Below are 112,876 nucleotides of genomic sequence, written 5' to 3' on the forward strand. Positions count from 1 at the left end.
CATGTTGGCGGTCCAACGCAAAATGCGACGTGGCCGACACCGCCATTTGCAGCCCCAGGTCATCCCGAGACCACACTTGGGCCTTTACCTGCGGGCTGACCTGGGTTTCAGCGTCGCCTGCCTGGCTGGCACGCGACAGTGCAGCGCTCCACTGCACCGACGGCAATGCACTGAAGGTGCAGGCCGGGTTCAATGTCTCGTTATGGACGTTGCCCTGATGCCGATCGGCCGTGTACCAGGCGTCCACATTGCATTCGCCGGGTGCGTTGACCGCGCCGTCGTCCACCACGTAGGCACCACCGGCCGCGTGGGCCTTGGATAACAGCGCGATGAGCAAAATAAGGCCCAGGGTCACGCCGATAAACGTCAGGTTACGTTGCAGTGCGCGACGCTTGGCCGGTGGCAGCAGCAACAGGGTATGGCGAGCGCCGCGATAGTGACGGGCACGGTATTTGGCAAACCCGTCCTGACGCAGAGGAGTGTGTTTTTTGTGCATGATGCACCTCGCTTGAATTCAGCTTTCTACGGTCAGCACCGAAATGCCGCTGGCTTTGGCCTGGCAGACCAACTCCGAGGTGTCGTCACCGCCCGGCAGGGCGATGACCACGTCGGGGCGGCTGTCAAACAGCATGAAATGGTTGCGCTGGCGTTCCGCCTGCTTGCCGTGGCGTTGCCAATTGGGCGGGTAGCGCACCACGTCGATGCCGATTTCCCGCGCCCATTCCTCAATGTCACTGCCGAGGAACTGGTTGCCGCCGTGAATCAATACCTGCACCGGGCGCAGGCGGTGGTAAGCGTCCAGCACTTGGCGGGACTTTTTGGTGTCGGCGTAATGACGACCTGCACAGATCAACACGCGCATAGTCAGAGTCCTTGTGTTGCACGGTGGCCGCCGGGCGACGACCACCGTTTTCAGAGGCGGGTGATCAGTACCACTGCTTGAAGCGGCGGATGTAGATCGTTTTCATCAGTTGTGCCACGCAGCAGTAGGCGAGCAGGGTGCCGACCAGCCAAGGGAAGTACGCCAGTGGCAACGGCTCCAGACCCACCAGGGTGCCCAGCGGCGAGAAGGGCACATAGATCCCCAGCCCGATGACGATGGCGGTCATCATCAACACCGGCCAGGCAGCCGTGCTCTGGAAGAACGGGATCTTGCGGGTGCGCAACATGTGCACCACCAGGGTTTGCGAGAGCAGCCCTTCGATAAACCAGCCGGACTGGAACAGGGTCTGCATTTCCACACTGTTGGCGGAAAACACGTACCACATCAGCGCAAAGGTGGTGATGTCGAAGATCGACGAGGTCGGCCCGATCCAGATCATGAAGCGGCCGATGTTTTTCGCATCCCACTTACGCGGCTTGGCCAGGTATTCCTTGTCCATCTTGTCCCACGGCAAGGCCAGCTGGGAGATGTCGTACATCAGGTTTTGCAGCAGCAGGTGGATCGCAAGCATCGGCATGAACGGGATGAACGCACTGGCCACCAGCACCGAGAACACGTTGCCGAAGTTGGAGCTGGCAGTCATGTTCAGGTACTTCATGATATTGCCGAAGGTTTCGCGACCCTTGAGCACGCCTTCTTCCAGCACCATCAGGCTCTTTTCCAGCAGGATGATGTCGGCCGACTCCTTGGCGATATCGGTGCCGCTGTCCACCGAGATGCCCACGTCGGCATCGCGCAGCGCCGGCGCATCGTTGATGCCGTCGCCGAGAAAGCCGACCGTGTGACCGTTGGCTTGCAGCGCCTTGAGCACACGGGATTTCTGCAGCGGCGTCAGCTTGGCAAACACTGTGCGCTCTTCCACGCGGCGCAGCAGGGTTGCGTCGTCCATGGCTTCGATTTCTACGCCGAGCAGCGGCTGGCCGGGTTCGAGGCCAACCTGACGGCAGATTTTGCTGGTGACCACGGCGTTGTCGCCGGTCAGCACTTTCACGGCCACGCCGATTTGTTGCAGCGCAGCAATCGCCGGGCCTGCGGTTTCCTTCGGCGGATCCAGGAAGGTCAGGAAGCCCTGGATCACCAGGTTGCGCTCATCGGCGGTGGTGTATTGCTGGCGTGCCAGTGCTTTAGGAATGTTGCGGGTGGCGACCACCAGCACACGGAAACCGTCCTCGTTGTAGTCGTTGGCCAGCGCCAGCAACTCATCACGGCGACGATCATCCAGCGGCACCGCTGCGCCATCTTCCATCACATGGGTGGAAATGCTCAGCATCTCTTCCACGGCACCTTTGCACACCAGCAACTGGTCGCCGGCGGCGTCCTTGACCACGATCGACAGGCGACGGCGCACGAAGTCGAAGGGCAACTCATCGACCTTGCTGTAGGCAAATGGCAGCTGGAACTTGGGGTTGTGTTCCGAGAACTGCACCACGGCCTGGTCCATCAGGTTTTTCATGCCGCTCTGGTGGTAGCTGTTGAGCCAGGCCAGGGACAGCACCGCATCATCACGTTGGCCGAAGGCGTTGACGTGGTGTTCGAGGATGATCTTGTCCTGGGTCAGGGTGCCGGTCTTGTCGGTGCACAGCACGTCCATCGAACCGAAGTTCTGGATCGCGTTCAGGCGCTTGACCACCACTTTGCGCTTGGCCATGGCAGTTGCGCCCTTGGCCAGGTTGGCACTGACGATCATTGGCAGCATTTCCGGGGTCAGGCCCACGGCCACGGCCAGGGCAAACAGGAACGCATCGCCCCAATCGCCTTTGGAGAAGCCATTGAGCAGGAACACGATGGGCACCATCACCAGCATGAAGCGAATCAACAGCCAGCTGACGCTGTTCACCCCACGGTCGAACGCGGTCTGCACCCGCGAACCGACAATCGCCTTGGCCAGCGAGCCAAAGTAGGTGCGTGGCCCGGTAGCGACCACCACCGCTCTGGCGCGGCCGCTGACCACGTTGGTGCCCATGAAGCAGATGTTTGGCAGATCCAGCAAGTTGCCTTGGTCGGCGGCCAGCGAGGACGCGGATTTCTGCGTGACGTCACCCAGCGTGTCGTACTTTTCCACCGGCAAGGCTTCGCCGGTCAGTACGGCCTGGCTGATAAACAGGTCGCGGGATTCGATCAAGCGGATATCGGCCGGGATCATGTCGCCGGCCGACAACTGCACAATATCGCCGGCCACCAGGTCGCGCATCGGCACTTCGCGCAGCGTCGGCTGTGCACCGACTTGCTCGCGGCGCAATACGGTGGCGGTGGTGCGCACCATGGCCTTGAGGGCTTCGGCGGATTTGGCCGAACGGTGTTCCTGCCAGAAGCGCAGCAAGCTGCTGAGCAGAACCATGGTCATGATGATGATGACTTTGGTCAGGTCAACTTCTTCACCGGCCTGCAACGGCAGCCAATAGTCGGTGACAAAGCTGATGCCGCCCAGGGTCAGCAATACGTAGATGAAGGGGTTGTTCAGCGCTTGCAGGAACTGAATGATGGCGTGAGGCGGCTTGTCATGGGCCACTTCGTTGTAGCCTTCACGTTGCAGGCGCGCCGAGGCGTCCAGTTCGGTCAGGCCGTCCTGGGTCGCTCGCACATTGGCAAGGGTGGCTTGCAGGCCGTTCTGGGCTTCACGGGCGGCACGCATCGACAGTTTGGTGTCGGTGGTGGTGCCATTTTTCTTGTGCAGAGGCGTGTTTTTTACGGCGCTCATTGTCTGTACTCCTGTCGCCAATTCTCGACAAAACATACCCGGTACTTACCTGAATACAGGCGAGCGAAAGCATGCCGAGCCGCGGACTTCGCGATCGGTTTAAATAAGGTGTTCACATAACTTCTACAGCGCCCGCCAGACGCGCGTTAGTTAACTAACGCGCAGCGGGCTACTACTGGACGTGTTCATAAAGAACTCCAGACTGTTAATCAGAAAGTTGCTGTTTCCAGCCGGTTTAAGCGGCGCGCAGGCTCAGGTAAACACCGAGCAGCACGCTGGCTTGAGCCAGGGTGGAAACCTGAGGTCTCTGCGGGTCTTGAGGGTCGGCGTGGTCCCAGTGCTGCAGCAGTTGACCGCTGTCAGGGCAGACACGCCAGTGCGCCAGCGGGGGCGCCGGACGCAGTTGGGAAGAGGGTGCAGCAAAGGCGGTGCGAGTAGGCGAAAAGCCCACAGGCTCGCGGCACAGCTTGGCACGCAGGGCTGCGGCTAGCGTACGTACATCGGGCAAAACAAGGAGTTGGAAGGTCATAACACACCTCGGGACCGGACGGGCGACCGGTGAGGCAGTTACGGTGGAGCATCAAGCTCTAGCGCAGCTTACCGGACCTGGAAGGCGAGTCCTGTCATATTCTGGGTTTGGCGCCCGATGCCCGCTAATGCGGTGCTCGGACAGCGACTAGATACTGTGTCCATTGGCTTCTTTTGTGAGGTTTAAAAAAGGCCCCAGTTGCGGGCACGGGCAATCTACTCAGACGGTTACAAAATGTCAACGCATGATTAATTAAATTAACCCGTGTTCAGAGTTCATTCAGATAAGCGCGCAGCAACTTGCGAGGTATATAACTTCATATACCCTGTGCCGCCAGAACAGCCAGATAGATCAACACTACGCCACACGCACCGTAACTGATGCGCTGCCACAGCGGCGATGCGTTCTTGCGTAACAGATTGACCAACGCTGCGATCAGAAAACACGAGAGCACCGACGCCAACATGAACCCGGCAAAAAACATCAGGGTTTGCCCATGGCTCGGCGTTGCGCCAACGATGCCGGACAAGGCGCTGCCCAGCGCGCCCCAGTAGACAATGTTCTTCGGGTTAGCCAGGGAAATCGCCGCACCCACTGCCAGCGCGTTCTGCCCGGAGCTGGCCGGTGCGGTGTCCGTTGCGGGCAAGTGCCAGGCATCGAGCAAACTGCGCACGCCCAGCCAGGCCAGGTAAAGCGCGCATACGACAGTCAGCGGCACACGCACGGCATCATGCTGAATCAGCAGGGCGATACCGGTGAGGCCAATGACTGCCCACACGGCGTCGCCCACCAGCGAGCCGACCTGTACCAGCAGCGCCGGGGTGAAGCCATGGAGCAAACCACGGCGCAGGGTCTCCGCCAGTACCGCGCCGGGGGAGAGGCAAAACACGAAACCGAATACCAGTGCGTAGAAAAAAATCGTCAGCATGCCCGCGTCCTTTCAGGAAAGTGCGCAAGCATACGCTGGCATCCGGACGCGAATCCACACCGTTCCATGGCGGCGGCGATTAAACAGAAACACTGTAAATGAGGTTTACTGATAGCCCGCAATACGGACGAGTTCCGCTTTGAGTTCAGCCGGGCTGAGTTCGGCAAAAGGCACGGCAAAAAACGCCCGGCAACGCGTGGCAATGATCGCCAGGGTGGTGTCGAATGCCGCTTGCACACTCGCCTCGTCACCCTGGGCATCCGACGGGTCTTCCAACCCCCAGTGCACTTTAACCGCCGGCCCGAAATACACCGGGCAGGCTTCCCCGGCCGCCTTGTCGCACACGGTGATGACCACGTCCGGCGGGCTGCCTTCAAAGGCATCATTGCCCTTGCTGTACAGCCCTTCGGTGCTGATACCCGCCGCCTGCAGCGTACTCAGGCTGCGCGGCAGCACCTGGCCCTTGGGGAAGCTGCCGGAGCTGATCGCTTCGAAGCCCTGCGGCGCCAAATGGTTGAATACCGCTTCGGACAAGATGCTGCGGCAGCTATTGGCGGTACACATGAACAGGACCTTCATGGCTATTTCCTTCAAATGCTCAGGCGCAAAGCGAGTGCGGCCAGGGTGATCAACAGCACGGGCAAGGTCAGTACAATCCCGACCTTGAAGTAGTAACCCCAGGTGATGGTGATGCCTTTGCGCGCGAGGATATGCAGCCACAACAAGGTGGCCAGGCTGCCGATCGGGGTGATTTTCGGGCCCAGGTCGCTGCCGATGACGTTGGCGTAGATCATCGCGTCCTTGACCACGCCCACGGCATGGCTGGATTCGATGGACAGCGCGCCGATCAGCACCGTCGGCAAGTTGTTCATCGCCGACGACAGCAGCGCGGTCAGCACGCCGGTGCCCATGGCTGCGCCCCACACGCCGTAGGTGGCGAAGGTGTCGAGCCAGGTCGCCAGGTAGGTGGTCAACCCGGCGTTACGCAGGCCGTAGACCACCAGGTACATGCCCAGAGAAAAAATCACGATTTGCCACGGGGCGTCTTTCAGCACTTTGCGCGTGGAGATTTTGTGGCCCTTGGCGGCGATCACCAGCAGGAGCACAGCGCACACGGCGGAAATCGCACTGATGGGAATGCCCAGCGGCTCCAGGGCGAAACAGCCGACCAACAAAATACCCAGCACCCACCAACCGGCGCGAAAGGTCGCACGGTCATGGATGGCGCTGGTCGGGTCTTCCAGGTCGGCCGGGTCATAGGCCTGTGGAATGTCGCGGCGGAAGAACCACAGCAGCACTGCCAGGGTTGCTGCAACGCTGACGACGTTCACCGGCACCATCACCGCCGCGTACTCATTGAAGCCGATCTTGAAATAATCCGCCGAGACGATGTTCACCAGGTTCGACACCACCAGCGGCAAGCTCGCCGTGTCGGCGATAAACCCCGCGCCCATCACGAAGGCCAGGGTAGCCGCCGGGGAAAAGCGCAGGGCCAGCAGCATCGACATCACGATGGGCGTGAGGATCAACGCTGCGCCGTCGTTGGCAAACAGTGCCGACACCAACGCACCGAGCAGCACCATATAGGCGAACAGGCGCCGGCCACGCCCTCGGCCCCAACGCGCCACATGCAACGCGGTCCAGGCGAAGAACCCGGCCTCATCGAGCAACAGGCTGATGATGATCAGCGCAACAAAGGTGCCGGTGGCGTTCCAGATGATGTGCCACACCACCGGGATATCCGCCAGGCTGATCACCCCGCACGCCAGGGCCAGGATCGCGCCCATGGTTGCGCTCCAGCCAACGCCCAAGCCTTTGGGCTGCCAGATGACCAAAACGATGGTGAAGATAAAAATCGCAATTGCGACAAGCATGAATAAACGCTCCGATGGCTCAGCAGCAGGTGCTGGCCCGTTGTGGTCTGTCGCCCATTGCATCAAGACGCTGCGCGTCGTTGTGCAACCATGGCTGGTTGGCTTGCAAGGTAGTTTCCAGCACGTGTGTCACCCAAGTGGGCAGTGCCGGGTTGATGCGGTAATAGACCCATTGGCCCTGACGACGGTCCAGCAAAAGCCCGCAACTGCGCAGTTGCGCCAGGTGACGGGAGATTTTTGGCTGGCTGTCGTCCAGAGCATGGATCAGTTCGCACACGCAAAGTTCGCCTTCACGCAGGATCAATAACGTCAATCGCGCGCGGGTGGCATCGGCCAGGCATTTGAACAGGGTGGGCGGGGAGATAAGGTCCGGCATGTCGAGGTCTTGGCATATATGGCTGGCCGAATATACGTATAGCCATATATATAGGTCAAATCCTGAATTCGATTGACGTGGATCAAATGCCATCAAATCAGCCACAAGTGACTGAAATTAAAATGAAACACGAATGTCCTAAAGTGCCTGCCCATTGCTGATGAAGGAAGAACCCGCGTGACCCGTGCCACTCGCAACCTGCGCAAGACCCTCGATTCCGTCGCGGACAATAACGAAACTGCGGCGTTTGACCTGATGCGCGCCGTGGAAAAACTCGGAGACGAAGTGTTGCGCCAACGCCTGCTTAATACGATTCACCGGCTCAACCAGGATGCCTACGAGCTGCGCGAAGCGCGTGACTCGGTGGAGCAGGTCTCGGTCAAGCTCGCCTGAGCACGATCGTTCAAGACAACACCCTTATCGCGCTGGCATGCTTGTCGACTGTCTGTCGATGAGCCATCTCCATGCCTACAGCCTTACCTCATTACGCCTTCGGGCGCGGCGCGATTGCCGTCATTCCGTTATCGCTCGCTTGTGCGCCTTGGGGGCTGCTGGCCGGTTCCATGGCCATCGATGCGCAATTTACGCCGCTGCAGGCCCAAGGTTTGTCCGCCATCGTGTTTGCCGGTGCCGCGCAGTTAGTCGCAATCGGCATGGTCAAAAGTGGCGCCAGCCTGATTTCAATCGTGCTGACCACCTTGCTGCTGACTTCCCAGCATCTGCTTTATGGTATGCACATGCGCCCTACATTGTCGTCGCTCAACGCGCGGTGGCGCATGAGCCTGGGGTTTTTGCTGACCGACGAATTCTTTGCGCTGGTCAATCACTATGACCGTGAGACGTTCAACCGCTGGTACGCCCTGGGCGTCGGCCTGACGTTCTATATCATCTGGAACCTGTTTACCCTGGCCGGCATCGTGCTGGGCAAAAGCATTCCCGGCCTCGACCAGTTGGGGCTGGAGTTTTCGATTGCCGCGACCTTTATCGCCTTGATCACCCCGGTGGTACGCGACGTGCCCACGGTGGTGTGTGTGGCAGTGTCGCTGTTGTGCTCGGTGTGGTTGAGTTACTTGCACTGGGAGTCGGCGGTGGTGGTGTCGGGTGTGTTGGGGATGAGCGCGGGGTTTGCCTGCAAGCGGCTGGGAGTGGGGCAGCGATGATTTACGTGATGATTGTGGCCATGGGCCTGGTGGTATTTTTCAACCGTTACGTGTTCATTGAGCCGCGGTTGCCGGTGCGGCTCAATCGCGGCGCGCGGGAGTTTCTCGGGTTCGCAGTGCCGGGGATGCTGACGGCGATTTGTGGGCCGATTATTTTTCTCGCCGACCACAGGCTCAACCTGAGCCCGGCCAATCCTTACTTGCTGGCGGGTATCTGCGCGGTGGCGTTGATGTTCTGGACGCGCAGTGTGTTGATCACGGTGCTGCTGAGCATGGGGTTGTTCTATCTGTTTCGCTGGTGGCTCTGAGGCTGCTTTCTGTGGGAGCTGGCTTGCCTGCGATGGCGTCCACGGGTGACCACTGGTACACCGCGGCGCCCGCATCGCAGGCAAGCCAGCTCCCACATTGCGCACCGCGCAGGCAAAAAAAAGCCCGCGGGAGGGCGGGCAGAAGGGAGACTTCTTAAAAATGAGCCTGGCAACTATAGGCAGCGCCACCTCCCTTCACAGTGAAACAAAATTCATTCGGCGGCCGGTAACGCCTTCTTCCTTGCTTCAGCCTTGATGTAATAATCCTTGAATGCCGCCTGCAAATGATAGAGTCGCGGTTTTTCCAAGGAGGCGATGGCATGCGGAAGGTGGTAATTGGCGCACTGATAGTGGCAGCACTGTCCGGTTGCGCGGGCTCGAAGATGAAGGAGGCGCGCACTGGTACGCCTTACAAGACCCTGGCGTCGGAAAAGGCCCCATTGGTGGTTGCTCAATGCATCCAGTTTGGCTGGCAGGACGAAGCGGTATTCGGCGTTGACGCCGGTGGCTTCAAGGAACCGCTCGAAACCGGCGGCTTCACGGTGTACACCACCGGCGGCGACTATTTTGTCGATGTGCGCAGCGCAGGCGCCGGTTCCAGCGTCAACTACTTCGCGGGCGAGGACACGATGCCGGCCAAACGCCGCCTCGCCGCACTCGCGACTTGCCTGTAAGCCGTTGCCTTAGTGGTTTTCGGAAATGCCCGGCGGGACAGCCGCCGGACATTCGCTTATCATTCCACCCGCTCGCTCGACGTGATGGCTCTTTACCAGTACACGGACGTCGAGGCCGAAACGTCGGGCGGGCCTCTTTTTATCCTTAGCGCGGCATGTAACCCAAGTGCCAGCGCCGGGGAATCTTCAGCGACACCACCCCCAACACCGCCGCCAATGCGCCACTGACCAGCAGCGCCTTGAGGCCCAGTTGCTGCTCCAGCAGTGCGCCGATCACCGCGCCGATGAACATTCCGGCCCACGGGATCAACTGCACCCGCCAACCATTGCGCCGCTCTCCCAGCATCCAGCGCCCCAGCCCGCGACCAAAGCGTGACAGCGCGCCCGTCACATACGTCAGGCCCACCGGCAACCCGTTGACCTCTTCCACGGCCGCATTGAGCATGCCCATGGCGATAATCGCTGCGAGCAACGCCGGCAAGGTATCGACAAAAGGCCACAAGGCCGCGCCGCACAACAACGCCGCAATGCACAACAGCAAAGGCAGCGCATGCCGTTTGGCCAGGCGGCTGACCACCACGCCCAGGGCGTTGCCGACCACGAACATCGCCACCAGCAACAGCAAGCGCCCCGACAGGCCCACATCACCCGCGCCAATCGCCACCGCCAGGCGCGTGGTATTGCCGCTCATGAACGAGACAAAATCGCCGCTGGCCATAAAGCCGATGGCATCGGTCATGCCGGCCAGCACGGAAAGACTCGCCACCAACATTAAACCGACCCGCCCGCGCCAACGCTGCCGATGGGCGAGGGCGGCATTGGCGTAGGGTGTACGCGCTGCAGGCAGCATGGTGCTGGACTCCTGGGTGAGATTATTCGGCCACTACCGTAGGACGCTTTGAGCGCGCGTGCAATGACCTCACACACCTTGCAGTCGCCAGCCTTCGGGTTGCCAGGTCAAATGCTGCGTCGGCCGGATGGCCTGCACAAACGCCTCGTCATGGGACACCACCATCATCGCCCCGTTAAAACCCTGCAATGCCTGCTCAAAGGCGAGTACCGACTCCAGGTCCAAGTGGTTGGTCGGCTCATCCAACAGCAGCAACTGCGCCGGCACCTCGCGCCACAAGGCAATCGCCATGGCGGCTTTCAGGCGCTCACCGCCACTCAAACGGCTTGCCGGCTTGCGTCCAGATGCAGTAACGCCAGGCGCGTGCGCAGTTCGGCTTCGGCCAAGGGCGTATCGAGCAGGTTGAGCTGTTCGACGATGGAACGATGGTCGTCCAGCACTGCCAGGTGCTGATCGATATACGCGCTGGGCACCTGCACCCTGCATTCGCCGCTGACCGCCTGCCAGTGCCCCGCCAGCAGCTTGAGCAGCGTGGATTTACCGCAGCCATTCGGCCCGCGCACGGCAATGCGTAGCGGGCCCATGAGGTTGAGCGTGAGGTAAGTGGAAGGCGCTTGCGGGGCCAGCCACGGCAGTTGCGCGTTATGCAGCGTCAGTACGTGACGGCCGTTGGGCACTGCCGAGCCGGGCAGGGCCAGCAACGTCGGCGGTTCATCGACGACGCGTTCATAGGCCTGGCGCACCTGCCCATCCAGTTCATGTTTATACGCGCGATGTTCACTGCGCACAGTGCTGACAATTTCCTTCGCGGCGCCTTTCCAGCGCGCTTTGGTAAACCCGGTGACGTTGGCGGTCTCTGCGTGCTTACGCGCGCGGGCGGCATTGCGCTGCAGGCTGTCATGATCTTTTTGCAGGCGACGGCGCTCGCGGCTACGCGCCAGGCGTGCGTGTTCCAGGGCGGCGAGGGCGGCGTGTTGCTGCGCGTCGCGCTGCAAGCGGTAGGCATCGTAGTTGCCGCCGTACACCTGCACGCCCAGTGGCGAGAGTTCAATGATGCGGCCCATGGCGTTGAGCAACTGCCGATCATGACTGACCACCATCAGGCCGCCGCGCCACGTGCCGAGCACGCTCAGCAGCCAGTCACGGCCGACGCTGTCGAGGTGGTTGGTGGGCTCATCAAGAATCAGCAGCTGCGGCGTTGCCAACAGCGCACCGATCACCGCGATTCTGGCCAGTTGGCCGCCGCTGAGTCGCTCGGCTGGCGTGTGCGCATCGAGGTGGGGCAAGCCTGCGGCGTCCAGCGCCGTGCGCAGCTGCTGCGCAAGGTCCCAGCGGTCGTCGATCAGCGCCAGGTCGTGCGCCTGGGGTTCGCCCCGGGCCATGCGTTCAAGGGCGGCCAATACCTCGGCGGTGCCCGTCACATCGGCGAGGGTTGCACCGGGTTGAACGGCCAGTGTCTGCGCGACGTAGGCCGCGCTGGCCGAGCCTTTCAGGGTGCCGGAAGAGGGCGCCAGCAGCCCGGCGATCAGTTTGGCGAGGATGCTTTTGCCACGGCCATTACGGCCGACAATCCCGGTGGGCGTGTGATCGATCGACAGGGTGAGGTCTTCCAGCAAGGTCTCGCCATCGGCGAACTGGAATGTCAGGTGTTGCAGGGAAACGAGTACGGGCAGCCGGTTGACGTCAGTCATCAGCACCTCCAAAAAAATGTCGAACAGGCCAACAAGCGCGCCAGGCGGCTTGTTGCAGATACATTTTGGAAGGCTTAGTTGTTCACGTCGGCGGTCATCCCGGGCGTCAGAAGGGGCTCAGAGGCTAACCCACCTTGGCTTTCTTCGGCAAGTCCGCCGCCAGTTGCTCGAGGAACATCGCCAGTGCGACTTCTTCGGCTTTCAAGCCCTTGCGCACCCGCGGCTTGGGCAGTTTGGACAGCTCGCCGAGGCTGAAATGCTCCAGCACGGCCGGGTGGATATAGCACTTGCGGCACACCGCCGGGGTGTTGCCCAGCTGCTTGGCGACGTCCTTGACCATTGCCACCACATGGCGCTTGGCATCCGACTCGGGCTGCCACTGCAATTCGCGCAACACCGCCAGCGCCATGGCGGTGCCGGCCCAGGTGCGATAGTCCTTGGCGGTGAAGTCGGCGCCGGTGAGGCTGTGCAGGTAAGCGTTAACGTCGTGGGAGCTGACGGTATGGCGTTCGCCGTCCTCATCCAGGTACTGAAACAGGTTTTGCCCCGGTAATTCGAGGCAACGCTTGACCACCGAGGCCAGGCGCCGGTCCTTGACGCTGATCTGATGCTCGACGCCGCTTTTGCCGCGAAACTGGAACTTGATCTCGCTACCCTTGATGTCCACATGGCGGGTGCGCAAGGTGGTCAGCCCGTAGGATTTGTTATCGCGGGCGTATTGCGTATTGCCGACGCGGATCAGCGTCGCGTCCAGCAGCATCACCACCGTGGCCAGGACTTTTTCCCGGGTGAAGCCGCGCTCGGCAATTTGCGCCTCCAATTGTTTACGCAGTTTCGGCAAGGCGTTGCCGAACTCTTGCAGGCGCGAATACTTGTCGGTGTCGCGCACTTCACGCCAGCGCGCGTGATAGCGGTACTGTTTGCGCCCGCGCGCATCGCGGCCGGTGGCTTGCAGATGGCCACGCGGGTCGGCGCAGATCCATACATCGGTGTAGGCCGGCGGCACGGCCAGGGCATTCAGGCGTTTGATTTCGTCGGCATCGGTGATGGTCTGGCCTTTGGCGTCGACATACTGGAACTTGCCGCGCACCTTCTTGCGGCGGATCCCGGGTTGGGTGTCGTCAACGTAATGCAGGTCGCGGGGCAGGTCGGCAGGCAGCGCGGCGTCGGGCATGGTGCAAATTCCTTATCGGTAATCAGGCCGGTATGTCTGATTGACCGCAGGGTTTTGCGCGGGTGCCAAATACTTACGCGAGCACCGCAACCGCCTTGATTTGCGCCCACAACGCCTGGCCGGGATGCAGCTGCAACTGGTCGCGGGAGAAGCGTGTAATCCGCGCCAGCAACGGCGTGCCGCCGGCATCCAGGCGCACCAGCACATGGGCGTTGTTGTCCGCCGAAATCTCTTCGGCCACCGTCACCGGCAATCGGTTAAGGATGCTGCTGGCTTCCTGCGCCTGCAGGCTCAGGCTGACATCGCGCGCTTGCACCTTGATGCGCAGCTGTTTGCCCAACGCCAGCGGCGCATGGGCGACGCGTATTGATAAGGCGCTGTCGGGCAACTGCAACGTGAGCAATTGGTAGTGCTCGTCGTAGGCACTGACGCTGCCATTGATCACCACGCCGGCGTCGTCGCCCAAGGCCAGGGGCAAATCCAGCCGCGCCAGGGTTTCGCCAATCGGGCCGCTGGCCAGGGCCTTGCCGTCGCTGAGCAAAACGATGTGATCGGCCAGCCGCGCCACTTCGTCCTGGGCATGGCTGACGTACAGCAGTGGAATATCCAGCTCATCGTGCAGACGTTCGAGGTACGGCAGGATCTCGCTTTTGCGTTTACTGTCGAGGGCCGCCAGCGGTTCATCCATGAGTAATAGTTGCGGGCTGGTGAGCAACGCGCGGGCGATGCCGATGCGCTGGCGCTCGCCGCCGGACAAGTGCTGCGGATGGCGCTCGAGCAGGTGGCCGATGCCCAGCAGTTCAGTGGCGTGAGCCATGTCCACGCGGCGAAGCGTGCGTGGAATGCGCTTGAGGCCGAACTCCAGGTTGGCCCGCACGGACAGATGGGGAAACAGGCTCGCTTCCTGGAACACATAACCCAACGCACGCTTGTGCGGCGGCACGAACACGCCGTTGCGGCTGTCTTGCCAGACGTCATCGTTGATCTGCACAAAGCCGTTCTCGGCCCGCTCCAGCCCGGCGATGCAGCGCAAGCAGGTGGTTTTGCCCGAGCCGGAATGCCCGTACAACGCGGTCACGCCACGGCCTGGCAACTTCAAGTCCACATCCAGCGCAAAGCCCGAGTATTGCATTTGCAGGCGTACATCAATCATGGCGATCAGCTCCAGCCCATCTTGGTTTTACGGCTGGAGTAGAGCGCCAGCAATACGAGGAAGGCGAACACCACCATGGAGCCGGCCAACCAGTGGGCCTGGGCATATTCCATGGCTTCGACGTGGTCGTAGATCTGCACCGAGACCACGCGGGTCTTGTTGGGGATATTGCCGCCGATCATCAGCACCACGCCAAACTCGCCGACGGTGTGGGCAAAGCCCAGAATCGACGCAGTGATAAAGCCTGGGCGGGCCAGGGGCAGGATCACCGTGAAAAACGTGTCCCAAGGATTGGCGCGCAGCGTGGCGGCCACTTCCAGCGGGCGCGTCCCGATGGCGGAGAAGGCGTTTTGCAACGGCTGCACCACAAACGGCATGGAATAGATCACCGAGCCAATCACCAGCCCGGCAAAGCTGAACGTCAGGGTGCCCAGGCCCAGCCATTGCGTGAACTGGCCGAAATAGCCGTTGGGGCCCATGGTCAGCAGCAGGTAGAAACCGATCACCGTGGGGGGCAACACCAACGGCAGCGCGACAATCGCCCCGATGGGGCCGCGCCACCAGGAACGGGTGCGCGACAGCCACAGGGCTATCGGAGTGCCGATGACCAACAGGATCACAGTGGTCAGTGACGCCAGTTTGACGGTCAGCCAAATCGCGGAAAAATCGGCACTCGACAGCGGCATTTACTGGGCCAGCTCGTAACCGTAGGACTTGATCACCGCAGCGGCTTTCGGGCCTTTGAGGTACTCGACCAGGGCTTTGGCGGCGGCGCTGTCTTTACCCTTGGCGAGGATCACCGCGTCCTGCTTGATTGGGTCATGCAGGGCGGCCGGCACGATCCACGCCGAACCGCTGGTGACTTTGCCGTCTTTATAAATCTGCGACAGAGCGACGAAGCCCAACTCAGCGTTGCCGGTGGAGACGAACTGGAAGGCTTGGGTGATGTTCTGCCCGGTGACCAGCTTAGGCGCGACCTTTTCGGTCAGCCCTTCCTTGGCCAGCACTTGGGTGGCGGCGAGGCCATAAGGTGCGGTTTTTGGATCGGCGATGGACAAGTGCTGGTATGCGTTGTTCTTCAGCACATCGCCTTTGGCATCGACGTAACCTTCCTTGGCCGACCACAGCGCCAGGGTGCCGACCGCGTAGGTAAAGCGCGAACCTTTGACGGTGGCGCCTTCGTCATCGAGCTTTTTCGGCGTGGTGTCATCCGCGCTGAGGAACACTTCGAACGGCGCGCCGTTCTTGATCTGCGTGTAGAACTGGCCGGTAGCGCCGTAGGCCGCGACGAGTGTGTGGCCGGTGTCTTTTTCGAAGTCGGCGGCAATCGCCTGGATCGGCGCGGTGAAGTTGGCGGCAACGGCAACTTGCACTTCATCGGCGTGGGCCGAGCCCAGGGCAAAGGCGGCAATCAGGGCAGGGGCGAGGCGTGAGGCGCGGATCATCATGAAGCAGCTCCTTTGAAGGTGTACGGCTTGTTATAGGTAGAAGGCTTTACCGCTATGTATGGGAATATATAGCGGTTGGCCATTGCCGGTACAGTGCAAAGTTGCCTCAGGCGCGAGTTCTATTTGAACCTGGCCAGCGCCTGCTCGGCCAATTCGCAGGTCAGCGCATAAGTGGAGATGTCTTTGCCCAGGCGCAACGCCTGGCCGGACCACAGGTTGCTGAAACCGGCTTCATCCTTGGCTTTAAGTGGCATCAACGCACCACCGGACGTCGGAAACGCGGGAGCAACCGGGTTGATCGCACCGAGTTCTCGCATCACACGATTGACGATGCCACGCGCCGGGCGGCCGGTGAACAGGTTGGTCAGCGCGGTTTCGCTGGCCTGGGCGTGGCGCAACGCAGAGTGGTGGGACGCGCTGACGTTGGCTTCGGGGGTAAACAGGTAAGCCGTGCCGATTTGCACCGCGCTGGCGCCCAGGGCGAATGCCGCGACAATGCCGCGCGCATCCGCAATACCGCCAGCGGCAATCACCGGCACGCTGACCGCATCGACGATTTGCGGCACCAGCGCCATCAGGCCGATCTGGGTATTCAGGTCGTCGCTGAGGAACAAACCCCGATGCCCACCTGCCTCAATCCCCATCGCAATGATGGCGTCGCAGCCATGCTGTTCCAGCCAGATCGCTTCTTCCACGGTGGTGGCCGATGACAGCACCTTGGCGCCGGTGGCTTTTACGCGGTCGAGCAAGGCTTTTTCCGGCAGACCAAAGTGAAAGCTCACCACTTCGGGGCGAAATTCCTCGACCACTTGGCAGGCGGCGTCATTGAACGGTGCGCGGTTGGACACGGGGGTTGGTGCGTCAAAATCGGCACCGAGTTCGCGGTAGTAGGGCTCAAGCAAATCCTTCCAGCGGCGGTCGCGTGCAGCATCGGCTGCGGGCGGTTGATGGCAGAAGAAATTCACGTTGATAGGGCGCGAGCTGGTCTGGCGAATCGTAGCCAAGGCCTCGCGCAATTGCTCGATCGTCAGCGCGGCGGCGGGCATCGAGCCCAGCGCGCCGGCTTCATTGGTGGCAATCACCATGGCCGTTGTGGTTGCCCCGGCCATGGGGGCCTGAATGATCGGCACTTCAATGCCAAGCAGGTCGAGAATTCGCGTGTCTGGCCAGGTGCTCATGGGATGCGTCTCCAGCGTGAGTAAGACTTTGCGCTGTTTTAGCAGGGCCATTGGCACCCGGCCAGTCTGTTTTATTCACTGGACGATGGCGCAGTTTCGTGGGCCATCGTTAGCTGATGGAATGCCCCAACACGGCGTGTCACCGACTTCGAGGTGTACCAGGCGGATGACGTAGCGCTGATCTACATTGGCATCCGCCAGCGGTTCAGCGGGTTTCGCGCTCCAGCAACTGGCGCTTGCGCTCAACCCCCCAGCGATAGCCCGACAACTCGCCATTGCTGCGCACCACGCGATGGCAGGGGATCGCCACGGCCAAGTTGTTAGCGCCGCACGCCTGAGCCACGGCGCGAAAGGACTTCGGTGCGCCGATTCGCTGGGCAATCTGCGCGTAGCTGGCGGTGCTGCCCACCGGGATTTCGCGCAGTACTTGCCACACCCGTTCCTGAAACGCGGTGCCGCGTAGATCCAGGGGCAAATCCAGGCCCAGTGCGGGCGCCTCTATAAAGCCCACGACCTGGGCGATCAGCTTTTCGAAGTCGCGGTCCGCGCCGACCAGTTCGGCCTTGGGGAATTGGTCTTGCAGGTCACGCACCAGCTTGTCCGGGTCATCCCCCAGCAAAATCGCGCACACACCGCGTTGGCTCTGGGCCACCAGAATCGCCCCCAGTGAGCACTGGCCCACGGCAAAACGAATTTCACTGTTGGTGCCGCCGGCCTTGTAATCGCTGGGCTTCATGCCGAGTAGCTGGTCGGCGGATTCATAAAAGCGGCTGTTGGAATTGAAGCCTGCGTCATACAGCGCATCGGTCACTGAATGCTGGCCCTTCAGGCCATCGCGTACTTTGCGCGAACGCAGGGCGCTGGCGTAAGCCTTTGGGGTCAGGCCAGTGATGGCTTTGAACACGCGATGGAAGTGGAACGCGCTCAACCCGGCGCGGCGCGCGAGTGCGTCCAAACTGGGCGGGGTTTCAGCCTTTTCGATTTGCCGGCAGGCTTCGGCGACCAGTTGCGCGTGGTGCGCAGCCAATTGCGTCTGGTCACCGGAGGCGCGCTTGCTGGGACGATAGCCTGCGGCTTCGGCTTGCTGCGGCGTGTCGAAGAATTCGATGTTTTCCGGGCGTGGCAAACGCGAGGCGCTACTGGGGCGGCAATACACGCCGGTGGTTTTAACGCCGTAGACGAACAGCGTGTCCGCCTTGGCGTCGCGGGCGACGATGGCGGCCCAGCGGGGGTCTTGTTGGTTGTTCATGGCCTGCACTCTTGACGGGGCACGGGCAGATTAACCGCGCGGGTAGCTCTCGACACTCTGAAGCTTGCGGTCAAATTAACCGGCGGTGCGAAAGGTCAGGTTGATGCGTTGTGGGCCCATGATCGGGTGCACGCCGTCTTTGATTGGCATCACCCCATGAAAACGCAAGCGATCAACGCCGCCCCAGACCACCACATCGCCGTGAAACAGCGAGATCTTTTGCGTGCGGTCGCCGCGTTCATGGCCGCCGAACAGGAAAATCGCCGGCAGGCCCAGGGACACGGAGACCACCGGGGCATTGTAGCGACGTTCATTCTTGTCCTGGTGCAGGGACATTTTGGCACCCGGCACGTAGCGGTTGATCAGGCAGGCGTCCGGGTCGAAGTCGCTGAAGCCGGCCTCGTGTGCGGCCTGCGCGGCTAGTTGGCGCAAGGTGTCGGGCATCGCCGGCCAGGGTTGCTGGCTGCGCGGGTCCAGCGGGCTGTAACGGTAACCGCTGCTGTCGGTGGTCCAGCCCAGCTCGCCGCAGCTGCTCAGCGCCGCCGACATGGTAAAGCCACCGGGTGTGACCATCTGCCGAAACGGTGACTGGGCCAGTATCCGCCGCAACTCAGGTAAGAGGCGCTCGATCCAGGGCAGGGCATAGCCCCGTAATACGTAGGACTCTTCGCCGATCTGTTCGCGCCCTGCGGGTTGTTGCAGGGCGTCATCGCCGAAAAGATCGCCAGTAGGACCTGGCATGGCTTACAGCGCCTTGCTCACGTTGATGTCGGTGATTTTGTCTTCGGCGTCGTGAATTTTCGCCAGGGCTTGTTTGGCTTCTTCGACGTCGTTGCTGTGCAACTGCGCGAATTCGAAGCGACGCTCGCCGTTGAGCTTGTACTTGATGACGTATTTGGTCGTGGTAGTCACAGCGGTTTTCCTGTCGAGTGTGCGGGTCAGCTCAGCTCAGCTCAGCTTGGTGCTGGTGCGCCGAACGATGCGAATTTTATGGGACAACGCCGGTTTGCGCGTAACGCTGATGGCGCGGCGCGTCACCACGTCCAGGGTAATGTTCCAGAAGCCGGTGCTGGGTGCGGTGATCTTCGCCGGGAATTTATCGAATGCGCCGCCATGGTAGGTGTGGCGGCCACCGTTCTTGAAGCTGCGAAAGTTGGCATCGCTCATCAGGCGAATGTTGCAGGTCTGCGAGCATTCGATGACAACGATGTCGCCCTCGTTGAGGTGCTCGCGCTGGTGGATGAATTTCATGCGGGTGTCTCCAGAAGGGCTTTTTCTGAAAAATCAGAATGATACGTAGGTTAAGATGGAGTTTATCAGCCCCAGCGAGTTTATTATCGGGTCGTCGTCGACGACTTCGACAATTTAAAACAGTTATTCACCGTGTTTTCAGAGATAAATCCTACATTGGCGGGAGAAAATACCTCTCTGCGCTGTCGTAGGGTCTTTATCGGAGGTTTTAGTATGAAGTGGAGTGTGTTGGTTCTGGCCTTGGCGTTAGGTGGATGTGCTTCGGTTGCAGATATCAAGCAGACCCCGCCAACATTGGTGGTCATTTCAGGGAAGAAGCCGCAGGAATATGCCGCGTGCGTTGTACACAAATTGGCGGAAACCCGTCGTCCGCCGCAGATCGAACCGCATAAGGACGGTGTGCAGGTGATTGTGCCGCAGAAATTCTCGGCTGACCCTTCGGCAATCTTCGAAATTGAGGAGCGCTCCAGCGGCAGCAGCATCAAGCTGTATGAAAGCATGTCCAATGTACCCATTCGCCCCGGCGACGTGAAGAAAGCCGCAGAGGAATGTATCTCCGGCTGAGCCTTGCCGGTTCATCCCGCGCACTGAATCCGATAAAAAAGCCTGGCGCTGCAGCTGCAGCGCCGGGCTTTTTTTTGTGCTGATTTTGGGTGTTGTGGGAAGCAGGTCATTACCCTACCATTTGTAGGCTTATGCGATTGTGAGCTAAGCATATAACTATAAAAATGGAGCTGTGATGATGTCTCTGGAACGAGTGTTAATCGGCAGCGCGTTGTTGCTGTTGCTAGGCAACGCCTACGCGCTGGATGGGAAAAAGATATTCACCGAAGGCGGTTCACAGCCGGGCGCGATGCCCTGCGTGGCCTGCCACGGCGCCGATGGGTTGGGACTTGCCGCAGCGGGCTTTCCGCGCCTGGCGGGTTTGCCGGCAGCGTATGTGCGTAAACAACTGACGGACTTCAGCAGCGGCGCACGTAGCAACCCGGTGATGCAGCCGCTGGCCAAGGCGTTGACTGAAGCCGAAATTGCTGCAGTCAGCCAGGCCGTGGCGGCGATGCCATTTCCGGCGCCTGCCACGGTGCCGCGCAGCGAAATGCCCGGCAACGCGGCGCAAAAGCTCGCCTTGCAAGGCGCCTGGGAGCGGCAGATTCCCGCCTGCGTCAGCTGCCATGGGCCTGCGGGAGTGGGCGTTGGCGATGCGTTCCCAGCGTTGGCCGGCCAGCCTGCCGCCTACCTGGCCGCGCAATTGACTGCCTGGCAGAACGGCACTCGACGCAATGACCCCAATGACTTGATGGGCCACATCGCCAAATCCCTGACTCCCGAGGAAGTGCAGGGCGTCGCGCACTACTTCGCGTCGCTGCCCGTGGAGGCCAAGCCATGAAGCCCTGCCTGTTTGCACCCGCGCTGAGCCTGCTGCTGGCACTGCCGGCCCATGCCGCCACGATTGCCATGGAAGACCAGTCGCAATTGCCGCCCGCTGCCGCGCACCCGGCGGCTAATCAATTCCAGCCGCCTCAAGAAAGCGAATTGCCTGACAACGCCTACGGCAAATTGGTCCGGCAGGGTTACGCGTTGTTCGTCGACACCCAGCGCCTGGCGCCGCAATTTGTCGGCAACGGGCTCAACTGCAGCAACTGCCACCTGGACCAGGGCCGGCTCGCCAACTCGGCACCGCTGTGGGGCGCGTACCCGATGTACCCGGCCTATCGGAAGAAAAATGACAAGGTCAACACCTTCGCCGAGCGTCTACAGGGCTGCTTCCAGTTCAGCATGAACGGCGGCACACCCCCGGCGGCGGACAGCCCGGAAATTACCGCGCTGTCGGTGTATGCCTACTGGCTGGCCAGCAAGGCGCCTTTGGGTGTGGAACTGCCGGGGCGCGGTTACCCCGATGTTGCGCAACCGGCCAATGGCTACAACTTGGCTCAGGGCGCCGAGGTCTACAAGGGGCAATGTGCGGTGTGCCATGGCGGCGAAGGGCAGGGGCAGAAGGTCGGCGACAGCTTTGTCATGCCGCCACTTTGGGGTAAAGACTCCTACAACTGGGGCGCCGGCATGCACCGAATCAACACGGCGGCCTCTTTCATCAAGCACAACATGCCATTGGGCAAGGGCGGCAGCTTGAGCGACCAACAGGCCTGGGATGTCGCCGCTTACGTCAACAGCCATGAGCGGCCGCAGGACCCGCGCCTGGTGGAGGGCTCGGTGGAGAAAACCCGCGTGAAGTTTCACGCCAACGACGGCGTCAATCTGTATGGGCAAACCGTTGATGGCGTGTTGATTGGCCAGGGCATCCGTTAAACTGTCGGCTATTCAATGCCAAACATGCCGCGCAAGCCTTGAGGTTGCGCGGCATGTGTCTTTTTCGGGAAACCGCCATGAAACGTGAACACGTCAAAGCCCGCTATGCCGAGGGCCAGATATCGGCCACCCATGTCATTCAGAACCCTGCCGACCTGGGCGAGTGGATCGTGTTTTTCAAGAAAAGCGGCGGGCGCAGTTACTTCCTGGTGGATGAACAGGATGAGGTCGAGTCGTTCCCGCGCCTGGATGACTTGATCGCGCTGTTGCGCGAACTGGGGATCAAGTTCGCTGAAATTCACCTGTAGCCCGTCGGCTTACTTGCAGACCACAACCACGCTGCGGCTCTTGTAGTTGCCAACGTCTTTGCCCAGGGTTTTGTCACTTTCTTTCAGCGAGGGTGTGCCGTCGGTGCCGACAATGCGATAGCCGGTGCCCGCGCAGGAGGCGTCGGCTTTTTCATAGCAACTGGCCCACGAGTTGGCCTCGCCTGAACAGTCAATGGTCAGGCCTTGCTCGCCGTTTTTGAGGTAAGTGTCGGAGGTGGTGGTGCAGCCGGTCATCAGCGCGAGGGCCGCGGTAAGTGCCAGAATCTTGTTCATGTGTGGGTCGTCGTCGAGGGTGTTGAAGGGGCGCTGACACTGTCGTGGGGCGTTCGCAGCAGATTATAGCGAACGGCCATCAAGGTACAGACAAACACAAAAAAGCCCCGCTTAACGGGGCTTTGTGCGCGGGGCGAATGTGCTTACTTGCCCTTCGGTCGCTTGCTCGATGCGTGACCGGCTTCATCCACAAACACTTCGGCGACGGCTATCGCCATGGCTTCGGTCTCGAATACCCCGGCGACGCTGTCACCGTGGAAGTTGATCAAGTGCCAGCCGTCTGGGCGCTTCGTGATCAAGTAGCCGTTTACACCTTTTGGTTCTGACATCTATTAACAATCTCGTGGTCTGGTTCAAGGGCGTAATGATAGCGCCAAATAGCCTGTGCCCGCCGAAGTTATTCCACATCAGTGCCCTCGGCCTGAAAGCATGCTAAAAAGGATGTAGCCCTCAGAAACACTGGCTTGTAGGTTGTTTGCCTGTCGAGGGTGAAGGTACTTGTCGGAAGATAAGTGGAACTTACGCCGACATTTTTTCTCTATGTTGACATCGCAACGCCAGCAGGACCCATTGTAAGGTGACTGCGGCCTGATTAGACTGCGCCGAATTCCGTACGCACAGCCCTTTGTAAGGACTCATATGATCAAGAAATGCTTGTTCCCAGCAGCCGGTTACGGCACTCGCTTCTTGCCAGCGACCAAAGCCATGCCCAAAGAGATGCTGCCGGTGGTGAACAAGCCACTGATTCAGTACGGCGTCGAAGAGGCACTGGATGCCGGCCTGAACGAAATTTCCATCGTCACCGGCCGTGGTAAGCGCGCGCTGGAAGACCACTTCGATATCAGCTACGAGCTGGAAAACCAGATCAAGGGCACCGACAAGGAAAAATACCTGGTCGGCATCCGTAAACTGCTCGACGAGTGCTCGTTCTCCTACACCCGTCAAACCCAGATGAAAGGCCTTGGCCACGCGATCCTGACCGGCCGCCCGCTGATCGGTGACGAACCGTTCGCCGTGGTACTGGCGGACGACCTGTGCGTCAACCTGGAAGGCGACGGCGTGCTGACCCAGATGGTCAAGCTGTACCAGAAATACCGCTGCACCATCGTTGCGGTCATGGAAGTGAACCCGACCGAAACCAACAAGTATGGCGTGATCGCCGGTGACGACATTGGTGATGGCCTGATCCGCGTCCGTGACATGGTCGAGAAGCCTGCACCGGAAGATGCACCGTCGAACCTGGCGATCATCGGCCGTTACATCCTGACGCCGGACATCTTCAAGCTGATCGAAGAAACCGAGCCAGGCAAGGGTGGCGAGATCCAGATCACCGACGCCCTGTTGAAGCAGGCTAAAGACGGCTGCGTGATTGCCTACAAGTTCAAAGGTCAGCGTTTCGACTGCGGTGGCGCCGAAGGCTACATCGAGGCGACCAACTTCTGCTACGAGCACTTCTACAAAACTGGCAAGGCGTACTGATTCACGCTTGCTCAGTGTTTTAAGAGAAAGCCACCTTAGGGTGGCTTTTTCGTTTTTCAGCCCCATCTAAATCGGTATGCTGATGTCCTGCCGAGGAGAGTGAAATGGCCTACGATTTTGACCTGTATGTAATTGGCGCCGGTTCCGGCGGTGTTCGCGCAGCGCGGTTTGCTGCCGGTTTTGGTGCCAGGGTGGCCGTGGCGGAAAGCCGCTACCTGGGCGGCACCTGCGTTAACGTCGGCTGCGTGCCGAAAAAACTCTTGGTGTACGGGGCGCATTTCGCCGAGGACTTCGAACAGGCCAGCGGTTTTGGTTGGTCGTTGAGCGAGGCGAATTTCGATTGGGCCACGCTGATCGCCAACAAGGACCGCGAGATTAACCGCCTCAATGGCATCTACCGCAACTTGTTGGTCAACAGCGGCGTGACCTTGCATGAAGGCCATGCGCGCCTGGTGGATCCGCACCAGGTAGAGATCAACGGTGAGCGCTTTACCGCCAAGCACATCCTGATCGCGACGGGCGGCTGGCCGCAGATTCCAGAGATTCCAGGGCGCGAACACGCGATCGGCTCCAATGAGGCGTTCTTCCTTAAAGAGTTGCCCAAGCGTGTGCTTGTAGTCGGCGGCGGTTACATCGCCGTTGAGTTTGCGGGCATTTTCCATGGCTTGGGCGCACAGACCTCGCTGCTGTATCGCGGCGACCTGTTCCTGCGCGGCTTTGATGGTTCGGTGCGTACGCACCTGAAGGAAGAGCTGACCAAGCGCGGCCTGGACCTGCAATTCAATGCCGATATCGAGCGCATCGACAAGCAAGCCGATGGCAGCCTCAAGGCCACGTTGAAAGACGGTCGCGTACTCGAAGCGGACTGCGTGTTCTACGCCACTGGCCGCCGCCCGATGCTGGACAACCTGGGCCTGGAAAATACCGGCGTCAAACTGGATGAGCGCGGTTTCGTCGCAGTGGATGACCTGTACCAGACCGCCGAGTCGTCGATCCTGGCAATCGGTGACGTGATTGGTCGCGTGCAATTGACGCCGGTGGCCCTGGCTGAAGGCATGGCAGTGGCGCGTCGCCTGTTCAAGCCTGAGCAATACCGCCCGGTGGATTACGCGATGATCCCGACGGCGGTATTCAGCCTGCCGAATATCGGCACCGTCGGCCTCACTGAAGAAGAGGCGAAGAAGAACGGCCACAAGGTGCAGATTTTCGAAAGCCGCTTCCGGCCAATGAAGCTGACGTTGACCGACTGCCAGGAAAAAACCTTGATGAAGCTGGTGGTCGACGCCGACACCGACAAGGTGCTGGGTTGCCACATGGTCGGGCCGGACGCCGGTGAAATCGTGCAAGGCCTGGCGATCGCGCTCAAGGCGGGCGCGACCAAGCAGCATTTCGACGAAACCATCGGCGTGCATCCTACGGCGGCGGAAGAGTTCGTCACCATGCGCACGCCTGTGGCGAACTGATCAGCCTTGCGGGGTTGCCTCTGGCGCTGCTGCAACGGCAGCCGCCAGGCGCAACGCCTCGATGCTGGCCTGGGCCTTGATAAGGTCCAGCTCCAGGCTCTTGTTGCTCTGCTGCTGTTCGGTCAGTGCCTCCTGGCGTGACTGACTCTCCAGTAGAGCAACTCGCAGGCGTTCCTGAAGCAGGGTGCGTTCGCTTTCTATCAGGTTGACCTGCTCGCTGAGTTTTTGCTGCGCGGCCTGATCTTTGCGGATCTGCTCCTGCAGCGCGGCCAATTCCTTCGCGGTCACGCGGTGCTCGATCAGCAACCGCTCGTTGTCGCGATGCAATTGCGTGATCTCGTCCTGACGCACCATGGCGCTTTGCTGGGCCTGGCGCAGTTCCGCCTGCACCTGCTGCAACTGGCCTTCGTGGCGTCGCTGTTCCTGCTCACGCTGCTCCTTGATCGCATTGCGGTAATGCTCCAGAGCATCCCGGGCGTGCAGGTGTTTTTCTTCCAGCGAACGAATCTGTTCGTCCTTATCCGTAATCCTCAGCTCGTAATCGCTGCACGCCTGGCTGAGCCCGGCGTTGCGGGTTTGCTCGGTTTGCAGGCTGGTGCTCGCGGTTTGCAGGGCGGCGCTTTCTTCTGCCAGTGCTGAAGACTGGATTTCAAATTGCTGCTTAAGGTCGGCGTGAGCGGCCTCCAGCGTTTCTATCTGGGCGAGCAGGGCGGCTTTCTGTTGTTCGAAGTGCGCCAGCGCCAAGTCGATGGGCTCTTGGGCTTTGTCTTTCAGGCGTTGAGCCAGGCGCGCAACCAGTTCCCCCAGCTCGTCGTCAATCGGCGCTTCGGTGATGGTCACCCGGCTTTCGCTGTCGTCCAGCTCCTTCAAATAGCGATGAATCGTGGTTTTCGAGCCGGTATTGCCCATCTCGATGCGTACGGCATCGATGCTCGGGTTTTCGCCGCGGGCCAGGATCGCCAAGCGTGCTGTTTGAACTACTGCTTTGTTTATGCCGCCACGAGCCATGGGGTCTCCGTCGATTTAGTACTGTGGTACGTAGTATGTAGATACATACTGTAACACGGATAAAAAGACGTTTAAATTCATGATTTAACAGATGGGATATTGGCGTATTATCCCGTGTCATAGCTGTTTTCAGCGCGGATTCACCCTGTAGCAGTACGAATAGGCCCTTCATGAGCGATCTGGATCGGTATCTCAACGCCGCCACCCGCGATAACACCCGCCGCAGTTACCGGGCGGCCATCGAGCACTTCGAAGTGAGTTGGGGCGGGTTCCTGCCTGCCACCAGTGACAGCGTGGCGCGCTACCTGGTGGCGCACGCCGGCGTATTGGCAGTCAACACCCTGAAGCTGCGGCTCTCGGCGCTGGCGCAATGGCACACCAGCCAGGGTTTCCCCGACCCGACCAAGGCACCGGTGGTGCGCAAGGTGCTCAAGGGCATTCGCGCCGTGCACCCAGCGCAGGAGAAGCAGGCCGAACCGCTGCAGCTCAAGCACCTGGAACAAGTGGTCGCTTCACTGGCCGCCGAGGCCCAGCAGGCGAGCAACGACCAGGACTTGCCACGCTTGCTGCGTGCCAAGCGCGACAGCGCTTTAATTTTGCTGGGGTTCTGGCGCGGTTTTCGCAGTGATGAGTTGTGCCGCCTGATCATCGAGCACGTGCAGGCGGTGCCCGGCGCCGGCATCAGCCTGTACCTGCCGCGCAGCAAAAGTGACCGCGACAACCTCGGCAAGACCTACCAGACGCCAGCCTTGCTACGCCTGTGCCCGGTGCAGGCGTACAGCGACTGGCTGAGCGTCTCGGGGCTGGTGCGCGGCCCGGTGTTCCGTGGGATTGATCGCTGGGGCAACCTGGGCGAGGAGGGCTTGCACGCTAACAGCGTGATCCCGCTGTTGCGCCAGGCCCTGGAGCGTGCGGGCATCCCGGCCGACCTGTACACCAGTCACTCATTGCGCCGGGGCTTTGCCACCTGGGCTCATCGCAGCGGTTGGGACCTTAAGTCGTTGATGAGTTACGTCGGCTGGAACGACATGAAATCGGCTATGCGCTATGTTGAAGCGACGCCCTTTCTCGGGATGACCTTGGCGACCCAGCCGCTGATTTGAGATTTCTTCTATTAATACTGTCACCTGATAGGGAAAACCAATCGTCAGCATCAGGTTTGCCAATGAGCCATCGACGGAAAGAGTCGGTAGGATTCATCTCATCAACTTCTTAACCCTGACGGAGAGTCAACGATGCCTATCATCAACAGCCAAGTAAAACCGTTCAAAGCTACCGCGTACAAAAACGGCAACTTCGTAGACGTGTCGGACGCTGACCTGAAAGGCAAATGGTCCGTCGTGTTCTTCTACCCGGCCGACTTCACCTTCGTTTGCCCAACCGAGCTGGAAGACCTGGCTGACAACTACGCCGAATTCCAGAAACTGGGCGTCGAAATCTACAGCGTTTCCACCGACACCCACTTTGCTCACGCTGCCTGGCACAACACTTCGCCAGCCATCGGCAAAATCCAGTACACCATGATCGGCGACCCAACCCTGACCATCTCGCGCAACTTCGACGTACTGATCGAAGAAGCTGGCCTGGCAGACCGTGGCACCTTCGTGATCGACCCAGAAGGCAAGATCAAGATCGTTGAACTGAACGACGGCGGTGTTGGCCGTGACGCTTCCGAGCTGCTGCGCAAAATCAAGGCTGCTCAGTACGTTGCTGCCCACCCAGGCGAAGTGTGCCCAGCCAAGTGGAAAGAAGGCGAGGCCACGCTGGCTCCGTCCCTGGACCTGGTCGGCAAGATCTAAGTCTGTGAAATATCAAGGGCGGGACTCCGCACTTAAGTAAGCTGCATCCGCCCCCCAAAACGCCCGGGCGAGTTTCGCTCGGGCGTTTTTTTGTCTGCAATAAACCGAATTAATAGGAAATCGCCCGTATGTTGGACGCCAATCTTAAAGCTCAGTTGAAGTCATACCTGGAACGGGTCACCCAGCCGATCGAGATCGTCGCCTCCCTCGACGACGGTGCGAAATCCCAGGAAATGCTTGCCCTTTTGCAGGATGTTGTCAGCCTCACCACGCTGATTACCCTGAAAACCGATGGCGATGATGCGCGCAAGCCCTCGTTCTCCATCAACCGCCCGGGTGCCGATATCAGCCTGCGTTTCGCCGGCATCCCCATGGGCCATGAATTCACCTCCCTGGTGTTGGCATTGCTGCAAGTCGGCGGCCACCCCTCGAAGGCCAGTGTCGAAGTGATTGAACAGATCCGCGCACTCAAAGGCGAGTTCAGCTTCGAGACGTACTTCTCGCTGTCCTGCCAGAACTGCCCGGACGTGGTCCAGGCGTTGAACCTGATGGCCGTGCTCAACCCGAACATCCGCCACGTCGCCATCGACGGCGCATTGTTCCAGGCTGAAGTCGATGAGCGTCAGATCATGGCGGTGCCCAGCGTCTACCTCAACGGCGTGAACTTCGGCCAGGGCCGCATGGGCCTCGAAGAAATCCTCGCCAAGCTCGACACCAGCGGCATTGAAAAAGCCGCCGAGAAAATCAGCGCCAAAGACGCCTTTGATGTACTGGTCGTCGGCGGTGGCCCAGCCGGTTCGGCAGCCGCCATCTACGCCGCACGTAAAGGCATTCGCACCGGTGTGGCGGCTGAGCGCTTCGGCGGGCAAGTGCTGGACACCATGTCCATCGAGAACTTTATCTCGGTGCAAGAAACCGAAGGCCCGAAACTCGCCAGTGCCCTTGAAGCCCATGTGCGTCAGTACGACGTGGACATCATGAACCTGCAGCGCGCCAGCAGCTTGATTCCGGCAAAAAACGCCGGTGACCTGCACGAGATTCGTTTTGAAAGCGGTGCAACGCTCAAGTCCAAGACCGTGATTTTGGCCACCGGTGCCCGCTGGCGCGAAATGGGTGTGCCAGGCGAGCAGGAATACAAAGCCAAAGGCGTGTGCTTCTGCCCGCACTGCGATGGCCCGCTGTTCAAAGGCAAGCGCGTGGCGGTGATCGGCGGCGGCAACTCCGGCGTTGAAGCGGCCATCGACCTGGCGGGTATCGTCAGTCACGTGACCTTGCTGGAGTTCGACAGCAAATTGCGCGCCGACGCCGTGTTGCAGCGCAAGCTCTACAGCCTGCCGAACGTTGACGTGATCACCAGCGCGCTGACCAGCGAAGTCAAAGGCGATGGCCAGAAAGTCACCGGTCTTGCTTACAAGGACCGCGACAGTGGTGAATTCAAGACCATCGACCTGGAAGGCATCTTTGTACAGATCGGCTTGTTGCCCAACACCGACTGGCTCAAAGGCACTGTGGAACTGACCCCGCGTGGCGAGATCATTGTCGATGCGCGTGGCGAGACTTCACTGCCAGGCGTATTCGCTGCCGGTGACGTGACAACTGTGCCGTACAAGCAAATCGTGATCGCGGTAGGCGAGGGCGCCAAAGCGTCGCTGAGTGCTTTCGATCACCTGATCCGCACTTCCGCACCGGCGTAAATCCAGCCCCGCAAACGAAAAACCCCATGAGTAATCATGGGGTTTTTGCTTGATCGTTCCCACGCTCCGCGGGGGAATGCCTCCGATGACGCTCCGCGTCACATGGAACGCTTACATCGGCGCCGGCTGAATAATTTCAACCCAGTACGCATCCGGGTCCTTGATAAAGGCCAGGCTTTTCATGCGGCCATCGCTCAAGCGCTTCTGGAAATCACAGCCCAGCGCTTCGAAGCGCTCACACGCAGCGACGATATCCGGCACCGAGATGCAGATGTGGCCAAAGCCACGCGGGTCGGTATTGCCGTTGTGATAGGCAAAGTCGGCATCGTTTTCAGTGCCGTGGTTGTGGGTCAGTTCCAGAATGCCTGGGATCGACTTCATCCACTGGGTCCGCTCGGCGGCGTCGGCCGGGATTTGGGCTTTATCTACCAGGGCCAGGAAGTACAGGCTGAATTCAGCTTCCGGGAAGTCGCGCTTTTCGACCAGGGAAAAACCCAGGACGCGGGTGTAGAAATCCAGCGACTTGGTAATGTCCTTGACCCGCAGCATGGTGTGGTTGAACACGAAGTTCGTGGTGGCGGTGTCAGGTTGGGCGGTGACGCCCGGGAAAGTGTTCAGATCGTGCAGGCTCATGGGCCCTCCAGAAAAAATGGGGCAAACGCGACTTGAAAGAATAGGCGCGGTCCGTTGGCTTGCGGCAAGCATCCCTGCAGCGCAGCCATGATACGCAAGGGCTGGCTACTGCGCCAAATGAAAAAGGTCACGCAGCGCTTGCGACCAGCGGGTGCCGAGGCTCAAACTTTGTCGCTTGAACCTTGGGTGTTTTTCGTAATGATTGAATTCCGTAAATCGCTGTTGAGCTCCATGTGTTTCCTGTTGGTCAGCCCATTCGTGCAGGCGGCCGACCCGGAAATTCACTGGCCCAGCGGCTGGCAAGTCGAAGAAGTGGAGCCGGACGGCGAGGCGCCGGTAAAACCCCAAGCCGTGTCGCGGCAGCGCGCTATCAAGAATGATGAAAATGGCAACACCTTGATGGTCATGGAGTTGACGGGCACACCCATAGAGGCGGGGCATAAAGTTAATCTTCAAGGTGTTTTGCTGGAAATGCGTAAATCCATCCAGAAGGATTTTGCCCAGGGTGGTTATCAAAGCGTGTGCAGCAAGATGCACCCCAGCACATTGAGCCGTCTTGAAGCACTGGAAACTACTTGCGTGATTACCGAGAACGGCCGACACGTGTTGTCGCAAACATTGGTAGGCGCGGTTGATACCGATAAAGCCTATGTTTTTTCATACGCCGGCCAAGCTGATGCTTATGAGGCCAGCAAGGCAGAAGTCGGTTCGGTGCGCGACAGTCTGAAACTTTGAATGCACTAGGTTGATCGATTTTGAACCCAATGAACTCTTAGTTAAGTTCGTTTCCGAACCCTTAAACAGAAAGCCCCGCTTATGCGGGGCTTTTTGTTAATGCGTTGCGATCAGCCGCGAAGCCAGGAATCAACAGTGGCAGCGCCATACTGTTCTTTCCAGGCTTTCAGGCCGCGGTGGTTGCCGCCTTTGGTCTCGATCAGCTCACCGGTGTGCGGGTTGCTATACACCTTGACCACGCGTGCGCGGCGCTGTTTTGGTGCTGCGACCGTGGCGCTGGCCTTGCCAGGGTTTGGATCAAGGATCGAGATGATGTCGCGCAGGCCTTTGCCATACTGCTTCATCAAGCCTTGCAGCTTTTCTTCGAATTCGATTTCTTTCTTCAGGCCGGCGTCGTTCTTCAAGGATTCGAGCTGGGCAAGCTGCTCTTGAAGGGCTTTTTCTGCTGCGCGAAATTCGGCGAGTCTGGACAAAATCTGTACTCCAATAATGGTGTTTGCTGACATCAACTGCAGATAAAGCTGTAGGCCAAGAGCTTTAAAATAACTCAAAGAAAGAGGCCTTTCTGCGAGTTCAGCACAGGCAGGAAAAATTGTAGTAGTTAATGCGCCGGGAGTAAATCACGTCTGTTCACTAAATAAGATTATTTCATCAAGCGCGGTGTATGGATACTCAATGGCTGGTCAGCGACTTAATGAACTCTTCACAGGGTAATGGCCGACCAAACAGGTAACCCTGCAGGAAATCCACACCGTGTGCAGCAAGATAGTCACGCTGCTCGGCTGTTTCCACACCTTCGGCAACGATGCCCAAATCCAGCTTGCCGGACAGTTCAATGATACTGTCGAGAATATGCCGCGAGAGGGCGTCCGCACCTATCATGGCGACGAAGCTTTGATCGATCTTCAAGTAGTCGACATTGAAGTTGCGCAAGTAACCCAAGCTGGAATGGCCGGTGCCGAAGTCATCAATCGCAATCATCACGCCCAGTTGATGCAGGGCCTCGAACAGGCGACGGGTGATATCCGTTGGCTTGATCAGTTCGCGTTCGGTCAACTCCAGTACCAGCGTGACCTGGCCAGGCGTGAAGGCGGCGAGAAATGCCCGGCAGTCCTCCACCAGGTCCAGATCCAGGCAGTGGCGTGCGGTGATATTCACGCCAATATGAAAGCCCGGACTGAAACGCCCGGCATGCGGGGCAAGTTGTTCAGCTGTCTGGCGCAGCAATGCGCGGGTCATCGGCACGATCAAGCCGGAATGCTCCGCCAGCGGGATAAACAAGTCAGGGCGCACCAAGCCTTCCTTCGGATGTTGCCAGCGCATCAGCACTTCGCAACCCGCCCATTCATGCGTATCACCGCGCACTACGGGCTGGAAATACGCGATGAACTCGTTGGCGCCCAAGGCGCGCTGCAACTCATGGGTGGGTGCAGAGGAGCGTTTTTGCAGCCAGTGCGCAAGCACGCCGGCCAGTGCCCCAAAGAACACCAGCAGGCTGAACAGCGCCGGGTAGCGTGCTTCCATATAACGCCACACTTCCCCGGACGGCATGCCCGCCTCGACGCTGTAGTGATAGCGCTCTGAAGCCAGATGCTGGTGGGCCACGGCGAAGGCCGGCACTGCGGTGTTGTGCACCTTGCCATCGGCGTCCAGCCAGTTAGGCCCCACTTGCAGCACAAGGTCTGTATAGCGGCTGATCAGGCGCAGTGCGTTGGTCAGGTGGTAGCCATCAATCGAGGCAAAGGCCGCCTTGTCACCGTCGACCAAGCGGTACACCAGCAGCGCCGTGTCCGGCGTCACCGGGTTGCCGTTCATTAACCACAGTTTGCCGTCGACATAATCGTCCGGGTTGACTGGCGACTGGTAATTGCCGCCGAACAGTGAGCTGCAATAGATGTTCTTCTGCCAGGACAACGTGGTGGCCCGCACAAAGGGCCGCCGGGTGACTTGTTCGCGTAGCGCCAGTTGCGCACCGTTGTCGCAAGGTTGGCCAGCCAACGGCAGCAACGCCTGAGCGGCGAGCTCGGTGTTGCTGAGCATCAAGTCAAACTGGCGCACCGCTTCGCGGGCAGTTTGTGCGGTGCTTTGTTGCAGCGTCCGTTCGGCTTGCCAGTAGAGGATGACGACGCCCAAGGCGATCGGCAGCAGGCCGCTGAGTGCTGTGATCAAATACCGGGTGGCGCGTTTTCGCGGGCCGTTGACGGTCAGGGGCATGAAGGGAACGGCCTGTCGCAGGATGGGAAAAGCACCAGAGGCGCTGATCAGATTAACCCCATGATAGATGGCGCAGGCCAAATAAGCTCGCCGGACCTGGCCGTTCGGCCAGGGGCATCGCTAGAAATCCAGGCCTTGCGCCAAGTGAATAAACGCGAGCGTCGCCGGCGTCGACTGGCGCTGGTCCAGCACCGCCAGGCCGATGTCACGGCTGATGCGTGGCGTCAGCGGCCGCACGTGGTAACGCGCGTCCGGCGTCTCGGGCAATGACGCCTGCGCCACCACACTCACGCCGTCGCCGCGGCTGACTGCCTCCAGGGTACTGAGCAGTTGCGAGCAGCGGTAACGTACATTCGGCGTTAGCCGCGCAGCCGTGAACAACCGCGAGACCAGCTCCTGGGAACCCGCGTCGGTGAGAATGAACGGATCGTCGCACAGCGCCTTCAATTCCACGCAAGGCTGCACGGCCAGCGGAAGCGCTGCGGGCAGCAGGGCGACCATCTGGTCCTGGAACAGCGCAAACGTATCGAAACGCTCCTGTTCCAGCACCACAAATCCGACGTCGATACGGCGCTCATCCAGCCACTGGATCACTTGGCGGTCCGGGCCTTCATCCACATGCACTTCAATACCCGGATGCTCACGCCTGAACCGCTCAAGAATACGCGGCAACAGGCGATTGGATGAAGTGGGGCCAAACGAACCGATGCGCAGCGTGCCGCGCTTCATGCCCCGGGCATCCGAGGCTTCCTGTTGCAGGGTGTCGGCCACGCCGAGCAGCGTGCGGGCGCGCATCAGCAGTTGCCGGCCGATGTCACTGAGTTCGACGTGAGGCTGATGGCGTCGAAACAGTTCGACACCCAGTTCCTGTTCAAGGGCTTTGATCGCATGGGAAACGGCCGACTGGCCGATACCCAGTCGGTGCGCGGCGAGGGTGAAACTGTGCAGTTCGGCCACCCGCGAGAAGATTTCCAGTTGCGTGAGCGTCATGAGTATTTACTCATTTTACGATGATCGGTCATTAGTCGCAGGATAACCCAACCCTGACACGCAAAGAGCACCACGATGACGTTTTCACCTGACCGCCTGACTTACCTCAAACTTGCCGCTGTCACCATGATCTGGGGCGCGACCTTTGTGGCTGGCCGCTACCTGGCCGCTGACGTCGACCCGCTGCTGGCTGCAACCTTGCGTTTTGTGCTGGCAAGCGCAGCGCTGCTGGGGTTCATGGCCCTTGCGCGCGTGCGCCTGGCGCGGCCCAGCTGTACGCAGCTCATGCAGTTGGCGACGCTGGGGTTCTTCGGGATTTATTTCTACAACCTGTGTTTTTTTTACGGCCTGCACTACATCAACGCGTCGCGAGCGTCGTTGATCGTCGCACTCAACCCAGCAGTGATCGGCCTGGCTGCGTGGCTTTTGCACAAGGAGCGCCTGGGCGCGGCCAAATGCCTGGGCATCGCCTTTTGCCTGGGTGGAGCGGGTGTGGTCATTGTCAGCCGCCACCCGCAACTGTTGCAGGGCGCCGACAATGCCTGGCGCGGCGACGTGCTGATTTTCGGCTGCGTGGTGGGGTGGGGCGTGTACTCGTTGTTTTCCCGTGGCCTCAACAAAAGCCTGGGGCCACTGCAAACCGTGACCTGGTCGATCCTGCTGGGCACGGCGATGTTGACGCTCACCGCGTTGGTCGGCGGCAAGCTGACATTGACAGCCCTGAGCGCCATCCATTTGCCGCAACTGCTCAGCCTGCTCTACCTGGGCGTACTCGGCTCCGCGCTGGCCTACATCGCCTGGTATGACGGAATCCGCCAGATCGGCGCGACCCGCGCGGGTGTGTTCATTGCGCTTAACCCGCTGACAGCCGTCATCTGCGGCGCCGTGCTGTTGGGTGAGCAATTGACCGCACCGATGCTGCTGGGTGGGGCAGTCATCCTGCTGGGCATCTATCTGTGCAACAAACCCCTTGCACCGGCCCGGCCATTGGGGATTTGATAAGAGTGCGGACAAACCCTGTTACGCTGTGTAGAATCGATTTACGCATACAAGAATATGGACTTGCGCTCACGCAAGCCTCGGCCGTCAGAGACTGATGTAACCATGAAGCTACTCGGCTCCCCCCTCATCTTTGGTGACTTCCTCGCCCGCAGCGTGCGAGGCCTCTCCTGCGCGCCACCCGCCAACCTCATCCTTGCTCGCAAATAACTATTTGTTAACTACAAGAATGATGAGGTGCCTCCATGGCAGACCAATACGAAAACCCAATGGGCCTGATGGGCTTTGAATTCATCGAATTCGCATCGCCAACCCCGGGCACCCTTGAGCCGATCTTCGAGATCATGGGCTTCACCAAAGTCGCGACCCACCGTTCCAAGAACGTGCACCTGTATCGCCAGGGCGAGATCAACCTGATCCTCAACAATGAGCCTGACAGCCTCGCCTCGTACTTCGCCGCCGAACATGGCCCGTCGGTGTGCGGCATGGCGTTCCGCGTCAAAGACTCGCAACAGGCTTACAACCGCGCTCTGGAACTCGGCGCCCAGCCGATCCATATCCAAACCGGCCCGATGGAACTCAATCTGCCGGCAATCAAGGGCATCGGCGGCGCGCCGCTGTACCTGATCGACCGTTTCGGCGAAGGCAGCTCGATCTACGACATCGACTTCGTGTTCCTCGAAGGTGTGGACCGCAACCCGGTGGGTGCCGGACTCAAGGTCATCGACCACCTGACTCACAACGTGTATCGCGGGCGCATGGTCTACTGGGCCAACTTCTACGAGAAGTTGTTCAACTTCCGTGAAGCGCGCTACTTCGACATCAAGGGCGAATACACCGGCCTGACCTCCAAGGCCATGAGCGCCCCGGACGGCATGATCCGCATCCCGCTGAACGAAGAGTCGTCCAAGGGCGCCGGCCAGATCGAAGAGTTCCTGATGCAGTTCAACGGCGAGGGCATCCAGCACGTGGCATTCCTCACCGACGACCTGGTCAAGACCTGGGACGCGCTGAAGAAGATCGGCATGCGCTTCATGACCCCGCCGCCAGACACCTACTACGAAATGCTCGAAGGCCGCCTGCCGAACCACGGCGAGCCGGTGGACCAACTGCAAGCTCGCGGCATTCTGCTCGACGGCTCGTCGATTGCCGGCGACAAGCGCCTGCTGCTGCAGATCTTCTCGGAAACCCTGATGGGCCCGGTGTTCTTCGAATTCATCCAGCGCAAAGGCGATGATGGCTTCGGCGAGGGCAACTTCAAGGCGCTGTTCGAGTCGATCGAACGTGACCAGGTGCGTCGTGGTGTTTTGACCGCCGACTAAGGGTAAAAAAGCCCGGCCGAGTTAACCTCGGCCGGGCTTTTTATTGGCTGCGAATCACGCTTTGCGCTGGCGCACCAAGTGCTTGAAGCCTTCGTACACCAGCACCATCACCGCCAGCCAGATCGGGATATAGGTCAGCCACTGGCCGCCCTTGATGCCTTCGCCCAATATCAACGCCACCGCCAGCAGCAGCACCGGTTCCACATAGCTGAGCAGCCCGAACAGGCTGAAGGGCAGCAAGCGGCTGGCAACGATATAGCTCACCAGTGCCGAGGCACTGATGACGCCCAGCATCGGAATCAACGCATACAGCTTCGGGTGAATATCCATTACGGCAAAGCCTTGTTCGCCGTGCTGCACAAACCACCAGGCCACCGGCAGCATCAATGCCATGTCCAGCCACAGGCCGCCCAAGTGGTCGGTGGTCAGGTATTTGCGCACCACAAAATAGATTGGGTAGCCGATGATCACCACCAGCGTCGCCCAGGAAAAACCACCGGCCTGATACAGCTCGTTCAGCACGCCGAGGGCGGCAAAAAACACCGCGATCTGCTGCAGGCGCGACAAGCGTTCGCCGTACACCAGGCGCCCGGTCAGCACCATGGTCAGCGGCAACAGAAAATAGCCCACCGACACATCCAGGCTGCGCCCATTCAGCGGTGCCCACATAAACAGCCAGAGCTGCACACCGAGCAAGGCCGACGACAGCAACACGCCGCCGATCAGTCGCGGTTTACTCGCCAGCATGCGCAGCAGCTCCCAGACCCGCCGCCATTCGCCGCTGACGATCATGAACACGGTCATGCACGGCACGGTCAGCAACATGCGCCAACCGAAAATTTCCAGGCCACTCAATGGCGTGAGCAGCGACGTGAAGTAATACATCACGGCAAACAACACCGAGGCCAATACCGATAACACAACACCTTTAGACACACTGTCCTCGCGAAAGCCGTTGACTCATAAGAAGGGGAACTTGGGCGGGGAATATAGGGTTCGCGACATTCTTTGTCACGCTGATTAAGTCATTTTAATGGAACAGTTTCCCACGCAGACGTCACATAAGGATGACGACGCTTGCTCACATGCCCTGCGTTGTTTAGACGCAAAGTTTCGTATGACTGATTAGTGTCACCTGCGAGCTTCAACTAACGAGCGAACAGATTTAACACCGATTAATGGACGGCATCGCCGTGTGGTAACGGCCCTCACGCAATGGGCAGTCCACCCCTATTTGCTGACTCAGACAGAAGACAAGAGGATAACTCAATGCGAACTCAACTAGACAATCTTGCCTCGCAGACTGCACTGATACCTGCCAGTGAACCTCATGCGCTCAACACATCCAACGATAGTTCTACGCCATCCCCCGAAACTGTCCCTGCCTGGAAAACGTCGAGCACCTACAAGACCTTCTCCAAGGCATTGAGGCGAGATTCCGCGCATCACGCCTTGAGTCCGCAAGGCAAAGAATTGATTCGTCCGCTTGTTTATCCGGACGCGTCACACGACACCAAAGTACAGACGCAGTATTTTGGCGTCGGCGATGTGCGAGCCAACGATATATTTATGATCAGGCGTGAACCTGTCGTTCCGGGAAAAACTAATTTTGTACTTTATATACCGGAGAAACATACCGACTCTCTCCGCGAGTTTAAAACCACACAGGAGGTGCACCAGTATTTGAAGGAGCTCGCACAGAGTCCTGTTGCACTGGAGGCATTTCTCAAACATTTCGACAGTGATCCCAACTCCGATACCGTCAAAAAAGTGAAGCAATTAATGCTGGCGTGGGCGTCCTCCCCGGACGATAGCGTGCCCGAAGGAACATTGGGAGAGGCGGGCAACATTCTAGGCAATGTGTTCGAACAACTGCACCGGTTCAGTCAAGAACCGAAAACGCCAATTGACGTCAACGGCCTTTCGGACTTAAAGCGTATTGGGGTCAGTCATCTGGGGTTTGCCATTTACTCCGGCGTGCGCCCTGATGGTGAGGTGGTCACCTATAAATACGATGCCAGCGGCAGCCTCACCGGGTTGGGCAGTAAAGGTAATTTGTATTATTTGAAAGATGCGTTGACCAGTAACAAGCCCATTGTCGCATTGCAATCCGAGAATAGTCTGGGGGGGCGCATCAGCGGTGCCTTTGATTTGTTAGTCAACGGGTTCGGGGACTTTTTAAAGAACCCGTTTTTCTGGACATCGGAGTTTCTCGAATTACTCGGTGTCAGCCGAGAGACCGCAGCGTCTGTCGAGGTCACGCTGGATAATCCAGTGACCGCGTTACTGAAGTTCCTGAATAAGCATAACGATATCGGCAAGCAGCTCGGAAAGTCCAAGGCTGAAATGGACGACTTGCTTGCAACGGCTGGCGATTATATCCAAGGGCTCGTGCCTAAATATGGCTGGGGCAGGGCGATTGGTGAGGTGGCAGGCGATGCGATAAAGAATAGGCAGCCAACCGATAGGACCGTAAAAGAGCTCGAAGACCTATTCCAAGACCGACTGTAAGCACAGGGCGAGCAAGCCCGCCCATACTGGAAAGTTGGGCGGGGTTTTTACCGAGTCACACGACCCGACACAAAATGACCCACATCATTAAACCCTGGCGTAGATGAATGCCCTGGCGTCACCAGTGAGTCAATAAACGCTTCATCTTGCGCCGTGATGGTCACATCCAACGCCCCGGTATACGCATCCCACTGCGCTTCGGTACGCGGCCCGACAATCGCCGAGCTCACCGCCGCGTTATTCAGCACCCAGGCAATCGCAAACTCGACAATGCCCACGCCACGTCCTTGGGTGTACTGCTGAATCTGCTGGGCGATGCGCAGCGATTCCACCCGCCATTCAGTTTCCAGAATGCGTTTGTCCTGGCGCGCCGCGCGGCTGCCGGCTTCAGGTGTGACGTCCGGTGCGTATTTGCCGCTGAGCACACCACGGGCCAGCGGGCTGTAAGGCACCACGCCCAAACCGTAGGCGGCTGCGGCGGTGATCTGCTCGACCTCGGCCTGGCGATTGACGATGTTGTACAGCGGCTGGCTGATGATCGGCCGATCCACGCCCAGACGCTCGGCCACACGTATCACTTCAGCGATGCGCCAGCCGCGGTAGTTGGACAGCCCCCAATAGCGGATCTTGCCTTGGCGGATCAGGTCGCCGATGGCCGACACGGTTACTTCCAGCGGGGTATCGTGGTCTTCCCGGTGCAGGTAGTAGATGTCCAGGTAGTCCGTGTCCAGGCGTGTGAGGCTGGCCTCCAGGGCATTGAAAATGCGCTTGCGGCTCAAGCCGCTGCGGTTGGGCAAACCATCCGCCGGGCCGATGCCGACCTTGGAGGCCAGCACCCAATCCGAACGGTGGCGGGCGATGGCCTCGCCGACGATTTCCTCGGAGCGCCCGCCGGTGTAGACGTCGGCGGTGTCGATAAAATTGATGCCCTGGTCCCAGGCCTTGTCGATGATGCGCAGCGAGTCCTCGGTGTTGGTCTGCTCGCCAAACATCATGGTGCCCAGGGTCAGTGCGCTGACCTTCAACCCGGACTGGCCCAATGTGCGGTAAATCATGCAAAGCTCCTCATGGCAGGGAAACGTGCCCCATGCAATACCAGACTCGAGGGCTCTGGAACAAGCCCTGTGCGCGTTTCTTCATGCACTCAGCAAGGCCTCACAGCGCGCCTGTAAAAATCGGTGCAGCACTTTCACCCGCTCCGACACTTGCAGGCGGTGCGGGCACATCAGGTTGAACGGTGTGGGTTCGCCTTGCCAGTCGGGCAACAGCGGCACCAGGCGCCCGGCGCGAATATCGCTGGCAATGTCCAGGTTGGCTTTATAGGCAATGCCATGACCGGCCAAGGCCCAGCGCCGCACAATTTCACCGTCGTCGCTCAGGTAATCGCCGCTCACCTCGACCTCCTGCAACACGCCGGCCTGGCGAAAATACCAGGTGTTGTTGGCTTGCCCTCGGCGCATGTAGCGCAGCGTACTGTGCTGCGCTAAATCCGCCGGCGTGCGCGGTGTGCCGTGACGCGCCAGGTAGTCGGGGCTGGCGCAGGGAATGCGATGGTGGCCGGGCACCACCGGCAGCGCCACCAGGCTTGAATCCCGTGGCACACCAAAGCGCAGGGCGATGTCGACGGTGTCGCGGAACAAATCGGCATTGCTGTCGTTGAGCAATAACTGCAGGCGGATGTTCGGGTGTTCGAGTTTGAATTCATCCAGCCAGCCCAGCAGCACATTGCGGCCAAAATCCGAAGGCGCCGCCAACTGCAATAAACCGCTGAGGCTCTGGCCCTGTTGCTTGATCGCCTGCTCGCCTTCCGCCAAGGCCTCCAGGGCGACCCGCACGCTGTCCAGGTAGCGCCGACCTTCTTCGGTCAGGCGCATGCTGCGCGTGGAGCGGGCGAGCAGGCGGATGCCCAGCCGGGTTTCCAGGCGCTTGAGCGCAATACTCGCCGCCGCCGGCGTCAGGTTGAGGCTGCGCGCCGCCGCCGACAGGCTGCCCGTATCAGCGGTGCGCACGAACACTTCCAGGTCCAGAGTTGAGCTCATTTGTAAAAATCCTTTAAAGATCTTGTCGTTTTACCGGGATTTTTCCGTGATTGCCAAGCTGGGAAGATGAACACTCACTTTCTCAGTCAGGTATTAACCCCATGGCCTCTTCTCTCAGCGGTAAAACCATCATCGTGATTGGCGGCAGCAGCGGTATCGGCGGCGCCGTGGCCAAGGCCGCCGTGGCACGTGGCGCACTGGTGGTGCTGGCCGGGCGCCGGTTGACCTCCAGTGTCGACAACGGTGTGCGCAGCGAGCCGGTCGACGTCACTGACAGCGCGTCCTTGCAGCACTTGTTCGAGACGGTCGGGCGCTTTGACCATCTGGTCTATACCTCGGGGCCGTCGGTGCGCGTCAAACCCTTGATCGAAACCGACCTGGCCGAAGCCCAGGACAATTTCAATGTGAAGCTGTGGGGCTCGCTGCGCGCGATTCAACTGGCGCTGCCCTTTCTCGACGCACACGGCAGCATCAGCCTGACCTCGGGCCAACTCGGCCGCAAATTGGCGCCAGGCCAGTTCATCAAGACCGGCATCAACGCCGCGACCGAGGCACTCGGCAAGCAGTTGGCGAAAGAACTGGCACCGCGCCGGGTCAATGTGATCAGCCCAGGGGTAATTGATACGCCAGCCTATGCCGGGTTGGGGGAGGAGCAGCGCGTGGCGATGTTCGCCAAGGCCGGTGGAGCGCTGCCGGTAGGGCGAGTTGGGCAGGCTGAAGAAGTGGCGGCGGGGTATGTGCTGGCCATGGAAAATGGCTTTATGACCGGCGCCGTCATCGACATCGACGGCGGCGGCCTTTTGTAAACACAGGGCAAAAATGTGGGAGCTGGCTTGCCTGCTCCCACATTGTCCTCATTGCTGCTGAGAAAAGGTTAAGCCTTCAACGTCCGCGTCATGCGCAGCGCCAACACACTACCCGTCACAATCACCGCCGCCAGCAAGTACAACGCCACATCCGTCGACCCGGTGGCGTCCTTCACAAACCCGACGATGTAAGGGCTGAGGAAGCCGGCCATCTGGCCCATGGAGTTGATCAGCGCCAGGCCGCCTGCCGCTGCGCCCGCACTGAGCATCGCGGTCGGCACCGGCCAGAACATCGGCAGGCCGGTGAGGGCGCCCATGGTGGCGATGGTCAGGCCAAGAATTGCGATTGCCGGCGTGGTGGCGAAATTCACGGCAATCACCAAGCCGATAGCGCCCATCAACATCGGCACCACCAAGTGCCAGCGTCGCTCCTTGCGCAAGTCGGCGGAGCGGCCCACCAACAACATGAACACAGCGGCCAGCAAGTACGGAATCGCGCTGAGCCAGCCAATCACCAGGTTATCGCTGAAGCCCAGGTTCTTGATGATCGACGGCAACCAGAAGTTGATGGCGTAGACGCCGCTCTGGATGCAGAAGTAGATCAGGCCGAACGCCCAGATCGCCGGGTTCTTGAACACTTCGCCCAGCGAGTCGGTGGTGGTTTTGGGTTTGTTGGCCAAGTCCGTCGCCTGGTCGCCTTCCAGCACCGCGCGTTCATGGGGCGTGAGCCACTTGGCGTTGGCAAAACTGTCGCTGAGCAGGAAGTAGGCGAGGGCGCCGAGGATTACGGTGGGAATGCCTTGCAGCAGGAACATCCACTGCCAGCCCGCCAGGCCACCTTGGCCAGCCGCGAAATGGTTGAGAATCCAGCCGGAAAACGGGCTGCCGAGCAAACCGGACACCGGGATCGCCGACATGAACAGCGCCATGATTCGCCCACGGCGAAAGGTCGGGAACCACTGCGAGAGGTACAGCACCACGCCCGGAAAGAAGCCGGCTTCGGCGGCGCCGGTCAGCAAGCGCAAGCCATAGAAATGCGTCGGTGTCGTCACGAACAGCAAGCAGGTGGAGAGCGTGCCCCACACGATCATCATCAGCGCAATCCAGCGCCGTGGGCCGAATTTGGTCAACGCCAGGTTGCTCGGCACGCCACACAGCACGTAGCCGATAAAGAAAATCCCGGCACCCAGGCCGTATACGGTTTCACTGAATTTCAAGGCATCGAGCATCTGCAACTTGGCAAAGCCAACGTTTACCCGGTCAAGGTAGTTGAACAGGTAGCAGATGAAAATGAAGGGGATCAGGCGCAGGGTAATGCGCTTGTAGATGGCGTTTTTATCGTCATCGGTGGCCAGTGTGGCAGCGGCGCTCTGTGACATGGCAGTCTCTCTTTATTATGATTTTTCGCGATGCGAAGGTAACGTTGATCGCCCAATGAGTCTCGGCCACCTGGCGGGCTGCTGTCTTTGTGCTCGCGCACAGTCAAGCAGGCTTTGCGCTGTGCCGATGACCAAGTCGTTTTTTTCAGGAATTTAGCCCCATGTTCGAGCTGGATCATGACCTGGCGCAGGATATCGTCAATCGCACCATGGCGATCTTGCCCTATAACGTCAATGTCATGGACAGCCAGGGCCTGATACTCGGCAGCGGCGAACCGGAGCGAATCAATACCCGGCATGAGGGCGCGCAACTGGTGCTGGCCAACGGCCGGGTGGTGGAAATCGACGGCCAGACCGCCAAGCACCTCAAAGGCGTGCAGCCCGGCATCAACCTGCCCTTGATGCACGACCAACGCTTGATCGGCGTACTCGGCATCACCGGCGAACCTGAATTGTTGCGCACCTATGCCGAACTGGTGCGCATGACCGCCGAGATGCTGGTCAGTCATCGCCATCAGCAGGCCGAGCAGCAATGGCGGCGCCAGCGTTGCGATGACTTGCTGGCCTTGTTGCTGGCTGAAAGTGGCGATTCACCGCGCCTGGTCGATGAGGCCCAGCAACTGGGACTCAAGCCGCAGATGGCGCGCACCCCGTATCTGTTTGAACTGGGCGTGGGCCAATCGGCGGAGGCATTAAGCGCCTGGCTGACCAGCCGTTACCCGGACAGTTGGTGCGTCAGCTCCGCGCAGTTTTCGCTGTTGTGGTGCCGGCCGGCAGCGGTGCAGGTGGACAACCCACGGCTACTGGAAAAACTCCAAAGCCTGGGCTGGAACGTGCTGCGCGTTGCCGTGGGCGGGCAGGCCGAGGGTTTGGCCGGTTTACGCCGTTGCTATCGACGGGTCGGCGATTTGTTGGCCTATGGTCGGGATATTTTGCCCCACTCACGGCTGTTGACCCTCAACCGCTATCGCCTGCCGGTGATGCTCTGGCGCCATCGCAACGACGATGCACTGGATGAGTTGCTCAACCCGTTGCGCAAAGTACTGGCCAAGGACACCAACGGCCAACTCCTGGCCACTTTGCGCAGTTGGTGCGAGCACGACGGCCAAAGCCAGGCCTGCGCAGACGCATTGGGCATCCACCGCAACAGCCTGCGCTATCGCATGGAGCGCATTGCCGAGCTCAGCGGTGTCGACCCGCTGACCCTGGATGGCATGCTCGCCCTGTACCTCGGCGTACAGCTGTTGCCCCAGGCTTTGTCGGAATGAACAACAAACCTCACCTACACTTGTGCATCGGACCGGCGTCATTGCCGCGGCCAACTGGCAGCATGGGCGTTATAAAAACCGGAGAAAGCCCATGAAAATCATCATCGCCCCCGACTCGTTCAAGGACAGCCTGAGTGCCGAAGGCGTCGCCCAGGCGATTGCCGACGGGTTGGCCCAGGTGTGGCCGGACGCGCAATTGGTCCAGTGCCCGATGGCGGATGGCGGTGAAGGGACGGTGGATGCGGTACTCGCTGCGTGCAATGGCGAACTGCGCCGCCAAACCGTGCAAAGCCCCTTGGGCGGCGCCGTCGAGGCGCGCTGGGGGTGGTTGGCCGACAGCCACACCGCGCTGATCGAAATGGCCGAGGCCAGTGGTTTGCAATTGGTGCCGCCGGGGCAGCGCGACGCTTGCTCCAGCAGCACCTACGGCACCGGCGAACTGATTCGCGCCGCCCTGGAGGCGGGCGCGCAGCGCATCATCCTGGCCATTGGCGGCAGCGCGACCAACGACGGCGGCGCAGGTGCGATGCAGGCGCTTGGCGTGCAATTGTTTGATGCCCAAGACCACGTACTCGCACCCGGCGGCCTGGCCTTGGCACGCCTGGCGCGCATCAGCCTGGAGCACCTGGACCCGCGCCTGGCCCGGGTACGTTTTGAAATCGCCGCCGACGTGAACAACCCGTTGTGCGGCCCGCACGGCGCCTCGGCGATCTTCGGCCCGCAAAAAGGCGCCAACCCGCAGCAGGTCGAACAGCTGGACGCGGCGCTCGGGCACTTTGCCGATCACTGCGCCAAGGTGTTGCCCAAAGACGTACGCGACGAACCCGGAAGCGGTGCAGCCGGCGGCTTGGGCTTTGCCGCGAAGGCCTTCCTCGGCGCGCAGTTTCGCGCGGGTGTAGAGGTGGTCGCGGAACTGGTCGGGCTTGACGAAGCGGTGCAGGGCGCTGACTTGGTGATCACTGGCGAAGGGCGTTTCGACGCCCAGACGTTGCGCGGCAAAACCCCATTTGGCGTGGCGCGCATTGCCCGGCAGCACGGTGTTCCCGTCATCGTGATCGCCGGCACTTTGGGCGACGGCTACGAGCACATGTACGCCCACGGCGTGAACGCGGCGTTTGCCTTGCCCTCGGGGCCGATGAGCCTGGAACAGGCCTGCAACGAAGCGCCACGCCTATTGCGCGAACGCGCGGCTGATATTGCGCGGGTGTGGCGCACTGCTGTTGGGTGCTGATCTGCTTTTCTGTGGGAGCTGGCTGCCTACGGTGGCGGCCTGATAGCCGACCAGGGTGCTGGATCAGACCGAGTACATATCCATTTCTGCGGTAACGGCTACTTAGGGTTCCGCCCTTACGGCGGGTCACTTTTTGAGGGACCAAAAAGGTAACCAAAAAGTCCTCGCCCCACCACTCGGCACCTCGCCTAGGCTCGGTGTGCCCTCACTCCGGCTTGAATCCGTGGGCCGCCGCAATGGGCCATCCCTGGCCCAGTGCGGCTAACCCGGCGTCCTGCCGGGTTACCCACGGATTCAAGCCTTCGTTCGGCCAGCGTGGTTGATGGGGCGATCCCAAATCAAGATCAAGATCAAGATCAAGATCAAAAGCACGGCGGCCTAGTAGCCGACCTGAGTGGTTGAAGCAGAAGCAGGGCAAAAGCAGGGCAAAAGCACATCTACCTGATGTACTGAGATCCAAAATGTGGGAGCGGGCTTGCTCGCGAAGGCGGTGGGTCAGTGACACATGAGGTGGCTGATACACCGCCTTCGCGAGCAAGCCCGCTCCCACAATTAGACCGAGTTCGGCCGCCAGTCTTTTGTGCTCTGCTTTTCTGTGGGAGCTGGCTTGCCTGCGATGCAGGCAACTCGGTGTATCAGGCAGAACTAGTTGATGCAATCGCAGGCAAGCCAGCTCCCACATTTGATTGAGTTCAGCTTCAATGAACAGGCCGGCTGTCAGGCCGCCTAGGCCTTGCTTTTGATCTAACCACTCAGGTCGGCTACCAGGCCGCCGTGCTCTGCTTTTGATCTTGATCTGCTTTTGATCTTGATCTTAGGCGCCCCGTTAAACCACGCTGGCCGAACGCAGGCTTTGGAGCGGGGGTAAACCGGCAGGACGCCGGTTTAGCCGCGCTGGGCCAAGGATGGCCCATCGCGGCGGCCCCCGCTCCAAAGCCGGAGTGAGGGCACACCGAGCCTAGGCGAGGTGCCGAGTGGTGGGGCAAGAGCCCTTTTGGTTACTTTTGGGGCTCTTTTCCAAAAGTGACCCGCCGTAAGGGCGGAACCCATATCCGCCACCCCCCAAATAACGGATATACACACCGTTAGCCCTAGCCACCACGCCAACACCCCCTCTAAACTGACCCGCCACGTGTTTTTCAAAGGATGAAACACAATGCACACACCTGAACCCCATATCGTCATCCAGCGCTTCACCGAGGCCCACGTTGAAGGCGTCGCTGCGCTCTATAACGAACCGGCCGTATGCCGTCAGGTGCTGCAAATGCCTTTCCAGTCCGTGCAGGCCTGGCGCAACAAGCTGGAGCTGGATAACGAGCGGCGCCTACAGCTGGTGGCCGTGCACGCCGGTGAGGTGATCGGCCAGCTTGGCCTTGAGCAAACCCTGCGTGTACGCCGCAGCCATGTCGGCTCGTTCGGCATGGGCGTGGCCACCGCCTGGCAAGGCAAAGGCGTGGGTTCCAAACTGTTGACCGCCGCGCTGGACGTGGCCGACAACTGGATGAACCTGCGCCGCGTCGAACTCACGGTGTACGCCGACAATGAAGCCGCGCACAACCTCTACCGCAAGTTCGGCTTCGAAGTCGAAGGCCGGATGCGCGATTACGCCCTGCGTGACGGCGTATTCGTCGACACCCTGAGCATGGCCCGCCTGCGCCAGTCGGCTTAAGCCCCCAGCGCAAACGCCACCGCAGCCTGCGCATGCAGCTCGGTGGTGTCCAGCAACGGCAAGTCGCTGTGCTCCGGCTTGATCAGCAGGCCAATTTCCGTGCAGCCCAAGATGATGGCCTGGGCGCCACGCGCGGCCAGCGACGCGATCACCCGCTGATAAACCTCGCGTGATGCATCGCTGATCACACCGACACACAACTCCTCATAGATAATCCGGTGCACGGCCTGGCGCTCGTCTGCGTCGGGTACCAGCACGTTCAAGCCCTGCGCGGCCAGGCGCGACTTGAGAAAGTCCTGTTCCATGGTAAATGCCGTGCCCAGCAAACCAACCGTCAGCGTGCCGGCTTTTACGGCAGCAGCACCCGCCGCATCGGCGATATGCAGAAAGGGTATCGACACCGCCGCCTCGATACGCGGTGCCACCAAATGCATGGTGTTGGTACACAGCACTACACACTCGGCCCCGCCAGCCTGCAAGCGGCGTGCGGCATCCTCGAGAATCAGCGCGGCGTCATCCCAGCGCCCGGCATGTTGGGCCTGTTCCACCGGGCCGAAGTCCACGCTGTACATCAACAGCTGCGCCGAGCGCAGTGGGCCCAACTGGTCGCGCACGCGCTGGTTGATGATGCGGTAATACTCGGCGCTGGACTCCCAGCTCATACCGCCGATAAGGCCGATGGTGCGCATGCGATGCTCCTGACAAGGAATGTCGCCTCACCTTACCCATCGGCCGCCGTTTAGTCATACGCAGTTGCCTGCAGAATCACCGGTGCAGTTTCATCTCTGAGCGCGCGCTGTTGCGCAGGCGTTAATCATACGGCCAACCGCCGCATCTGCCATGATCACTGTTCGCAACCTGGCTCACCCAAGGAATTTTGCAATGGACGATGTACAGCAACTGGGCGAGATGCTTCGTCATTACGCCGACAGCGAAGCGCACAAAAAACAGCAATTCGACCTGCAATCGGCGCGCTGGGCGCAAAAGCTTGGTGAGCTGTTCGGGCAGATCGAGCAATGGCTGGAACCGGTGAAGACCGTTGGTTTGCTGGAAGTCCAGCGTGAAGCCTATGTGGCCAGCGGCCCGAGCCTGCCGGTTGAGGCGTCGAGCTTCAAGACCGAGAAATTGACGGTGCAGATCACCGGCAAGACCGTGGAATTCGTACCTGAAGTCATGGGCGTCGGCGGCGCGATTGCGGTGTCGGTGATGGGCCTGACCGCCGCGCGGCACGGCAGTGTGTCGCTGGTGCTGCCGGCGGATAAAAACGACTGGCTGTGGAAGAAAACCAACGGCCTGAAAGACCCGGACACCTTCGCCTTCGACGCCAACTTCCTGGCCATGCAGTTACAGAGCCTGATTCCGCGCGAACGCGGTTGAAGCGCTACTTCAGCGCCGGGTCGCCGGGGCTGTCCAACGACTCGCAGGTGATGAAGGCCGATGACGTCAAAGGCGTCATCGATGGCTGGGCCTCGGACCTGCATCAGTCCTACGTGAAGCTGAAAAAACACTAACGGCTAAAACGCATTCCTTGCCGGCCGGTTGTAGTAGCTGAGCAGGGCGTCGTAGCGGCGGGTGACGAGGTAGTAGTCGTCACTCAGCTGTTGCGGCGGCGCGTGCTCGAGCCAGTCTTGAAGCATGTTTTGCAAGGCCTTGAGGTAATCATCGGCGGGAGCTCTGAGGGTGTACCAGAGGTGCAGGGTTTCGTCGGTGAGATCTTTATCCGGGATGCGTTGCACGAACGCGGCACTGCGCTCATTGGCGCGCTGTACCGCAGCGGTCAATGCCGCCAGGGCCTTGGGGGTGAGGCTGGCGTCGCGTACGCCGCTGTCAATTTGCTCGACTGCCCGGCGCGCGGTAATCATGTAATCGAGCAACTGCCAGGGCAGGTCCTGCCCCAGGCGCGCCTCCAGCAAGTCCCGCTGTGCAGGGCGCAGGCGTTGCTCTTCCAGTGCCAGCGCGTTACGCAACTGGGTGGAGAGGGCGATGTAGGCTGCGCCATTTCTGCTCAGGTCTTCCTCGTAGCGTTGCCGCATTACCTCGCCGAACAGCTGCAGTCGAGACGAAGCGCCCAACGTCGAGGTGATTTTTTTCAGGCTCGACAGGTACTCGGCGGTCATGCCGATCAAGGGGCTGTCAGGTTGTTGATGCTCAAGTTTGGCGGTGATGGTTGGCGCACATACGTCTTTCTGGATCTGCCGTGCCTGCGGCTCGTTATTGTCGCCAAACTCTTCGCGTGAGCGCGCGTAGCTGCCCACCGGCAACGACATTTGCACTTCAGGTTCGGCATCGGCCTGTGGCGGGTGAGCGGCGCGCTGGTAAGTCAGCCGTGTGTCACGGTCGACGCGGTTCATGCAATCGATGATCGGCGCCAACGCACTGGCGGTAGCCGTTTGCGGGCTGTCGAGCTGATCCACCCATAACTCGATCAGCTGGATGTGTTTGCCGGCGCCGGCCAGGCCGAACACCATCAACATAAAAACCACGCCAATCGGCAATAACAGTCCGGGATTCATTGTGTGGCCTCCTGGCCGTACCATTGCGAGTGTGTGGCCGGGGCCTGGCAGGCCTCGGCGTTTCGCGGCATGCGGCTGCACACGCGCTCGGTCCATTGCTGCAAGCCCTGGTTGCGACTGACCTGATGACGGCTGTCGAGGTATTTGAACGCGCCGAACACCAGCGCAAAGGCAATCGCGCCCAGGCCGATGGCACCCATGGCCTTGCGTGGGAATATCGCCGCCCATTCCTTCACGCTCAGGCGTGCACGGCGTTTGCCCGCGCCGACGGCCGCCAATACCGCCACCAGCGTCAGGCCAGCGACGGGGCCGAACTGCAGGCTGATGGCGATGCCCATGGCGGCACCCGGGATCAGGTCGCGCACTGGCAGCAGCGGCAGACGGGTTGGGCTCAACCAACGCGGCAGTTTTGCCGCCAGGCGTTCATCCAGCACGCGCAGCCGATGTGCCAGCGGGCGCCACACCTGCCAGGCCAGCGCGCCACCGGCCATATAGGCAATTGACCACGCGAACGCGTCAGCGGCGGTACTCACCAATACGCCCGCCTGCCAGGGCGCCTGGAACAAGGCACCGGCCAGGCAGCCCACTACAATCGCCAACAGCAGCGGCAGGGTGTCGAAGGCGGTTTCCCAGTCTTGCCAAAAATACGGCGTGCCACCCGGCATGGCGAATGCCACCTCGGGATGGTCAGCTTTCAGGGTTGCGGCCAAGGTTCGGCACGCGTCCCAGTCTTGCTCACTCAAGCGCTGGGCAAAGGCGCGGCGTTGGCCCAGGGACATCGGCGCCAGTAATAACCGCGCGGCGCGCTGTTGTGGGGTGTCCGGCGCCGTGGCCGCCAACGCACGCTGATGGGCCATGAACACCGGGCCTTGCTGGCGCCGTAACAAATGCTGCCATTCGTCTTCAGGGCACCCGTGCTCGCTGCCATGCCAGCCCTGGCCGGCGCGCACCGCTTCAAACACCGCAGGCGACCAGAAATGGCTTTCGGTCAGCATCGTCGCCAACATCTGGCTAAACCACTGGGTATGTGCCGGCTGCTTGAGCCACGGTTGATCAAAGCGCGCCGCATAGGCCGCGAGAAACCCCGCTTCGTCACGCTGGGCCATGGCCAGCGCCAATGAATATTGGAGTGCTTTCTTGCAGCGGTTGGCCAGGGCGTCGATCAAGTCTTGCGGCAATTCCAGGCGTTGCCAAGCGCTGAGCCACTGGAACGTCTCGAACGCCCAGCGGCGATCTTGTTCGCTGACCTCGTCGTCAGCGATACAGCGCTTGAGCAGCGCCACTTCGAATTCCAGACCAAGCCCTGCGGCCATCGCCTGCTGGTAGTGCGCCTGCAAGGTATCGGCGACTGGCGCCATAACCTCGGCCACGGTGGCGGTGTCCTGCTCTTGCGCCCATTGCTGCCAATTCAACGCTTCTTCGTAGGCTTCACGCAGCCGCTGAAACCCCTCGGGGTCATCATCCGGCCGGGTTTTCTTCAACAACGTCGCGTATTGGCGCTTGATCGTACGGCCATCGGCATCCGAGGGCAGGCCGAGGACATCCCAGCAAGTCATGTGCGGTACAACTCCATTAAATCACCGCGCGCACCTTACTCGTTTTATTGGCCGATAAACCAGCATAAGTCAGCGAAGGCAGTGCCCGACCGAATCCTGTTGCGGCCGGGCGCCTGTATTACTTGAGAGGCGTCAACGGCGGCAGTTTCCATTGGCCCACTTCAGGTTTGGGCAGGTAGATCCGCAATACGGCGTAAAACGGACCGGGCGGGGCTGGCAGCCAGTTGCTCTGTTCGGCTTTCGGCGGCTCATGGTGCTGCAATGCCAGCGTCAGGCCGCCGTCGGCGTCCAGCTTGAGATTGGGCAGCATCTGCGAATTGATCTGGTAGCGTTTTTTCAGGTTGGGTGCCAGAAGTTTGGTCTTGGCGTCGTACATGGTCAGCGACCAGAACGCCTCGGCAGGCGGCAACTGGTCCTTGGCAAAGTGCACGGTATAGCTGTGGCGCGCACCATTGGCGGGTTTGCCTTCACTGTCGACGCGGTAGCTCAGGTAGACGGCTTCATCGGGGGAGTTGCCGAAAATGCCCAGGTCAGCACCCGCGTAACGGTAAAGGTAGTTGTTTTTGAGGCGGTCACGGCTGCCAAACAGATCGCCGCTGGACACTTGGTGAGTGTCGATCTTGTCTTTCTTGAAGGCGGCAAACTCAGCCCTGGCGTCGGCAATCCCGTCTTCCAGGGCTTTGCGTTGTTCGGCGGTCAACGCTTTGAGCTTGAACGGCGCTCCCGGGGCGATGCCGATCTTGGCAAAGCGCGAGAGCAGGTCTTTTTCGCTGTCTTGCGGCGCGGCGAAGGACAGCATGAAGTTCAAGTAACGAAACAGCTGCGGGCCTTCAGTCATGGTGGCCATCGGCTTGGGCCAGACGATTTTCGGCACCGGGGGCGGAGCGGGCTGTTTTACATAGCTGCTCAGCGGCTGGACTTTGTAACCGGCCTGGATCTGCTTGACCTTGTTCAGGTCCTTTTCATCAAACAGCTGCGTGCGGTACAGGGCGTAGGCGATATTGCTTTCGCTGTAGACCACGCGGTCGATGTCGACCGGCTGCTGACCTTTCCAGTCGGGGCCGGCGATCATGTAATGGCCGCCGTTGTTGCCGGTGCTGCGCGTGCCCAAATACGCCATGTTCTGCGTGTAGAGGTCGATCAACTGCACCGAGTAGTAACGGTTGTCTTCGATTTTGGGCAGGGTCAGCACCAGCGGCTCTTTGCGCAGGTCCATCCACACGAAGGAGTAGGGCGTGTCCGAGTTCGGGGTGACGAACGCTGTGTCCTTGGGGGTGAACACCTGGGCGGTATTGCCGATATGGTTGAACGGAGCCTTGAAGTTGGCACCGCCCTTGTCGACGGCCTGGGTGTAGAGCGTCTTGTACATCGCCACAACCGGGTAGCCGTACAGGTAGGCCTCCTTGGCAATGGCCCGGGCTTCGGCAGGGGTTGCCGTGAAGTCGGCCAAGGCGCCGGTACTCATGAATATCGAGAGGCTCGCCAACAGCAGGCGCGTCGGTTTTCCAATCATGTTGTTGCGTCCTTCCAGAGTTCTTTTAGAGGGCGGGGAGATCAAAGCGCCGAGTTTCCAGTTTTATTTGCCGAACGTCACGTTAATCCCTGCAAACAACCTGAACTGCGGCAGACCGCCACCGTCCACTGCGGTTCGAGGCAAGCGGATGGGGATGTAATGGGGGCGGGGCGGTTGCACAAAGGTTATGGGGTATGCCGTTTGAAACTAGCAGCTATATTCATCCGCGCCAGCCATTCGACTCAAGAGCGTTCAGCCGCGGGAGTAACGACTCCATGTTGCACCCAACGGAGCGGCAGCAAAGGCGGGGAAACGATCAGGCTGCAAGCATGGCTTTGACTTTGTCGCGCAATTGATCGATGGAGAACGGCTTGCCGATCACCTGCATGCCAGCTGGCACATCGATGTTTTCAGCATAGCCGCTGGCAAACAGGATCGGCAGGGAAGGGCGCAACTCACGCACCTTGGTTGCCAGCTGTTTACCGTCCATATCGGGCAGGCCCACGTCGGTCATCATCAGGTCGATGATCAGGCCGGTATTTTCGACGATCTTCAGCGCCTCTTCAGCATCTGCAGCTTCAACCACCGTGAACTCCAGTTCTTCGAGTACATCGACGATCAGCATGCGCACGATGGCGTCGTCTTCGACTACAAGGATGGTGGAGGGAGTGGCAGGCATAATGAAAATTCCCGAGAAATGGAGGGGCAGGTCTTTAGCGGTTGAAAGACTGTTCTCTAATGAGTCGTGTCAATCTCGGCAAGTTCCGTTGGATGCGGCATTGTGAAGCGATTGGCCGCAAAAGTCGCGTGCAAGAACATGCGTAGCGTCGGCGCGCCGGCGCGTCAATGGCTGACGATCTCTGACAGCCATTGACGCACGCGACTCGAACGAGGGCTAGAGCGTGGTGTTGAAGAGGGCGTATGGATTGTTATAAGGCACCGTCATTATAAAATCGCCGTCGCTGAAGGTGCTTATATCGTAATGGGGGACACCGCCGGTCAAGGCCATCGGGTCAAGCGTACCGGCGGACCTTCCACTGTTCAGAGTGGCCTCCAGGCCTCGGCGCATTGAAGCGGCGTCCGGAAAGGTCGCGAACCCAAAGTTCGGATCAAAGAAAAAAAACTCCCTGGGACTTTTGCGCAAGTCGACACCCGCGAGCAGCCCATGATTTTGGGTACTGATCTTTATCATTGTGGTATTCGTTGCAGTCTCCAGGCGGTTGATAATGCTGGTGTAGGGGACTTGGGAAACCTGTTGTATGCCGTGAAACTGAGCGCGTAGAACCTGATGCATGCTATTCAGTTCTTTGCGAAATGCCTTGATGGCAGGGGTGTCAGCATCCGAGGTAGCCTTGATAAAGTTACTGATGAACTCATCCCTTCGGCTATGTTGAATCGCCAGCGCCATCGTGTTCACCATCGCGGCGCATTCGCCATTTGAAGCAAGGTCGGCCTGGCTAAGGTAGAAATTTTGCGGCACGGGCGTGGCTTTACCCCCCGCGGCAACGACTTCTGCCTGGAAAACCTTGAAGCTCTCAAGACTGTTCCTCACCATGCGTTTTTCAATTTCCCTGGCCAAGGTGCCCACCGCTTCGGGATTGCCAACCTTGGTGACGGCCAGGTTTTTTATTTCCGACACCTTCATCGTCGGGTGGTAGCCAGGGATATCCTCGACATTTCCAAATTTAACCCCGCGGTCGTAAGCAACAATATTGCTTTTCTTTGCAGTGTCCAAGGCGTCTCTAAACGCATCGGCGGAGGCCTTGGGGCTTGGCGCGACATACTTGCCCAACCAGTCAAGAAGATTACTGTTTATTTGCCCGTTGGCGGCCACAACGTCCGGCTTGAAATCTGCCCCCACGGCGCCAAAGCGCTCTTGCCTGATCGGGTCATAGCCACACCATTTGCCTTCGTGGAACACGGCACTGCCTTGAACGGTCTGCTCGCCGACTTTGAAGGTACCTACGGCTACAACCTCATGGGTTTTACTGGCTGCCTTCAAGCCGTCGTAGCTAGCGTTGAGACCCTTGAGCGCATTGACGGCGTCGGTACCTTTGGACAATAGAAACCGGCCGCCGCTGCCTAAAAGCCTGATGCCGCCTGTGGCCAAGTCGCCCAAACCGCTCACAGGGTTGAGTGCGCCGATCGTGGCGGCACCGATAACTTTTGCCGCCTTGAGTGCTTTGGCACTGCTCGAAAGCGCAGAACTGCCGATCTTGATCAGCTTTCCTGCGGTGGCGGCGCCAGCGGTGAGAAAACCGAATATATCCAGGGTGAGATCAAATGCGGCCTCGCCGTAGTTGCCCTTCTGAAAATTGACAATGGCCGATCTGAACGGAACCAGATTGAGCAGGAAGTCGCTCAGTGGTTTAGGCCCGCCTTGTAATTTGTCCAGGGTGGTCTGCCCGCGTGCTTGTTCCTTGATACTCGGGTCATCAAGGTCAAGGTGCTGAACAAATGCATCGGCAATCGCCCGGGAGCGGTCGCTGGTGAAACTATTGAAGGGGGCGTCATTCACCGGCCGTTCACGTGCCAGTTCGGCCGCGTTACTGGGCTTGAACGGGGTGATCGTTGAAACATATTTGCCGGCCCGGGTCTTCTTGGCTTCCACGCTGTAGGGAGACATCGGTTCAATTGTTTCTTTGTTCATGTCCATTTTGTAAGCATGGGACTCGCCATTCAGTTCAATGCTGAACAACAGCCACGGCTTGTTCGCGTCATAGGTATTGTGAAAAAACCCTGTCAGTTCGTATGAGCCTTCTTGCAATAGGCTGATTTTGCCGTACTCGAATATTTGTTGGTCCTCGGGTGAAAGCTGCGAAAGCATGTGCCGGACCGTTGTGTTCACTGCGGCCTTTTTCTCGTCCATGACGCTTTTAAACTGCTGGTCGAACGCCTCCGTTACGCCAAACCTGGGGTTGGCGTTCAATGCCTCGATCGGGAAGCTCGGGTCAGTCGACTTAAAGGGTCTGGGGTTCGGCAAATCCATCATGGCCACATCCAGCAGCGAATGCAGGCCACCCAGCCCTAGTTGTTCCGCCGTCCCCCGGTATTGATCAGTCCCCAGCACTTTTTCTTCTAGAAAGTTGCCGAAGATTGCCCCCTTTTCGGCGATTTTGCCCCGTGCGACGCCTTCTCGCGTCGGTATCTCCTTGTCCAGGGCTTTGGAGGCAGTGAGCCGCTCGCTAAGTTGTTCGTTGAAGGCGGTTCTGACTTTATCGAGCTGCTCGGGGGTGTAGGTGTCACTGGGACTTTTTACGATTTCACCGTTGATCACGCCCCAGTCCACCAGTGCGGTGATTTGTGCGTATTCGGTGGCCTGTGACCGGCCCTCAAGGGTGCTTGCATGGGCCATGACTTCGGCGAACGTCATGGTGGCGACTGCCCCTGGCCGCTCAGCCTCTACAGCCGCTGCTGCAATCGACAGATTCACCCATGCCACGCTGCCAATCGTCACACTCTTGGGAATGTCTTTGATCAGGTACTGCGGGGCTAACCTGCTCAGGAGGAGGTGAGTGGCCAGTTTAGCGGTGCCTGCTGTGGCTCGGCCGGTTTCGACAAGGTAAACGCTGAGGCACTTGGCAACTGTCGAGGGGGATTGCTTTGCATGCGTAGGATCGTTCAGCGGCCAGCCTGCAATGTGGTCGCGTTGAGGAAACCAGGCCGACTCCCGATCCAGCCCTAGCTGAAGGGCGCTCAATACATAATCGTAAACGCTGGTACTTGAAGACACGCCATTGAGGTGCGCTTGCAGGGCTTGCCCCAACGCCTGAGCCTTGGGTGAGTCGAGCAGTTTTTGCAGTGCCAGGGCTGGGTCTTGCAGGTCGGCAGGCGTTACCGAACTGCCACTCAACAAGTAATTGAGTACGCCATTTTCATATTTCGGCAACGGTAAGCCAGGCAGAGCGTTGGGAGTTTTGAACAGAAATTCGAGAATGCCCTGCTGGTCGGCCAGTGACATCGGAATCGGCCAGGAAAGCCCGCCGCCCATATTCCCCAGGGGAGACACTGCGGCTTTATGCTCCAACTTGTGTGCCAGGGCCGTGACTTCAGCGGCCGTACGCGGCAGTTCAAAGCCCAGGTCAGTGATGACGGTGGCCAGGGCCTGCGGTGTGGATCGCGTTGCGGCGTAGGATGAATTCGGACGAGGCGCCAGGGTGGCGGTGCTCAGTTGGGCAGACATCTGGTCCGGGGTGACGGGTTTGCCATCCACTTCGGTGGCGATGTTTCTAAGCGTTGCGGCCAGATCGCGCAGATTGTTCTGGTCTGCCAACAGTTGCCGCAGGGGCAGGGTCGGCGTGGTCTGAGGCGTACCGACACTGTTTGGCGCGAGTGGAGTTGTTACTGTGCCTGGGCTGCCTTGGGCACTTGGCACAGCGGGTTCATGGGCTTGGAGGGTATGCAGGGGGCGGACGCTGACGGTGGGCTGTACTGCGGTGGCAATGCTCATCTAATGTACCTTTTGATGGGTCAAAAAAGACGCCTTCCCAAAAGATCTTCCGTGTTCCCGAGGCGCAATTCTGAGTGCCACAATTCTGCGGGCGCGTTCCGGCCTACGCCCAGGCATCTGTATTCAGGTGTGTTAACACGTGAGGAAGTCGGCCTGAATCGGCGCGAGATACCTGCGCAGCGCGTAGGCATACGCCCTGAATTGACGCACAAACATAGCCTTGGGCCGTGTTCTTCGGGCAAACTCCCTGTTTTTCCGTACCTGGCCAAGGCATGCCCATGACTCCCGCGTCGACTGTCGATGAACAGAGCTTTCGTAAACTCCTGAGCCGTAACGTGGCCCTGCCGTTAGGCGTGGGTGTGCTCAGTGCAGCATTTTTCGTCGTGCTGATCACGTACCTGTTGTCGGTGATCCAGTGGGTGGAGCACACCGACCGGGTCATCAATAACCTCAACGAGTCGTCCAAGCTGACGGTGGACCTGGAAACCGGGCTGCGTGGCTTCCTGATCACCGGCGACGAGCATTTCCTCGACCCGTATGAAGTCGCAAAGCCCCGGATCATTGGCGATTTGCATAATTTGCAGGAGCTGGTGGCGGATAACCCGCAACAGGTGGACCGTCTTAAACGCCTGGAAGCGATGCAGGCCGAGTGGAACAAGTACGCGCAATCGATGATCGACCTGCAGCGCAGCAGCGGTGACTACCGTGCAGCGGTGAAGGCGGGCCGGGGCAAGAGCCTGACCGACGCGATTCGCCAGGAATATGTGAACGCGGTCGATATGGAGCAGCAGTTCCGGGTAGCCCGTAACGCGGAGGTCACTCGCACCACCGTGGTCAGCGTCACCCTGTATCTGGTCTTTGTGCTCGGGTTGAGCGGCTTCCTGGCGTACAGCGGAAGAAGGAATCTCGTTTCCTTATCAGATAGTTACAGCGCAACCCTCGCGTCACAACAGAAGATTGCGCGGCGTCTTGAGCAGCAAGCCTGGCTGCGTAATGGCCAGACCGAACTGGCCGAACAAGTGCTGGGGCAACTCACCTTGAACATGCTGGGTCGCAACATCCTGCAGTTCTTTGCCCAGTACATGGGCTCCGTGGTTGCGGCGCTGTATGTGCGAGAAGAACATGGCGGCCTGAAGCGCGTCGCCACTTATGGTTTCTCCCGCGAACAGGAGCAGCAGGAACAGTCGATCTACAGTGACGAAGGCATCGTCGGGCAGGCCGCCCAGCTTGATCGCCTGATTCGCCTGGACGATGTGCCAGTAGATTACTTCAAGGTCAGTTCGGGCCTGGGCGAGGGTTCGCCCCGCAGTGTGCTGGTAATGCCCACCAGCGACGACGACCGCGTCAACGGGGTGATCGAGCTGGGTTTCCTGCGCCCGCTGGAAGAGCGTGACGTCGAACTGCTGGAGCTGATTGCCGGTAATATCGGCACCTCCATCGAGGCCGCGCGTTACCGCCAGCGCCTGCAGGAAGTGCTGGCCGAGACCCAGCAGCTCAACGAAGAACTGCAAGTGCAGCAGGAAGAGCTCAAGACCGCCAACGAAGAACTCGAAGAGCAGTCGCGCATCCTCAAGGAATCCCAGGCCCATCTGGAAACCCAGCAGGCCGAACTTGAGCAGACCAACGAGCAGTTGGCCGAGCAGACGCAAACCCTGGCCGAGCAGCGCGACGCCATGGACCGCAAAAACGTCGAACTCAACCAGGCCCAACTCGCGCTGGAAGACCGCGCCGACGAATTGCAGCGTTCCAGCAAATACAAGTCCGAATTCCTCGCCAACATGTCCCACGAACTGCGCACGCCGCTGAACAGCTCGTTGATCCTGGCCAAGTTGCTGGCGGAAAACCCCCAGGAAAACCTCAGCGCCGAGCAAGTCAAGTTTGCCGAGTCGATTTACTCGGCCGGCAATGACTTGCTCAATTTGATCAACGACATCCTGGATATTTCCAAGGTGGAAGCCGGCAAGCTCGAAGTGCGGCCGGAGAACTCCAGTGTCGTGCGCCTGGTGGACGGCCTGCGCGGCATGTTCGAACCGCTGGCCGCCGACCGCAAGCTGGGCTTCCAGGTCGAGGTGCAGGAAGGTGCACCGACCTTGCTGTTTACCGACCGCCAGCGCCTGGAGCAGATCCTCAAGAACCTGCTGTCCAACGCCATCAAGTTCACTGAGCAGGGTGAGGTCAGCCTGTCGGTGTCCCGCGCGCCGGGCGAGGGCATCGCTTTCACCGTGCGTGACTCCGGCATCGGTATCGCCCCGGACCAGCAGGAAAGTATCTTTGAGGCCTTCCGCCAGGCCGACGGCACCACCAACCGCCGTTACGGCGGCACGGGCCTTGGCCTGTCGATTTCGCGCGACCTGGCGACGTTGCTCGGCGGCTCTATCAGCGTGACCAGCGAACCGGGTAAAGGCAGTGTGTTTACCTTGGTCCTGCCCGAGCAGTACGTAGAACGCGAGGAGGGCGCCGCTCCGGTTGAGCCGCCGCGCCAAGTAGTGGCCGCGCCAGCACCCAAACCCGTTGCGATCTCGCCGCTGCCGGTGGTGGATGTGCTGCAGATCCCGCGCTTCGCCGATGACCGCGACAAGGCGCCGTTCACCACCCGTTGCATCCTGGTAGTGGAAGACGAGCCGAACTTTGCGCGTATCCTCTTCGATCTGGCCCATGAACTGGGCTACAACTGCCTGGTCGCCCATGGCGCGGACGAAGGTTACAGCCTGGCGGAGGAATTCGTCCCGGACGCGATCCTGCTGGACATGCGCCTGCCGGACCATTCCGGGCTGACCGTACTGCAACGCCTGAAAGAACACGCCAGCACCCGCCACATTCCCGTGCACGTGATTTCCGTGGAAGACCGCGTCGAAGCCGCCATGCACATGGGCGCCATCGGGTATGCCGTGAAGCCGACCACCCGCGAAGAGCTCAAGGACGTGTTTGCACGCCTGGAAGCCAAGCTGACCCAGAAGGTCAAGCGCGTACTGCTGGTGGAAGACGATGACTTGCAGCGCGACAGCATTGCCCGCCTGATCGGCGACGATGACATTGAAATCACCGATGTCGGCTACGCCCAGGCTGCCCTGGACCTGCTGCGCACCAATATCTACGACTGCATGATCATCGACCTCAAGCTGCCGGACATGCTCGGCAATGAGCTGCTCAAGCGCATGGCCACCGAGGACATCTGCTCGTTCCCGCCGGTCATCGTCTACACCGGGCGCAACCTGACCCGTGATGAAGAGGCCGAACTGCGCAAGTATTCGCGTTCGATCATCATCAAGGGCGCGCGCTCACCTGAACGCTTGCTGGACGAAGTGACACTCTTTCTGCACAAAGTCGAATCCCAGCTGTCCCATGACCGCCAGAAGATGCTCAAGACTGCGCGCAGCCGCGACAAGGTCTTCGAGGGGCGCAAAATCCTGCTGGTGGACGACGATGTGCGTAACATCTTCGCCCTGACCAGCGCCCTGGAGCACAAAGGGGCGGTGGTGGTGATCGGCCGTAATGGCCGTGAAGCCATCGACAAACTCAATGAAGTCGACGATATCGATCTGGTGCTGATGGACGTGATGATGCCGGAGATGGACGGTTACGAGGCCACCGCCTTGATTCGCCAGGACCCGCGCTGGAAGAAGCTGCCGATTATTGCGGTGACGGCCAAGGCCATGAAGGACGACCAGGAACGCTGCCTTGCGGCGGGCTCCAACGATTACCTGGCCAAGCCGATTGACCTGGACCGCCTGTTCTCGCTGATTCGCGTATGGCTGCCGAAGATGGAACGCATTTAAGTGGAGCGAAGTTTCTTGGATAAAAGCAGCGACATTGAGCTGCGCCTGCTGATCGAGGCGATTTACCTCAAGTACAGCTATGACTTTCGCGACTATTCCGGTGCGTCGGTCAAACGCCGCGTGGCCCATGCGCTGCGCCAGTTTGACTGCGCGACCATTTCCGCGTTGCAGGAGCGGGTGTTGCACGACCCTGCTGCGTTCATGCAGTTACTGCAGTTTCTGACGATCCCGGTCAGCGAGATGTTTCGCGACCCCTCGCACTTCCTGGCGATCCGCCAGGAAGTGGTGCCGTTGCTCAAGACCTACCCGTCGATCAAGATCTGGATCGCCGGCTGCAGCACGGGCGAGGAGGTGTACTCCATGGCCATCCTGCTGCGTGAAGAGGGCTTGCTCGAGCGCACGATCATCTACGCGACGGACATCAACCCCGCGTCTCTGGACAAAGCCAAGCAGGGGATTTTTTCCCTGGAGAATGTGCGCGCCTACACGGCCAACTATCAGCAGGCCGGCGGCCAGCGTTCATTTGCCGACTACTACACGGCGGCCTACGATTACGCGATTTTCGACAAGAGCCTGCGCGAAAACGTGACCTTCGCCGACCACAGCCTGGCGACCGACAGCGTATTCTCAGAAACTCAATTAATTTCATGTCGTAATGTATTGATTTACTTCAATAAAAAATTGCAGGATCGAGCGTTCGGATTGTTTCATGAGTCGCTGTGTCATCGCGGCTTCCTGGTGCTGGGCAGTAAGGAAACCCTGGATTTCTCTGCCTACAGCAAGCAATTCGAGCCCTTGGTCAAGCAGGAACGGATCTACCGAAAATCATGAGCGAGGCGCAAGCGCAACCTATCCGCGCAATTGAGGCCATCGTCGTCGGCGCGTCCGCCGGCGGCGTGGAGGCGTTGCTGAAGATTTTTGGCGAGTTGCCGGAAGGGTACGGTTTGCCGATCATTGCCGTGCTGCACCTGCCGGATGAGCGTCGCAGCCAGTTGGCGGAAGTGTTTGCACGGCGTCTGCGGGTTCCGGTGAAGGAAGCGCAGGACAAGCAAGTGATCGAGGCGGGCACGGTGTACTTCGCCGGGCCCGGTTATCACCTGTCGGTCGAGCATGACCGCAGCCTGTCCCTGAGCCAGGAAGACCGCGTGCATCATTCCCGGCCCGCTATCGATTACCTGTTTGCGTCCGCCGCCGATACTTACGGCAAAGGGCTGCTCGCCATTCTTCTGACCGGCGCCAACCAGGATGGCGCCCGTGGCCTGGTCCACGTCCAACAATCGGGCGGTACCACCGTCGTACAAGACCCCACGGAAGCACGAATTGCCGTGATGCCGCTGGCGGCCCTGGCGCTGCATACACCCGACCATATTCTGACCTTGAGCCGCATTGCCTCATTGCTGGCTTCCCTGGAATCCTCCCCATGTTAAGTACTGTCCAGGCCAAACTGCTGATCGTCGACGATCTGCCGGAAAACCTGTTGGCCCTCGAAGCGCTGATCAAGCGCGAGGATCGCCAGGTCTTCAAGGCCTTGAGCGCCGACGAGGCCTTGTCGCTGTTGCTGGAGCACGAGTTCGCCATGGCGATTCTCGACGTGCAGATGCCCGGCATGAACGGCTTCGAGCTGGCCGAACTGATGCGCGGCACCGAAAAAACCAAAAACATCCCGATTGTGTTCGTCAGCGCCGCCGGCCGCGAACTCAACTACGCCTTCAAGGGCTATGAAAGCGGCGCCGTTGACTTCCTGCACAAGCCGCTGGATATCCACGCGGTGAAGAGCAAGGTCAATGTGTTCGTCGACCTGTACCGCCAGAGCAAGGCCATGAAGCTGCAAGTGGAAGCCCTGGAGCGCAGCCGTCGCGAGCAGGAGCTGCTGCTGACGCGCTTGCAGGCCACCCAGGCCGAGCTGGAGCAAGCGGTGCGCATGCGTGATGACTTCATGTCGATCGTCGCCCACGAAGTGCGTACGCCGCTGAACGGCCTGATCCTCGAAACCCAGCTGCGCAAGATGCACCTGGCACGGGATAACGCTGCGGCGTTCACCCTGGACAAAATGCACGCCATGGTCGACCGCGATGAGCGCCAGATCAAAAGCCTGATTCGCCTGATCGAAGACATGCTCGACGTGTCGCGCATCCGCACCGGCAAACTGTCGATTCGCCCGGCGCGTTTTGACCTCAGCCAGTTGGTGCACAACCTGGTGGAAAACTTTGCGCCACAAGTGGCCGCTGCCGAGTCATCGATGCACTTGGAGACCCAAGGCCCGGTGGAGGGCAATTGGGACGAGTTTCGCATCGAACAAGTGGTGTCCAACCTGCTGACCAACGCCTTGCGCTACGGGGCCAAGAGCCCGGTGGAAGTGCGGGTGTACACCGAGCATGGCGAAGCGCGCGTGGAAGTACGTGACCATGGCATCGGCATCAGCGAAGACAACCAGAAGCGTATTTTCCAACAGTTCGAACGCGTGTCCGCCAGCCATGTGGCGGCGGGCCTGGGCCTGGGATTGTTCATCTCCGAGCAGATCGTGGCAGCCCACGGCGGCTCAATCGAAGTGCAAAGCCAGATAGGCGAGGGCGCGCTGTTCCGGGTGTGCCTGCCGCTTGAGGCGTCGACATGAAATCAATCGTCACTTCGACGCAACCTCTGCGTGACCCCATGGTCGTAATTGCAGCTATTGACCGGACAAAGGCTTCCCATGAGTGAAGATGCACAAGATGTCGTTCTGATCGTCGAGGACGACGAATCCATTATGTTTGTGTTGGGTGAATACCTGGCAGGCTTGGGCTACCGGGTCTTGAAGGCTATCGATGGGGAGCAGGCTTTCGAGATCCTCGCGACCAAGCCGCACCTGGACCTGATGGTCACCGACTATCGCCTGCCGGGCGGAATTTCCGGGGTGCAGATCGCTGAGCCGGCGATCAAGCTGCGTCCGGAATTGAAAGTAATCTTTATCAGCGGTTACCCGCAGGAAATTCTCGACTGCAACAGCCCGATCACGCGCAACGCGCCGATCCTGGCCAAGCCGTTTGACCTGGATACGCTGCAAGAGCATATCCAGCGCTTGCTGGCCTGAAGCGCAAGGGGGCTGCGTCCCTGCAGCCCTATTTTTTAATCATCTCACGCACTTTTGCCGTCAACAGATCAAACGTGAACGGCTTGGTGATCAGTTGCATCCCCGGGTCGAGAAAACCACCGCGCACTGCCGCGTGTTCGGCGTAACCGGTAATAAACAACACCTTGAGGTCCGGCCGCAGCTGCCGGCCGATTTCCGCCATTTGCCGGCCATTCATGCCGGGCAGGCCCACGTCGCTGATCAGCAGGTCGATACGCTGTTCGGACTCGATAATGGGCAGCGCCGTATTGGCATCACCCGCCTCGACGGAGGCATATCCCAGCTCTTTGAGCACTGCACACACCAACACCCGCACTGCTGGGTCATCCTCGACAATCAACACGGTTTCACCGGCATTGGCGAATGGCAGCAAGGTCGGGTTAATGGGCACCTGCGTCTGCATTTCGCCCAGGAAGCGCGGCAGGAACAGGCTAACGGTGGTGCCGGTGCCGACTTCGCTGTGGATCGTCACATGGCCGTGGGACTGGCGGGCAAAACCATAAATCATCGACAAGCCAAGGCCGGTGCCCTGGCCGATGGGTTTGGTGGTGAAAAACGGATCAAACACACGGCCCATCAAGTGTTCCGGGATACCGCAACCGGTGTCACTGACGCTCAGCTCGACGTAATCGCCGGGCTTCAACGTGCCGTAGGCAGCGGTGAACACGCTGTCCAGGTGGCGATTGGTGGTCTCAACCACCAGTTTGCCGCCGCCAGGCATGGCGTCGCGCGCGTTGATCACCAGGTTGAGCAGGGCGCTTTCCAGCTGGTTGGGGTCGGCTTCAGCGGTCCACAGTTGCTCGGTCAGGCGCATGTCGAGGGCGATGCTTTCGTTGATGCTGCGTTGCAGCAACTCGCCCATGGACGTCACCAACTGGTTGATTTCCACCGGTTTAGAGTCCAGCGACTGGCGCCGCGAAAACGCCAGCAACCGGTGGGTCAGGCTTGCGGCGCGGTTCGCCGACGTCACGCCGAGGTCGATCAGGCTGTCGAGATCATCGAGTTTTCCGCGCGACACGCGTCTGCGCAATAGCTCAAGGCTGCCGATAATGCCGGTGAGCATGTTGTTGAAGTCATGGGCGATGCCGCCGGTCAATTGGCCCACGGCTTCCATTTTCTGTGACTGGCGCAGCGCCTCTTCGTTGTTGCGCAGTTGCGCCGTGCGCTCTTGGACTTGCTGCTCCAGGGTCTCCAGCGTGCGTTGCAGACGCAGCTCGCTTTCGCTCAAGTCGATCAAGCGGTCGCGGGCTTCATATTGCCGGCGTCGACCGCGCAGGGCGGCGCTGACCAGGCTGATCAGCGTCACCGGATGGAAAGGGCGCTCCAGGAACGTCACGTTGCCCAGCAGACCGCTCAAATGCGAAGAACCGTTATGGTCGCTGCCGCCATGGTGGGTCATCAGCACGATCGGCAGATCCGACCAGGCCGGCTGTTGATGCTGGTACTCCAGCAGCGGCTCGATATCCACGCCGCGCAGGGCTTCGGCGGCAATCACCAGCAAGCCGGCCCCTTGCTCCAGGGCTTCGCATAAATTCGCCAGGCTGGTGGCAACAATACCGCTGTAACCGGCTTCGTTAAGCATCATCAGCGCCAAAGAGCCGTCACGGCCCATCGGTGCCAGGATGATTGCACGCTCGGATTCGGGAGAAATGCGCGCCACTAGCCCTCATCCTTGAGCAGGGGCGAGCCGGCGCCCATGTAGGTCGGAATGCCGCGCAATACACCCTGGAAGTTATCGAGGGGTTCGCCGACGGTCATGCCACGGTTGCCGATGCGGTATTCGCGAATCGTCGACTCGTGAGCACCGGTGCGTTTCTTGATGATCGAAATGGCCCGGCGTACCTTGCCCAAGGCTTCGAAATAACGCAGCAGAATCACGGTGTCAGCCAGGTAAGTGATGTCGACTGGCGCCTGCATGTCACCGACCAGCCCGTGTTGGGCGACGGTCATGAACGTCGCGGCGCCGCGACGGTTCAGGTACAGCAGCAATTCATGCATGTGCAGGATCAGCGCGTTTTCTTCCGGCATCGCGGCCTGGTAGCCGTTGATGCTGTCGATCACCACGGTTTTGATCCCGCGCTCGTCGACGCAACGGCGTACCCGGTGCGAAAACTCGCCGGGGGACAGCTCGGCGGCGTCGACCTGTTCGATCAGCAGGTTGCCGGTGGCTTGCAGCGCGGCGAGGTCGATGCCCATGTTGCCCATGCGCTCGAACAGCAAACCGAGTTCTTCATCGAAGATAAACAACGCGGCTTTTTCGCCACGGGCGACCGCAGCGGCGGCAAAGATCATCGAGATCAGCGATTTGCCCGTACCGGCCGGGCCGAGGATCAAGCTGCTGGAACCGGTCTCAACGCCGCCACCCATCAGGGCGTCCAGCTCGGCGATGCCGCTGCTCAGGGTCTGGCGCACGTAACCGCCGCGATGCTCGGCGGCGACCAGGCGCGGGAACACATGGATACCGTCGCCCATGATGGTGAAGTCGTGGAAACCACCGCGGTATTTCTGCCCACGGTATTTCACCACCCGCACGCGGCGGCGTTCGGCGCCGTAGTTGGGGGTCAGCTCTTCCAGGCGAATCACGCCGTGGGCCACGCTGTGCACGGTTTTATCCAGGGATTCGGTGGTCAGGTCGTCGAGCAGCAGCACCGTGGCGTCGTAGCGCACGAAGTAGTGCTTGATCGCCAGGATCTGGCGGCGATAACGCAGCGAGCTTTGCGCCAGCAGGCGGATTTCCGAAAGGCTGTCGATGACCACGCGGGTCGGCTTGACCCGTTCAACCACTTCAAAGATCTGGCGGGTGGCTTCGCCCAGTTCCAGGTCGGAGGAGTAGAGCAGGCTCTGCTGGTGGTCGGCGTTGAGCAAGCTCTCTGGCGGGGTGAGCTCAAAGATATGGATATTGTCATCCAGGTCCCAGCCGTGGGATTTGGCACCCTGGCGCAGTTCGCGCTCGGTCTCGGACAGGGTGATGTACAGGGATCGCTCACCGTTTTTCGCGCCAGCCTGCAAAAAGTGCAGCGCTACGGTGGTTTTACCGGTGCCAGGTTCGCCTTCCAGCAAGAACAGGTGGCTGCGTGATAGCCCGCCGGAAAGAATGTCATCAAGACCTTCGATGCCGGTGGCTGCCTTTTCACTGAACAGCTCTTTGGATGTAGACAAGAAGTGCCCTCGGGTCACGTACAAGTAGAGGAGCGCGCCGCCCGGGGCGCGCCATATTTACTTGACCGTAGTGGCCCGTGGCGGTTCAACATTTGCTGACATATGTACAAGGCCGCATGGGTTTTACAGGTTTTCTAGCGCGATTACAGGCCTTGCTGCAGGGCCGGGTCATCGGGGTTCTGCTGCTCAAGCTGGGCCAGCAAGACTTGCACGTTCTGCAATTGGCCGGTTTCTTTCCAGTAGTTCACGAGCAACACGCGGGCTTTGCGGTTGGCGGGATGGCGCTGAATGATGTCTTCCAACTGGCGCTGGGCCGCTTCCAATTCTTCCTGGGCGTGCAGGGTAGTGGCCAGGTCGTAACGGTAGTCTTGATTGTCCGGCTCCAGCTCCACCGCCTTGGACAGGCCGAGCAAGGCGTAAGGGCGTTCGCCATGGTGCAGCAGCCACATGCCCAGCGCGTGCTGCAAGTAGGCGGATTCCGGGTGCGCCGCCAGTTGCCGCGCCAGCAGTTGGCGGGATTCATCGGTCTTGCCCTGCTTATCCAGCAGCTCGATCTGCGCGACGACCGCTTGCAGGTTGTCCGGCTGCAAACGCATGGCCTGTTCCAACGCATTTTGCGCGTCCGGCAACAGGGCGCTGTGGATATACAGGCGCGCCAGTTGAATCCAGCTTTCAGCGGTTTCGGGCTGCCCCTTGAGCTGTTTCACGAATTCATCGAGTACTTGCTGCAACGGCCCGAAGTACAAGCCGAGGGTGTCCGGCGACAGGCCGAGCAAGGCGTTGGCGGCGGCAAAGCGCACTTCTTGTTCGGGATCATCCAGCACCGGCCCCAGCAACAGCACGCGTTGGCCGTTGGGCACCAGGCCGACAATGCTGTGAATCGCCGCCTCGCGCACCAGTGGCGAATCATTGGCCAAGTCTTTATCGGCGAGTTTCAGCGCCTGGGGGCTTGGGTAATTGGGCAATTCGGCGTGCAAAGCAGCGCGCCGTTCAGGCGAGAGGTCCGGGCGCCCGAGCTGTTGATACAGCACACGGGCCGCACCCGGTTCACCGTTATGCGCCTGCTTCAAGGCTTTGGCGTAACCATGGGCAATCGCCGGCGGCACATTCACCGGGGTAGAGCGTGAGAAAAACCAGGTGAGCAACACAATTAACAACAGGGCGCACAGGCCGATGATGGAGTAACGGCGTGACTTTGACATGCAGGCGTCCAAAAGCTGGGGCAGCTATTGCAAAGCCATCAGCTTCGGTCAGACCACGGCGAGTGTCAAACCCGCATCAGGTCAACACGAATTCAATCGGCTCCAACGCAGGCGGCAAGTCGACTTCGCCGAGCGCCGCAAGAATCTCGCGCTCCAGGGTGCGCACGAGGGCATTGCACGGCAGGTCGTTTTCATCGAAACCAAACGGGTCTTCGAGGTCGTCGCCGATTTCATCCAGGCCAAAGAAGGTGTAGCTGACAATGGCGGTGAACACCGGCGTCAGCCAGCCCAAGGGCTCGGCCATGGCGAACGGCAATAGAATGCAGAACAGGTAGATGGTGCGGTGCAGCAGCAGCGTGTAAGGGAAGGGCAGTGGCGTGTGCTTGATCCGCTCACACGAAGCCTGCACCTGGCTCAGGCTGACCAGTCGGGTTTCCAACTGGGTGTAGCGCCATTCACTGATCACGCCCTGTTCGGCCAACTGGGAAAAGCGCGCGCCCAACTGCTGCAATACCTGGTCGGGGAGGTTGGGGTGCGCTTGATCGACTCCGATCCAGGGTGTTATCGCACCCGCCTCATCCTCATGGCGCAGTCGCGCAATCAAACCGTGGGCAAAGCCGCAAAGGCCACGCAGCAACCCCGCACGCTCAACCGGGTCACCCAGCACCTGGGTTTCGCGAATCAGCGAGCGCACCTCAATGATCATTTGCCCCAGTTGCTTGCGGCCTTCCCACCAGCGGTCGTAGCAGGCGTTGTTGCGAAAGCTCATGAAGATCGACAGCGACAACCCCAGCAAGGTGAAGGGCGTAGCGTTGACCTTGGAGAAATAGGCCGGGTGCAGGGTTTCGACCAGCACGATCACCGAGGCCAGCAAGGTCACCAGCAGGCTGCGCAAGGCAATGCGCTTGGCAATCGAACCCTTGAGGGAAAACAGGATACCCAGGAGGTTGGGTTTGGGACGGACGATCATCGCGGGGAAACTTCTTCGCTGGCGCAGGCCATCAGGTTAGAAGGCCCGGCCCAAGGCGTCCAATCACTTGAGCTGACCAACTGATCAGCGCGATCAATGATTGGCCAAACCAGTCAGCCAAGTTGAAGGCTTTGACCATTGCCGCTGCAGCGCTCTAGAGCGACTATTTCCACGATTTACATGCTGAAAAACGTCCTGAAAATAAAAACCACAAGGATTTGAAGCGATGCGTGAGTATTTGGCTGCCACCACCGAGTTTGATTACCAGCACACCGTCGATGCCGCACTGGCCGGTAACCTGCAGGCGCTGAACGCCTGCGTGGAATGCTGCGACCGGCACGCGTTGCCGGGGCGCATCGCGTTGTTTTGGGAGGGCAAGGACGGGCAAAGCGCGACGTCGACCTTTACTCAATTGCAGGACCAGGCGGCCCGCTTCGCTAATTTCCTCTTGGCCCGGGGCGTCAAGCGCGGCGACAAGGTCGCGGGCCTGCTGCCACGCACGGCGGAACTGCTGGTGGTGGTGTTCGCCACCTGGCGCATTGGTGCGGTTTACCAGCCGCTGTTCACTGCGTTCGGCCCAAAAGCCATCGAGCACCGGCTGAGCAGTTCCGGCGCGGCGCTGGTGGTCACCGATGCGGTGAACCGGCCCAAGCTGGCCGAAGTCGAGGGCTGCCCGACCATCGTCACGGTCGCCGGCGCCAAGGGCGAAGGCATCGTGCGCGGCGATTACAGCTTCTGGGCCGAGTTGCCCAACTATTCAAATGCCTGCGAGCCGGTGTTGCTGGGCGCAGACGACCCCTTCCTGTTGATGTTCACCTCGGGCACCACCGGCCCGTCGAAAGCGCTGTCGGTGCCGCTCAAGGCGATTGTCGCGTTCCAGAGCTACACCCGCGACGCTGTGGACCTGCGCCCCGAAGACGCGTTCTGGAACGTGGCCGATCCAGGCTGGGCCTACGGCATTTATTTCGGCGTCACCGGCCCGTTGTCCATGGGCCACCCGATCACCTTTTACGATGGGCCGTTCACCCTGGAAAGCACCTGCCGGGTGATCAACAAATATGCAATTACCAACCTCACCGGTTCGCCGACCGCTTACCGCCTGCTGATTGCCGGTGGCGAGCAGTTCGCGCGGTCGATCAAGGGCAAGCTGCGCATTGTCAGCAGCGCCGGCGAGCCATTGAACCCCGAGGTTATCCGCTGGTTTGCCGATAACCTCGGCGTGACCATCCACGACCACTACGGCCAGACCGAATTGGGCATGGTGCTGTGCAACCATCACGGCCTTGAGCATCCGGTGCATGTGGGCTCGGCCGGCTTTGCCTCGCCGGGGCACCGCATTGTGGTGCTGGATGACGATTATCAGGAGCTGCCTGCCGGCCAGCCGGGCATCCTCGCCATCGACCGTGAACAGTCGCCGATGTGCTGGTTCGCCGGCTACGACGGCGTGAAGACCAAGGCGTTTGTCGGCAAGTACTACCTCAGCGGTGACACCGTGGAGTTGAACCCGGACGGCAGCATCAGTTTTGTCGGGCGCAGTGACGATGTGATCACCACCTCCGGCTACCGCGTCGGCCCGTTCGACGTGGAGAGCGCGCTGGTCGAACACCCGGCCGTGATCGAGGCCGCCGTGGTCGGCAAGCCCGACCCGGAGCGCACCGAACTGGTCAAGGCCTTCGTGGTGATCAACGCGCAATACCGCGCCACCCCGGAACTCGCCGAAGAACTGCGCCTGCACGTGCGCAAGCGTCTCGCCGCGCATGCTTACCCGCGAGAAATCGAATTTGTCAGCGACTTGCCCAAGACCCCAAGCGGCAAGTTGCAGCGTTTTATTTTGCGTAATCAGGAAATCGCCAAAGCTCAAGCGACAACGGCGTGATCCCCTTCAAAGGAAATCATGATGCAGATTGAAAACAAGGTATTCCTGGTCAGCGGCGGCGCGTCGGGCCTCGGCGCGGCCACCGCTGAAATGCTGGTAGCCGCCGGTGCCAAAGTGATGCTGGTGGACCTGAATGCCGAGGCTGTCGAGGCCAAGGCCAGGCAGCTCGGCGCTAACGCCCGCAGCGCCGTCGCGGATATCAGCCAGGAAGCCGCTGCCGAAGCGGCAGTGCACGCTGCCGTTGATGCCTTTGGCGCACTGCATGGGCTGGTGAACTGCGCCGGCGTGGTGCGCGGCGAGAAGATACTCGGCAAAAACGGCCCGCACGCCCTGGCCAGCTTTGCCCAGGTGATCAACGTCAACCTGATCGGCAGCTTCAACCTGCTGCGCCTGGCCGCTGCGGCCATCGCTGAAACCGAAGCGAATGCCGATGGCGAGCGCGGCGTGATCATCAACACCGCCTCGGTGGCCGCCTTTGACGGGCAGATCGGCCAGGCGGCGTATGCGGCGTCCAAGGGCGCCATCGCCAGCCTGACGCTGCCGGCCGCCCGTGAACTGGCGCGCTTCGGCATTCGGGTCATGACCATCGCCCCGGGCATTTTCGAAACGCCAATGATGGCCGGCATGACCGCCGAAGTGCGCGACTCCCTGGCCGCCGGCGTGCCATTCCCGCCGCGCCTGGGCAAGCCCGCCGAGTACGCCGCGCTGGTACGCCACATCATTGAAAACAGCATGCTCAACGGCGAGGTCATCCGTCTCGACGGTGCCTTGCGCATGGCCGCCAAGTAAGGAGGATTTTTTATGAACGACCCCATCGTTATTGTCAGTGCCGTACGTACGCCCATGGGCGGTTTCCAGGGCGACCTCAAAGGGCTGACCGCGCCGCAACTGGGCGCTGCCGCGATCCGCGCCGCCGTCGAACGCGCCGGTATTGCCAGCGATGCCGTGGATGAAGTGCTGTTCGGCTGCGTGTTGCCCGCAGGCTTGGGCCAGGCGCCGGCGCGTCAGGCGGCCTTGGGCGCCGGGTTGGACAAGGGCACCCGCTGCACCACGCTCAACAAGATGTGCGGCTCGGGCATGGAAGCCACGATTCTTGCCCACGACTCGCTGCTGGCCGGCAGTGTCGACGTGGTGATCGCCGGTGGAATGGAAAGCATGTCCAACGCGCCGTATTTGCTTGACCGCGCGCGCAGCGGCTACCGCATGGGCCACGGCAAGGTGCTTGACCACATGTTCCTCGACGGCCTCGAAGACGCCTACGACAAGGGCCGCCTGATGGGCACCTTTGCCGAAGACTGCGCCGAGCACAACGGCTTCAGCCGTGAGGCCCAGGACGCCTTCGCCATCGCCTCGCTGACCCGTGCCCAAGAGGCAATCACCCACGGCAGCTTCGCCGCCGAGATCGTGCCGGTGCAGGTCACCGTGGGCAAAGAGCAAAAAACCATCCTGCATGACGAGCAACCCCCCAAGGCCAAGCTCGACAAGATCGCCAGCCTGAAACCGGCGTTCCGCGAAGGCGGCACGGTGACGGCGGCCAACTCCAGTTCGATTTCCGACGGCGCGGCGGCATTGCTGCTGATGCGCCAGTCCGAAGCGGATAAGCGCGGCCTCAAACCGCTGGCGGTGATCCATGGCCACGCGGCGTTTGCCGATGAGCCGGAGTTGTTCCCGGTGGCGCCGGTCGGCGCGATTCGCAAGCTGATGAACAAGACCGGCTGGCACCTCGGCGACGTCGACCTGTTCGAGATCAACGAAGCCTTTGCGGTGGTCAGCCTCGTCACCATGAGCAAGCTGGAAATCCCTCACAGCAAGGTCAATGTCCACGGTGGCGCCTGCGCCCTCGGCCATCCGATTGGCGCATCGGGCGCGCGAATTCTGGTGACCTTGCTCTCGGCCCTGCGACAGAAAGGCCTCAAGCGCGGCGTTGCTGCAATCTGTATCGGCGGTGGTGAAGCCACGGCCATGGCCGTTGAATGCGTGTATTAAGGACCGTTTATGCTGCCCAATGACGAACAACTGCAAATCAGCGACGCGGCCCGGCAATTCGCCCAGGAGCGCTTGAAGCCCTTCGCCGCCGAATGGGACCGCGAGCATCGCTTTCCCAAGGAAGCCATCGGCGAAATGGCCGAGCTGGGCTTTTTCGGCATGCTCGTGCCGGAACAGTGGGGCGGTTGCGACACCGGCTACCTCGCCTACGCGATGGCCCTGGAGGAGATCGCCGCCGGTGACGGCGCCTGCTCGACCATCATGAGCGTGCACAACTCGGTGGGCTGCGTGCCGATTCTTAAATTCGGCAACGATCAGCAGAAAGAACAGTTCCTCAAGCCCCTGGCCAGCGGCGCCATGCTCGGCGCCTTTGCACTGACCGAACCGCAAGCCGGTTCCGACGCCAGCAGCCTGAAAACCCGCGCACGCCTGGACGGCGATCACTATGTATTGAACGGCTGCAAACAGTTCATCACCTCCGGGCAGAACGCCGGAATTGTGATTGTGTTCGCGGTCACCGATCCGGCCGCCGGCAAACGTGGGATCAGCGCGTTTATCGTGCCCACCGACTCACCGGGCTATACCGTCGCGCGAGTCGAAGACAAACTTGGCCAGCATGCGTCCGACACCTGCCAGATTTTGTTTGAAGACGTGAAGGTGCCGGTGGCGAACAGGCTTGGGGAGGAGGGTGAAGGCTACAAGATCGCCCTGGCCAACCTCGAAGGTGGGCGCGTGGGCATCGCCTCGCAGTCGGTGGGCATGGCCCGCGCCGCGTTTGAAGCCGCCCGCGACTATGCGCGTGAGCGCGAAAGTTTTGGCAAAGCCTTGATCGAACACCAGGCCGTGGCGTTCCGCCTGGCCGACATGGCCACGCAAATCGCGGTCGCCCGGCAGATGGTGCACTACGCCGCCGCCCTGCGCGACAGCGGCAAGCCGGCCCTGGTCGAAGCCTCGATGGCCAAGCTGTTCGCCTCGGAAATGGCCGAAAAAGTCTGCTCGGCTGCCTTGCAAACCTTGGGCGGTTACGGTTACCTGAGCGACTTCCCCTTGGAGCGGATCTACCGCGATGTGCGGGTCTGCCAGATTTACGAAGGCACCAGCGATATCCAGCGCATGGTCATCTCACGCAATCTTTAAGGAGCCGATACATGAGTTACGAAACCATTTTGCTTGAAGTGCAGGGCCGCGTCGGGCTGATTACCCTTAATCGCCCGCAAGCCCTGAACGCCTTGAATGCGCAACTGGTCAGCGAGTTGAACCAGGCGCTGGACGGCCTGGAAGCGAACCCGGAAATCGGCTGTATCGTGCTGACCGGCTCGAAAAAAGCCTTCGCCGCCGGTGCCGACATCAAGGAAATGGCCGAGCTGACCTACCCGCAGATCTACCTCGACGACCTGTTCAGCGACAGCGACCGCGTGGCCAACCGCCGCAAGCCGATCATTGCCGCCGTCAACGGCTTCGCCCTGGGTGGCGGCTGCGAACTGGCGTTGATGTGCGACTTCATCCTGGCGGGCGATGGCGCCAAGTTCGGCCAGCCGGAAATCAACCTCGGCGTGCTGCCGGGCATGGGCGGCACCCAACGCCTTACGCGTGCAGTGGGCAAGGCCAAAGCCATGGAAATGTGCCTGACCGGGCGCTTTATCGATGCGGTGGAAGCTGAACGCTGCGGGATCGTGGCGCGCATCGTGCCGGCAGATGAGCTGCTGGAAGAAGCGTTGAAAGTCGCGACGCTGATCGCCGGCAAATCGGTGCCGATCAGCATGATGGTCAAGGAAAGCGTGAACCGCGCGTTTGAAGTGAGCCTGTCCGAAGGCGTGCGCTTTGAACGCCGGGTGTTCCATGCCGCGTTTGCGACACAGGATCAGAAAGAAGGCATGGCCGCATTCGTGGCCAAGCGTGCGCCTGAGTTCAAGGACAAGTAACCCAGTCTTAAAACCACTGAAGTTCAAAATGTGGGAGCGGCGGTGCGACGATTCGACTTGCTCGCGAAGGCGCAGTGTCAGTCAATACATTCGGCGACTGACACACCGCATTCGCAGGCAAGCCCCGGTCTGTCAGATTAACCGAGGTGTCCGCATCGGCGAGCCAGCTCCTACAGGGAACCCGTATGGGTTTTAGAGTTGATAGTTCTTCAATTCCCGCGCAATCACCATCCGCTGAATCTCGCTGGTGCCCTCGTAAATCTGCGTGATCCGCGCATCCCGGTAGTAACGCTCCACCGGGTAATCCTCCAGATACCCATACCCACCATGAATCTGCATCGCTGAAGAGCAGACCTTTTCGGCCATTTCCGAGGCGAACAGCTTGGCCTGGGACGCTTCCGACAGGCAGGGCTTGCCGGCGCTGCGCAGGCGCGCCGCATGCAGGATCAGCAACCGCGCCGCATTCAAGCGGGTTTGCATGTCGGCCAGCAGGTTGGCAACGCTTTGGTGCTCGATAATCGCCTGTTTGAACTGCACTCGGTCGCGGGCATACACCAGCGCCGCCTCAAACGCCGCACGGGCGATGCCCAGGGCCTGGGCGGCAATGCCGATGCGCCCGCCTTCAAGGTTGGACAGCGCAATGGCCAGGCCTTTGCCGCGTTCACCCAGCAGGTTGGCTTCGGGCACCGAGCACCCGTTGAGGGTGACCGCGCAGGTGTCCGAGGCGCGTATGCCCATCTTGTGTTCCGTGCGATCGACCACAAACCCCGGCGTGGCGGTGGGCACCAGAAAGGCGGAAATACCTTTCTTGCCCAAGTCCGGGTCGGTCACCGCAAACACAATCGCCAGCTTGGCGCGCTTGCCGTTGCTCACGAACTGCTTGGCACCGTTAATCACCCACTGGCCATCGCGCAGCTCGGCACGCGTACGCAGGTTGTGCGCCTCGGAACCGGCCTGGGGTTCGGTCAGGCAGAAACAGCCGATGGCCTGGCCACTGGCGAGGTCAGGCAGCCAGGTTTGCTTCTGTTCGTGTGTGCCGTAGTTGAGGATTGGCCCGCAACCGACTGAATTATGGATACTCATCAGTGCGCCGGTGGCGCCATCGCCGGCGGAAATCTCTTCGACCGCCAGGGCATAGGCGACGTAATCGACATAGGTGCCGCCCCATTCCTCGGGCACTACCATGCCCAGCAGGCCCAGTTCACCCATCTTGGCGACCAGGGCATCATCGATCCAGCCGGCTTTTTCCCAGGCTTGGGCGTGAGGGGCGATTTCGCCACGGGCGAAGTCACGCGCCATGTCGCGAATCATTACTTGTTCTTCAGTGTATTCAATATCTTGCATGGCTTATCTCCCAATCTGCTTGAAGTTGTGGAAGAAACTCTCGACATGGCTGGCGTCCAGCCCGTGGATCGCGGGCGGGTTCCAGCGCGGGGTTTTGTCCTTGTCGATGATCAACGCGCGCACGCCTTCGATCAGATCGCCGCGCTCGAACCATTGGCGGTCCAGATGCAGTTCCAGCGCGAAGCACTGCTCCAACGGCAGGCGGCGGCCACGGCGCAGCATTTGGAGGGTGACGGCCATCGCCAGTGGCGAGCGGGTCTGCATCAGGTTCGCGGTCGTCAAGGCCCACTCATGGGTGTCGACCACGGTGACTTGCTGCAACTGCTCAACGATGCTCGGCACGTCCGGCAGGGCGAAGAAATGGTCAATGGCTGGGCGCAAAGCCGCCAGCGGCGGGTCGGGCAATTGCTGCACGGCCAATTTGGCCAGTACGCCTTGCAGATCCTTGAGCGGCGAGTCGTTCCATTGCAGTCGGTCGAGCTTCTGGTCCAGGTCAGCAAGCTTGGAGCTGTCGATGTGCCAGTCCGCCAACCCGCAATACAGGGCGTCGGCGGCGCGAATCTGCACGCCGGTCACGCCGAGGTAAATTCCCAGCTCACCGGGAATGCGCGGCAGGAAGTAGCTGCCGCCCACATCCGGAAAATAACCAATCGCCACTTCCGGCATCGCCAGCCGGCTGCGCTCGGTGACTACGCGCAGGTCGGCGCCTTGTACCAGGCCCATGCCGCCGCCCAGGACGAACCCGTCCATCAGCGCCAGTACGGGCTTGCGGTAATGATGGATGGCCAGGTCGAGGGCGTATTCCTCGACGAAGAAGTCTTCATGCAGGCGATCGCCGTTCTTGAAGCTGTCGTAGAGGGAGCGAATGTCGCCACCGGCGCAGAAGGCTTTTTCGCCCGCGCCGCGCAATACCACGGCATAGACCTGCGGATCGTCCGCCCAGGCCTGCAATTGCGCGGTCAGGCTGCGGACCATGTCCAGGGTAATGGCGTTCAAGCCGGCGGGGCGATTGAGGGTGAGGTGGCCGATGTGGTTGCGGACGTCGGCCAACACTTCTTCCTGAAGAATCTCGGCGCGGCTTGTTTCGGATGAAACCTGAGCAGTCATCTGTAACTCCCTGCTTTTATTGTTCTTTATCAAGATGTTCGTGGACGAACCCTCTCGCGATCGTACCAGTGCAAATTTGCCCCGTACAACCCGGAATCATGCAGGTCGTTTTTGCATTTATGCAGCAGGGCGGCTGGCCAGTACTTCGCCGATGCTGCGGCGTCGCGCATGGCCTTCTGCCGCGTGGATCAGTTGTTCAAGCTCCGTCGGCGCCACGTCGTAGAACTGCTCCATTTCAGCCAGCGCCCGCTTCAAGTCGGCCGCGGTGATCGACGGGTCCGTAAGCGGCGCAGCCTGGCCCATGACGACGCTCTGCGCCTCAAGCGTGCCCTTGGGGTAACGCGTGCGGGTGGCGTTGTTATAGGCCAGCGCGCACGCCAGCAGTGCCCCTGCGCCGAGCATGACCGGCGCGAGTTCCTGCCAGCCGAGGGCAATCGAGGCCGGGTCGGCGAGCACCAGGGTCATGGCCAGGCCGCCTGCGGGCGGGTGCAGGCAACGTAGCCAGCAGATCAGGATAACCGTCATGCCGGCCGCCAGGCAGGCGCTGCCCAACGTACGGCCCAGCACCCGGGCGACCAGCAGCGCCACAACCCCGGCGCACAAGTAACTGCCGATAATCGACCAAGGCTGGGCCAGCGCACCGGACGACACCGCAAACAGCAGCACGGCCGAAGCACCGAGCGGGCCGAGCAGGTGCAAGGCCACCTCCATGCCAAACACTTGGGCACACACCCACACGCTGAGCAGCGTGCCCAAGGCCATGCCGATGGCGGCGCGGCTCCATTCGGCGGGGCGGGTATTGATGGCGGAGGGTAACCAGCGAGCGAGCATCGAGCGGATCCATAACAAAGCGGCAAAAAAAAGGCTCGTCTGGTTGCCCGGATAAGCCCTTTGAAAGTTCCAACATTTGAGGGAAGGAACCCACGCAGTCTGCCGACCTTGGCGGTTAAGCGCCAGTGCATATTAATGAGGGTTGAATGCAAGAATAGTGCAGTTAATTCGCCGCACTGATAGGCGCAGGGCGGTGCTAGTGTGCCGGCGCGGTGCTCAAATGACCCAGCACACGTATATCCGCTTCTTCGCTGAATAGTTGCCTTTGCAGGCTTTCCTGTAGCGCAGGGTCGTTGGATAGCGGCCCTTTCAACGCCACCAGGGCGTCACGCAGTGCCATCAACCGATCCAGCCTCGGCGGAGGAATAAACAACAGATCTTCCTGCACGGCATTGCCCTCATAAGAAGTAGGTCACGGTATGTGCGTGGCCCACAGCGTCCTTGTCGTTATGCAGCATGTACTTACCCCAGACGGTTGAGATCGTGGTGGTAGATAGTTAATGCGCTGGGCAACGAGTCTACATTTGGGTTCCAGGCGCAGGAAGACAAAGCGCGCCAGCCGTTACGCATAGCGATGTAGGTGTTTTCTTGGTGGTTATGACGAAAAACGCCCACTCTTCACAGAGTGGGCGTTGTTTATTAAACGGCTGCTGTAAACGCGATCAGGGCGAGGAGGGCTTGGCCAGATGCAGCAACACATAAGGGTCTTTATCGAACTCGCCGGTCAGCGTCGGTGTGAGCGAGCGCAAGCGCGGGTCCTGCAACCGATTGAAGTCCTGTGCACTCATCACCAGCCAGGCAGGTGCTTGCAGCGGCGCCAGGTCAGCGGATGACTGGGTAAACAGTGGCACCTTATCGCAGTCGAAGTTGACCATGAACTTGATGGCCTTGGCGTCTTTACCCAAGCCATGCAGGACCACCGGTGCCGGTTGCTGCATGATCTGCGCTTTAACCGCGAGGCTGAATGTGCGGGTGTCGTAGAGCGAGCGTTCCAACGGTTCGACCACCACGATATAGGTCGACCACAGCGCAAGCACCGCCGCGAATGCCGGCGCCAGTGGCCGCCACCGAGGTTTCACTACCGCCAGCAACGCCAGTACCTGCAAAACGCCCAATACCGTGAAGATCAGCCCAAGGCTGCTGAGCTGTTCCGGGTAACGCCGCCGCGCCACCACCAACCCAATCACCAGCAGCGCCGGCAACAGCGTCCAGACGCCCAGCATCAAGCCGCGCAACCACGCAAACAGTCGACCTTGGGTAACCTGGAAGGGGTACGCTGCGATGATCGCCGCCATCGGCAGCATCGGCAGAATGTAGCGGGCTTTTTTCGCCTGCGGCACCGACAAGCCCAGCATCACCAGCAAACCGGCCGCCGCGCAGTACAACACCAGCTGCAACGCCGGGTCCGGCGCGCGACGCCCGCCCGCCGCCACGGCCAGCAGCACCAACAACGCCAACGGATAGGCCAGGGCGTAATTGCCCATGGAACTGGTGAAGTAATACAGCACGCCGCCGGAGCCTTCCGTGCCGTCCATACGCCCCAGGAACTGCATGCGGATCACGTCCTGCATGAAGTCCTCGCCACCACTGAGCTTGGCCAGCAATAACAGCAGACCGACACACGCCGCCAGCAACGCCAGGGCGATCAGGCCGAAGCTGAACAGCTGCCGCCATTGCCGGTTAAGCGCGTAGTAGCTGCACAGCACACCCGTTGGAATCACCAGGCCGATCGGCCCACGGATGGCGAAGCCGACAATCAGCAGCAGGAACAACCAATGCAAGCGTTTGGCGGCACCGAAGTGATCGTGCGCATAACCCAGGTAGAACACTGCCAGGGCAACCAGGGCGAGCATCTGGTCCAAAGACACCGCGCGGGTTTCGCTGATAAAGGTGCTGCTGAGCAGCAACATCGCGATGCTCAGCAGGCCCCAACGCGTGGAGTAGGGCGCCGTCAGGCGATACACCAGGGTGACGATCAGCGCCGACGCAATGGAGGTGGGCAGCCACGCGGTAAAGCTGGTGACCTGGCCGAATGGCAGCGACAACACCCACGTCAGCAGTGTCGAGGTTGCCAGGTAATCGGCGTAGGGTTGCCCGTAGGTCGTCGGGAAGAAACTCGGCCCGTGGCGCAGCATTTCCTGGGCAAACACCACGAAGCGCGAGTCGAACCCGATAATCGCCTGATGCCAGTTACCCAGGATAAACAGCACCAGTGCCAAGAGCCCAAGCCCCAGCGACTGGCGACGGACCGTTGCGGTGAGCAAGGGCGGATGAGCTTTGTTCACGTATCAGGCTTCCTTGACCTGCTGCACCCAGTTTTGCTGAGGGATCGGCAGTTCGCAGGAGTCACCTCGGCCCATGGGGAAATACTTGAAGCCTTTGCGTGCCAGGCGCTCGCTGTCGTACAGGTTACGGCCGTCGAAGATCACCGGGTTTTTCAGGCGATCGTGGATCAGGTCGAAATCCGGCGCCTTGAACTGCTGCCATTCGGTGCAGACGATCAGCGCATCGGCGCCGCTCAATGCCGATTCCGGCGTGCCCAGCAGGGTCAGGCGCGACTCGTCGCCGTAGATGCGCTGGGTTTCCTGCATGGCCTCGGGGTCAAACGCACGCACATTGGCGCCCGCTGCCCACAGCGCTTCCATCAGCACACGGCTGGGCGCATCGCGCATGTCATCGGTGTTGGGCTTGAAGGCCAGGCCCCACAAGGCGAAGGTTTTGCCCTGCAGGTTGCCCTTGAAGTAGGCGTTGAGGCGTTCGAACAGCTTGCTCTTCTGGCGCTGGTTGATGGCTTCCACGGCTTCCAGCAGGTCGCTGGAGCAATTGGCTTCTTTGGCGCTGTGGATCAAGGCGCGCATGTCCTTGGGGAAACACGAGCCGCCGTAGCCGCAACCGGGGTAAATGAAGTGGTAGCCGATGCGCGAGTCGGCGCCGATGCCCAGGCGCACGGCTTCGATGTCCGCGCCCAGGTGCTCGGCCAGCTCGGCGATCTGGTTGATAAAGCTGATCTTGGTGGCCAGCATGCAGTTGGCCGCGTACTTGGTCAGTTCGGCGCTGCGCAAGTCCATGAAAATGATGCGGTCGTGGTTGCGGTTGAACGGCGCGTAGAGGTCGCGCATCACTTCACGCACTTCTTCACGCTCGCAACCGATGATGATGCGGTCCGGGCGGCGGCAGTCGGCAACGGCCGAGCCTTCCTTGAGGAATTCCGGGTTGGAGACGATATCGAACTCCAGGTGGCGGCCGGCCACACGCAGGTTCTTTTCGATATGGGCACGCAAGGTATCGCCGGTGCCGACGGGAACGGTGGATTTTTCCACCAGAATCACCGGCTCGATGCGATGGCGGGATACCGCATCACCCACCGACAGTACATATTTGAGGTCGGCTGAGCCGTCTTCATCCGACGGCGTGCCCACGGCGATAAACAGCACTTCACCGTGCTCGACCGCAAGTTTTTCATCGAAGGTGAAGTGCAGGCGTCCGCTTTCCAGGTTTTCCTTGACCATGTCCGCCAGCCCCGGCTCGAAAATGGTCACGTGGCCTTTTTGCAGCGACTCGACCTTGCTCTTGTCAACGTCCATGCAGATGACATCGTGACCGACTTCGGCCAATACGGTGGCCTGCACCAGACCGACGTAACCACTACCAAATACACTGATTTTCATGGGGCATTCCTGGGGCTTGCAACGCTAGCACGACGAGAGTTAATAACCAGAACTCCGAGGATGACCAAGGCCACCCCCAGGGTTTTTGAAAGCGAAAAATGTTCGTTGAACACCGGCAGGCTGGCGGCCAGCAAGTACACCAGCGCGTAGCTGATGCTGAGCAGCGAATAGGCGCGGCCCAGGGGCAAATGCTTGAGTGCGCCGAGCCAGCAGAGCATCGACAGCGCGTAGGCGATGATCGCCAGGACCACCACGCCCAAGGCGCTCACATCGATGCTGTTGCTGTTGAACGCGTTCAGCCACTCGGCAGGCAGCGGCAGGCGCGTCATACTCCAGCGCATGCCCAATTGGGCGGCGCTGACCAGGCCGACACTGCCCAGGGCCAGGGCAAAGCCTTGAACCCGGCTCATACGTGACGCCCCAGCAACACCACACCGCCGATCACCAGCGCGACACCCAGCCAGTGACGGCCATCGATGTGTTCATGAAAGACGAAACGCGCCATCAGCGTGACCAGCACGAAATTCAGGCTGAGCATGGGGTAGGCGATGCCCACTTCCAGGCGCTGCAACACCAGCAGCCACACCAGCAAGCCCAGGCCCAGGCACACCAACGCCGCCCACAGCCAGGGCGAACGCAGTTTGGGTGCCCAGCCGTCGGGCTGGTCGCGCCAGCTTTCCACAGCAAACTTCTGCGAGACCTGGCCCATGCACGTGAGCAGGCACGCACCCAATAACAGCAGGAGGGTGATCATTGCGCGACCTGCGGGAAGATCAGGATCACCAGGTTGCCGCGCTCGTAGCGCTTGCCGTCCTGGGGCAGCAGGTTCACTTCAGCCACTTCATCGTCGCCCTTGACCCGCATGACCACGCCGACCGGCCCTTGTTTGCGCGCATCAGCCATCCATTGCTGGACCTGGCTGGTGTCGATTCTGCGGTGGGCGGTGTCCGCGTAGGCAATGCCATATTTCACTTCACCGACGGTGTTGTAGAGCGCGACATCCGGGCGGCCCAGACGCCAGGACAAGGCCGACGCCGCGCCCAGGTCATTGCTGAGCAAGGCGGTGGTCGTTTGCAGCTCTTGCTGGTGGTCGATGATGAATTGATCCGGAATCTTGTTGTAAACCACCGAGTGGGGCAGCGCGGCCGGCACCAGCAGCACCAGTAAGCCGCTGCCGATCAGCGGCGCGGCCCACAGTTTCAACGGGCGCGCGGCGTGCAGCAGGTTGACGAGGATCCAGCCGAACAGGCAGACGAACACCAGCACCAGGCTGAAGGTTTCCACGCCGTGTTCATACACTGGCTTCTTCATCTGGAACCAACTGAGCGCCAGCAAGGCCAGCACGCCGAACGCCAGGTTCAGCCAGCCGTTGATGCGCAATGCGCGGCCGTGGCCCAGTGCAAGCTTGTTACTCAGGGTCGAGCCCATCAGCAAGGCCAAGGGCAGCAGGCACGGCATGATGTACGACGGCAGCTTGCCCTTGGCCAGGCTGAAGAAAGCCAGGGGCATCAGCAGCCACAACAGCAGGAACGCAGTCTTGGGCAGGCGTTTTTCCAGCCACGCGTGTTTAACCGTGGACGGCAGCAGGGCAATCCAGGGCAACGAGAACGCGACCATCAACGGCAGGTAATACCAGAATGGCTCGGCATGCTGGGCGTCGTCGCCGGCAAAGCGTTGGATGTGCTCATGCCAAAAGAAGAAGTTCCAGTAGTCCGGCTCTTGCAGGTGCACCGCCAGCGCCCAAGGCAGGCTGACGACAATGGCGACGACGACCGCCACCACACCGTAACCGAGCAGTTCACGAAAGCGCTTCTGCCAGATTGCATAGGGCAGGGCGATCAGCACCGGCAGCAACCAGGCAAGAAAGCCCTTGGTCATGAAGCCCATGCCGCAGGCAAAGCCGAGCAAGGCCCAGGACCACAAACGGCCACGGCGCGTGGTGCTGTCGAAGCAAAACCACAGTGCAACGCCGGTCAGGTTGACCCAAAAGGTGAACTGCGGATCGAGGTTGGCATAACCGCCGAGCAACGCCACGCTGACAAAGCTCATGTACAACACAGTGCTGACCAGGCTTTTTTGTGGGTCATTCCACAGCCGGCGCGACACCAGGTACACCAGCAGGATGCTCAGCCCGGTGCTCAAGGCCGAGGCAAAGCGCACGCCGAACAGGTTCTGCCCGAAGATCGCCTGGCCCAGCGCAATCATCCAGTAGCCGGCGGCGGGCTTCTCGAAGTAGCGAATGCCCATGAAGTGCGGCGACGCCCACTTGCCGGTCAGCAGCATTTCCTGGCTGATCTGTGCGTAACGGGTTTCATCCGGAATCCACAGGCCGTGCGTGGCCAGCGGTAACAGGTAAAACACGCCGAACGCCAACAGGAGCAAGGGCAAGGCCCAGCGCCGGATCATGCCTGCTGCACTCCGAGCCAACCCTCGCGGCCGCTCAGGGCGCCGCGCACCAGGTGTTGCTGGGGCAGGGTGGTCACGTCCGCGGGCAACAGTTCGCCCAGGGGTTTGAAGTCGATGCCGCGCTGCCCGGCCTGGGCGAGCAACTGGCGAAAATCTTCAGCCATCAGAATCCCTTCTACTTCTGCGTGGATCGTATAGACGTTCAGCTTCGACTCGGTAAACCGGTCAAGAATGAAGCTGTTGAAGTCTTTGGCAGCCACCACCGGCCCGACGACTTCGTCGAAGGTCGGCAGGTCTACCGGAATTTGTGGGGTGCCCGCGCTGCCATCGGCCAAGGTTGGACGAAACAGGCTGGTGCCCCGGCAATCGCTGTTGTAGCGAAAATTGAAGCCTTGCTTGGCTTGCACCACGCGTTCATCGGCGCGCCAACCGGCAGCCGCTGAACAATCGATGCGCTCACCGAGTATGTCGCTCAAGGTGTCGACGCCACGGCGGATCTGTTCGACCAGCTGTGCATCGCTCCAGCGCCCGGTGTTGGCCTGCCAGCCGTGGTGATCCCACGCGTGCAGGCCGACTTCATGGCCGGCGGCCTTGGCCTGGCGCATCAAGTGCCCCAGGTCGCGGCCAATCGGCTTGCCGGGCCAGGCGGTGCCGGCCAACAAGATGTCCCAGCCATACAGCCCGGCGGCATTGGAACGCAGCATCTTCCACAGAAATTGCGGGCGGATGAGGCGCCACAAGTGGCGCCCCATGTTGTCCGGCCCAACGCTGAAGAAGAACGTCGCTTTTACCCCTGCTTCATCCAGGGATTCGAGCAACCGCGGCACACCTTCACGGGTGCCACGGTAGGTGTCGACGTCGATGCGAAGGCCAGCCTGCATTACTTCTTGTCCGCGATTTCGAGCATGGCTTCACGCAGGAAGAAATCCAGGGTGTTGCCGATGGTTTCGCTCATCTCAACGGTCGGCTCCCAGTTCAGCAGGCGCTTGGCGTTTTCGATGCTTGGCTTGCGGTGTGCCACGTCCTGGTAACCGGTGCCGTAGAACGCCTTGCTTTCTACGTCGCGGAAACCGGCGAACGGCGGGAAGTTGCTGCGCAGCGGGTGGGCTTCGAACTGACGCAGCAGTTCTTCGCCGAGCTGACGAATGCTGGCTTCGTTTTCCGGGTTGCCGATGTTGATGATCTGGCCGTTGCAGACATCGTTGTCGTTATCAATGATGCGTGCCAGGGCTTCGATGCCGTCGGCGATGTCAGTGAAGCAACGCTTTTGCTCACCACCGTCGAACAGGCGGATCGGCGTACCTTCCACCAGGTTCAGGATCAGCTGGGTGATGGCGCGAGAGCTGCCGATACGGGCCGAGTCCAGACGGTCCAGACGCGGGCCCATCCAGTTGAATGGACGGAACAGCGTGAAGTTCAGGCCTTTGTCGCCGTAAGCCCAGATCACGCGGTCCAGCAGTTGCTTGGAGACCGAGTAGATCCAGCGCTGCTTGTTGACCGGGCCGACCACCAGGTTGGAGGTGTCTTCGTCGAAGTACTGGTCCTGGCACATGCCATAGACTTCGGAGGTCGACGGGAAGATCACGCGCTTGTTGTACTTGACGCAGTAGCGAACCAGTTTCAGGTTCTCTTCGAAGTCCAGCTCGAACACGCGCAGCGGGTTACGGGTGTATTCGATCGGCGTGGCGATGGCCACCAGCGGCAGGACCACGTCGCACTTCTTGATGTGGTACTCGATCCACTCGGAGTGAATGCTGATATCGCCTTCCACGTAGTGGAAGTTGGGGTGGCTGCGCAGGCGCTCGATGGCGTCGGAGCCGATGTCCAGGCCGTAGATTTCGTAACGGTCGTCACGCAGCAGGCGCTCGGACAAGTGGTTACCGATAAAGCCGTTCACGCCCAGGATCAGTACGCGGGTACGACGTGGCTTGCGGCCGGACTCGGCGCCGCGCAGTACGGAGCCGTCGACCAGGCCCAATTCATCGGCCAGGGAAGGACCGGCCAGGTACAGGCCGTTGGCGTTGCGCTGGCCGAACTTGACCACCAGGGAATCTTCACCGCAGGCGATGCGCAGCGGGTTGACGCTGATCACACGGCCAGGCGCCAGGCCTTCGTTGCCCTTGACCACTTCGGCTTGCCAAACGATCAGTTTGTGCTCGCCGACCGCGCAGAAGGCACCCGGGTACGGTTGGGTCACGGCGCGAACCAGGTTGAACAGTTCTTCAGCCGGCTTTTTCCAGTCCAGCTTGCCATCGGCGGCGGTGCGGCGGCCGAAGTAGGTGGCTTGGCTTTCGTCCTGGGCGGTTTCTGCCAGTTTGCCTTGAGCCAGTTGCGGCAGGGCGTCACGCAGCAGGTTGGTGGCGGCGTCACGCAGTTTGGCGTGCAGGGTCAGGCCGGTGTCAGTGCGGTCGATCACGACTTTCTGCTGGGCCAGGATCGCGCCGGCATCGGCACGCTTGACCATGCGGTGCAGGGTCACGCCGGTTTCTGTTTCGCCGTTGACCAGCACCCAGTTGGCCGGTGCGCGGCCACGGTATTTGGGCAGCAGCGAGCCGTGCAGGTTGAACGCGCCTTTTTTGGCGGTGGCCAGCAGGGCCTCGCTCAGCAGGTTGCGGTAGTAGAACGAGAAGATGTAATCCGGGTTCAGCTTGGCAATGCGCTCGATCCACAGTGGGTGGTTGGCGTCTTCCGGTGCATGCACCGGGATGCCGTTGCGGGCGCACAGTTGGGCGACGGAGCCGTAGAAATTGTTTTCCTTGGGGTCGTCGGCATGGGTGAACACGGCAGCAATTTCGTAACCCGCATTGAGCAGGGCTTCAATACCAGCACAGCCAATATCGTGGTAAGCGAAGACAACAGCTTTTGAATTCATGACGAAACCTGATCGGAAGGAGAAGTAGAAGTGGTATGGGAGGACACCAGGCCGTCAACGACGACCACTGGAGCCGGTGCTGCCGGTTGGTTGCGCAGCACTTTTTCAATGAAGAAACGCGGACGGGCGCGCACATCGCTGTACATGCGCCCCAGGTATTCACCCAGGAGGCCCATGCCGATGAACTGGCCACCGGTGAACACGAAGAGCACCGCGAACAACACGAACATGCCGTCGCCGGCCCACTGGGCACCAAAGGCCAGGCGCAGGATGATCAACGCCAGGGCGAACAGTACGCCCAGGGCGGCGAGGCTGAAGCCGACAATCGACAACAGGCGCAGCGGCGTGGTGGTCATGCAGGTCAGCAGGTCGAACATCAGGCTGATCAGGCGCATGGCGCTGTATTTGGACTCGCCATGTTCACGCTCGGCGTGATGCACCAGGATTTCCGTGGTGTGGCGGGCAAAGCCGTTGGCCAGGATCGGGATAAAGGTGCTGCGCTCGCGGCAGGCGAGCATGGCGTCGACGATGGTGCGGCGGTAGGCGCGCAGCATGCAGCCGTAGTCGGTCATGGCCACGCCGGTGGAGCGTTGCACGGCCAGGTTGATCAGGCGCGAAGGCCAGCGGCGAAAGGCTGAGTCCTGGCGGTTGTTGCGTACGGTGGCAACCACGTCGTAGCCCAAGGCGGCTTGTTCGACCAGGCGCGGGATTTCTTCCGGTGGGTTTTGCAGGTCGGCGTCAAGCGTGATCACCACCTCGCCCCGGCACTGCTCGAAGCCGGCCATGATCGCCGCATGCTGGCCGTAGTTACGGTTAAGGATCACCGCCACTACGTTGCTGCCGTCTTCTGCGGCAGCATCCTCCAGCAATTGGGCGGAATTGTCGCGACTACCATCATCCACCAGGATGATTTCGTATTCGTAGGCCAGTTGCTTGCAGGCTGCCGTCGTGCGACGCAGCAATTCAGGCAGGCTCTCTTGTTCGTTGTAGACCGGGATAACGATCGACACGCAATGAATAGGGTAGGGTTTCAAAGATTCATGACCTCGGGGCTAGAGCGATTGGAGCGTGAAAACAGCAGTAATCAGTGGCTGGATAGTCAGAAAACTGATTAAACATAGCGTGGGGTTGCGGCATTCATTCGACTTTCCTGAGGACCGGCAATGTTTTCTTCCATGGGCTAGCAGAGTAAAGACGAAAATCGTGAAAGGTAAAGCCTAATCAACAGGTTAGTCGGAGAACACACGGTTCGTTCTCAAGTCCTGCGGCCAAGATTAAGCGGAAAATTGTTGAACGAATATGAAAGGCGGATGAAAAACTCGTTTATTTGACAGGTAGACAGCTAGGGTTCAGCTAAGTAATAGAGCCGCCGACGGTCTCCCTTGATGGGTAAAATCAGGGCGTTTTTTCGACAGTACTGTGTACCGCCGGTTTTATTCAACAAACTTCTCTGCATTGGCCCTCAAGTGCCGGTAAAGTAAGCCATCTCTTGCCAGGGTACTCGGATGAATAGCGTGCAGCTTTTACGCGGCCAGTTGCGGCCCGCGTTGATGGGATTGTTGATGGCTGTGGCCTGTGTCACGACCGTACGGGCCGATGACGGGGTTGCGCTCACCACTGTCGACCAAGTGCCCGAAGGCGTTGAAGTGCGCGGTAAACAGGTCGCGGCCTACACCTGGGACGACCGCCAAGGCAAGAACCTGCTGGTGCTCGCCGAGCAGGTCAGCGAGCGCGACGACGACGGCACCCAGTCGGCATTTGTCTACGCGGCCCAGTATTTGTTGGGCGGCGACCATCCCAAGCGCGTGTGGATGCTCTACGACGATGTGCAGCACTGCCAATTTGACGCGGCGCTGCGCTTCGACATGGCGGCGACCAAGGTCACCGACCTGGCGGGGGATGGCATCACCCAGGCCACCGTGGGCTATTCGCGTACCTGCACAAGCGATGTCAGCCCCAATGAATTCAAATTGATCATGCACGCTGGCAAGTCCCAAAAGTACCGCCTGCGCGGCGTCGACCGCGTGGGTGCGAGCTGGTGGGACGAGGAAGCCGGCGCGTTACGTGGCATGCCATTGCCCAAGGATTGCAGCGTGGCGGCGCAGCAGGCCCTGGTCAGCCAGTACAAGGAACAGGGCACCGAATTGCCCTTGCCGGGCTGTTATGGCGATGAAAAAGACTTCGCCAAGGCCCCGGACAGCTACCTGGCATTCATGCGCCAGCACTGGTTCGCCTTGATGCAAAAGCAAGACACCGAGTGGAGCCAATCCCAGACCCAGCCGCAACCCGAAGACCCGACCGAGGATGACGAATCGACCCCGTGATTTTGTGCGAGGGCCGGTCCTGCGTTAGACTCGGTCCTCGCCAATTCACTAAATACCTCGATTAAACAATGGCTTGCTTGAGGTATTTAATCCAAAGGCTGATCTACCTTGACTGAGTCTATTCGCAACCCGCTGACCCTCTACCTCACCCGCCTGGCCCCCTCCAGCCAACTGACCATGCGCTATGTGCTGCAGGATGCCGCCGACCGCCTGGGCTTCGAAGACATCAACCTCGAAGACATCGACTGGCACCTGCTGCAACCCGAACACGTGATTGCCCTGGTCGCCGCGCTGCGCGAAGACGGCTATGCGCCGAACACCTCATCGCTGTACGTGAATGCGGTGCGCGGGGTCATGAACGAAGCCTGGCGCATGAGCCTGATCAGCCAGGATCACCTGCTGAAGATGCGCTCGGTCAAAGCCGCCCCCGGCACACGCCTGGGGCAGGGGCGCAACCTGCGGCGTACGCTGATCCGCGAAATGATGGACGTGTGCGCCGCCGACCCACGGCCCCAGGGCCTGCGGGACGCGGCGGTGATCGGCATTCTGTATGGTTCGGGCATGCGCAAGTCGGAGTCGGTCAACCTGGACCTGGCGCAGATCAACTTCGCTGAGCGCAGTTTGCGCGTGACCGGCAAGGGCAATAAGGAGTTGATCAAGTACGCGCCGGCCTGGGCCTTTGACAAGCTGACGGCGTGGCTGGAATTTCGCCGCGAACAGCTCAAGGAGGGCGAGCAGGACGACGCCTTTCTGTTCAATCGCATCCGCCGGGGCAGCCACATCACCCGCGAACGCATCACCAAACACGCGATTTACTACATCGCCCGTCAGCGCGGTGAACAGGTGGGCGTGAAGATCATGCCGCATGACTTCCGGCGTTCGTTCATCACCCGGGTGATTGAAGAGCATGACCTGTCGATCGCGCAGAAACTGGCGCACCACACTAATATCCAGACCACCGCCAGCTATGACGTACGCGACGACAATGAGCGGCGGCGGGCGGTGGATCGGTTTGATTTGTAGCTTTGATTAACGGTGTGGGAGCAGGCTTCTGTGGCGAGCACGCTTGCTTGCGCTGGAGTGCGAAGCGCCCCTAAAAAGCGGGCGAGCGCTGCGCACTCGAACGGGAGCAAGCTCCCACAGGTAGAGCTTATAAAATCGGCTTGCCGCCGGTCACCGCGTAGCGCGAACCGGAGATGTAGCTGGCTTCATCCGAGGCCAGCAACACGTAGATCGGCGCCACTTCCACCGGCTGGCCGGGGCGGCCCAACGGGGTCTCGCTGCCGAAGCTCTTGACGTCTTCATCGGTCATGGTCGAGACGATCAGCGGTGTCCAGATCGGGCCTGGCGCTACGCTGTTGACGCGAATGCCCTTGCTGCCCAGCAACTGCGCCAGGCCACCGGTGAAGTTGGCGATGGCGCCCTTGGTCGCGGCATAGGCCAACAGCGTCGGTTTGGGCATGTCCGAATTGACCGAGCTGGTATTGATGATCGAGCTGCCGGCTTTCATGTGGGGCAGGGCGGCCTTGCAGATCCGAAACATCGCGGTGATGTTGATATCGAAGGTCTTGACCCATTCCTCATCCTCGATCTCTTCGAGGGTTTCGTGGGTCATCTGGAACGCCGCGTTGTTAACCAGCACGTCAATACGGCCGAACTGTTCGACGGTTTTGTCGACCAGTGCCTGGCAGTTGGCTCTTTGCGCGATATCACCCGGCAGCAGCAGGCACTGGCGCCCGGCTTCTTCGACCCAGCGTGCGGTTTCCTGGGCGTCTTCATGCTCGTCCAGATAGGAAATGGCCACATCGGCGCCTTCTCGTGCGAACGCGATGGCCACCGCACGACCGATGCCGCTGTCGGCACCGGTAATCAAGGCAATCTTGTTGGCCAGCCGACCGGAGCCCGTGTAGCTCTGCTCGCCGCAATCAGGGTAGGGGTCCATTTTTTTCTGCGAACCGGGCACGGATTGGGCTTGCGGGGCGAAGGGTGGGCGAGGGTAGTCAGTCATTTGTGTCTCCATAGAACTTGAAGGGTGCTATGGGGTTAGTAGTTTTACCGGCGGCGATAGTTGTGGTGGATGTGGGGCACGCCCGACGAATGGTTTCGCTGACGCGCAACGGGATTCAGCCGAAGCTGACCCCGCCGGCGTAGGGGTCAGCGCACGGGCGGCGTGTGCGCCAAGTGGGTGGGTAAACGCCGCAGCGTCCACAGGGTGACCAACATTGCGGCAACCGCACACAGGGCAATGCCAATCAACATCGGCGCCGGCGTGTGGTCGGCGAACACGCCAACCAGGGTCATGGACACCGCCGCGGTGATCATCTGGATCGCCCCGAGCAGCGCCGACGCCGAACCGGCCACGGCGCCGTGATCTTCCATGGACAACACACCGGCCGCAGGCAATAAGAGGCCGAGGAAACCGAAACCGATAAACAACAGCGTCATCATCAAGGCCAGGTTGTCGCTCCATACGGTGGTGGCGGCCAGCAACGTCATGACCACGGCCACGCCGACCACCGACCAGCGAATCAGCGGTGCCAGACCAAAGCGTGCGCTCAGGCGTGCGGTCAGCTGGCTCATCGCGAAGAACGACGCGGCGTTCAGCGCGAAACACAGGCTGAACTGCGTCGGCGTGAGGCCGAAGTATTCGATGTAGACGAATGGCGCACTGCCGATAAACACAAAGAAGGTCGCCAGGCCAAAACCGCAGACCACGGACAGGCCGGTGAATACCGGATCACGCAGCAATGCGCCGTAGCTGCCGATTGCACTGCCGAGGGTCTTGCCCAGGCGGCGCTCGGCGGGATGGGTTTCGGGCAACTGCACGATGGTCATGATCAGGCACAGCACGGCCACTACCGCCAGCACTGCGAACACTTCACGCCAACTCCACAGCGAAATCACCACGCTGCCGGCCAGCGGCGCCAGGATCGGTGAAACACTCATCACCAGCATCAACAACGCCATCAAACGCGCCGCTTCATGGCCGGTATACAGATCGCGAACGATCGCGCGTGGAATCACCATGCCGGCGCACGCGCCGAACGCTTGCAGTGCACGAAAACCAATGAGTACTTCGATGGTCGGGGCCAACGCGCAACCGACGCTGGCCACGGCGAAAATCACCAAACCGGCATAGATCGGTGGCTTGCGACCGAACACATCGCTGATCGGCCCGTAAAACAACTGGCACACACCGATGATCATGAAGAACACCGTGAGGCTCATCTGCACCGCCGCCGGCGACGCCTGCAGGCTGGCACCCAGGGTCGGTAGCGCAGGCAGGTAGCTGTCGATGGCGAACGGGCCAATGGCGGTGATCAACCCCAGCAGCAAGGCGAGGTGGGCAATACTTCGTGGCATGGGGGTTTCCGGGTCACAGCAAAAGATCGGCCAGCTTAGAGAGCGCCCCTTGGGTGCACAAGGTGGTGATTACACAGACGCTACATTTTCCTGCCTTCGCAGTTTTTCTCCCGCAGCGAATGCGACGTTGATCGCCCACCGTGAAAAAAAGATTGAATATTCACACCTAATGTTATTTAAATAACAAAACAAGAGCGCCTCGACCTGCCTGGTCGTGCCGCAACAAGGTGGAGTAGCAATGAGCAAGATCGCAGTCATCGGCAGCAATATGGTGGATCTGATCACCTACATCGACCGCATGCCGGCCCAGGGCGAAACCCTGGAAGCGCCAGGCTTTGCCCTGGGTTGCGGTGGCAAAGGCGCCAACCAGGCCGTGGCCGCCGCCAAGCTGGGCGCTGAGGTAGTGATGTTGAGCAAGGTCGGCGACGACATGTTCGCCGACAACACCCTGGCCAACTTCCAGCGCTTTGGCATCGACACCCGCTATGTGCAGCGGGTGCCCGGCGTCTCCAGCGGCGTGGCGCCGATTTTTGTACAGGCCGACTCCCACAACAGCATCTTGATCGTCAAAGGCGCCAATGCGCATTTGTTGCCGGCGGATATCGACGCGGCGGCCACCGACCTGCGTGAGTGCACGCTGATTGTGCTGCAGCTGGAGATAGACCTGGAGACGGTTTACTACGCCATCGAATTCGCGCACCGCCATGGCATCGCGGTGCTGCTCAACCCGGCACCGGCCCTGGCCGGGCTGAGTGCCGAGCATCTATCACTGCTGGATTTCCTGATCCCCAACGAGTCGGAACTGGCGTTGATCACCGGGCTGGTCGTGGACTCGCCGGACTCAGCCCGCAGCGCCGCACGCACCCTGGTCGCCAGCGGCATTCGTCACGTGATCGTCACCCTCGGCGAGCAGGGCGCGCTGTACGTGGGCGAGGAGGGCGAGTTTCAGGTGCCGGGCCAGCGGGTTGTCGCCCGTGACACCACCGGCGCCGGTGACGCGTTTATCGGTTGCTTCATTCAACACTGGAATCACCACCGCAACATTCGCCAGGCCATGGAGCAGGCGGTGGCTTATTCCGCGTGCTCGGTGATGGCGCTGGGTACGCAGACTTCCTACCCCGACAGTGCAGCGTTCGCACGCTTCCAGCAACAACGCTAAGGCCTTCCATTCAGCCCGGAGAACAATAATGAACACACCTGCGCTGCAACAGACACCCGATGGTTTTTACCTGAACCGCACGCCGTGGTTCGCCTTTATCCTGCTGTGCAGCATCTTTGCGTTGTGGGCTGCGGCGGCGAGCATGAACGACGTGCTGATCGCACACTTCAAGAAGGCGTTTTTGCTCAGTGATTTCCAGACTGCCTTTGTGCAATCGGCGTTTTATCTGGGCTACTTTTTTGTGGCGATTCCGGCCGCGATGGTGGTGCGCCGCTTGAGCTACAAAAGCACGATCCTGATCGGCTTGTTGCTGTACATGCTGGGCTGCCTGCTGTTTTTCCCTGCGGCGTCGTCAGCCAAGTACGGAATGTTCCTGCTGGCGCTGTTTGTGATTGCAGCCGGCTTGTCGTTTCTGGAAACCGCCTGCAACACCTATTCGACGCTGATGGGCCCACGGGAAACCGGCACCCGACGCTTGAACATCTCGCAGACCTTTCACCCGTTCGGCGCGATGGCCGGGGTGTACGTGGGCAGCTTCGTGATGTTCAAGGACACCGACGCCACCACGGCACAGCTGCAGCAGATGAGCGCCACTGAGGCGGCGGTGCAGCAACTGCAAATGATCCAGTCCACGCTGCTGCCGTATAAGTGGATGATCGCCGTGCTGGTGCTGATGTTTATTCTGATCGCTATTACTCGCTTCCCTGCCTGCAAAGGCAACAAAGTTGTCGGCAGCAAGCCGGGCAGCATTCGTCAAAGCCTGGGACGGTTGTGGCGTAACCCGCGTTTCACCTTCGGCGTGCTGACGCAGTTTCTGTATGTGGGCGCGCAGGTGGGCGTGTGGAGTTTCACCATTCGTCTGGCCATGCAAATGGGCGGCATGAATGAGCGCAGCGCTTCGTGGTTTTTAATGACGACCTTCGCCGCTTACTTTGTCGGCAAGTTGATCGCCAACCTGTTGATGCGGCGTCTGCACCCGGCCAAGGTGTTGGCGATCTACGGCGTGCTGTGCATTGTGCTGCTGGCCTACACCATTCTGGTGCCGAACATTTCGGCGGTGTATGCCGCGGTCGGCGTGAGTATTTTTCTCGGCCCGTGCTGGCCGACTATCTACGGCCTGACCATAGATGGGTTGGGTGAAGACACCGGCGTCGGCGGTTCATTGCTGGTGATGAGTATTGTCGGTGGCGGCGTGATTCCGATCTTCCAGGGCCTGTTGTCCGACGCCAGCGGCGGCAACATGCAGCTGGCCTACAGCGTGCCGTTGCTGTGCTTTATCGTGATTGTGATGTACGCGCTCAAGTGCCTGCGCCAATCGGACGCTGTGCCGTCGGGCGCAGCAGTGGTGGCCTCATGAATACGTGTATCCCGCTGTATCGGGCGGTGTTTGCCGAGCCGGAAAAGATCCTTTTGCAGTCTGAGGACTTCAAGGTCAGCGCCTGGACTTACCCGTCCGGTGTGCTGGCCGTAAGCCTGGAAAACAGCCGTGGGCGCCTGGTGGTGTTGCCTTACCAGGGCCAGATGATCTGGTCGGCAGTGTTCGAAGGTTGCGACCTGACCATGACCCACTTGTTCAAGCAGCCCAGGCCCAGCCCGACGATTATCGATACCTATGGCTGCTTCATGTTTCACAGCGGCCTGCTGCGCAACGGCTGCCCGGCGCCGGATGACACACATGCCTTGCACGGCGAAATGCCCTGCGCGCCGATGGACACGGCCTGGCTGGAAATCGGCGAGGGTTTTGTGCGCCTGGGCGGCTCATATGAATATGCCAAGGGCTTTGGTGATCGCTACCGGGCGAGCCCGAGTGTGACATTGCGCGCCGATTCGGCGCTGTTCGATATCGACATGGACGTGACGAACCTGGCCGGCAAACCCATGGAGCTGATGTACATGGCGCACATGAACTACGCCTATGTGGACGGTGCGCGGTTCGTCGAGCCGCTGGGCATGCAGCGCTTGCGCTTGCGCACCAGTGTGCCGGACCACGTCAAGCCGACACCGGACTGGAGCGCCTACATGGCGCGCCTGGCCGAGCATCCCGCCCAGCTGGCGAGCCTCGACGCGCCAGCATTGTACGACCCTGAAATCGTATTTTTCTTCGATGGCGTGGGCACAGATGCTACGGGCCACGCGCACTTTTTGCTCGATCACCCTGATGGTGCGGCGTTCTACACGCGTTATCAGCCGGAGCAGTTCGAGCACGCTGCGCGCTGGATCCTGCACACGCCGGACCAGCAAGTGGCGGCGTTCGTGTTGCCGTCAACCTGTGAGCCCGAAGGCTATAACGCCGAAAAAGCCAAAGGCCAGGTGCGCTCGCTGGCGGCTGGGGCCAGTGCGTCGTTCAGTGTGACCACCGGCTACTTGAACGCGCAGGAACGTCGGAAGTTGCTGGGTTAAACCAGCAATTGCGCGCCGCTGGCCTGGATGGCGTCTTTGTAGACGCGGGGTATTTTCTTGTCGCTGACCACGTAGTGAAAGTCTTCCAGTGCGGCGAAGTGAGCGGTGCGCACCGTGTCGAACTTGCTGAAATCGGCCAGCAACACACGCTGCTGGGCCTGGCGTAGAACCTTTTGCTTGACCTCGACTTCATTGAAGTTGAAGCACGTCACGCCGAATTCCTGGCTGACACCGGCGGCGGTCACAAAGGCCCAGGTCAGGCGCACGCTGTCGAGAATGCTGCTTTCGGCGCTGCTTTCAAACACCTGGTTCTTGCGGTGAAAGGTGCCGCCGCACAACACGATGTGGCAGTTGGGTTTGTTCTGCAGCTTGAGCAGCACGTTCAACGAGCTGCACACCGCGGTGAACTCCAGCTCATCAGGGATGAAATCAATGACAAAGGGCGAGGTGGTGCCGCAGTCGAAAAACACCGTGTCACCGGGCTGTATCAAGCGCGCGGCGAGTTTGCCGATGCGGCGTTTTTCCTCGACGTGGCGCGTGTCCTGGTCGGCGACGCGGTAATCGCTGGCCTCATTGCCAACCCGGGTGATGTAGCCGCCGAGCAGACGCAAGTGCTCGGTGAAGTGGTTGAGATCACGGCGCAGGGTCATCTCGGAAACGTCCAGCAGCGCCGCCATTTCCCGCAGGTGAATGGCGTTCTGATCCTGCAAGGCTTGTTGGATAAGCTTGAGTCGCTCGGCTTTTTTACTGTCCACGCGTATTCCAGGGCTTGATTGTTTATGTTAGATAAGTAACATTAAGTGATAATATTGTAACGCATTAATGTGGGCAGCGTGACAATTGGCCCGCGATCATTGGCAACATACAGGCAAGGGCACGTTAAATGAATACGCTTCAACCCGCAGCATTGGCCAAGTACATCGATCACACCTTACTGGCGCCCGACGCCTCCCGTGAACAGATTCGCACCTTGTGCGAGGAAGCCCGGGAGCATGGCTTCTATTCGGTGTGCCTGAACTCCGGGCAAGTGCCTTACGCCGCGTCGTGCCTGGTCGACGCTGGCGTGGTGATTTGTGCGGTGGTGGGCTTTCCACTGGGCGCCGGCTTGAGCGACACCAAGGCGTTTGAAGCTGAGCGGGCGATTGCCGCCGGGGCAGGGGAGATCGACATGGTGCTCAACATCGGCTGGTTGAAGGACGGGTTGCTGGATGAAGTTCGTGAAGACATCGCCCTGGTCCACAGAGCCTGTGGTGCCGTGCCGTTGAAAGTGATCCTGGAGACCTGCCTGCTCACCGACGCACAGAAAGTCCAGGCGTGTGAGATCTGCCGGGACTTGGGTGTGGCCTTCGTGAAAACCTCAACGGGGTTCAGCAAAAGTGGCGCGACGGTTGAGGACGTAGCACTGATGCGCAAAACCGTGGGCGCAGGCGTTGGGGTCAAGGCGTCCGGTGGCGTGCGTGATTATCCGACGGCGGTGAAGATGATCGAGGCCGGCGCTACGCGTTTGGGCAGCAGTTCGGGTATTGCGATTGTGGGCGGAGCGATGACGGCAGCGAGCGGTTATTGACTAGTTTTATATAACTCAACTAAATATCTATTTAGTTGAGTTATAGTTTTTATGCATATAAATAAGCCTCAAGACGAGGCGAGGGCGGCTGTTCGACGCGCGCTGATACGTTCAACGGTTTGCATGTGCTCCGTGCCCCAGGTGCACAACGCACTAAGCGCCATGGCCAGGGAATGACCGAACGGCGTGAGTGAGTATTCCACCTTCGGCGGCATTTCCTGATAGTCGATGCGCGCAATGATTTCATCGCGCTCCAGCTCTTTGAGTTGCTGGATCAGCACCTTGTCGGTCACGCCACCTATTGCGCGGCGCAGTTCGCCATATCGGTGTACATCCTGCGCCAGATGATAAAGGACCAACGGCTTCCATTTACCGCCAATCACCGCGAGGACGGCGCCCAGACCGCAGTTGAACGTGTTGTTCGACATGGATTCGCTCGCTCAATTGGGTACTTACCAAAAGGTGCATACTATTCAAAATAATAGCGTGGATCTACAGTCGGGCCTCACATTCTCGGGAGTTCATCATGAGCAGGCTCAACGGCAAAATTACAGTGATCACCGGCGGCAACAGCGGCATTGGCCTGGCCACCGCCATTCGTTTCGCAGCCGAAGGCGCACAGGTGGTGATTGTGGGGCGCCGGCAGGAAGAATTGGATAAGGCGCTACGGCTAATCGGCCCTGAAGCCATTGCCATTCAGGGCGACATTTCAAACCTGGGCGACCTGGAACGCATCTTCACGCAAATCAAAGCGGATAAAGGCCGAATTGACGTGCTGTTCGCGAATGCAGGCTTGGGTGACTTCCAGCCAATCGGCTCAATCACTGAAGAATCCTTTGATCGCACATTCGGTATCAACGTCAAAGGCACGTTGTTCACCGTACAAAAAGCCTTGGCGCTGATGATTACGGGCGGTTCGGTGATCCTGACCGGCTCAACCACGGGCACCATGGGCACACCAGCATTCAGCGTCTACAGCGCGACAAAGGCCGCACTGCGTAATTTCGCCAGGAGCTGGGCGCTGGACCTGAAAGGCACCGGCATTCGCGTCAATGTACTTTCACCCGGACCAATCTCGACACCGGGCCTTGACCTGGCGTTGTCAGGTACTGGCCAGAAAGATGCGATCATCGACGACATGACGGGACAGATCCCACTGGGCCGAATTGGCCAGGCAGAAGAAGTTGCGGCAGCAGCGTTGTTCCTGGCGTCGGATGAGAGCAGTTTCATGACCGGCAGTGAAATGTTTGTGGATGGCGGGTTTGCTCAGGTGTGAGGTTTAAAGGGGTTTTGCCCGTTGAAATCTGATGGGCACTGCCCCTGATTACGTAACATGATATTACGCATAATGTATATTATGTTAAATTATGTGTCTGGTTAAGGATGTTCATGAGGCTCGTAAGGCACTGATTCGACGAACCCGCTTCTGGCCAATGGGCCATGTCCTTCGTGTTGATGGCAAGTCCTTGAATGAGGTGGCTGACGATTAAGCTGAACGCGATAGATCGCTTTTACCTGCATTTGACAGCCCGCCATACGGATCCGATTTAGGTTGAACCTCTGTTACTCAGGTGGACTCCCAAGTCTAAATCCAGGAGAAACGTATGACCCAGACAGCTTTGGTCGTAGGCGCCAGCGGCGTCGCCGGCAGCGCCATCACTCAGTTACTCATCGACAACAAGTGGCAGGTTGCCGCGTTATCGAGGCAACCGTCGCAATCGCAAGGCGTGATCCCCGTCGCGGCAGACCTGCAAGATCCAGCTTCGCTGGAACATGCGCTTGCGGATCTGAAACCTACTCATGTGTTCATCACCACATGGTCGCGGCAAGCCACGGAGGCCGAAAACATTCGCGTTAATGCTGCCATGGTTCGCAATGTGCTCGACGCCATTCGACCCGCCAAGAGCGTTAAGCACGTAGCGCTGGTTACTGGCCTGAAACACTACCTCGGCCCTTTCGAAGCCTATGGTAAAGGCAGCCTTCCGCAAACGCCGTTCCGAGAAGAGCAAGAACGTCTTGATGTCGAAAATTTCTACTACGCCCAAGAAGACGAGCTCTTTGCCGCTGCTGAAAAGGACGGCTTCACCTGGAGCGTTCATCGCCCGCATACCGTCACCGGGGTTGCCGTAGGCAACGCGATGAATATGGCAACCACCCTCGCCGTCTACGCCTCGATTTGCAAACAAATCCATCGCCCTTTTGTATTTCCGGGATCAAGAGTGCAGTGGGACAGCCTCACCGATATGACGGATGCACGGCAATTGGCGAAACAACAACTGTGGGCGGCCACCACGCCGGCTGCGGCCAACCAGGCATTTAATGTCACTAATGGCGATGTGTTCCGCTGGAAATGGATGTGGAGCCGAATTGCCGAATACTTCGACTTGCCTGCTGCCGATTATCCCGCCTCACTCTCACCGCTTGAGAAGCAAATGGCTGACGACCAAGCCGTGTGGACGCAGATAGTCTCGGAGCACGGTTTGAAAGAAGCCGATATTGGTCGCCTGATATCTCCATGGCATACCGATGCAGACCTTGGTCGCCCCATCGAAGTCGTCACTGATATGTCGAAAAGCCGTGCAATGGGCTTCACCGCCTACCAGGCGAGCGATCAAGCATTTTTCGATGTGTTCGACAAACTACGCGAGATGCGCTTGATACCCTAGCTCGTGTTGCAACGGACAAAGCACTGTGAATAGGTAAAGGCCGCTAGGTGCGGGCCTCTTTTAGGGGCCCGCAGTCTTGAACCGAGCAAATTGCTCCACTTTTACCCATGCTCACTGGAGCAATGCCGTGCGCAAGCGGCGCGTCTACTGAGTAATCTGAGGGAACATTGCCTTACGCGCGTCAGCATCCATCTCAGTCTTGTAACTGTGCTGGTTCTTCAGTTCTTCGGTTCGCTGTGCTGCCGGTCGAGCATTGATGTCATCAAGGAGCCGTTTTACGTTTGGCAGTTTTACCCAAGCGTCATTGCCCAGGATGAACGGTACCGCGCGCGCCCAACCCCATACGGCCATGTCCACCAGCGTGTACTCACTTGCGAGCATGTAAGGCTGTTTGGCCAGGTGCTCATTGATGATCGTCCAGTGACGCCAGGCTTCGAAGGTGTAGCGGGTAACGGCATAGTCTTTTGGCTCGGGGGCGAAGTGCTTAACGTGGACAGCCTGTCCAGAGTACGGGCCGATGCCCGTCGCGACGAACATGAGCCAGGAATACATCTCCCCTCGCGCCTTGAGATTATCAGCAGGCAGGAACATCCCGGTCTTTTCGGCTAGATAGAGCAGTATGGCGTTGCTGTCGAATACCACGTTGTCACCATCAACCAGAGCCGGTGTCTTGGCATTCGGATTGATCTTGAGAAACGCCGGATCGTGCTGTTCACCCTTGCGGGTATCCACAGGGATGAGTTCGTACTCAAGGCCTGACTCCTCCAGGAAAAGCGCAACTTTGGCGGGGTTAGGAGACGAGTGATAGTAGAGTTTGATCATATTGACTCCGTTCAGTGGTTTTCAGTGAACATCGCAAAAGCCAAGGGAGGAAGACCAAGGCTTTTGATGGCAATACCAATGGCGTCTGTTATACACGCAGGATCGGGATTAATCCGTGTCAAAACTCGAATGCCCAGCAATACACTGAGCAAATGATGCGCCGCCAGCTTCACATCAATCGGTAGACCTGTCTTTTGAGAGGCAAAGATCACCCTTCACCAAAATGATGAGTATGGGCGAGTAACGAATCGGGTATCCCGTCGCGAATCAATCCGCCCTCTTCTATCCAGGCCTGGGTTGACAGATAAGCACGTTGCAGCAGTTTGTCTGTCTGGTTGAAATCGAACACAGAAGCGTCCAGTGGGCATAGCGGCGGCACTACATGGATAGCTGCGCGTGCGCGGTACAACTCGATGTCACGCACCAGTTGACGCATGCTCATCAAATTGAGCGTGTGCAAGGCCAGCGCAACGAGTCCACTGGGCGGACATGGGCAAGCGCAACCGAATCCGGTAGGAAGCACCACAACCCGTGTTGCCCCCAATGCCACCGCACTGGCAATCGGCGTATTGCTGCTGACTCCGCCATCGACCAGGAACTTGTCTGCGACTCGCACGCTGGGAAACACCAGCGGAATCGCAGCACTGGCGAGCAAAGCCTGTTCAGCACTGCCACTGGACAGAAGCTCTTCGGCACCGCTGAGCAAATTGGTGGTGACGATAAAGCGGTAACTCGGTGTCTTCGATCAATTTGACCGGCAGTGATCGGCTCACTAAACGATGCAATGCGGAGGCGCTCAGCAAGTGCCCACGTCGATTAAGAATGCCCTTGAGGGTATCGAGCGCCGAGAACGGAAACACATCCGACTTACGTAAGCTGCGCCAGAAGTCCGCCAGTTCGCTCACGCCTTTGGCATTCGGCCTGGCTGCGAAGTAGGCACCGTTGATGGCGCCGACCGACGCTCCCACCACCAGGTCGAATACGACGTCAGCCTCAACGAGCGCCTGTAGCATTCCGACCTGAACCGCACCAAGGCTCCCACCACCAGCAAGTACAAGAGCAGTTTTTACGGTTGGCATAGACGTACCCTCAGTTTTAACGCCCTCCTGACGTTACAAGCCTAGCTGGCTGACGGCCTTTCTACCTGCCTGATAGGCATATTGGACATACGGAACGGTTCGCCCACCTCAAAGGAGCATCGTGTTTTGAGTTAGCGTCTACACTCGAACAAAAGGTTATGACGTTATTCCTGTTTGGAGTCTCCTCCAATGCAAGCTGCACCTGAAACAACCCGTGCTGCTTCTGTGAACCCACAAAGCAGCCATCCCGCCTGGTTGAGATTGACCCATTGGTTGAACGCTTTAGCGGTGCTGATAATGATCACCAGCGGATGGCGTATCTACAACGCCTCTCCCCTTTATGAGTTTAATTTCCCCACGTCGATCACCCTGGGGGGCTGGCTGGGGGGCGCGTTGCAATGGCATTTCGCAGCAATGTGGATGTTGGTCGTCGTCAGCCTTTTCTACCTGCTTTTCAATCTTTTTAGCGGCCGTCTGTCGCGACGTTTTTTTCCTGTATCACCCAAAGGCTTTTTTCATGACCTGTGGTCTGCACTCCATGGGCGATTGGGGCATGACGATATTGGCCATTACAACCACGTGCAGCGTGTGGCGTATCTGTTTGTGATGCTCGACATTATTGCTCTAGTGATTTCCGGGTTGGTTCTGTGGAAATCAGTCCAGTTCCCGCTACTACGTGAACTGCTGGGCGGCTACGACAGCGCTCGTCATGTGCACTTCATTGCAATGTCTCTGTTGGTGGCCTTCATCGCCGTGCATTTGGTGATGGTCGCACTGGTTCCAAAGACGTTATTGGCCATGATTGTCGGCCATAAGGAGCGCGTATGAGGAAGCGTGAGCAACGCCCAGTGCTGGATGAGTCGTCCATTTTGAAGGATGCACGGAAAATTATTTCGCTCCAGGTCGAAGATCGCTCACGTCGCGCCTTCCTGCTGCGTAGCTTGACCCTGGGCGGCGTCGCGATGCTGTCCGGCTGCACTATCAGCGATAACGATCACGTTGAAACGGCTCTGTCCTCCATGTCGCGCTTCAATGACAGGGTGCAGGGATGGCTGTTCAACCCGAACGCCATGGCCCCTACCTACGCAGAATCGATGATTACGCGGCCATTTCCCTTCAATGCCTTCTACGGCATCGACGAAGCGCCTGTCGTCGATGAGGACACCTACCGATTGGAAGTAACCGGCATGGTCGCCGACAAGCGCAGCTGGAAGCTTGAGGAACTGCGTGCCATGGCACAGAGCGATCAGATCACCCGGCACATCTGTGTCGAGGGCTGGAGCGCCATTGGCCGATGGGGAGGCATCCGCTTTAGTGATTTCCTCAAGCGCGTTGGCGCAGATACCGACGCAAAGTACGTCGGCTTCAAATGTGCCGACGATTACTACACCAGTATCGACATGGCCACGGCGCTGCATGCGCAAACGCTACTGACGCTGACCTACGACGGTGCCGTACTGCCGCGTGAATATGGCTTTCCAATGAAGCTGCGCATGCCCACCAAGCTTGGTTATAAGAACCCAAAGCACATTCAAGCGATTTTCGTCACCAATACCTATCCCGGTGGCTACTGGGAAGACCAGGGCTATAACTGGTTCGGTGGCAGCTGACGCCCGTGGCAACCCCATTGCGCGGCGCCGGCTGCGCTTATTCGCAACCTGAGTCTCAAGGAGCTTCACTATGAAAAGGTTAACGACTGCAATCCTAGGTATATGCCTGGCAGTGGGCGTCGCGGTTGTACACGCCGACGATACGATGAGCAATGACACGATGAAGAAAGACACGATGTCCCACGATACGATGAAAAAGGACACGATGAAAAAGGATGAAATGCATAAAGACACCATGGGTAAGGACACGATGAAAAAAGACACCATGGGCAAAGACACGATGAAGAAAGATTCCATGTCCAATGACGGCATGAAAAAAGACGACATGAAAAAGAATGACATGTCTCAGTAAAGCGGTGCATTACAGCAAAATTGTACTGCGTCCGGAAAACCCGCCTCGGCGGGTTTTCTCCATAGCGCTCGCAGGTGCGATGGCATCAAGACGCAAACTGAGGTTTTAATGAGGTAAAGACCATTGAAACAGACCAAGAAAATACCTCAAAACATAAGCCCCATGGCATTCGCTCAAGCATTCTTCAGCACAAACACCAAGCAAAAGCGCGTACCGGCTCCAGTGCTCTCAACGGTTACCCGACCGCCATGCAATTGCATGATTGAGCGGACGATTGCTAACCCCAAGCCACCCGAGTCGTCCGGCTGATTGCGTGACGGGTCGCACCGGTAGAAGCGCTCAAACAGTCGAGGTAGATGCTGCGCTGAAATCGGCGGGCCTTGGTTGTGCACTGTGACTTCGATCCTGTCCTCACATACCACACTGCTGATAGTCACCGCGGTACCAGTCGCGCCATAACGTAGCGCGTTGGACAGCAAGTTAGCCAATGCTCGACGGATCAAGGCCGGATCAGCATGCAACTGATCATGGGCCTGATTGATCAGCGTGACATCATGCTCTTGCGCCACGCCTTCAAAATACTCACACAGTTGCTCTACCAGATCGTGCAGGTTGATGAGCTCATGACTTACCGATGCATGCGACTGCTCGTTACGAGCGAGAAACAGCATGCTGTCGATCATTCGCGCCAGACGCTCATATTCTTCCTGATTGGAAACCAGCAGATTCTGATAGTCCTCAATTGAACGACCATGCCTCAGGGATTGTTGGGTATGCCCCATCAGGTTAGTGAGCGGTGTACGCATCTCATGGGCGAGATCCTCTGAGAATCGTGAGAGCTGGGCGAACCCCTCTTCGAGGCGCGCAAGCATCTGATTAAGCGCCTGGCTGAGCACTTGCAGCTCACTGAATTCGTTGAACTCATCCAACCGCAGATGCAGGTGGTGTGCATCAATGGCGGCAGCGCGCTTGGCCAGCAGGCGCACAGGTCGCAAGCCTCGCTGGCTGACCCACCCGCCGAGCACAAAAGCCAGCAACGCGCCGACCGACATCGCGAGCCAGAGCTTGAGTCGGTAGGCCCCCAGCATCTGCTCGCGCTCGCTCAACAACTTGCCAGCAATCAGGGTCAAGCCGCGATCACCCTGCATGACATGCTGCCAGGCAAGCCGCACCGACACCAAAGCGTCACCATCACCCAACTGAGCCTGGGCTGCAGCCGGTAACGTGGGCACGCTCATACTGACCGGGTTGATTTCGATCAGCACCTGGCCGGTGTCATCGATAATCCACAGCAGGTTGTCGCGATTACCCAGCATATTTTCGTATAGCTTGGGCCGATTTCTGAGTTGCTCGACGCTGACACTGTCGTTGATCAACGCCTGCATGCGCTCCAGGCGCCCGAGCAGGGCCTGGTCATCGCGCCACGCTATTTCTCGCTGTAACGACTGATAAAGATAAAAACCAATGGAGCCCAGCAGCAACGCGCTGACTAACGCGAACATGACCGCCAGGCGCAAGCTCAGGGCGCGCGGAAACAGTTTCAGGATTGCACCTCAAGCATGTAGCCGATGCCACGCACTGTCTGTATCAACTTGAGCGGGTAAGGATCGTCAACCTTGGCGCGCAGTCGCCGGATGGCAACGTCGACCACATTGGTATCACTGTCAAAGTTCATCTGCCAGATCTGCGAAGCAATCAACGAGCGCGATAGCACCTCTCCTTCACGGCTGACCAGCAGGTGCAACAGGGCAAACTCCTTGTTGGTCAGGGTCAGGCGTTCACCCTGGCGCGTGACCTTGCGTCGCAACAGATCCAGGCTGAGGTCTGCAACCAGAAACTGCTCGACCTCACGGGGCGGGCCCCTGCGCAGCAGCGTACGTACGCGTGCCAACAACTCGGCATAGGAAAAAGGTTTGACCAGGTAATCATCGGCCCCTGACTCGAGCCCTTTGACCCGATCCTCCACAGAGTCTCTGGCCGTAAGAAAAAGCACCGGGGTTTGCCACTTGCGCCGAATAATCTGCAGCAATTGCCAGCCGTCAAGGCCCGGCAGCATGACGTCCAGGATGATCAGGTCGAACTCACTTTCCTGCGCCAGATACTGGCCCTCCAGGCCATCCAGGGCGACCTCCACCACGTAGCCCGATTCAGTCAGGGCTTTGTGCAGGTAATCCGCTGTTTTCGCTTCATCTTCTACGACCAGGATACGCATCTTTTCCTCCGGAACTGGAGCATAGGCTAGCGCGCCCGAGCGTTTTGGCACATTACATCTTGGTAATCATCAGGCAATCATTCTGACGGAGTGCACGGGGCATCATGCCTGGCTATGACTCAGCCAGACCACACAAAGGACAAAGCATGCGTATAAGCCTATCGACTTCACTGCTGCTGTCACTCGCAATGAACTCCGCGCTCGCCGTTGCAGGCCCAGATCAAGTGCTGCAGCGCAACGACGTGTCACTGGCAATGGCCAACGATTTGCTGAATGCCGCGCTGACAGCCTGTCATGCCGATGGGCGTACAGGCGTTGCTGCCATTGTCGACCGTGGGGGCAATTTAGTCGCCTTGCAGCGCGACGATAACGTGGGGCCACACAACACATTAGCCGCCCAACGCAAAGCCTATACCGCCCTGTCGACCAAAACGCCAACACGACTATTGGCAGAGCGTGCCCGCAGCACACCCGATGCGGAAAACCTCAACACCCTGCATGAGCTGTTACTGCTGGGCGGCGGCGTGCCGTTGCTGTTTGAAGGGCAAGTCATTGGCGCGATCGGCGTGGCCGGTGCCGGCGGTGCAGCAAACGATGAAGGTTGCGCACTGGCCGCTATCAACAAAATTTTACCGACTGTCAAAAACTAAGGACATCATCATGACTGGATTAAAAACGTTCTTCGCGGGCCTTGTATTGAGTGTCGTATCGTCACTGGCGTTAGCGGCAGGAAACCCGCTCAGCGTGCATGTACTCAACTTACAAGATGGTCTGCCCTCCCCTGGCGTCAATGTCACGCTGGAAAAACAGGACGGCAAGAACTGGAACATGCTCAACAGCGCCGCGACAAACGAGCAAGGCCGTATTCCCGGGCTGTACCCCGATGGCCAGGCCCTGGAGAAAGGCATCTACCGTGTCACCTTTAAAACCGGTGAGTGGTTCAAAGCGCACAACGTCTCAAGTTTCTTTCCAGAGGTACCCGTCATTTTTGAGGTAGACGGTGCCGTTGCGCACTACCACATCCCATTACTGCTCAGCCCCTACGGTTTCTCTACCTACAGAGGGAATTGAGCGTCGACTGAAAAGACAAGGCCGCCCCTGATCTCATGGGCGGCCTTTCTGCTTGATTATTTGACCAACGTTATGTGGATGACCTGCATCGCACCGCTGGACCTGTTCTCGCAAGCCACAGGCGATCCGTTCACGAAAGCAGGCTGACCGCCCGTAGCACAGCAAAAAAAATAGTGCCCATTGTCAGCCTGGTTCTTTCAGCATATCGTGTAAAAAACTTATACAAGAGCATGGTCGATGTACAATAAAGTGAATTGGCCGCTGACGCTGTATTTCGACGGTGAATGCCCTCTGTGTGCGCGCGAAATCAAGCTCCTGCGCGGCCATGCCGTAAAGGATCGACTGCTGTTTGTGGACATCAGCAGCGGTGCATTCGACGCCAAGGCACTGGGGTTCACGTTCGAGCACATGCAGTCCTTGCTGCACGCCCGTTTCGCTGATGGGCGCTGGGTAACCGGTCTGGACGCCACCCTTTGGAGCTGGCGAGCTGCCGGCTTGGGTTTTTGGGCAACGCCACTGACGTGGCGCGCATTGCGCCCACTGCTCGAATTCGGTTATCGCCTTTTCTGCCGCTTACGTCCCCATTTGGCGTGGTTACCTTACCCAGATAGTGGCAGCCGCTGTGTCGATAACCGTTGCATGGTGCCGGCGTCAAAACCCGCATCAGACGAGCAGTCCACTTTGAAAAAAAAGCAGACATAGAAAGCTTCGCTTTGTCATGACCCCGACGAAGAACCTGGGTCATGGCTGATCTGGCGAACCCTGTGTCATCTGTGTCAGATCGTGCGCAGCAGCTACTCCCCTACCGCCATGGATTGCCGACACATACAGCGCAGCATGGCTGCGAGGAATCAAGATGAACCCATCATTAGCCGAGCATTACCGTGAAATTCTCGTCGGCGTAGGCGAGAACCCTGAGCGTGAAGGACTGCTGGATACCCCCAAGCGCGCAGCAAAAGCGATGCAGTACCTGTGCAATGGCTACACAATGAGTCTGGAGGAAGTGATCAATGGCGCATTGTTCGAATCGCAAAACGATGAAATGGTCATCGTGCGCGACATTGAACTGTATTCGTTGTGTGAGCATCACATGCTGCCCTTCATCGGCAAGGCCCATGTAGCGTACATCCCCACCGGAAGGGTACTGGGCCTGTCGAAGGTGGCCCGGGTGGTGGATATGTTCGCCCGGCGCCTGCAGATCCAGGAAAACCTGACCAAACAAATTGCCGACGCCATTCAGCACATCACCGATGCCGCCGGCGTGGCCGTGGTCATTGAGGCGAAGCACATGTGCATGATGATGCGGGGTGTGGAGAAACAAAATTCAGTGATGACCTCATCCGTGATGCTCGGCGCCTTTCGCGAGTCTTCTGCTACACGTCACGAGTTCCTGCAACTGATAGGGCAACGGGGTTAACACCAACACATCGCATCACACTGCCGGAGAGCCTGGATGAACACTCCCTTCACGATGAATTCCCTTGGCGAGGGCTATCGTGCCCTGGTAATAGGCGCCAGTGGGGCGCTCGGCTCGGCTTTTTGTGAGTTGCTCAATCAGGATCCACGGTGCGCGCATGTTCGTGAGTTGGGGCGCAACAGTCTTCCATGCCTCGATTTGGAGGATGCCGACAGTATCGCCAGAGCGGCAGCCGAATTGACGGAGGAAGCACCGTATCAGTTGATCTTGCATGCCGCCGGCCTGCTTCATCGCGACAAGATAAAGCCTGAAAAAAGTTACTCTGCGATTGATGCAGATGCGTTGCAGTCGGTATTTCAAGTCAACACAATCGGGCCTGCGCTGGTTTTGCGTCACTTTCTGCCCTTGCTTGACCCTCGCGGCGCGATGGCGATGCTCTCTGCCAAGGTGGGGAGCATCGGCGATAACCGCTTGGGCGGCTGGTACGCCTATCGTGCCTCCAAGGCAGCACTGAACATGCTGATCAAAACGGCGGCCATCGAACTGGCAAGAACCCGACCTCAGAGCCGACTGCTGAGCCTTCACCCGGGTACAGTTGTATCAGCACTGTCGCAACCCTTTCGGGGTGCCTCTGCCGCCAGGCCGGCAAACGTGGCCGCCTGTGAATTACTTTCGCTGATCGACCGAATAGAGCCTGCCGACAGTGGCAATTTCTTCGCTTATAACGGAGAACGCCTGCCCTGGTAGGTAGGGAGTGAAGATTGAAACCGTTTCCCTGCGCTCTTGTACAGCAGAGCCTCCATGATGAGATTTGTGTCTCACATGAAGGGCACATCGAGTCGCTGGCAATCTAGAGATACTTTCCAATGATCTCGAAAACGCTCATAACCCCCAAGTTGTCCTAGACTGATGTGAAATTCACCGGACTCTGAAAATGATCGACGCAGAATTGCTGAAATTGATGGTTGAATCCTCGAATGATGGCATTGTAATTGCCGAGCAGGAAGGCGATGAGAACATCCTGATCTACGCTAACCCCGCCTTTCAGCGCCTGACGGGATACAGCGTTGACGAAACGCTGTATCAGGACTGCCGCTTCCTTCAGGGTGATGACCGAGACCAAGCGGGCCTGGCTGTTATCCGAGAGGCGATAAAGCTGCATCAGCCCTGCCGGCAAATCATTCGCAACTATCGTAAGGACGGTAGTGCCTTCTGGAATGAGCTGTCGATTACTCCGGTTTTTAACGAGGCTGATAAGCTCACCTATTACATCGGCATCCAGAAGGACGTCAGCGTCGAATTTGAGGCCCAAGAACGCGTGCGTGAACTTGAAGCGGAAGTCGCCAGCTTGAAAGCTCAACTGGCTCGATAGCCATATCAATCGCGCGATCGCTGATAACGCCTTAATGGCGGCCTGAATAAATACTTGATTCACCTCAGCAGCCCCTAGGGCTCAGGGAATGGCAGTGGTGCATCTCCTTCGCGTCGCACAGCAAAAACATTGAGTGTCATCGCCACAAACGCGTAGTAGCCATAGACACCTATCAGCTCAACCACAGCAGGCTCGCCAAGCGTACTGACGGCGTCGGCGTACAGAACATCGTCAACACGACGATACTCATAAAGTGCCCTCCCAAGACGATAAACAATACGTTCGTCATCACGCTGGAACTCGGGCAAAACCTGCTGCTTGAGAGACTCGATGATACTGTCTGACAGACCCGTGCTGCGGGCAATGGGCTCGTGAATTTGCCACTCAGCCTGGGACTGCCACCAGGAAGCAGTGACGAGAATAGCCAGCTCGGTCAATCGAAGCTCCAAGCGCGTACCGTATCTGCAAAACGCACCAAGCTTTTGGGCATGGCTGGCAAGCTCGGGACTTTGAATCCACGCTAAAAACGGGCCGTCAAGGTTGCCTCGTGGGCCACTGAGAATGTCTCTAAGGACGGCTTTCTGTGATTCATTCATCTGCTCTTCAGACAGTGGGCTGAGGCGCGATTGGATGGCCATATCTAATACTCCTTAGGGCACCACCTCGGAGCCAAGTTGCTAGACTACATTTGCAGCGTCTCATCTGATGCCAGGATTAAAACTGCTGCTCGCATGAAACCGTCAGCCATACCTTCAATTTGCGTGACTCAACACTGGAAATGATGGACGTAGTGCGCATCTTACGGATAGGGCGATTCGCACCCCAGAGTTACATAAACTCCTAAGCAAATTGATTCGCAAATTTGCCTACCGCGTCGACTACCTTCCTTGCGCCATCCTGGATTTCCAGTATTACCTCTCCTGCCTGAGTAGCAAGTACAAGGCCCTGTTCAGCTTGGGACTTGCTGTTCGCCATTTCAGCTACGGTCTCATCGACTAGCTTCTCGTTCTGCAAGACGACAGAGGCAATTTCTTCCGTTGCACTGCTTGTGCGTCCCGCCAATTGTCGAACCTCATCTGCTACTACGGCGAAGCCTCGGCCCTGTTCGCCTGCACGGGCGGCTTCAATCGCAGCATTCAATGCCAACAGGTTGGTTTGTTGGGCAATACTACTGATCGTTTGAATGATCGAGCTGATCAACAATGACTGTTTACCGAGCGCTTCGACCCCGCCAGAGGCGGCCTGCATATCAACAGCGATTTTACGCATGGTACGCATAGTGTCGTTGACTACGACGGCTCCTCGCTGAGCGCTAACATCAGTCTGCTGGGAAATTTCAAACGCAGTTTGGGCGGCATCACTGACCGCTTGTTCACGGATAACCTGGTCGGTGACAACGGTCGCAAATTTAACCACCTTGCAGAGTGTTCCTTCGGTGTCATAAACCGGGTTGTACGTCGCCTCCAGCCATATCGTCTGACCGCGACTGTCAATACGCTCAAATCGGCCAGCAACAAACTCACCCTTGTTCAACATTGCCCAAAAATCCTTGTATTTCTGGGATGAGGTT

At 59.6% G+C, this 112,876-nt stretch carries 110 protein-coding genes and 3 pseudogenes (2 of these 113 cut by a window edge); 50 read left to right on the plus strand and 63 right to left on the minus strand.

Annotated features, from left to right (window positions below; genetic code table 11):
- The 8 genes from L8I05_RS06110 to L8I05_RS06145 all read right to left on the minus strand — a co-directional run.
- Positions 1-496, minus strand: partial view of a hypothetical protein gene (locus L8I05_RS06110; RefSeq protein WP_242167584.1) — the 5' portion only. It extends 326 nt beyond the left edge of the window; the window shows 496 of its 822 coding nt (coding positions 1-496); it begins with the start codon at positions 494-496; its stop codon lies beyond the left edge, outside the window.
- An 18-nt stretch (positions 497-514) separates the two neighbouring features.
- A complete protein-coding gene (locus L8I05_RS06115; RefSeq protein WP_242167585.1) occupies positions 515-862 on the minus strand; it encodes a DUF2493 domain-containing protein in 348 nt (115 codons plus the stop codon).
- Positions 863-926: 64 nt separating this feature from the next.
- Positions 927-3,641: a magnesium-translocating P-type ATPase gene (gene mgtA, locus L8I05_RS06120; RefSeq protein WP_242167586.1), complete on the minus strand. Its 2,715-nt coding sequence runs from the start codon at positions 3,639-3,641 to the stop codon at positions 927-929.
- A 235-nt stretch (positions 3,642-3,876) separates the two neighbouring features.
- Positions 3,877-4,170, minus strand: coding sequence for a hypothetical protein (locus tag L8I05_RS06125; RefSeq protein ID WP_177018922.1), 294 nt, complete (start codon positions 4,168-4,170; stop codon positions 3,877-3,879).
- 316 nt (positions 4,171-4,486) lie between these two features.
- On the minus strand, positions 4,487-5,098 hold the full coding sequence (locus L8I05_RS06130) for a LysE family transporter (RefSeq protein ID WP_242167587.1): 612 nt from the start codon (positions 5,096-5,098) through the stop codon (positions 4,487-4,489).
- Positions 5,099-5,203: 105 nt separating this feature from the next.
- The gene (locus tag L8I05_RS06135) at positions 5,204-5,677 is read right to left on the minus strand and encodes an arsenate reductase ArsC (RefSeq protein WP_242167588.1); all 474 of its coding nucleotides are present in this window, start codon (positions 5,675-5,677) and stop codon (positions 5,204-5,206) included.
- Between the two features lie 11 nt (positions 5,678-5,688).
- Complete coding sequence (locus tag L8I05_RS06140; protein ID WP_242167589.1) at positions 5,689-6,972, minus strand: arsenic transporter; 1,284 nt, start codon at positions 6,970-6,972, stop codon at positions 5,689-5,691.
- A gap of 19 nt (positions 6,973-6,991) precedes the next feature.
- Positions 6,992-7,348 carry a metalloregulator ArsR/SmtB family transcription factor gene (locus L8I05_RS06145; RefSeq protein ID WP_177018928.1) on the minus strand — a complete coding sequence of 119 codons (357 nt, stop codon included), beginning with the start codon at positions 7,346-7,348 and terminating at the stop codon, positions 6,992-6,994.
- Between the two features lie 177 nt (positions 7,349-7,525).
- On the opposite strand from L8I05_RS06145, the gene L8I05_RS06150 reads away from it, so the two are divergent.
- The 4 genes from L8I05_RS06150 (at position 7,526) to L8I05_RS06165 (ending at position 9,490) form a co-directional block, all read left to right on the plus strand.
- Positions 7,526-7,741: a hypothetical protein gene (locus L8I05_RS06150; RefSeq protein ID WP_078742613.1), complete on the plus strand. Its 216-nt coding sequence runs from the start codon at positions 7,526-7,528 to the stop codon at positions 7,739-7,741.
- A 71-nt stretch (positions 7,742-7,812) separates the two neighbouring features.
- Positions 7,813-8,508, plus strand: a complete 696-nt coding sequence (locus L8I05_RS06155) for an AzlC family ABC transporter permease (protein ID WP_159956700.1) — start codon at positions 7,813-7,815, stop codon at positions 8,506-8,508.
- A complete protein-coding gene (locus tag L8I05_RS06160; protein WP_242167590.1) occupies positions 8,505-8,816 on the plus strand; it encodes an AzlD domain-containing protein in 312 nt (103 codons plus the stop codon). Before L8I05_RS06155 ends, L8I05_RS06160 begins: the two co-directional genes overlap by 4 nt.
- Positions 8,817-9,136: 320 nt before the next feature.
- Complete coding sequence (locus tag L8I05_RS06165; protein ID WP_242167591.1) at positions 9,137-9,490, plus strand: lipoprotein; 354 nt, start codon at positions 9,137-9,139, stop codon at positions 9,488-9,490.
- 145 nt (positions 9,491-9,635) lie between these two features.
- Here L8I05_RS06165 and L8I05_RS06170 read toward each other — a convergent pair whose 3' ends face one another.
- The 11 genes and pseudogenes from L8I05_RS06170 to L8I05_RS06220 all read right to left on the minus strand — a co-directional run bounded on the left by L8I05_RS06170 (position 9,636) and on the right by L8I05_RS06220 (position 19,484).
- The gene (locus tag L8I05_RS06170; protein WP_242167592.1) at positions 9,636-10,340 is read right to left on the minus strand and encodes a YoaK family protein; all 705 of its coding nucleotides are present in this window, start codon (positions 10,338-10,340) and stop codon (positions 9,636-9,638) included.
- Between the two features lie 69 nt (positions 10,341-10,409).
- Positions 10,410-12,031 (minus strand): annotated as a pseudogene (locus L8I05_RS06175) (ATP-binding cassette domain-containing protein).
- Between the two features lie 124 nt (positions 12,032-12,155).
- A complete protein-coding gene (locus L8I05_RS06180; protein WP_242167593.1) occupies positions 12,156-13,205 on the minus strand; it encodes a DNA topoisomerase IB in 1,050 nt (349 codons plus the stop codon).
- Positions 13,206-13,278: 73 nt separating this feature from the next.
- Positions 13,279-14,358: a molybdenum ABC transporter ATP-binding protein gene (modC, locus tag L8I05_RS06185; protein ID WP_242167594.1), complete on the minus strand. Its 1,080-nt coding sequence runs from the start codon at positions 14,356-14,358 to the stop codon at positions 13,279-13,281.
- 5 nt (positions 14,359-14,363) lie between these two features.
- On the minus strand, positions 14,364-15,044 hold the full coding sequence (gene modB / locus L8I05_RS06190) for a molybdate ABC transporter permease subunit (RefSeq protein ID WP_177018934.1): 681 nt from the start codon (positions 15,042-15,044) through the stop codon (positions 14,364-14,366).
- Positions 15,045-15,806, minus strand: coding sequence for a molybdate ABC transporter substrate-binding protein (gene modA / locus L8I05_RS06195; RefSeq protein ID WP_242167595.1), 762 nt, complete (start codon positions 15,804-15,806; stop codon positions 15,045-15,047).
- A gap of 119 nt (positions 15,807-15,925) precedes the next feature.
- A complete protein-coding gene (locus tag L8I05_RS06200) occupies positions 15,926-16,984 on the minus strand; it encodes a nitronate monooxygenase (RefSeq protein WP_242167596.1) in 1,059 nt (352 codons plus the stop codon).
- A 205-nt stretch (positions 16,985-17,189) separates the two neighbouring features.
- On the minus strand, positions 17,190-18,233 hold the full coding sequence (gene ada, locus L8I05_RS06205) for a bifunctional DNA-binding transcriptional regulator/O6-methylguanine-DNA methyltransferase Ada (RefSeq protein WP_242167597.1): 1,044 nt from the start codon (positions 18,231-18,233) through the stop codon (positions 17,190-17,192).
- Positions 18,234-18,308: 75 nt separating this feature from the next.
- Positions 18,309-18,974 (minus strand): DNA oxidative demethylase AlkB, encoded by a 666-nt coding sequence (gene alkB / locus L8I05_RS06210; protein ID WP_242167598.1) that lies wholly within the window; start codon positions 18,972-18,974, stop codon positions 18,309-18,311.
- A 3-nt stretch (positions 18,975-18,977) separates the two neighbouring features.
- A complete protein-coding gene (locus L8I05_RS06215) occupies positions 18,978-19,145 on the minus strand; it encodes a hypothetical protein (RefSeq protein WP_242167599.1) in 168 nt (55 codons plus the stop codon).
- A gap of 36 nt (positions 19,146-19,181) precedes the next feature.
- On the minus strand, positions 19,182-19,484 hold the full coding sequence (locus L8I05_RS06220; RefSeq protein ID WP_003173824.1) for a DUF1883 domain-containing protein: 303 nt from the start codon (positions 19,482-19,484) through the stop codon (positions 19,182-19,184).
- A gap of 213 nt (positions 19,485-19,697) precedes the next feature.
- Here L8I05_RS06220 and L8I05_RS06225 point away from each other — a divergent pair, with 213 nt between their 5' ends.
- From L8I05_RS06225 to L8I05_RS06240, 4 genes are all read left to right on the plus strand, one after another.
- On the plus strand, positions 19,698-20,048 hold the full coding sequence (locus L8I05_RS06225) for a hypothetical protein (protein WP_159956676.1): 351 nt from the start codon (positions 19,698-19,700) through the stop codon (positions 20,046-20,048).
- A gap of 175 nt (positions 20,049-20,223) precedes the next feature.
- Positions 20,224-20,871 (plus strand): c-type cytochrome, encoded by a 648-nt coding sequence (locus tag L8I05_RS06230; RefSeq protein ID WP_242167600.1) that lies wholly within the window; start codon positions 20,224-20,226, stop codon positions 20,869-20,871.
- On the plus strand, positions 20,868-21,791 hold the full coding sequence (locus L8I05_RS06235; protein WP_242167601.1) for a c-type cytochrome: 924 nt from the start codon (positions 20,868-20,870) through the stop codon (positions 21,789-21,791). The genes L8I05_RS06230 and L8I05_RS06235 overlap by 4 nt, the downstream gene beginning before the upstream one ends.
- A gap of 77 nt (positions 21,792-21,868) precedes the next feature.
- Positions 21,869-22,099 (plus strand): hypothetical protein, encoded by a 231-nt coding sequence (locus L8I05_RS06240; RefSeq protein ID WP_159956670.1) that lies wholly within the window; start codon positions 21,869-21,871, stop codon positions 22,097-22,099.
- A gap of 9 nt (positions 22,100-22,108) precedes the next feature.
- Here the strand turns inward: L8I05_RS06240 and L8I05_RS06245 are convergent, their stop codons facing one another.
- Both L8I05_RS06245 and L8I05_RS06250 read right to left on the minus strand, forming a co-directional pair.
- On the minus strand, positions 22,109-22,393 hold the full coding sequence (locus tag L8I05_RS06245) for a hypothetical protein (protein ID WP_159956668.1): 285 nt from the start codon (positions 22,391-22,393) through the stop codon (positions 22,109-22,111).
- Between the two features lie 143 nt (positions 22,394-22,536).
- Complete coding sequence (locus L8I05_RS06250; RefSeq protein WP_242167602.1) at positions 22,537-22,722, minus strand: hypothetical protein; 186 nt, start codon at positions 22,720-22,722, stop codon at positions 22,537-22,539.
- A gap of 310 nt (positions 22,723-23,032) precedes the next feature.
- On the opposite strand from L8I05_RS06250, the gene galU reads away from it, so the two are divergent.
- A complete protein-coding gene (gene galU / locus L8I05_RS06255) occupies positions 23,033-23,872 on the plus strand; it encodes a UTP--glucose-1-phosphate uridylyltransferase GalU (protein ID WP_003173830.1) in 840 nt (279 codons plus the stop codon).
- Between the two features lie 104 nt (positions 23,873-23,976).
- Entirely contained in the window at positions 23,977-25,335 is a 1,359-nt protein-coding gene (gene gorA, locus L8I05_RS06260) for a glutathione-disulfide reductase (protein ID WP_242167603.1), read from the plus strand.
- Here gorA and L8I05_RS06265 read toward each other — a convergent pair whose 3' ends face one another.
- Positions 25,336-26,343, minus strand: coding sequence for a DNA-binding protein (locus L8I05_RS06265; RefSeq protein WP_242167604.1), 1,008 nt, complete (start codon positions 26,341-26,343; stop codon positions 25,336-25,338).
- A 170-nt stretch (positions 26,344-26,513) separates the two neighbouring features.
- Between L8I05_RS06265 and L8I05_RS06270 the strand changes: the two genes are divergently transcribed.
- The 3 genes from L8I05_RS06270 to ahpF all read left to right on the plus strand — a co-directional run bounded on the left by L8I05_RS06270 (position 26,514) and on the right by ahpF (position 29,836).
- Complete coding sequence (locus L8I05_RS06270) at positions 26,514-27,446, plus strand: site-specific integrase (protein ID WP_242167605.1); 933 nt, start codon at positions 26,514-26,516, stop codon at positions 27,444-27,446.
- A gap of 132 nt (positions 27,447-27,578) precedes the next feature.
- Positions 27,579-28,142, plus strand: coding sequence for an alkyl hydroperoxide reductase subunit C (gene ahpC / locus L8I05_RS06275; RefSeq protein WP_053255965.1), 564 nt, complete (start codon positions 27,579-27,581; stop codon positions 28,140-28,142).
- 128 nt (positions 28,143-28,270) lie between these two features.
- Entirely contained in the window at positions 28,271-29,836 is a 1,566-nt protein-coding gene (gene ahpF / locus L8I05_RS06280) for an alkyl hydroperoxide reductase subunit F (protein WP_012724170.1), read from the plus strand.
- A 111-nt stretch (positions 29,837-29,947) separates the two neighbouring features.
- Here ahpF and gloA read toward each other — a convergent pair whose 3' ends face one another.
- On the minus strand, positions 29,948-30,469 hold the full coding sequence (gloA, locus tag L8I05_RS06285) for a lactoylglutathione lyase (RefSeq protein WP_159956661.1): 522 nt from the start codon (positions 30,467-30,469) through the stop codon (positions 29,948-29,950).
- A gap of 198 nt (positions 30,470-30,667) precedes the next feature.
- Here gloA and L8I05_RS06290 point away from each other — a divergent pair, with 198 nt between their 5' ends.
- Entirely contained in the window at positions 30,668-31,204 is a 537-nt protein-coding gene (locus tag L8I05_RS06290; RefSeq protein ID WP_242168388.1) for a DUF4946 domain-containing protein, read from the plus strand.
- 110 nt (positions 31,205-31,314) lie between these two features.
- Here the strand turns inward: L8I05_RS06290 and L8I05_RS06295 are convergent, their stop codons facing one another.
- The 3 genes from L8I05_RS06295 to L8I05_RS06305 form a co-directional block, all read right to left on the minus strand.
- A complete protein-coding gene (locus L8I05_RS06295; protein ID WP_242168390.1) occupies positions 31,315-31,677 on the minus strand; it encodes a histone-like nucleoid-structuring protein, MvaT/MvaU family in 363 nt (120 codons plus the stop codon).
- 199 nt (positions 31,678-31,876) lie between these two features.
- Entirely contained in the window at positions 31,877-33,418 is a 1,542-nt protein-coding gene (locus tag L8I05_RS06300) for an EAL domain-containing protein (RefSeq protein WP_242167606.1), read from the minus strand.
- Positions 33,419-33,538: 120 nt separating this feature from the next.
- Positions 33,539-34,408: a LysR substrate-binding domain-containing protein gene (locus L8I05_RS06305; protein ID WP_242167607.1), complete on the minus strand. Its 870-nt coding sequence runs from the start codon at positions 34,406-34,408 to the stop codon at positions 33,539-33,541.
- Between the two features lie 75 nt (positions 34,409-34,483).
- On the opposite strand from L8I05_RS06305, the gene L8I05_RS06310 reads away from it, so the two are divergent.
- The gene (locus tag L8I05_RS06310) at positions 34,484-35,407 is read left to right on the plus strand and encodes a DMT family transporter (RefSeq protein WP_242167608.1); all 924 of its coding nucleotides are present in this window, start codon (positions 34,484-34,486) and stop codon (positions 35,405-35,407) included.
- A gap of 245 nt (positions 35,408-35,652) precedes the next feature.
- Positions 35,653-36,729: a 4-hydroxyphenylpyruvate dioxygenase gene (hppD, locus tag L8I05_RS06315; RefSeq protein WP_159956656.1), complete on the plus strand. Its 1,077-nt coding sequence runs from the start codon at positions 35,653-35,655 to the stop codon at positions 36,727-36,729.
- Positions 36,730-36,783: 54 nt separating this feature from the next.
- Here the strand turns inward: hppD and rarD are convergent, their stop codons facing one another.
- Positions 36,784-37,665, minus strand: a complete 882-nt coding sequence (gene rarD, locus L8I05_RS06320; RefSeq protein ID WP_159956654.1) for an EamA family transporter RarD — start codon at positions 37,663-37,665, stop codon at positions 36,784-36,786.
- A gap of 333 nt (positions 37,666-37,998) precedes the next feature.
- On the opposite strand from rarD, the gene L8I05_RS06325 reads away from it, so the two are divergent.
- Complete coding sequence (locus L8I05_RS06325; RefSeq protein WP_242167609.1) at positions 37,999-39,240, plus strand: DUF6543 domain-containing protein; 1,242 nt, start codon at positions 37,999-38,001, stop codon at positions 39,238-39,240.
- A gap of 47 nt (positions 39,241-39,287) precedes the next feature.
- Here L8I05_RS06325 and L8I05_RS06330 read toward each other — a convergent pair whose 3' ends face one another.
- Together L8I05_RS06330 and L8I05_RS06335 are read right to left on the minus strand one after the other, a co-directional pair.
- Positions 39,288-40,295 carry an aldo/keto reductase gene (locus tag L8I05_RS06330; RefSeq protein WP_242167610.1) on the minus strand — a complete coding sequence of 336 codons (1,008 nt, stop codon included), beginning with the start codon at positions 40,293-40,295 and terminating at the stop codon, positions 39,288-39,290.
- Between the two features lie 81 nt (positions 40,296-40,376).
- On the minus strand, positions 40,377-41,279 hold the full coding sequence (locus tag L8I05_RS06335) for a LysR family transcriptional regulator (protein ID WP_242167611.1): 903 nt from the start codon (positions 41,277-41,279) through the stop codon (positions 40,377-40,379).
- A 101-nt stretch (positions 41,280-41,380) separates the two neighbouring features.
- Between L8I05_RS06335 and L8I05_RS06340 the strand changes: the two genes are divergently transcribed.
- A complete protein-coding gene (locus L8I05_RS06340; RefSeq protein WP_242167612.1) occupies positions 41,381-42,085 on the plus strand; it encodes an SDR family oxidoreductase in 705 nt (234 codons plus the stop codon).
- A gap of 68 nt (positions 42,086-42,153) precedes the next feature.
- Here the strand turns inward: L8I05_RS06340 and L8I05_RS06345 are convergent, their stop codons facing one another.
- Positions 42,154-43,464, minus strand: a complete 1,311-nt coding sequence (locus L8I05_RS06345) for an MFS transporter (protein WP_242167613.1) — start codon at positions 43,462-43,464, stop codon at positions 42,154-42,156.
- Positions 43,465-43,625: 161 nt separating this feature from the next.
- Here L8I05_RS06345 and L8I05_RS06350 point away from each other — a divergent pair, with 161 nt between their 5' ends.
- The 3 genes from L8I05_RS06350 (at position 43,626) to L8I05_RS06360 (ending at position 47,632) form a co-directional block, all read left to right on the plus strand.
- Positions 43,626-44,732, plus strand: coding sequence for a sugar diacid recognition domain-containing protein (locus L8I05_RS06350; protein ID WP_159956642.1), 1,107 nt, complete (start codon positions 43,626-43,628; stop codon positions 44,730-44,732).
- Between the two features lie 91 nt (positions 44,733-44,823).
- Positions 44,824-45,963 (plus strand): glycerate kinase, encoded by a 1,140-nt coding sequence (locus L8I05_RS06355; RefSeq protein ID WP_242167614.1) that lies wholly within the window; start codon positions 44,824-44,826, stop codon positions 45,961-45,963.
- 1,156 nt (positions 45,964-47,119) lie between these two features.
- A complete protein-coding gene (locus L8I05_RS06360) occupies positions 47,120-47,632 on the plus strand; it encodes a GNAT family N-acetyltransferase (protein ID WP_242167615.1) in 513 nt (170 codons plus the stop codon).
- Here the strand turns inward: L8I05_RS06360 and L8I05_RS06365 are convergent.
- Positions 47,629-48,321 (minus strand): aspartate/glutamate racemase family protein, encoded by a 693-nt coding sequence (locus L8I05_RS06365; RefSeq protein WP_242167616.1) that lies wholly within the window; start codon positions 48,319-48,321, stop codon positions 47,629-47,631. The genes L8I05_RS06360 and L8I05_RS06365 overlap by 4 nt on opposite strands.
- 193 nt (positions 48,322-48,514) lie before the next feature.
- Here L8I05_RS06365 and L8I05_RS06370 point away from each other — a divergent pair, with 193 nt between their 5' ends.
- Together L8I05_RS06370 and L8I05_RS06375 are read left to right on the plus strand one after the other, a co-directional pair.
- Positions 48,515-49,009, plus strand: coding sequence for a hypothetical protein (locus L8I05_RS06370; protein WP_242167617.1), 495 nt, complete (start codon positions 48,515-48,517; stop codon positions 49,007-49,009).
- A gap of 17 nt (positions 49,010-49,026) precedes the next feature.
- Positions 49,027-49,143 (plus strand): annotated as a pseudogene (locus tag L8I05_RS06375) (DUF3313 domain-containing protein); the annotation flags it as partial.
- Between the two features lie 3 nt (positions 49,144-49,146).
- On the opposite strand, the gene L8I05_RS06380 reads toward L8I05_RS06375, so the two are convergent.
- From L8I05_RS06380 to L8I05_RS06400, 5 genes are all read right to left on the minus strand, one after another.
- Positions 49,147-50,145: a DUF3829 domain-containing protein gene (locus L8I05_RS06380; RefSeq protein WP_242167618.1), complete on the minus strand. Its 999-nt coding sequence runs from the start codon at positions 50,143-50,145 to the stop codon at positions 49,147-49,149.
- Positions 50,142-51,701, minus strand: coding sequence for a J domain-containing protein (locus tag L8I05_RS06385; protein WP_242167619.1), 1,560 nt, complete (start codon positions 51,699-51,701; stop codon positions 50,142-50,144). The genes L8I05_RS06380 and L8I05_RS06385 overlap by 4 nt, the downstream gene beginning before the upstream one ends.
- Positions 51,702-51,819: 118 nt before the next feature.
- On the minus strand, positions 51,820-53,214 hold the full coding sequence (locus tag L8I05_RS06390; protein ID WP_242167620.1) for a DUF1254 domain-containing protein: 1,395 nt from the start codon (positions 53,212-53,214) through the stop codon (positions 51,820-51,822).
- Positions 53,215-53,530: 316 nt separating this feature from the next.
- Positions 53,531-53,893 carry a response regulator gene (locus L8I05_RS06395; protein ID WP_242167621.1) on the minus strand — a complete coding sequence of 121 codons (363 nt, stop codon included), beginning with the start codon at positions 53,891-53,893 and terminating at the stop codon, positions 53,531-53,533.
- Between the two features lie 216 nt (positions 53,894-54,109).
- A complete protein-coding gene (locus tag L8I05_RS06400) occupies positions 54,110-57,664 on the minus strand; it encodes a hypothetical protein (protein WP_242167622.1) in 3,555 nt (1,184 codons plus the stop codon).
- 278 nt (positions 57,665-57,942) lie between these two features.
- Between L8I05_RS06400 and L8I05_RS06405 the strand changes: the two genes are divergently transcribed.
- From L8I05_RS06405 to L8I05_RS06425, 5 genes are all read left to right on the plus strand, one after another.
- On the plus strand, positions 57,943-61,440 hold the full coding sequence (locus L8I05_RS06405) for a response regulator (RefSeq protein ID WP_242167623.1): 3,498 nt from the start codon (positions 57,943-57,945) through the stop codon (positions 61,438-61,440).
- Between the two features lie 15 nt (positions 61,441-61,455).
- On the plus strand, positions 61,456-62,271 hold the full coding sequence (locus L8I05_RS06410; protein WP_159956620.1) for a protein-glutamate O-methyltransferase CheR: 816 nt from the start codon (positions 61,456-61,458) through the stop codon (positions 62,269-62,271).
- The gene (locus L8I05_RS06415) at positions 62,268-62,867 is read left to right on the plus strand and encodes a chemotaxis protein CheB (RefSeq protein WP_242167624.1); all 600 of its coding nucleotides are present in this window, start codon (positions 62,268-62,270) and stop codon (positions 62,865-62,867) included. Before L8I05_RS06410 ends, L8I05_RS06415 begins: the two co-directional genes overlap by 4 nt.
- A complete protein-coding gene (locus L8I05_RS06420) occupies positions 62,861-64,054 on the plus strand; it encodes a hybrid sensor histidine kinase/response regulator (protein ID WP_242167625.1) in 1,194 nt (397 codons plus the stop codon). The genes L8I05_RS06415 and L8I05_RS06420 overlap by 7 nt, the downstream gene beginning before the upstream one ends.
- Positions 64,055-64,132: 78 nt before the next feature.
- Positions 64,133-64,510, plus strand: coding sequence for a response regulator (locus tag L8I05_RS06425; RefSeq protein WP_003217591.1), 378 nt, complete (start codon positions 64,133-64,135; stop codon positions 64,508-64,510).
- 28 nt (positions 64,511-64,538) lie between these two features.
- On the opposite strand, the gene L8I05_RS06430 is transcribed toward L8I05_RS06425, so the two are convergent.
- From L8I05_RS06430 to L8I05_RS06445, 4 genes are all read right to left on the minus strand, one after another.
- Complete coding sequence (locus L8I05_RS06430; RefSeq protein ID WP_242167627.1) at positions 64,539-66,209, minus strand: ATP-binding protein; 1,671 nt, start codon at positions 66,207-66,209, stop codon at positions 64,539-64,541.
- Positions 66,209-67,708 carry an ATPase domain-containing protein gene (locus L8I05_RS06435; RefSeq protein ID WP_242167629.1) on the minus strand — a complete coding sequence of 500 codons (1,500 nt, stop codon included), beginning with the start codon at positions 67,706-67,708 and terminating at the stop codon, positions 66,209-66,211. Before L8I05_RS06435 ends, L8I05_RS06430 begins: the two co-directional genes overlap by 1 nt.
- Positions 67,709-67,851: 143 nt before the next feature.
- Complete coding sequence (locus L8I05_RS06440) at positions 67,852-68,910, minus strand: HEAT repeat domain-containing protein (protein ID WP_159956615.1); 1,059 nt, start codon at positions 68,908-68,910, stop codon at positions 67,852-67,854.
- A 76-nt stretch (positions 68,911-68,986) separates the two neighbouring features.
- Positions 68,987-69,880 (minus strand): bestrophin family protein, encoded by an 894-nt coding sequence (locus tag L8I05_RS06445; protein ID WP_242167632.1) that lies wholly within the window; start codon positions 69,878-69,880, stop codon positions 68,987-68,989.
- Positions 69,881-70,106: 226 nt separating this feature from the next.
- On the opposite strand from L8I05_RS06445, the gene L8I05_RS06450 reads away from it, so the two are divergent.
- From L8I05_RS06450 to L8I05_RS06470, 5 genes are read left to right on the plus strand one after another with little or no spacing between them, the layout of a single operon-like run.
- Entirely contained in the window at positions 70,107-71,756 is a 1,650-nt protein-coding gene (locus L8I05_RS06450; protein WP_242167634.1) for an AMP-binding protein, read from the plus strand.
- 21 nt (positions 71,757-71,777) lie between these two features.
- Entirely contained in the window at positions 71,778-72,545 is a 768-nt protein-coding gene (locus L8I05_RS06455) for an SDR family NAD(P)-dependent oxidoreductase (RefSeq protein ID WP_242167636.1), read from the plus strand.
- Positions 72,546-72,557: 12 nt separating this feature from the next.
- On the plus strand, positions 72,558-73,742 hold the full coding sequence (locus tag L8I05_RS06460; RefSeq protein ID WP_242167638.1) for an acetyl-CoA C-acyltransferase: 1,185 nt from the start codon (positions 72,558-72,560) through the stop codon (positions 73,740-73,742).
- 9 nt (positions 73,743-73,751) lie between these two features.
- Complete coding sequence (locus L8I05_RS06465) at positions 73,752-74,879, plus strand: acyl-CoA dehydrogenase (protein ID WP_159956606.1); 1,128 nt, start codon at positions 73,752-73,754, stop codon at positions 74,877-74,879.
- A gap of 11 nt (positions 74,880-74,890) precedes the next feature.
- Entirely contained in the window at positions 74,891-75,664 is a 774-nt protein-coding gene (locus L8I05_RS06470) for an enoyl-CoA hydratase (protein ID WP_017738134.1), read from the plus strand.
- Positions 75,665-75,856: 192 nt separating this feature from the next.
- Here the strand turns inward: L8I05_RS06470 and L8I05_RS06475 are convergent, their stop codons facing one another.
- The 12 genes from L8I05_RS06475 to arnC form a co-directional block, all read right to left on the minus strand.
- Positions 75,857-77,008: an acyl-CoA dehydrogenase family protein gene (locus L8I05_RS06475; RefSeq protein WP_159956604.1), complete on the minus strand. Its 1,152-nt coding sequence runs from the start codon at positions 77,006-77,008 to the stop codon at positions 75,857-75,859.
- Between the two features lie 3 nt (positions 77,009-77,011).
- On the minus strand, positions 77,012-78,115 hold the full coding sequence (locus L8I05_RS06480) for an enoyl-CoA hydratase/isomerase family protein (protein WP_242167640.1): 1,104 nt from the start codon (positions 78,113-78,115) through the stop codon (positions 77,012-77,014).
- Positions 78,116-78,232: 117 nt separating this feature from the next.
- A complete protein-coding gene (locus tag L8I05_RS06485; RefSeq protein WP_242167642.1) occupies positions 78,233-78,946 on the minus strand; it encodes an HPP family protein in 714 nt (237 codons plus the stop codon).
- Positions 78,947-79,142: 196 nt separating this feature from the next.
- Positions 79,143-79,286 (minus strand): hypothetical protein, encoded by a 144-nt coding sequence (locus tag L8I05_RS06490; protein WP_177018561.1) that lies wholly within the window; start codon positions 79,284-79,286, stop codon positions 79,143-79,145.
- Between the two features lie 322 nt (positions 79,287-79,608).
- A complete protein-coding gene (locus L8I05_RS06495) occupies positions 79,609-81,231 on the minus strand; it encodes a phospholipid carrier-dependent glycosyltransferase (protein ID WP_242167644.1) in 1,623 nt (540 codons plus the stop codon).
- Positions 81,232-81,234: 3 nt separating this feature from the next.
- Positions 81,235-82,614 (minus strand): UDP-glucose/GDP-mannose dehydrogenase family protein, encoded by a 1,380-nt coding sequence (locus L8I05_RS06500; RefSeq protein WP_242167647.1) that lies wholly within the window; start codon positions 82,612-82,614, stop codon positions 81,235-81,237.
- A complete protein-coding gene (gene arnF, locus L8I05_RS06505) occupies positions 82,611-83,024 on the minus strand; it encodes a 4-amino-4-deoxy-L-arabinose-phosphoundecaprenol flippase subunit ArnF (RefSeq protein ID WP_177018564.1) in 414 nt (137 codons plus the stop codon). Before arnF ends, L8I05_RS06500 begins: the two co-directional genes overlap by 4 nt.
- Positions 83,021-83,368, minus strand: a complete 348-nt coding sequence (gene arnE / locus L8I05_RS06510; protein WP_159956590.1) for a 4-amino-4-deoxy-L-arabinose-phosphoundecaprenol flippase subunit ArnE — start codon at positions 83,366-83,368, stop codon at positions 83,021-83,023. Before arnE ends, arnF begins: the two co-directional genes overlap by 4 nt.
- Positions 83,365-85,020 (minus strand): lipid IV(A) 4-amino-4-deoxy-L-arabinosyltransferase, encoded by a 1,656-nt coding sequence (arnT, locus tag L8I05_RS06515; RefSeq protein WP_242167649.1) that lies wholly within the window; start codon positions 85,018-85,020, stop codon positions 83,365-83,367. Before arnT ends, arnE begins: the two co-directional genes overlap by 4 nt.
- Positions 85,017-85,901: a 4-deoxy-4-formamido-L-arabinose-phosphoundecaprenol deformylase gene (arnD, locus tag L8I05_RS06520; RefSeq protein ID WP_159956587.1), complete on the minus strand. Its 885-nt coding sequence runs from the start codon at positions 85,899-85,901 to the stop codon at positions 85,017-85,019. The genes arnT and arnD overlap by 4 nt, the downstream gene beginning before the upstream one ends.
- On the minus strand, positions 85,901-87,892 hold the full coding sequence (gene arnA, locus L8I05_RS06525) for a bifunctional UDP-4-amino-4-deoxy-L-arabinose formyltransferase/UDP-glucuronic acid oxidase ArnA (protein WP_242167651.1): 1,992 nt from the start codon (positions 87,890-87,892) through the stop codon (positions 85,901-85,903). The genes arnD and arnA overlap by 1 nt, the downstream gene beginning before the upstream one ends.
- Positions 87,889-88,926 (minus strand): undecaprenyl-phosphate 4-deoxy-4-formamido-L-arabinose transferase, encoded by a 1,038-nt coding sequence (gene arnC, locus L8I05_RS06530; protein ID WP_197628129.1) that lies wholly within the window; start codon positions 88,924-88,926, stop codon positions 87,889-87,891. Before arnC ends, arnA begins: the two co-directional genes overlap by 4 nt.
- A gap of 471 nt (positions 88,927-89,397) precedes the next feature.
- Between arnC and L8I05_RS06535 the strand changes: the two genes are divergently transcribed.
- Positions 89,398-90,216: a hypothetical protein gene (locus L8I05_RS06535; protein ID WP_242167653.1), complete on the plus strand. Its 819-nt coding sequence runs from the start codon at positions 89,398-89,400 to the stop codon at positions 90,214-90,216.
- A 108-nt stretch (positions 90,217-90,324) separates the two neighbouring features.
- Positions 90,325-91,239, plus strand: coding sequence for a tyrosine-type recombinase/integrase (locus tag L8I05_RS06540; protein ID WP_197628132.1), 915 nt, complete (start codon positions 90,325-90,327; stop codon positions 91,237-91,239).
- A gap of 127 nt (positions 91,240-91,366) precedes the next feature.
- Here the strand turns inward: L8I05_RS06540 and L8I05_RS06545 are convergent, their stop codons facing one another.
- Entirely contained in the window at positions 91,367-92,224 is an 858-nt protein-coding gene (locus tag L8I05_RS06545) for an SDR family oxidoreductase (RefSeq protein ID WP_242167655.1), read from the minus strand.
- Positions 92,225-92,370: 146 nt separating this feature from the next.
- The gene (locus L8I05_RS06550) at positions 92,371-93,579 is read right to left on the minus strand and encodes a multidrug effflux MFS transporter (protein WP_242167657.1); all 1,209 of its coding nucleotides are present in this window, start codon (positions 93,577-93,579) and stop codon (positions 92,371-92,373) included.
- Positions 93,580-93,817: 238 nt separating this feature from the next.
- Between L8I05_RS06550 and rbsK the strand changes: the two genes are divergently transcribed.
- The 3 genes from rbsK to L8I05_RS06565 are packed head-to-tail and all read left to right on the plus strand — an operon-like array spanning position 93,818 to position 97,138.
- The gene (rbsK, locus tag L8I05_RS06555) at positions 93,818-94,738 is read left to right on the plus strand and encodes a ribokinase (RefSeq protein ID WP_242167659.1); all 921 of its coding nucleotides are present in this window, start codon (positions 93,818-93,820) and stop codon (positions 94,736-94,738) included.
- Between the two features lie 28 nt (positions 94,739-94,766).
- Positions 94,767-96,095: an L-fucose:H+ symporter permease gene (gene fucP / locus L8I05_RS06560; protein WP_242167661.1), complete on the plus strand. Its 1,329-nt coding sequence runs from the start codon at positions 94,767-94,769 to the stop codon at positions 96,093-96,095.
- Entirely contained in the window at positions 96,092-97,138 is a 1,047-nt protein-coding gene (locus L8I05_RS06565; protein ID WP_242167663.1) for an aldose 1-epimerase family protein, read from the plus strand. The genes fucP and L8I05_RS06565 overlap by 4 nt, the downstream gene beginning before the upstream one ends.
- Here L8I05_RS06565 and deoR read toward each other — a convergent pair.
- Positions 97,135-97,893, minus strand: coding sequence for a DNA-binding transcriptional repressor DeoR (deoR, locus tag L8I05_RS06570; protein WP_159956573.1), 759 nt, complete (start codon positions 97,891-97,893; stop codon positions 97,135-97,137). The genes L8I05_RS06565 and deoR overlap by 4 nt on opposite strands.
- Before the next feature lie 128 nt (positions 97,894-98,021).
- On the opposite strand from deoR, the gene deoC reads away from it, so the two are divergent.
- Positions 98,022-98,705 carry a deoxyribose-phosphate aldolase gene (gene deoC, locus L8I05_RS06575; protein ID WP_242167665.1) on the plus strand — a complete coding sequence of 228 codons (684 nt, stop codon included), beginning with the start codon at positions 98,022-98,024 and terminating at the stop codon, positions 98,703-98,705.
- A gap of 68 nt (positions 98,706-98,773) precedes the next feature.
- On the opposite strand, the gene L8I05_RS06580 is transcribed toward deoC, so the two are convergent.
- Positions 98,774-99,133, minus strand: coding sequence for a helix-turn-helix domain-containing protein (locus L8I05_RS06580; RefSeq protein ID WP_242167667.1), 360 nt, complete (start codon positions 99,131-99,133; stop codon positions 98,774-98,776).
- A gap of 98 nt (positions 99,134-99,231) precedes the next feature.
- Here L8I05_RS06580 and L8I05_RS06585 point away from each other — a divergent pair, with 98 nt between their 5' ends.
- Entirely contained in the window at positions 99,232-99,981 is a 750-nt protein-coding gene (locus tag L8I05_RS06585; protein WP_242167669.1) for an SDR family oxidoreductase, read from the plus strand.
- Positions 99,982-100,309: 328 nt separating this feature from the next.
- The gene (locus L8I05_RS06590) at positions 100,310-101,371 is read left to right on the plus strand and encodes an SDR family oxidoreductase (protein WP_242167670.1); all 1,062 of its coding nucleotides are present in this window, start codon (positions 100,310-100,312) and stop codon (positions 101,369-101,371) included.
- 144 nt (positions 101,372-101,515) lie between these two features.
- On the opposite strand, the gene L8I05_RS06595 is transcribed toward L8I05_RS06590, so the two are convergent.
- From L8I05_RS06595 to L8I05_RS06605, 3 genes and pseudogenes are all read right to left on the minus strand, one after another.
- Entirely contained in the window at positions 101,516-102,193 is a 678-nt protein-coding gene (locus L8I05_RS06595) for a glutathione S-transferase N-terminal domain-containing protein (RefSeq protein ID WP_242167672.1), read from the minus strand.
- 11 nt (positions 102,194-102,204) lie between these two features.
- Entirely contained in the window at positions 102,205-102,405 is a 201-nt protein-coding gene (locus tag L8I05_RS06600; RefSeq protein ID WP_242167674.1) for a hypothetical protein, read from the minus strand.
- Positions 102,402-103,272, minus strand: a pseudogene (locus L8I05_RS06605) (patatin-like phospholipase family protein). Before L8I05_RS06605 ends, L8I05_RS06600 begins: the two are co-directional and overlap by 4 nt.
- Before the next feature lie 189 nt (positions 103,273-103,461).
- Between L8I05_RS06605 and L8I05_RS06610 the strand changes: the two are divergent.
- The 3 genes from L8I05_RS06610 to L8I05_RS06620 all read left to right on the plus strand — a co-directional run bounded on the left by L8I05_RS06610 (position 103,462) and on the right by L8I05_RS06620 (position 105,234).
- Positions 103,462-104,100: a cytochrome b/b6 domain-containing protein gene (locus L8I05_RS06610; protein ID WP_242167676.1), complete on the plus strand. Its 639-nt coding sequence runs from the start codon at positions 103,462-103,464 to the stop codon at positions 104,098-104,100.
- On the plus strand, positions 104,097-104,882 hold the full coding sequence (locus tag L8I05_RS06615; protein WP_242167678.1) for a molybdopterin-dependent oxidoreductase: 786 nt from the start codon (positions 104,097-104,099) through the stop codon (positions 104,880-104,882). Before L8I05_RS06610 ends, L8I05_RS06615 begins: the two co-directional genes overlap by 4 nt.
- Before the next feature lie 70 nt (positions 104,883-104,952).
- Positions 104,953-105,234: a pentapeptide MXKDX repeat protein gene (locus L8I05_RS06620; RefSeq protein WP_242167680.1), complete on the plus strand. Its 282-nt coding sequence runs from the start codon at positions 104,953-104,955 to the stop codon at positions 105,232-105,234.
- A 173-nt stretch (positions 105,235-105,407) separates the two neighbouring features.
- Here L8I05_RS06620 and L8I05_RS06625 read toward each other — a convergent pair whose 3' ends face one another.
- Together L8I05_RS06625 and L8I05_RS06630 are read right to left on the minus strand one after the other, a co-directional pair.
- Positions 105,408-106,778, minus strand: coding sequence for a heavy metal sensor histidine kinase (locus tag L8I05_RS06625; protein WP_242168392.1), 1,371 nt, complete (start codon positions 106,776-106,778; stop codon positions 105,408-105,410).
- Complete coding sequence (locus tag L8I05_RS06630; protein ID WP_017479552.1) at positions 106,775-107,446, minus strand: heavy metal response regulator transcription factor; 672 nt, start codon at positions 107,444-107,446, stop codon at positions 106,775-106,777. The genes L8I05_RS06625 and L8I05_RS06630 overlap by 4 nt, the downstream gene beginning before the upstream one ends.
- 146 nt (positions 107,447-107,592) lie before the next feature.
- Between L8I05_RS06630 and L8I05_RS06635 the strand changes: the two genes are divergently transcribed.
- From L8I05_RS06635 to L8I05_RS06660, 6 genes are all read left to right on the plus strand, one after another.
- Positions 107,593-108,096: a heme-binding protein gene (locus L8I05_RS06635; RefSeq protein WP_242168394.1), complete on the plus strand. Its 504-nt coding sequence runs from the start codon at positions 107,593-107,595 to the stop codon at positions 108,094-108,096.
- Positions 108,097-108,106: 10 nt separating this feature from the next.
- A complete protein-coding gene (gene uraH / locus L8I05_RS06640) occupies positions 108,107-108,517 on the plus strand; it encodes a hydroxyisourate hydrolase (protein WP_159956555.1) in 411 nt (136 codons plus the stop codon).
- Between the two features lie 237 nt (positions 108,518-108,754).
- On the plus strand, positions 108,755-109,219 hold the full coding sequence (locus L8I05_RS06645; protein WP_242167682.1) for a DUF393 domain-containing protein: 465 nt from the start codon (positions 108,755-108,757) through the stop codon (positions 109,217-109,219).
- A gap of 154 nt (positions 109,220-109,373) precedes the next feature.
- Entirely contained in the window at positions 109,374-109,934 is a 561-nt protein-coding gene (folE, locus tag L8I05_RS06650) for a GTP cyclohydrolase I FolE (RefSeq protein WP_242167684.1), read from the plus strand.
- Between the two features lie 36 nt (positions 109,935-109,970).
- Entirely contained in the window at positions 109,971-110,681 is a 711-nt protein-coding gene (locus tag L8I05_RS06655; RefSeq protein WP_242167686.1) for an SDR family oxidoreductase, read from the plus strand.
- A 187-nt stretch (positions 110,682-110,868) separates the two neighbouring features.
- On the plus strand, positions 110,869-111,306 hold the full coding sequence (locus L8I05_RS06660; RefSeq protein WP_242167688.1) for a PAS domain-containing protein: 438 nt from the start codon (positions 110,869-110,871) through the stop codon (positions 111,304-111,306).
- A gap of 74 nt (positions 111,307-111,380) precedes the next feature.
- On the opposite strand, the gene L8I05_RS06665 is transcribed toward L8I05_RS06660, so the two are convergent.
- Both L8I05_RS06665 and L8I05_RS29500 read right to left on the minus strand, forming a co-directional pair.
- Positions 111,381-111,944 (minus strand): carboxymuconolactone decarboxylase family protein, encoded by a 564-nt coding sequence (locus tag L8I05_RS06665; protein ID WP_242167690.1) that lies wholly within the window; start codon positions 111,942-111,944, stop codon positions 111,381-111,383.
- A gap of 202 nt (positions 111,945-112,146) precedes the next feature.
- Positions 112,147-112,876, minus strand: partial view of a PAS domain-containing methyl-accepting chemotaxis protein gene (locus L8I05_RS29500; protein ID WP_277931673.1) — the 3' portion only. It continues 584 nt past the right edge of the window; the window shows 730 of its 1,314 coding nt (coding positions 585-1,314); the start codon falls outside the window, past its right edge; the stop codon is at positions 112,147-112,149.

The sequence above is a fragment of the Pseudomonas sp. MONT-RG-20F-20-E-7-02 genome (genome assembly GCF_022662395.1).
GTDB lineage: Bacteria > Pseudomonadota > Gammaproteobacteria > Pseudomonadales > Pseudomonadaceae > Aquipseudomonas.

Excerpts from the sequence above, each read along its gene's own strand:
- L8I05_RS06350 (WP_159956642.1), top strand. The coding sequence starts at position 43,626 with ATGTTCGAGCTGGATCATGACCTGGCGCAGGATATCGTCAATCGCACC.
- L8I05_RS06620 (WP_242167680.1), top strand. The coding sequence starts at position 104,953 with ATGAAAAGGTTAACGACTGCAATCCTAGGTATATGCCTGGCAGTGGGC.
- L8I05_RS06415 (WP_242167624.1), top strand. The coding sequence starts at position 62,268 with ATGAGCGAGGCGCAAGCGCAACCTATCCGCGCAATTGAGGCCATCGTC.
- L8I05_RS06455 (WP_242167636.1), top strand. The coding sequence starts at position 71,778 with ATGCAGATTGAAAACAAGGTATTCCTGGTCAGCGGCGGCGCGTCGGGC.
- ahpF (WP_012724170.1), top strand. The coding sequence starts at position 28,271 with ATGTTGGACGCCAATCTTAAAGCTCAGTTGAAGTCATACCTGGAACGG.
- L8I05_RS06270 (WP_242167605.1), top strand. The coding sequence starts at position 26,514 with ATGAGCGATCTGGATCGGTATCTCAACGCCGCCACCCGCGATAACACC.
- L8I05_RS06235 (WP_242167601.1), top strand. The coding sequence starts at position 20,868 with ATGAAGCCCTGCCTGTTTGCACCCGCGCTGAGCCTGCTGCTGGCACTG.
- L8I05_RS06550 (WP_242167657.1), bottom strand. The coding sequence starts at position 93,579 with ATGCCACGAAGTATTGCCCACCTCGCCTTGCTGCTGGGGTTGATCACC.
- L8I05_RS06200 (WP_242167596.1), bottom strand. The coding sequence starts at position 16,984 with ATGAGCACCTGGCCAGACACGCGAATTCTCGACCTGCTTGGCATTGAA.
- L8I05_RS06475 (WP_159956604.1), bottom strand. The coding sequence starts at position 77,008 with ATGCAAGATATTGAATACACTGAAGAACAAGTAATGATTCGCGACATG.
- L8I05_RS06310 (WP_242167608.1), top strand. The coding sequence starts at position 34,484 with ATGACGTTTTCACCTGACCGCCTGACTTACCTCAAACTTGCCGCTGTC.
- fucP (WP_242167661.1), top strand. The coding sequence starts at position 94,767 with ATGAACACACCTGCGCTGCAACAGACACCCGATGGTTTTTACCTGAAC.
- rbsK (WP_242167659.1), top strand. The coding sequence starts at position 93,818 with ATGAGCAAGATCGCAGTCATCGGCAGCAATATGGTGGATCTGATCACC.
- L8I05_RS06125 (WP_177018922.1), bottom strand. The coding sequence starts at position 4,170 with ATGACCTTCCAACTCCTTGTTTTGCCCGATGTACGTACGCTAGCCGCA.
- arnF (WP_177018564.1), bottom strand. The coding sequence starts at position 83,024 with ATGAGCCGGGTTCAAGGCTTTGCCCTGGCCCTGGGCAGTGTCGGCCTG.
- deoC (WP_242167665.1), top strand. The coding sequence starts at position 98,022 with ATGAATACGCTTCAACCCGCAGCATTGGCCAAGTACATCGATCACACC.
- L8I05_RS06365 (WP_242167616.1), bottom strand. The coding sequence starts at position 48,321 with ATGCGCACCATCGGCCTTATCGGCGGTATGAGCTGGGAGTCCAGCGCC.
- arnT (WP_242167649.1), bottom strand. The coding sequence starts at position 85,020 with ATGATCCGGCGCTGGGCCTTGCCCTTGCTCCTGTTGGCGTTCGGCGTG.
- L8I05_RS06440 (WP_159956615.1), bottom strand. The coding sequence starts at position 68,910 with ATGTCAAAGTCACGCCGTTACTCCATCATCGGCCTGTGCGCCCTGTTG.
- gorA (WP_242167603.1), top strand. The coding sequence starts at position 23,977 with ATGGCCTACGATTTTGACCTGTATGTAATTGGCGCCGGTTCCGGCGGT.
- L8I05_RS06405 (WP_242167623.1), top strand. The coding sequence starts at position 57,943 with ATGACTCCCGCGTCGACTGTCGATGAACAGAGCTTTCGTAAACTCCTG.
- L8I05_RS06325 (WP_242167609.1), top strand. The coding sequence starts at position 37,999 with ATGCGAACTCAACTAGACAATCTTGCCTCGCAGACTGCACTGATACCT.
- folE (WP_242167684.1), top strand. The coding sequence starts at position 109,374 with ATGAACCCATCATTAGCCGAGCATTACCGTGAAATTCTCGTCGGCGTA.
- L8I05_RS06585 (WP_242167669.1), top strand. The coding sequence starts at position 99,232 with ATGAGCAGGCTCAACGGCAAAATTACAGTGATCACCGGCGGCAACAGC.
- L8I05_RS06300 (WP_242167606.1), bottom strand. The coding sequence starts at position 33,418 with ATGCCCCTGACCGTCAACGGCCCGCGAAAACGCGCCACCCGGTATTTG.
- L8I05_RS06490 (WP_177018561.1), bottom strand. The coding sequence starts at position 79,286 with ATGGCACTGCGTGACGCCCTGGTGGCGTTGAAAGGGCCGCTATCCAAC.
- L8I05_RS06165 (WP_242167591.1), top strand. The coding sequence starts at position 9,137 with ATGCGGAAGGTGGTAATTGGCGCACTGATAGTGGCAGCACTGTCCGGT.
- L8I05_RS06535 (WP_242167653.1), top strand. The coding sequence starts at position 89,398 with ATGAATAGCGTGCAGCTTTTACGCGGCCAGTTGCGGCCCGCGTTGATG.
- hppD (WP_159956656.1), top strand. The coding sequence starts at position 35,653 with ATGGCAGACCAATACGAAAACCCAATGGGCCTGATGGGCTTTGAATTC.
- L8I05_RS06305 (WP_242167607.1), bottom strand. The coding sequence starts at position 34,408 with ATGACGCTCACGCAACTGGAAATCTTCTCGCGGGTGGCCGAACTGCAC.
- L8I05_RS06395 (WP_242167621.1), bottom strand. The coding sequence starts at position 53,893 with ATGCCTGCCACTCCCTCCACCATCCTTGTAGTCGAAGACGACGCCATC.
- L8I05_RS06480 (WP_242167640.1), bottom strand. The coding sequence starts at position 78,115 with ATGACTGCTCAGGTTTCATCCGAAACAAGCCGCGCCGAGATTCTTCAG.
- L8I05_RS06470 (WP_017738134.1), top strand. The coding sequence starts at position 74,891 with ATGAGTTACGAAACCATTTTGCTTGAAGTGCAGGGCCGCGTCGGGCTG.
- L8I05_RS06610 (WP_242167676.1), top strand. The coding sequence starts at position 103,462 with ATGCAAGCTGCACCTGAAACAACCCGTGCTGCTTCTGTGAACCCACAA.
- L8I05_RS06485 (WP_242167642.1), bottom strand. The coding sequence starts at position 78,946 with ATGCTCGCTCGCTGGTTACCCTCCGCCATCAATACCCGCCCCGCCGAA.
- L8I05_RS06245 (WP_159956668.1), bottom strand. The coding sequence starts at position 22,393 with ATGAACAAGATTCTGGCACTTACCGCGGCCCTCGCGCTGATGACCGGC.
- L8I05_RS06230 (WP_242167600.1), top strand. The coding sequence starts at position 20,224 with ATGATGTCTCTGGAACGAGTGTTAATCGGCAGCGCGTTGTTGCTGTTG.
- L8I05_RS06390 (WP_242167620.1), bottom strand. The coding sequence starts at position 53,214 with ATGATTGGAAAACCGACGCGCCTGCTGTTGGCGAGCCTCTCGATATTC.
- L8I05_RS06155 (WP_159956700.1), top strand. The coding sequence starts at position 7,813 with ATGCCTACAGCCTTACCTCATTACGCCTTCGGGCGCGGCGCGATTGCC.
- L8I05_RS06665 (WP_242167690.1), bottom strand. The coding sequence starts at position 111,944 with ATGGCCATCCAATCGCGCCTCAGCCCACTGTCTGAAGAGCAGATGAAT.
- L8I05_RS06140 (WP_242167589.1), bottom strand. The coding sequence starts at position 6,972 with ATGCTTGTCGCAATTGCGATTTTTATCTTCACCATCGTTTTGGTCATC.
- L8I05_RS06385 (WP_242167619.1), bottom strand. The coding sequence starts at position 51,701 with ATGACTTGCTGGGATGTCCTCGGCCTGCCCTCGGATGCCGATGGCCGT.
- L8I05_RS06290 (WP_242168388.1), top strand. The coding sequence starts at position 30,668 with ATGATTGAATTCCGTAAATCGCTGTTGAGCTCCATGTGTTTCCTGTTG.
- L8I05_RS06590 (WP_242167670.1), top strand. The coding sequence starts at position 100,310 with ATGACCCAGACAGCTTTGGTCGTAGGCGCCAGCGGCGTCGCCGGCAGC.
- uraH (WP_159956555.1), top strand. The coding sequence starts at position 108,107 with ATGACTGGATTAAAAACGTTCTTCGCGGGCCTTGTATTGAGTGTCGTA.
- L8I05_RS06115 (WP_242167585.1), bottom strand. The coding sequence starts at position 862 with ATGCGCGTGTTGATCTGTGCAGGTCGTCATTACGCCGACACCAAAAAG.
- L8I05_RS06345 (WP_242167613.1), bottom strand. The coding sequence starts at position 43,464 with ATGTCACAGAGCGCCGCTGCCACACTGGCCACCGATGACGATAAAAAC.
- L8I05_RS06580 (WP_242167667.1), bottom strand. The coding sequence starts at position 99,133 with ATGTCGAACAACACGTTCAACTGCGGTCTGGGCGCCGTCCTCGCGGTG.
- gloA (WP_159956661.1), bottom strand. The coding sequence starts at position 30,469 with ATGAGCCTGCACGATCTGAACACTTTCCCGGGCGTCACCGCCCAACCT.
- L8I05_RS06645 (WP_242167682.1), top strand. The coding sequence starts at position 108,755 with ATGTACAATAAAGTGAATTGGCCGCTGACGCTGTATTTCGACGGTGAA.
- L8I05_RS06425 (WP_003217591.1), top strand. The coding sequence starts at position 64,133 with ATGAGTGAAGATGCACAAGATGTCGTTCTGATCGTCGAGGACGACGAA.
- modC (WP_242167594.1), bottom strand. The coding sequence starts at position 14,358 with ATGATTGATGTACGCCTGCAAATGCAATACTCGGGCTTTGCGCTGGAT.
- L8I05_RS06460 (WP_242167638.1), top strand. The coding sequence starts at position 72,558 with ATGAACGACCCCATCGTTATTGTCAGTGCCGTACGTACGCCCATGGGC.
- L8I05_RS06370 (WP_242167617.1), top strand. The coding sequence starts at position 48,515 with ATGGACGATGTACAGCAACTGGGCGAGATGCTTCGTCATTACGCCGAC.
- modA (WP_242167595.1), bottom strand. The coding sequence starts at position 15,806 with ATGATGATCCGCGCCTCACGCCTCGCCCCTGCCCTGATTGCCGCCTTT.
- mgtA (WP_242167586.1), bottom strand. The coding sequence starts at position 3,641 with ATGAGCGCCGTAAAAAACACGCCTCTGCACAAGAAAAATGGCACCACC.
- L8I05_RS06400 (WP_242167622.1), bottom strand. The coding sequence starts at position 57,664 with ATGAGCATTGCCACCGCAGTACAGCCCACCGTCAGCGTCCGCCCCCTG.
- L8I05_RS06265 (WP_242167604.1), bottom strand. The coding sequence starts at position 26,343 with ATGGCTCGTGGCGGCATAAACAAAGCAGTAGTTCAAACAGCACGCTTG.
- ahpC (WP_053255965.1), top strand. The coding sequence starts at position 27,579 with ATGCCTATCATCAACAGCCAAGTAAAACCGTTCAAAGCTACCGCGTAC.
- L8I05_RS06330 (WP_242167610.1), bottom strand. The coding sequence starts at position 40,295 with ATGATTTACCGCACATTGGGCCAGTCCGGGTTGAAGGTCAGCGCACTG.
- L8I05_RS06180 (WP_242167593.1), bottom strand. The coding sequence starts at position 13,205 with ATGCCCGACGCCGCGCTGCCTGCCGACCTGCCCCGCGACCTGCATTAC.
- galU (WP_003173830.1), top strand. The coding sequence starts at position 23,033 with ATGATCAAGAAATGCTTGTTCCCAGCAGCCGGTTACGGCACTCGCTTC.
- L8I05_RS06655 (WP_242167686.1), top strand. The coding sequence starts at position 109,971 with ATGAACACTCCCTTCACGATGAATTCCCTTGGCGAGGGCTATCGTGCC.
- L8I05_RS06445 (WP_242167632.1), bottom strand. The coding sequence starts at position 69,880 with ATGATCGTCCGTCCCAAACCCAACCTCCTGGGTATCCTGTTTTCCCTC.
- L8I05_RS06615 (WP_242167678.1), top strand. The coding sequence starts at position 104,097 with ATGAGGAAGCGTGAGCAACGCCCAGTGCTGGATGAGTCGTCCATTTTG.
- L8I05_RS06335 (WP_242167611.1), bottom strand. The coding sequence starts at position 41,279 with ATGAGCTCAACTCTGGACCTGGAAGTGTTCGTGCGCACCGCTGATACG.
- L8I05_RS06250 (WP_242167602.1), bottom strand. The coding sequence starts at position 22,722 with ATGTCAGAACCAAAAGGTGTAAACGGCTACTTGATCACGAAGCGCCCA.
- alkB (WP_242167598.1), bottom strand. The coding sequence starts at position 18,974 with ATGCCAGGTCCTACTGGCGATCTTTTCGGCGATGACGCCCTGCAACAA.
- L8I05_RS06220 (WP_003173824.1), bottom strand. The coding sequence starts at position 19,484 with ATGAAATTCATCCACCAGCGCGAGCACCTCAACGAGGGCGACATCGTT.
- L8I05_RS06635 (WP_242168394.1), top strand. The coding sequence starts at position 107,593 with ATGCGTATAAGCCTATCGACTTCACTGCTGCTGTCACTCGCAATGAAC.
- arnD (WP_159956587.1), bottom strand. The coding sequence starts at position 85,901 with ATGCAGGCTGGCCTTCGCATCGACGTCGACACCTACCGTGGCACCCGT.
- L8I05_RS06545 (WP_242167655.1), bottom strand. The coding sequence starts at position 92,224 with ATGACTGACTACCCTCGCCCACCCTTCGCCCCGCAAGCCCAATCCGTG.
- arnE (WP_159956590.1), bottom strand. The coding sequence starts at position 83,368 with ATGATCACCCTCCTGCTGTTATTGGGTGCGTGCCTGCTCACGTGCATG.
- modB (WP_177018934.1), bottom strand. The coding sequence starts at position 15,044 with ATGCCGCTGTCGAGTGCCGATTTTTCCGCGATTTGGCTGACCGTCAAA.
- L8I05_RS06145 (WP_177018928.1), bottom strand. The coding sequence starts at position 7,348 with ATGCCGGACCTTATCTCCCCGCCCACCCTGTTCAAATGCCTGGCCGAT.
- arnA (WP_242167651.1), bottom strand. The coding sequence starts at position 87,892 with ATGAATTCAAAAGCTGTTGTCTTCGCTTACCACGATATTGGCTGTGCT.
- L8I05_RS06340 (WP_242167612.1), top strand. The coding sequence starts at position 41,381 with ATGGCCTCTTCTCTCAGCGGTAAAACCATCATCGTGATTGGCGGCAGC.
- L8I05_RS06355 (WP_242167614.1), top strand. The coding sequence starts at position 44,824 with ATGAAAATCATCATCGCCCCCGACTCGTTCAAGGACAGCCTGAGTGCC.
- L8I05_RS06420 (WP_242167625.1), top strand. The coding sequence starts at position 62,861 with ATGTTAAGTACTGTCCAGGCCAAACTGCTGATCGTCGACGATCTGCCG.
- L8I05_RS06465 (WP_159956606.1), top strand. The coding sequence starts at position 73,752 with ATGCTGCCCAATGACGAACAACTGCAAATCAGCGACGCGGCCCGGCAA.
- L8I05_RS06170 (WP_242167592.1), bottom strand. The coding sequence starts at position 10,340 with ATGCTGCCTGCAGCGCGTACACCCTACGCCAATGCCGCCCTCGCCCAT.
- L8I05_RS06135 (WP_242167588.1), bottom strand. The coding sequence starts at position 5,677 with ATGAAGGTCCTGTTCATGTGTACCGCCAATAGCTGCCGCAGCATCTTG.
- L8I05_RS06630 (WP_017479552.1), bottom strand. The coding sequence starts at position 107,446 with ATGCGTATCCTGGTCGTAGAAGATGAAGCGAAAACAGCGGATTACCTG.
- L8I05_RS06565 (WP_242167663.1), top strand. The coding sequence starts at position 96,092 with ATGAATACGTGTATCCCGCTGTATCGGGCGGTGTTTGCCGAGCCGGAA.
- L8I05_RS06225 (WP_159956676.1), top strand. The coding sequence starts at position 19,698 with ATGAAGTGGAGTGTGTTGGTTCTGGCCTTGGCGTTAGGTGGATGTGCT.
- L8I05_RS06130 (WP_242167587.1), bottom strand. The coding sequence starts at position 5,098 with ATGCTGACGATTTTTTTCTACGCACTGGTATTCGGTTTCGTGTTTTGC.
- L8I05_RS06500 (WP_242167647.1), bottom strand. The coding sequence starts at position 82,614 with ATGAAAATCAGTGTATTTGGTAGTGGTTACGTCGGTCTGGTGCAGGCC.
- L8I05_RS06595 (WP_242167672.1), bottom strand. The coding sequence starts at position 102,193 with ATGATCAAACTCTACTATCACTCGTCTCCTAACCCCGCCAAAGTTGCG.
- L8I05_RS06660 (WP_242167688.1), top strand. The coding sequence starts at position 110,869 with ATGATCGACGCAGAATTGCTGAAATTGATGGTTGAATCCTCGAATGAT.
- L8I05_RS06450 (WP_242167634.1), top strand. The coding sequence starts at position 70,107 with ATGCGTGAGTATTTGGCTGCCACCACCGAGTTTGATTACCAGCACACC.
- L8I05_RS06160 (WP_242167590.1), top strand. The coding sequence starts at position 8,505 with ATGATTTACGTGATGATTGTGGCCATGGGCCTGGTGGTATTTTTCAAC.
- L8I05_RS06380 (WP_242167618.1), bottom strand. The coding sequence starts at position 50,145 with ATGAATCCCGGACTGTTATTGCCGATTGGCGTGGTTTTTATGTTGATG.
- L8I05_RS06360 (WP_242167615.1), top strand. The coding sequence starts at position 47,120 with ATGCACACACCTGAACCCCATATCGTCATCCAGCGCTTCACCGAGGCC.
- L8I05_RS06240 (WP_159956670.1), top strand. The coding sequence starts at position 21,869 with ATGAAACGTGAACACGTCAAAGCCCGCTATGCCGAGGGCCAGATATCG.
- ada (WP_242167597.1), bottom strand. The coding sequence starts at position 18,233 with ATGAACAACCAACAAGACCCCCGCTGGGCCGCCATCGTCGCCCGCGAC.